The following is a 115,343-nucleotide window of genomic DNA, read 5'->3' as shown; positions in this document are numbered from 1 at the left end:
CGGGCGCAAAATCCCACCACAGTGTTTGCACAACGGCGGTAACGGTCTTTGCAGATGCTCGGCCAGTTGCGCATCGACCTCACCACAGGCCTGACAGAACAGCGGCGCTATTTCGCCGTGGATTTCAATCAATCGCTCGTCAGGGCTGCCCGCCGCCCGGTGATAACCGTCAATATTCTGGGTTAGCACCCAGCATTCGGGCTTCAACTGCTGCAATTTTGCCAGCGCATAATGCCCGGCATTGGGCTCGGCCTGCATACAGGCGCGCGCCAGTTCTGCCAGGTATTCCCAGCACAGCGCCGGATCACGCGTGAGCATTGGCCCGGACAATGCCGTCTCGATGGCCAGCCCTTCGGCCGTTTTACCGTTATAGAGCCCGCCAAGGCCGCGATACGTCGGCAAACCGGAATCGGCCGACAAACCAGCTCCGGTGATGATCAGAATCCGTTTGGCCGCCCTGATGGCGCTGAGAACTTGCTCGACAGACGATTGCACGGCCGCTCCAGACTCAGTGATTAACCGTGTGCGCGAGCATGACGGACAACTGGCACAGCGGCCGCCCGCTTTGCTCCTGCCAACTGTTGAAGAGTGCCTGCACCGCTGCCAGCTCTTTGAGGCTGGTGGGCGCTTTATCCACGACTTTCTGCGCCTTGAGCGCCGCTACCATGTCATCCGTCGGCACAAAGGTGTCTTTACCGACCATACGCAGAAAACGCGGCGCCGATAAACCGCCCAATTGCGTGCCCTGCTTGGCCAGGTATTTCCACAGCCCCACGATGTCGCTGCTCGGCCAGTCGGCGATCAGCGCGCCAAAACTGCCACGACGCTGGCGCTCATCGAGAATGAATTGAGCATTGCGCGGCACGCTCTTGAGCTTGCCGAGATGGCGGATGATGCGCGAATCCTGCATCAGGTTTTCCAGCCGCTCCGCCCCCATCAACACCACTTTTTCGGGATCGAAGCCGAAGAACACCTGCTCGAAAGCAGGCCATTTGGCGTCCACAAGGCTGTGTTTGAGCCCGGCGCGGAAAATCCGCAGGCTCATGGTCGAGAGATAACGGTCATCACTCAGCTCACGCAGGTACTGCTCGCTCTGCGGCTGCGGCAGGCGCGCTTCCAGCGCACGGCTTGAGCCAAAGCGGTTCAGGCAGTATTCGTGGAGCCATTGGTAGTCGTGCATTGCATGCTCTGTTGCCAACAAATCAGCAACAGAGCATGCCTGAGCAGGCGCAGGCTGAAAAGATCAATCGAGGGTTCAGAGCTTGTTGAACAGGTTCAGGCCACTGATTTTCACATAGCTCTGCTGCGCCGCTTCGAGAATGATCGACTGGAAGGACAAGCGCGACAACGCCTCGGCGTAATCCAGCTCACGCAGGTCTGCCTGCACCGATTTGTTGACCAGCGAGACGTCGTCATTATCAGTCTGGGTAGTTTCAATGGTGTTCAGGCGCGCACCGATCTTGCCTCGTGTGAGGTCGATGGTGGTCATGCCGTTGTCCAGATTGGTAATAGCCAGTGCCACTGCATCGCGGGTCTGGCGGTTGCCGGCATCCGAGTCCGGCGCGGACTCCAGCGACTTACGTAAATCCGCGATGGTATTGAGTATGCCGATCTTGTTCGGCGGCGGGCTCGCCGGATTGGCATCCGGGCCGGTTACCACAAAACTTGCACCGCCAGGCGGTGTGCCATTGATGAACAGCGACGTACCGGCATATTTGACCTGCGTATCCTTGCCCTCTTCCAGCACACCATTGGTCACCTCACCGGTATCAAGATTGGTGATGGAGTACTTGGTCGGGTCAGTCGGATCAAAATTCAACTGGATACCGGCCGTTGGGAAATTGGCAAACGCGACCTCATCCTCAATCAGCATACCGCTGACGGTCGAGGCAGGCGCAGCCGGTGTTGAGTTGTCGGTAAGCGACAGGCGACCGGCGTTGACGGCACTCTGGAAGATCGCCAGACCGTTATCGCTGATCGGCACATTCAGTGAGGCAGAAATCTGCAGCGTGCGCTGGCCTTCATCTCCGGTATAGCTGTAGCTGCCATCCGGATTGCGCACGAACGGCTGACTTTTGCCCTGAAAACCGGCAAACAGGTATTCACCACGGGCGTTGCGCGTATTCATCAACCCCAGCAGTTCATCCTCACGCTGGCCCAGTTCCGCAGAAATAGACTGCCGGTCAGCCTGGCTCAATGCGCCGTTACCGGCCTGCACGGCCAGCTCACGCACGCGCTGCATGATCGTGTTGACCGAGTTCAGGGTGACCTCTTCCTGCGTCAGGCTGCTGTTGGCCGCCGTCAGGTTGCTGCTGTACTGGCCCAGCACATTCTGCTGCTGCTCAAGTTGCAGCAGGCGCACCGATGCCACCGGATCATCGGCCGGGGTCAGAATCCGGTTACCGGTACTGATCTGCTCTTGCGTGCGAGTGGCGTCGGCGTAATTGCGCTGCAGCCCGGAGACCCCGTTGTTAAACGCCTGAATAGTGGAAATACGCATAGGGCCTCCTTAAGCAGTTTTGGGTAATTAGCGGAACGTGCCAATCAGGGTATCGAACAACGAGCGCGCAACTTGAATCACCTGCGCCGAGGCGTTGTAGTACTGCTCGAACTTGATCAGGTTGGCCGCCTCTTCATCGAGGTTGACCGCCGAAAGCGAATCGCGGTTATCGGTGGCCTGCTTGAGAATCGCGGTGGTTGCCTCGCTGTCCTGACGCGCCTGCGCGGTGAGCGTGCCGACCCGCTCCACTGTGTCGCCGTAGCTGTCGGTGAAACTGGAGCCGGTGGCAATTCCGGTTACGGTCGGGTCAACCCCGATCACCTGTTTGTTTTGCAGATCGACCAGTTGCAGCGCGTTGCGGTTATCCGACACGCCGGTGGCATTGAATGCCAGAGTAAATGTGTCGCCCTGCTCTGGCTTGCCGCTGATAGTGAACTCAATGGTCTGGCCGCCCGAAGTCAGGGTGTAGGTATTCACCTGCCCCGGCACGAAACTACCGCCACCTTTGAGCGTAAGCGTGTCTGGCGCGGCCACCGTGAAGCCGGTTGTCGCGTCGTAGCTCAACTCTTTGCTGAAGCCTTGCAACGCAGCGATATCCAGCGCGCTGCCGTTGGACACCAGCGTTGGCTGGGACATAACGCCCGTGCCGCGGTTATCACCGATGATGTTGCCGTTGGCATCAAGCGAGCCGTTAATCGAGCGGATCGGCGCGGCGAACGCCAGTTGATCCGGCTGATCCAGTGTGACTTCGATCGTACCGGCAGCGCGGCGCGTTGGCTGCAACTGGAACACGTCACCCTTCTGCACGGCTGCCGGGTCAATTTGTACATTGAAGCCTTGATCGCGACCGGCGCTGTCGGTGAACGTCAGGCTGACCTCAGTGCTCGGCGCCGGCAAAGCCGTGACCTGCACATCGATCTTGGCGCCGTCACTGATTCGCCGCGCGGTGTAATTGGTGCCATCGAACTCCAGCCGATAATCGCTGGTGGTCAGCGACTCGGTGTCGCCGATGTACAACGCAGGCGACGCCGTACCGGTATTGCCCGACGCACTTTTGACCCTTAAGGCTGCCAGATCGGCCGTGTTGTAGTCGCCAAACAGCGACGACCCGGCCTGCCCTTTGAGGTCGACACCCTGACCCAACTGCGAATTGATCTGGTCGCTGATCGACAACGCCAGGCGCCCGAGCGAGTTCAGTGTCGGGTCGAGCGTCTCCGAGCGATAGCGCACTAGCCCGCCCAGTTCACCGCCGCTGATCAAACTGGTCACGCCCTGGCGAGAGGTGCCGCTGACAAATTCGATCTCGAAACGGCTCGGGTCTTCCTTGCCAGCGGTCGCTTCAAGCCGGTTGGCGCTGCTGCCGACAACCAGCGGCTGGCCGGTGCCGATAAATATATTCACCGTGTTGTCGTCTTGCGGCACGGTGGTAACGCCAACATAGGTTGCCAACTGACGCACGGCTTCCTCACGCGCATCGAGCAAGTCGTTGGGCTGCTGGCCGTTGGCGGCTGATTTGGCAATCGCATCGTTGAGGCTGGCGATCGAACCGGACAAACGGTTGATCTGATCGGTCACCGCGCTCATCTGAGTGTTAATGAAGCTGTTCTGCTCGGTGATCCGGTCGCTCACAGTATTGAAACGCCGCGCCAAGCCTTCGGCCTGAGACAGCACCAATTGCCGAGCCGGAATATTCGACGGATCTTCGGCCGCTGTTTGCAGCGCCGAAAAGAAATTCTGCATGGCCGGCGAGATACCGGTTGTGGAGCCTGCCAGCAACGAATCGAGCTGCTCGATCTGGGCTTTATAGGCTTCCACATCGCTGCTCAGTGAGGTGCTGCTGCGCACCTGATTGGTCAGAAACTCACTGTAGCTGCGGCGCACGTCGGTCAGGGTCGTGCCCGAACCGATAAAGCCGGCGCCGGTGTATTGCGGCGTGCGGGCGCCCTGCACCGTGCTCTGACGGGTAAAACCTGGCGTGTTTACGTTGGTAATATTGTGCCCGGTGACCGCCAGCGAAGTCTTGTTCGAGGACAGCCCGGACAGGCCAATATTCAGTAGGTCAGCCATGGCTTAACTCATCCCTGCGTTGAAAGATTGCCCGCGGCGGCAATGGTTTGATAGGTGGCCATCTTGCGCGCGATCTGCGACACCTTACGGGCGTAGTTCGGGTCGGTGGCATAACCGGCCTGTTGCAGCTTTTGCACGAAACGCTCGGGGTTGGCCGTCGAGTTCAACGCCCCTTCATAGCGGCCATTGTTCTGCAAAAAGCTCACGTAATCGTCGAAGCTCTGGGCAAACGAGTCATAGGCGCGGAACGATGCGGGCTCTTTGACCGCCACCCCGTTTTCATATTCAGTGGTCATGACCTTGGCCGAATCGCCGCCCCAACTGTTGTGGCTCTTGATGCCGAACAGGTTGTGACTGGTCGAGCCATCTTGCTGGCGGATGATTGACTTGCCCCAACCAGTTTCAAGCGCCGCCTGAGCCACCAGATAACGCGCTTCGACGCCAATCTTGGCGGCCGCTTTTTCTGCCATCGGCATCATGGTTGCAATGAAGTCTGCCGGTGACGAGAACACTGATTTCTTCGAGGCAGCGCTTTCAGGCTCCTGACCGTTAATGCTCAGGCCTTTGTCTGGCGGCGCTGCGTAAGCACTGGCAGCTACCCAATCCTGCTTGGCCAATGGCTGGCCAACGCTGTCTGCACTCGGCGTGATGCCGGCCATCAGGCGATCACTCAACTTGCTCGGCAACGACAGCCGACGGCGGTTGAGCAGCGCCGAATCATCACGAGAGGCGTCAGTTTTGCTCGATGTCGTGGCCACTACCTGAGCGCCGCTAACAGCAGCCGTACCGGTAACAGCCGCTGCATCCGTAACCTCGGTAACCGCCTTGGCAAATGGATTAGGGCGATCGCTGCCGCTCTTCATTCCAGCCATCTGCCGCGCCAGCACTTCAGCCAAACCGATGCCATTCTGGTTGTTCGACAGGCTCACCGAGAGCTGCTGGTCGTACATATCCTGATAGGTTTTGCTTTCGCTGCTGTTCATGAAGTTGCCTTCACCAAAGCCTGCGTTGGCGGCACGCATGGCTTTGAGCATTTCATTGAGAAACAGCGACTCGAACTCTTTGGCCACTTTCTCGATATTGGCCTGACTGTCGCCACCAACCTTGAGGTTGTTCAGGCGATTGAGATCAGTGAACGCGCCAGTATCCGGGCCAGCGGTGCTGGCGCCGAGGAGTCCGGCCTGCAGTCGAGATTCCATGAGCCTAACCTGCTTAAATCACGATCAGGTCGGCTTGCAACGCACCGGCCTGCTTCAACGCTTCAAGAATGGCCATCAGGTCGGATGGCGCTGCGCCCACCTGATTAACCGCACGTACAATTTCATCCAGCGTGGTGCCAGGGCCAAACTTGAACATCGGTTTGGTCTCTTGCGTGGCATCGACCCGCGAGCGCGGCACAACGGCCGTCTGGCCACCGGACAAGGCATTCGGCTGGCTGACAATCGGGTCTTCGGTAATGGTTACGGTCAAGCTGCCATGCGTGACTGCCGCAGGCTGCACGCGCACATTCTGGCCAATGACAATGGTGCCGGTACGCGAGTTGATGATGACCTTGGCCACGGCCTGACCCGGCTTGACCTCGATATTTTCCAGCACCGACAAATAGTCGACACGCTGGCTGGTATCCAGCGGCGCACTGACCCGCACCGAACCGCCATCAATTGCCTGTGCCACACCTGGCCCGAGCAGATCGTTGATCTGGTCGACAATATGCTTGGCGGTCGTGAAATCCGGGCGATTGAGGTTGAGTGTCAGCGTGTTGCCCTGATCAAAGCCGCTCGGCACAGTCCGCTCGACCGTGGCGCCACCCGGAATACGCCCGGCGGATGGCACGTTCACGGTGATTTTCGAACCGTCGCCACCTTCGGCGTCAAAGCCGCCAACCACGAGATTGCCCTGCGCGATGGCGTAAACGTTGCCATCGATACCTTTAAGCGGCGCCATCAACAGGCTACCGCCGCGCAAGCTTTTCGAGTTACCGATCGAAGACACGGTGATGTCGATCGTCTGCCCCGGCTTGGCGAATGCAGGCAGATCGGCATGAATGGAAACCGCCGCGACGTTCTTCAACTGCACGTTGCCACCGGCCGGCACCTTGATGCCGAACTGGGCCAACATATTGTTGAAGGTCTGCACCGTGAATGGCGTTTGGGTGGTCTGGTCGCCCGTGCCATTCAGGCCCACAACCAAACCGTAGCCGATCAACTGGTTAGTGCGCACGCCCTGAATGGTGGCGATGTCCTTGAGCCGTTCAGCTTGCGCCATTGCAGCCAGCGACAGGGCTAAAACGCCGAGCAACCATTTCGACAAGGTATTCATCGGCAACCTCAAAATGGCCACAGCGGGCTTATGAAAAACTGGTCAAGCCAACCGGGTTGGCTGGCATCGGCAAAGGCGCCGGTCCCCGAATAAGTGATGCGCGCATCGGCAACCCGGGTCGAGGAAATGGTGTTATCGGTGGCCACGTCGTCCGAGCGCACCAAGCCGGCAATGCGTACCAGCTCATCGCCGGTATTGAGCGTCAGCCACTTTTCGCCGCGCACAGAGAGAATCCCGTTCGGCAGCACTTCAGCGACGGTAACGGTGATCGAGCCGCTCAAGCTGTTGCTCTGGTCCGCCTGACTGTCACCTTTGGTCGCCCGGTTGCCGCCGTATTCGGCGCCCAAGGTCAGGCTGTTATCCGAGAACGGGTTAGCGCCGCTGACGGTGCCGCCAAACAATGAGGTCAGGCCAAGCTTGGTGCTGCTGTCTTTCTGGATTTGCGAGCCGGCATTTTTGCTGGCCTGGGTTTTCTCGTTTAGCGTGATGGTGATGATGTCGCCCACGCGGTAAGCCTTGCGGTCACCGTACAGATTGTTCTCGAAACCTGACTGATAGATCGAGCCATTGTTCTGCGCCGCCGGCAGTGGCGTGCGCGGTAAAACCGGCGCGTAATACGGGTCGTTAGCCTTGGGCGGTGGCGAAATACAACCACTCAGGGCGACCGCGCTTAACGCTGCGAATATCAAATTTAACCGGTTCATTACTGCATCCTCGCGGCGCGCTCAATCAGTGTGTCTGGCGAAACCAATCAGCATTAAAGATTCTGGGAAACAAAGCTCAGCATCTGGTCTGCGGTGGAAATCACTTTCGAGTTCATCTCGTAAGCACGCTGAGTGGTGATCATGTTCACCAACTCCTCAACCACGCTGACGTTGGAGTTCTCCAAGGTGTTCTGCAATGTGGTGCCCAAGCCGTTCAAGCCCGGAGTCCCTACCTGCGGCGCACCACTTGAAGAGGTTTCCAGAAACAGGTTATTGCCCATTGCCTGCAAACCGGCCGGGTTGATGAAGTCGGCAATCTGCAAGTTACCCACAACCTGCTGCTGCGGGCTGTCTGGCGTGGTTATCGAAACCGTGCCGTCTTCACCCACGGTGAAGGTGCTGACGTTGTTCGGCAGAACAATCGCCGGCTCAAGCGCAAAACCGTTGGAGGTAACGATCTGGCCATCCGAGTCCAGGTGAAAGGTGCCGTCACGGGTGTAAGACACCGTGCCATCGGGCTGCAATACCTGAAAGAAGCCGCGACCGTTAACCGCCAGATCCAGCGGCTGATCGGTGGTTTGCAGGCTGCCTGCGGTAAAGTTTTTCTGGGTGCCGACGATGCGCACACCGGTGCCCAGCTGGAGGCCGGAAGGCAGTTGGCTGTCTTGGCTGGACTGACCGCCAGGTTGCCGGCGGATCTGGTACAGCAAGTCCTCGAACTCGGCGCGATCACGCTTGAAGCCTGTGGTCGAAACGTTGGCCAGGTTGTTGGAAATGGTGGTCAGGTTCATGTCCTGTGCAGACAAACCTGTCTTGCTGACCCACAAAGCCGGAAGCATATCGAATCTCCTCTAGCGACGTTTTCACGGCGCTATGTACTGTTGATTAGCTAAGTTGCAAAACCCGCGCCATCGACGAAGCATTGTCTTCGGCGGTGCGCATCATCTTCACTTGCAGTTCGAATTGACGGGACAGAGACAGGATGGCGGTCATCTCTTCCACCGCGTTGACGTTGCTGGACTCAAGGAAGCCCGACGTCACGCTGACAGCGCCATCCGCCAGCAGCGGCTGCGCGCCTTTGTAATGGATCATGCCGTCAGTGCCCTTCTCCATCTGCTTGAGATCCGGGTTAACCAGCTTCAGGCGGTCGACTTCAGCCAGCACACTTGGCCCCTCACCCAAGGCACGGATGCTGATAGTGCCGTCTTGGCCGATCTCGACTTTTTGCTCTGGCGGCACGGCAATCGGTCCGGCATTGCCCATCACCGGCAAACCGTTGCCGGTGCGCAATACGCCCAGCGCATCGACGTTCAGGCTGGCGGTGCGTACATACGCTTCACTGCCGTCCGGCGCCTGTACCGCCAACCAGCCGTCACCGCCCACGGCCACATCCAGATCGCGCCCAGTTTCCTGCAACGAGCCTGGGGTGAAGTCGGTGCCTGGCCGCTCGGTCATGGCAAAAACACGGGATGGAAAAGTGTCGCCAAACATCGGCATCGAACGCGCCTGCTCGAAATCGCGGCGAAAGCCACTGGTCGAGATGTTCGCCAAATTGTTGGCGTGGGCACGTTGTGCGAGGGTGTTGTTTTGGGCTCCAGTCATGGAGACGTACAGCATCTTGTCCATGTTCTTCTCCGAGATAGGCTTGCCGCCTGCTGCTCTATACAAGCAATACAGCAAAGGCTGTGCCAACCCTCGAATAAAAACACTAAGCTGCTGATTTACAACGATTTAATAAACAAAAAAAGACGCCAAAAGGCGTCTTTTAAAATGGCTGTCGGCGACCCTTTGCCGCTACCGGCAACGCGCTTTGCCAAACCGGCACCGCCCGGCTCAGGTGACCCAAGCCGGACGGGAGCCGAGACTATCAACGCAGGTTGATGATGGTCTGGGTAACTGCACTTTCGGTTTCGATGGTCTTGGCATTGGCCTGATAGTTACGCTGTGCAACGATCAGGTTAACCAGCTGATCAGACAACTCCACGTTGGAGTCTTCCAGCGCGCCGGCCTGCAACGAACCCAGCGTGCCGCTGCCCGGAGGGTTACGCACCGGCTCACCCGACTCGGACGACTGCACCCACTGCGTCTTGCCGATTGGCGAAAGCCCTTGCACGTTCGCAAAGTTGGCCAGCACCACTTGCCCCTGCACCTTCGATTGCCCGTTGGTGTAGCGCGCAAATATCTGCCCGGTTTCATCAATCTGCAAGCCAGCCAACTCACCCGTGGTGTAGCCGTTCTGGCTGACACTGTTGACCGCGAACGAACTGGAGAACTGGGTTGAGCCGCGCATGTCAAACTTGAAACCAGTCGCCGCAGCGGTCGAACCGTTGGCTACAAATGTGCCGGAACCGGCAGGCTGCTCAACAGCCGGCGTCCAGCTGCCCGGACCAAAGTCCAGCACGCCTGGAGTGGAGGTGGTTACCGAGGCCGGTGTTGCCACCGGTGTGCCGGGCGCTGGACCGACCAGCGTATCGGTTGGCACCGCACTGACCAGATTACCTGCGGCATCGAAAGACACATCAAACGAGTACGGCACGCCCGGGTTTGCTGCGTCCAAGTCTGGACGCTGGCCATCCACCAACACCGACATGGTCCACTGGTTGGAAGTACCCTTAGTGAAGTACTGCGTCATCACGTGGGCGTTGCCCTGTGAGTCGTAAATATTGGTCGAGGTCGACGAGTTATAAGTCGTCGGGTCGGCCGGGTTGAACGGCGAGTTGGTCGGCGTGGTGCTGGTCGAGTTGAGGTTGAAAACCTGGCCGACTTCACTGGTCGGCTTGGGCGCCTGACTGGCCGTCTGCACCTGCAGGTTACCAACCACACCCGGCTGCAGAACGCCGTTGGCATCAACGGTGTAACCCTGCAAGTTATTGCCGGTGTTATCGACAATAAAGCCGTTGGTATCGGTACCGAAATAGCCGGCACGGGTGTAGCTCAACGCACCGTTATTACTGACCTGAAAGAAACCGTTGCCGTTAATGGCAAGGTCCAGCGCGTTCTGGGTGTAATTGATGTTGCCTTGATTGAACAGCTGCGCAACGTTGCTCAGCAGCACGCCGCTACCGGTGGCATTCTTACCCGTACCCAAAACCGATGAGGCATACACATCGGCAAACTCGGCCCGCGACTGCTTGAAGCCTGCGGTGCCGGCGTTGGCGATGTTGTTGCCCGTGATATTGAGGTCACTGGTTGCCGCGCGCAGGCCGCTGAGACCAATATTAAACGCCATGCAATACTCCTTTGCCGGCAAAACCGGCGATTAAATACTTGGATTACTCACCAATGACCTGCACTGAAGACAGCGCAACGCTGCCCAGCCCCGCGAGGTTGAGCATCAATTCGCTGCCACCCAAGGTGACGCTGTCGACGTTCGCCGGCAGCATCGTGTAGAGCCCCTGGTTACCGTCTGGGTAACTTGCCTGCGCCTCGAACTTGTATTTGCCGGGCGGCATCAAATTGCCGTCGCTGTCCTTGCCATCCCAAATGAAGCTGACATTGCCAGCCTCTTGTGCCCCCATGTTGATCCGGCCCACCGCCGCCCCCGTAGAGTCGGTGATGTTGACGAATACGTTACTGCTGCTGACCGGCAGCAACAGGCTGGCCTTGAAGCTCTGACTGGTATCGACCACCGCGCTGTCGGTCGGCACGATCACCTTACGTCCCACCAGAGACGAGGCCTGCAACGCCTGCGAAGACTGGTAGCCGGAAACCAGCGAATCGACGCTGCCGTTAAGTTGCTGAATCCCTTCTACCTGGCTGAACTGCGCCAGCTGGGCGATGAACTCGCCGTTACCTTGCGGCTCCAGCGGGTTCTGGTTATTCAGTTGCGCCACCAGAAGGTTAAGGAACTGGTCCTTGCCCAACTCCTCGCCGCTGTCGGATTGCTGCTTGACCGAGTACTGGTCAAGCACCGAAGCGCTAACACCACTTGTGCTATCAATGCTCATGGACTTCCCTCACGGATGGCTCACTGACCCAGGGTCAGGACCTTCTGCAACATTTGTTTGGCGGTATTCATCATTTCGGCGTTGGTCTGAAAAGCCCGGCTGGCAGAGATCATGTCGGCCATTTCTTCAACCACATTGACGTTCGGGTAGTAGACGTAGCCGTCTTTATCCGCCGCCGGATGGTTCGGCTCGTAACGCGGCATCAAGGTGCTTTGATCTTCGACAATGCCCAGCACCTGCACACCACGACCGGCTTCATCCTGCTCGGCGAACAGCGAGCCACGGTCACCGCCTGCCGCCTGCTGGCCGAGCACGGTGGCAAACACCGGATGGCGCGCGCGATAGGTCTGATCCAGGCTTGAGGACACGGTCTCGGCGTTGGCGATGTTGCTCGAAATGGTATTGAGGCGCGTGCTCTGAGCACTCATACCGGTACCGGCAATATTGAATACGCTTGCTAGTGACATGGCATCAGGCTCCTTTATTCGCCGCGCAGGGCGCTGACGAGCCCTTTGAATTTACTGTTGAGCAAGGTGAAGCTGGCCTGGAAATCCACCGCGTTCTGCGCGTAGTTGGATTGCTCAAGTTGCTCATCGACGGTGTTCTGATCCAGCGAAGGGCTAAGCGGTGTGCGGTACTTGAGGCTCTCAGTGCTGAACGACACCGTGTCAGCGGCAATGTGCCGGCTGTTGGTCACGTTGAGGCCGCTCATGGCGTTCTTGTTGGCGCCCGCCTGCTCGGCGAGAACCGAGGCAAAGTCGAGATCACGCGCTTTGTAATTAGGCGTGTCAGCGTTAGCCATATTGTTGGCCAGCACTTCTGCACGCTGAGCGCGGAAGCCCAGTGCTTTTTCGTGGATGCCGAGAGCGCTTTCGAAGCTGATGCTCATACTCAGGAACCTTTGCCGTTAGCCTTGCCAGTTGATCTGTGCAAGTCATATAGCAAACCCTGTGCCATTATTAAAAACCCATATAAATCAGCATCTTGGATATTTAAAGCAGCGAATGAAGAGGCAAAGCGGCAAGGCTTTTCCGCATGCGGCAAGCAGATGAGACAACCTTGCCGCCCGCCACACCGCGTCAAAACCAATCCAAGCTCAATCGAAACCAACCAACCCAAACCAACCCAAACCGGAGGATGGATAGCCCCAACAGGGCAATCCGTCGGGCGATATCGGCAACAACACATAATTCACGCAAGGAGGCATCACCGCGCACAACCCGCAACACCCACCCCGCATCAAGCAAAAATCCAGCCGCACCCCATAGATCGCCATGACGGATTAGCCTGCGGCTTATCCATCCTCCGCCGTGGTCCGCCGTGGTCCGCCGCAGGTGGGGCGCGGGATTTGTGTAGGCGCTGCGATCACCACACAACCGGAGGATGGATAGCCCCAACAGGGCAATCCGTCGGGCGATATCGGCGTCAATGCATGGCTCACGCGAAGGGGGATCACCGCGCACGCCCGCATTTCAAGCCATGCGCCCCGCATCAAGCACAATCAGCCGCAACCGACAGATCGCTATGACGGATTAGCCTGCGGCTTATCCATCCTCCGCCGTGGTCCGCCGTGGTCCGCCGCAGGTGAGACGCAAGATTTGCGCTGTCGCTGCGATCGCCACACAACCGGAGGATGGATAGCCCCTGCGGGGCAATCCGTCGGACGATATTGGCGGCAATGCATGATTCACGCGAGGAGGCAACACGGCGCACGCCCGCATTTCATGCCATGCACCCCGCCTCCAGCAATATCCAGCCGCAGCCCATAGATCGCTATGACGGATTAGCCTGCGGCTTATCCATCCTCCGTCGTGGTCAGCCGTGGTCCGCCGTGGGTTGGGCGCAGGATTTACGCTGTTGCAGCGTTCGCCGCACAACCGGAGGATGGATAGCCCCTGCGGGGCAATCCGTCGGGCGATATTGGCGTCAATGTATGGTTCACGCGAAGGGGTATCGCAGGTATCGCATCAAGCAAAACCCTGGCATACCCCGAATACAAAAATGACGGATTAACCCGCGGTTAATCCGTCACTCATCAAACATCAGCAAAGCACCGTGTGGAACGAGCGAATCACTTGACCTTGTAGATGATGCCCGGGCTGCACTGCACCATCTGGAACAACTCGGGCAGGCCGTTAAGCGCCTCCGATGCGCCTAACACCAGATAACCGCCCGGCTTCAATGTCGCGTGCATGCGGGTGAGGATGTCGCGCTTTACCTCGGCCGAGAAGTAGATCAGCACGTTGCGGCAAAACACGATGTCGAACTTGCCCAACCCGGCGTAGCTATCGAGCAGGTTTAACGGGCGAAACTCGACGCGGCTTTTGATTGCTGGCTTGACCTGCCAGCGACCTGGCGCCTTCACATCGAAATAACGATTGAGCCGGTCTGGCGACAAGCCACGGCCGATGGCCAGGCTGTCGTACTCGCCGGTCTTGCAGTTTGCCAGCATCGACGGCGACAGGTCGGTCGCGACAATCTGCACGCCTCCGCGCAACTGACCGATGTTGCTCTTCTCGAATTCATCGATGCTCATCGACAGCGAATAAGGCTCTTGCCCCGACGAACAGGCGGCCGACCAGATGCGCAAGCGCTGGCCGGGGAACGTCTTGATCATCTCGGGCAACAGACGTTTCTTCAGCACTTCGAAGGGATAAGTATCGCGAAACCACAGCGTTTCGTTAGTGGTCATGGCATCCACAACCTGCTCGCGCAAACCACTGCGCGGAGCGCTCTGCATGCGTTGAACCAACTCACCAAGCGTTGTGATGCCGTGCTGGGCCATCAACTTGTTCAGCCGGCTGGACACCAGATACTGCTTGTTGGCACCCAACAGAATGCCGCAAGCCTTTTCCAGAAAAGCCCGGAACTGATCAAAATCCAAATTACCTGAAGACAATCGTCAGCCCTGCTTAATATGAAAGTCTTGGCGACTTTACATGAGTTGTATAACAAATGACCAATATCCGGCAGCGCACTGCCGCCGGATGTTCGAGCCGGCTTACGCGGGCTCGACGGCACCATTGATGCGCTCGACGACTCGCATCGCCAGATCATCGGGGCGGAACTTGGCCAGGAAATCATCCGCGCCAACCTTCTTGACCATTGCCTGGTTGAAGACACCAGACAACGAGGTGTGCAGCAGAATGTGCAAACCGGCCAAACGACTGTCATCTCTAATAGCCGCGGTCAGGGTGTAGCCGTCCATTTCCGGCATTTCGATGTCGGATATCAGCATCAACAATTCATCGCTGGGCGAGCGGCCTTGATCAAGCATGCCGCGCAGATAATCCAGCGCCTGACGCCCATCATTCAGGGCCGTGACCTCAACACCCACAGTCTGCAGACAACGCATGACCTGCTTGCGCGCCACCGATGAGTCATCGACGATCAACACATGCTTGTTCACCGCAAGGTCCTGGGTCTGCTGATCGACAACCCCGACCGAGATGACCTCGGATGTCGGCGACACTTCAGCCAGCACCTTTTCGACGTCAATGATCTCGACCAGATTATTCTCCAGCTGCGTCACTGCCGTCAGGTAATGGTCGCGGCCGGTTCCCTTGGGTGGCGGATGAATCGCTTCCCAGTTCATGTTGACGATGCGTTCCACCGCACCGACCAGAAACCCCTGAACCTTGGTGTTGTATTCGGTGATGATCACAAAGCTGCTTTCAAGGTCTGCCAGCGCACGTTTGCCGGTTGCCATCGACAGGTCAATGATCGGAATCGTCCCGCCACGAATATTCGCAACGCCACGCACCACAGGGTTCGAGCGCGGCATGCAGGTGAGTTTCGGGCACTGCAGCACCTCTTTCACCTTGAACACGTTAATCCCGTAGATCTGCTTGCCGTTAAGGCGAAACAGCAACAGCTCCAGGCGATTCTGGCCGACCAGCTGCGTGCGCTGGTTGACTGAATCCATGATACCGACCATACCCAAACTCCTTTGCCTGAGTAACCAACATTGCGCTCAGTCGTGCAGACGGCACGGGGCTTGCTTTTGACTTCGCATGAATGCAAAAACGACGACATACTGGCGCCGATCACTTCAAGGCCGCTACCTCACAGGCGCATTAATTGGCGCGCTGAGCCTTTCAGCACAGGCAACAACCTTGTCTGACCAGCTTATCGGCGCGACCCGCGAGTTTCTTGAGCTGTCCGTGAGCGACTATTTACAACGCAGCTCTATCAGCGGCCGTCACGAGATCGAGATCAAGCGCATAGACCCGCGTTTGCGCCTGCCGACCTGCGACAATGATTTGACTGTCACCCTCGAAAGCCCCAGCGAGCCAGTGGGCCGTGTCACCATGCGCGTGCGCTGTGACAGCACAGCCCGTTGGACGGTGTTTGTACCGGGCGAGGTACATCTGTATCGCGACGTAGTGATCGCCCAGCGCCCACTTAAGCGACGAGCGGTATTAAGTTCGGCAGATATTGCACTGGCCGAACGCGACATCGGCAGCCTCAATCAAGGCTATCTGACCTCGCTCAATCAGGCGCTCGGCAAAAAACTGACGCGCACCCTGCGCCCGGACCAAGTGCTCACACCGGCCACAATCGAACTGGCAGAAGCGGTCCGGCGCGGCGATCAAGTCACCATCACCGCCAGTTCGGGTGGCATTCAGGTCAGAATGCCCGGAGAAGCGTTGTCTGATGGCGCAGTTGGCCGCCAGATCAGCGTGCGTAATGTGCGCTCGAGTCGGGTGGTAAAGGCTCGCGTAACCGGGCCGGGACAGGTTGAGGTCAACATGTAAGTGACGCGCGTCTGGTTTAATAGAGGTGCAGGCTGTCGGTTAAGCACTTGCTGGATTAAACTGCGCGACAGGCATCACCCGAAATACCGGCTTCGCCTTGCCAATGAGATTTTTTATCAAAAAGGCTAAAGTTTTTGCGAATGAGACCGAAATACTGTGTAAGCGTCCATTCACTGCCTGAGGTTTCGAACTATGGTCATCGACTTAAATCGCCCAATCAACGCACCTACTCCGGGTAATACCGGCCGTACCGGCGCAGCCAAATCTGGCACTGATACGATTAAAGACCCGGCCACCAGCGCTGCCGAAACCGGCAAGGCTGCAGGCGGCGAGTCCGTCAAGCTCAGCAGTGAAGCCCAGCACATGCAAAAAGCCACGGAAGACCTGAAATCAACGCCGGTTGTCGACAGCGAGCGTGTAGCCAAACTCAAGCAAGCCATTGCTGACGGCAGCTACCAAATAGACAATCAGCGAGTTGCCAGCAAACTGCTGAACCTAGAATCCCAGCGCTAGCCCACGGGCGGCCCTGGTGTGTTGGACGCCTGACAGCCGGAAACACAGGCAGTTACTGCCTGCGCGACCGTCTGCAACTACCTAGAGCCTGTGATGCACGACACCAAACTGTTGCAGTTGATTAACGCCGACATGATCACTGCCGAGCAACTTGCCGAATTGATCGACCGCGAGTTCACGGCCCTTGGCGAGCGCGACCTGAAACAACTCGACAGCCTTCTGAGCGCGAAAACGCCGCTGCTGGCGCTGCTCGACCAGAATGCCAAAGCCCGTAGCCAGTTGTTACTGGAACTGGGCCTGACGGCAGATCGCGCCGGCCTGCAGAGCGTCGCTGCCAACAGTGGCGTCGGTGCTGACTTGCTGACACAAAGCGAAGCCCTGTCCCTGTTGCTCGAACGTTGCCAAGCTGGCAATCTTCGCAACGGCCGTTTGATCCGCACAAGCCAGGCATCGACCCGATCAATGCTCGGCATCCTGCGCGGCAACGACAGCGCCCCAACGCTCTACGACAGCACCGGTGGCACCTCTCGCACCGGGCAGCAACGACCACTGAGCCAAGCTTAAATAATAAGACGCCGCCGACCTGATGCACTCGCTGCGTCCGACCACGGCATGTCATGGAGAATTATCTAGCGTGTCCAGCCCTTTCCAAGATACCGACGGCCCGCAGCCACCGAAGCTGCTGAAAGCTCATGCAGAGATCGTCGCCAACTTGCGCCTCCTGCAGGACAGCAATCAGCCGTTGGTACTCAGCTTCAATGGTCGCAATCAGCGCTTCCAGAGTTTCATTGTGGAGGTGGACAGTGACAACGGCCGTCTGATCCTGGACGAACTGGTGCCCAACGATGGCGAACGTTTCCTTAAAAACGGCGAGCAATATGCAGTTCAGGCGTTCCATGATGGCGTGCGCATCGCCTGGGAATGTGACCGCGCAACCCAAATCACCGATCAGGGAAGCTCACGCTGCTACATCGCCCCTTTGCCGCTGGAAATCAGCTACTACCAACGCCGCAGCGCCTATCGCGCACCGCTCAAGCAATCGGACGTGGTCGAGATTGAACTGGCGGGAAACAAATTGCGCAAAGCCCTCAACGGGGGACTTCAGGATATCTCGGCGACGGGCTGCAAGCTGAAGATCAAGGGCGATGTCAGCGAGTCACTGCAATCCGGCCAGGTGTATGAAAAGTTCACCGCCAAACTGCCGTTTGGCGCAATCACCACGGCGGTGGAACTGCGCCATATCAGCTATGACGAAAAACTTGATACGACCATCGTGGGCGCCCGCTTCTACCGGATGGAGGGGTTGATTCAGCGCAATATCGAGCGTTTCGTCTACCAACTCCAGCGCGAAGCACGCCGCTTCGAAAGCGAAAGTTTTCTCTGAGCTGACTCACACCTCGATGCGAATCCCCAGACTTGCCAAACGTGGCAAGTCCTCCGGGCGATCGACATCCCATAACGGGTCCAGCAGATGATGCGCCCAACCGAGCTGGCGCAAACGCTGGCAGGTTTTGCGTAAAACCTTCTCTGTGCCCCAAGGCATATCACTGAACAGCAGCGGATCGAGCTGGCGCAAGCCGAGCAGCACATAACCGCCATCTTCGGCCGGGCCAATCACCGCAGGATTCTTGCTCAGCGCGGAACAGGCTTGTTGCAGGTATTCGCCATCCAGCGCGGGGCAGTCATTGCCGATCAGCATGACCGCGTCGCTACCGGCGAGCCCCAAGGCTGCAATGGTTCGCATACGCTCGCCAAGATCACCGGCCGGCTGCTCCACCAGCGTCCAGCCATGCTCATCGGCAAGCGCCTGAACGCTTTCATCCGGGCCGTCGTCCAGCCAGATAAAACGGTCACTGAAACCCTCTGCCGGCAGGCGCATCGCCCGCTCCAGCATCAGGCGCTGCAAGTCGCATGAACCCTCAGGCCCCAACGCCGGGATCAGCCGGGTCTTTACGCGCCCGGGAATGGGCGAGCGTGCGAGCATGTGCAGTGAAATCGACAAACTCATGAGCGAGAACCTCGCTGATAGTCGCGCGCTAACTGATCGGGATTAGCGCCGCAATAATAGGCCAAACGCAGCCTCCACATTAGCCATACAGTACGCCAAACTCCGTTGGTCTCCCAACGCCGGCTTGAGGTCAGCAATGCCGGACGCAAGCAGACTGGGCGTTGCAGGCGCTTCATGCGGCGGCTCAGTTCAATGTCTTCCATCAGGGCAATATCGGCAAAACCAGCATGTTGCGCAAACACCTCGCGCTTGATGAATATCGCTTGATCACCACTGGCGACACCGGTCAGCCGCGAGCGCAGGTTAATCATCGTTCCTATCAGGCGCAAAGACGGCCCGCCACTGGAGAGCCGCACATCAAAACGCCCCCAAAGCGGACGCTTGAGCAGGGTATCAAGCAAACGTTGCAATGCCGCTGCACTCACACGCGTATCGGCGTGAACAAACCACAGGTAGTCGCCGCTGGCTGCCGCCGCACCGGCATTCATCTGCCGGGCGCGCCCTGGCGCACTTTGCAGCAATTTATCAACCAGTGGCGCGACCCGCTCAGGGGTGCCATCGGTGCTGCCGCCATCAACCACGATGATCTCGGCACCAGCGCTGCGTAACGGCGCCAGGTCGTTCAGCAGCAGGGGCAACGCCTCGCGCTCATTACGCGCAGGAATCACGATACTGAGCAGCTCAGCCATTATTAATCCCGCTTATCAGGGTTGGCGGGCGCATCGTTCTCGGTGCCAGCCGAGTTGGCGCCGTCAATCGCCTCACCCTGCGACAGCGTACCGGCGAGAGGCGTGCCTGCCGCTGGAATGCTGACTTGCGGTTCTGCCGAGCCGGGCTCTTCAGGCTCAGAGGAAGCGTCAGCTTGCTGTTCATCGGTCTCGCCAAGGGGGATATCGGTGTAAAGATCCTGAATATTGGCGCTGTCTATCTGGGTGGTGCCGGCCGCCCAAACCTCGCTCACCTCAGGCTCCACAACCGCCAGATCAACGCTGGCCAAATGCACGTTACCGACATCGGTTGCCGCACCGATAACCACCTCGGCGGCCGCAGCAGCCTCGGCTTCGAAGATCGCCGCAGCGGCTTCATCTGCTTCGCGCTGTGCGCAAATCTCTTCAGGCTCATCGCACATTTGCTCCTGCACGAAGTGCTCGTCGATACGCGGGTCGAGCGCGGCAACCAACGGCGAACTGGAGATGGCATCGGGCATCGCAATGTGGTGCAGCGGCGCTTCCTGTACCTGATGATCGTTGGTGACGTTCTTGCACTTAACCCGCCAGAACAACAGCAGGCCACAGCCGACAAAGAATGCGTAAAGCATATTGGGGCCGTAGAAGCGCATCAGTACGCCGACCAGCAGCGGGCCAATCGCCGCTCCCAAGCCGAATGTCACCAGCAGCATTACGGTAAGCGAAACCCGACGCTCGTTCTCGACGTGGTCGTTGGCAAACGCCACAGCCAGCGGATAAAGACAAAACAGCAACATGCTCACGGCAAAACCGGCGGCAAACAGGCCCCAAATAGGTAACTGCGCAAAGATCGCCAACGGCAGCGCGGCGATAGCCAAAAGCCCCGAGCAAGTACGAATCAGTTTAACCCGGTCGATCCGGTCCGAAAGCCAACCCAGCGGCCACTGAACGATAAGCCCGGCAAAAATGCAGCAGCCCATGAACATACCGATTTGCTCGGTCGTGAGGCCATAGCGCGCGCCGTATAAAGGTGCGAGACCATAGAACGAGCCAATCATCAAACCGGCAACCGCAATCGTCAGCAAAGACAGCGGCAAACGCTTAAGGAAGAAGCGCATCTCGATAGGCGCCGGATGCAGCGCGGCCGGGTGGAGTTTTTGCGTGAGCGCGACCGGCACCAGACACAAGGCAAAACACAGGGCGATGATCATCAATAGATCAGTGCCCAAACCGGGGTGCACGACCAGCACCAGCTGACCAAAAATAAGCCCCATGTAGGAGGCGCCCATGTAACAGGCGAACACTTGGCCACGCTGCTGGGTGTCGGCCTGCTCATTGAGCCAGCTCTCGACCACCATGTACTGGCACATCATGCACACACCCACCAGCAAACGCAGGGCGATCCATATCGGCAAGGAATCCGTCAGGCCGTGCACCAATACCGCAGCCGTCACCACGCCCGCGCAGGCAACATAGGCGCGGATATGCCCGACCCGGGCGATCAGGTGATGACCAAGTTTGCCGCCCACCACCAGACCCAGATAGTTGGCCGCCATCAAGGCACCCACCCAAAAACCATCGGCTGTTTCTGCAAGGCGCAAGCCCAAATACGTACTTAGCAAGCCCGAGCCGAAGAGCATCAACAGACTGGCGAAATACAATGAACTAAACGACTTCAAAATCAGGGTCATGGCCGCTGAAAAACTCCTAAGTAGCAGCTGCGCGAGCAACAGGGCTCAAACACAGAGATGGGCACGCATGTGCTGGCGATATGAGGATAGACGCAGCGTAAGGATGCGAGGTTACGTGAAATCGCGCAGCCTAACGAATTAGCGGTTCAAGCGCCGTATAAATCTGAAAAATCACCTCACAACAGGGATTCATCATGAAAAAAGCCAGTTGCAGAGTGTGCAACTGGCTTTTTTGCAGCGCTCAGGTGACTGGACCGGTGACGCTAATCAGGCATGAGCCGCCAGCACGCGACGCTCCCAAGGCGTGATCTCTTCAAAGAAGCTGGTCAGCTCCATGTTTTTGGTGGCGATGTAGCCTTCGACAAACTCGGCGCCAAAAGTTTCGACAGCCAACTGACTATTCTGCAGGCGCTCAATAGCCGACTGCATATTGTTCGGCAGCTTCATTTCGCGCGGCACATCGAAGTCGCCCTGAATCGGCGGCGTCGGCTGCAACTCGCGCTCAAGACCATGCAGGCCCGCCGCCAGGCTGGCAGCCAGTGCCAGATACGGGTTGGCGTCAGCACCGGCCAGACGGTTCTCGACCCGTCGCGCAACCGGCGAACTTGCCGGAATACGCAAGCCTGCCGCGCGGTTGTCTTCCGACCAGCACGCATTGTTGGGCGATGCATAAGGGTGGAACAGGCGCTGATAGGAGTTCACGTGCGGTGCAAACAGCAAGGTGAAATCGGCCATCGCAGCCTGCTGGCCGCCAATAAAGTGATAGAACGCCGGTGTAGCCTCACCATTAGCGGCGGTGAAGATATTCTTGCCGGTGCCCTGCTCGACCACACTCTGGTGAATGTGCATCGAGCTGCCCGGTGTGTTGGCCAACGGCTTGGCCATGCACACCACGGTCAGGCCGTGCTTGAGGGCAACCTCTTTGAGCAGGTGCTTGAACAGGAACGTCTGGTCGGCGAGCAGGAGCGGATCGCCGTGCAGCAGGTTGATCTCGAACTGACTAACGCCCATCTCATGCATAAAGGTGTCACGCGGCAGGCCTACCGCCTCCATGCATTTATACACTTCGCTAAAGAACGGTCGCAGGCCACTGTTCGAGCTGACGCTGAACGCGCTGCCGCCATCTTCACGGCGACCATCAAGACCAACCGGCGGCTGAAATGGTTTTTGCGGATCCGGGTTGGCGGCAAAGATGAAAAACTCAAGCTCGGTGGCGACCACGGGCTGCCAGCCGTGCGCGGCATAACGCGCCACTATTTTCTTCAGCAGACCACGAGTCGAAAGGCCTGAGCTGTTGCCATCAAACTCATCCGCATCACAGATGGCGAAGGCACGCGGCGTGTCACTCCAGGGCAGGCGATGAATTTGCCCGGCCACTGCATTGAGGGCCAGATCGCTGTCATCACTGCCATAAAACTTGGCTTCGGGGTATCCACCCATCATGCACTGCAGCAATACGCCGCGTGCCAATTGCAAACGACGGCCTTCGAGAAAGCCATCGGCGGTCATCACCTTCCCGCGCGGAACACCATTGAGGTCAGGGGTTACGCATTCAATTTCATCAACGCCGCGAAGTAGTTCTTCCAGTGCAGGGCGGCTAGCGGTGCTCATGTGTTCTTATCCTTATTTGCGCGAAAAACGGGGTTTAGAGACTGCGCGTACAAAATACGCACCAGCTGTTCAAGATATCAAGCACATACACCGTACTTTTGCGGGTTGTGTGCGCTGCGAGATCAATTTCATCAATTAATTCGATATTTAAAACCTATCTTTAAAATCCCACAAGCGCTTAAAAAAACGCCTCAAAAAATCTATAGAAGGCCGCGCTAGAGCGGCCATAACCAACTATTAAAAACATTGATAATTACCATGCTCACTCGTGTCTTCTTGATCAAATTCTTTTAAGTGAAACTAAACCCATCAACTTACATCGCCCCCACGAGGAGCAACACAATGAAAAAGCAAATCCTAGCTAGCGTGATCCTGGCCACCCTTACCACCAGCGCTTTTGCCTTGCCACTGACTACCCCAACAGTGGACTCCGCCACCATCAGCATCGCTGCTGACGGCGCAGACCATGTTGGCGTCAACCGTGTTGCCGAAGACGGTTTCGACCGCACCAGCATTAACCGTATTGCCGAAGACGGCTTTGACCGCACTGGCGCTAACCGCGTAGCCGAAGATGGTTTCGACCGTACCGGCGCCAACCGCGTAGCCGAAGATGGTTTCGACCGTACCGGCGCCAACCGCGTCGCTGAAGACGGCTTTGACCGCACCGGCGCCAACCGCGTCGCTGAAGACGGCTTCGACCGCACTGGCGTGAACCGCGTAGCCGAAGATGGCTTTGACCGTACCGGCGCCAACCGCGTCGCTGAAGACGGTTTCGACCGCACTGGCGCTAACCGCGTAGCCGAAGATGGCTTTGACCGTACCGGCGCCAACCGCGTCGCTGAAGACGGTTTTGACCGCACTGGCGCTAACCGCGTAGCCGAAGATGGCTTTGACCGTACCGGCGCCAACCGCGTAGCCGAAGACGGTTTCGACCGTACCGGCGCTAACCGCATCAGCTAAGCAGTACCCAGGCTCCTCGCCATTACCCAGGCGTGCTGTTAGCCACATTAAAAAGGCGCCCTACCCGGCGCCTTTTTTACGTCTGCATGAATCTGCTTTTAAGCCTAAGCGATTACCTTGAATGGCCTCACGATAACGGTCTGGCTTGCATATACGCCAAAATGACTTAATAAATGAAGTGTCCCCACTCAAGGTGAACACCATGACTTTTGTCGCACAGTTTTCCGAAGAGCAATTGCCGCTTGAGCGTATGCAGGAACAAGAAGTGTGTTTCGAGTGTGGCGGCAAGCTGACCAACAGCGCCGTTTACTACAACGGATTCGCCAATCATCACCAGCAAAAAACGATCCTGCTCCACCCCGGTTGCGCAGCGGTGATGGGCCAGCGATTGATAACCGATGGCTATCCCAATCGCCGCAAAAGCTGATTGAGCAACACCGCTAAAAGCGTTGCCGGAACGGATTGCCCAAGCGCTCCGTCCCGACAGTTCGGTCCGACAGTTCAGTCGAAGTTATGAGACCGAGCGCAGGCGCCGTGCTTCAATGATATTCGGCAACTGCGAGATACGCCCAAGCAAGCGACCCAAGGCATCCAACCCCGGAATCTCGACGGTAATCGACATGGTCGCGGTGTTGTCGTTTTTATTGGACTGGGTATTAACCGCCAACACATTGAGCTTCTCGTTGAGCAGAATCTGCGTGACGTCACGCAGCAACCCCGAGCGGTCGTAAGCCTTGATGACCACATCCACCGGATAGGTTTGTACCGGCACCGGGCCCCATGTCACCTGAATGATCCGCTCCGGCTCGCGCCCGGCCAGTTGCAGCACCGAGGCACAGTCCTGACGGTGAATACTGACGCCACGCCCCTGAGTGATGTAGCCCACAATCGGATCGCCCGGCAATGGCTGACAGCATCCCGCCATCTGTGTGAGCAGGTTGCCGACGCCCTGAATCTGAATATCACCACGCTTGCCCGGCTTGAAGCCCAGCGCTTTACGTGGAATCAGCTCCAGTTGCTCGCTGCGCTCCGGCTCGACCATCTGCTGGGCAAGATGCATGACATGCACCACGCGCACATCACCTGCCCCGAGTGATGCGAACAGGTCTTCGGCAGTCTTCAGATTGGCTTTCTCAGCCAACTTCTCAAAGTCGACAGATGGCAAGCCCAGCCGGCCTAACTCACGCTCAAGCATGGCTTTACCCGCCGCCACGTTCTGGTCGCGGTCCTGCATCTTGAACCAGTGAACAATCTTCGCCCGCGCCCGTGACGTGGTCACATAGCCGAGGTTGGAGTTCAACCAGTCACGGCTTGGCGTGCCATGCTTGCTGGTGATGATTTCAACTTGTTCGCCGGTTTGCAGGCTGTAAGTGAGCGGCACAATGCGCCCGTTGATCTTCGCGCCCCGGCAGTTATGGCCAATTTCGGTGTGCACCCGATACGCGAAGTCCAGCGGCGTGGCGCCTTTGGGCAGATCGATTGCGTGGCCATCCGGGGTGAATACATACACCCGGTCGGGTTCGATATCCACGCGCAACTGCTCGGCCAACCCGCCGATATCACCCAGTTCTTCATGCCACTCGAGCACCTGACGCAGCCAGGAGATTTTCTCTTCGTAATGGTTGGAGCTCGAGTTGACGTCGGTGCCTTTGTAACGCCAGTGCGCACAAACTCCCAGCTCAGCCTCTTCGTGCATGGCGTGGGTACGAATCTGTACCTCCAGCACCTTGCCTTCCGGGCCAAGCACGGCAGTGTGCAGCGAGCGGTAACCGTTCTCTTTGGGGTTGGCGATGTAGTCGTCAAATTCCTTGGGAATGTGCCGCCACAAGGTGTGCACGATACCCAGCGCGGTGTAGCAATCGCGCACGGCGGGTACCAGCACACGAACTGCACGGACATCGTATATCTGACTGAACTGCAGGCCTTTGCGCTGCATCTTCCGCCAGATGGAATAGATATGCTTGGCGCGCCCGCTGATATCGGCCTCGATGCCGGTATCGGTCAACTCGGAACGCAGCTGGCTCATGACCTCGTTAATGTAATGCTCGCGATCCAGACGGCGCTCATGCAGCAGGGTTGCGATCTGCTTGTACTGTTCCGGCTCGAGGTAGCGGAACGACAAGTCCTCCAGTTCCCACTTGATATGGCCGATGCCGAGGCGGTGCGCGAGCGGCGCATAGATGTCGAATACTTCACGGGCAACACGCTGGCGCTTCTCGTCGTCAGCTTGCTTGACGGCACGAATGGCGCAGGTCCGTTCGGCCAGCTTGATCAGTGCCACGCGCACATCATCGACCATTGCGATGAGCATTTTGCGCAGGTTCTCGACCTGAGCCTGCGAGCCCAGAACCAGTGAATCACGCGGGTTCATACTGGCGCTGATGGCGGCCATGCGCAGCACGCCGTCGATCAGTTTGGAAACCACCGGCCCGAAACGCTGATGCACATCGGCCAGGCTGAAAGTGCCCTCGCGAACACCCCGGTAGATGAGTGCAGCGACCAGGGAGTCCTGATCAAGGCGCAGGTCGGCGAGAATTTCGGCAATCTCCAGCCCCACGCGGAAACTCGACGCGCCCTCTGCCCAGAGATTCTGCGCCGCGTTGGCTTGCTGTTCAGCTTCGCGGGCAAACACGCAGGCCTCACGCAAAGCATTGCGGTCAAGTGCCGGATCAACGCTCAGCACGTGATCCAGCCAGGCCTCAAGGTTGATGCTGCCGTCTTCGTTGATCGGCTGATGCGCTCTCACTTGAACCATGTCACTTACCTTCCCTACGGTGTACATCTGTTACACCGAGTCATACCCAGCCTTCTACGGGCCGGTGGTTAAACCACGTCAGACGGATCCTTCACGTCCGTGAACGTCATAAGCTGTGATCAATCAATATAGGCCCTTGCAAGGCCAGCGCAATCACAAAACGGCCACAACTTATAACTGTATTTACCGCACTTACCGGGTTTAATCGCTGCTCAATCCACAACAGCGCTTAACCCTTTACAAATAACGCCATCGCCTCGACATGCGCCGTTTGCGGGAACATGTCGAGAATACCGGCACGCTCCAGTCGATAGCCCTGCGCTTGCAACTCAAGGCTGTCGCGGGCCAGCGTGGTCGGGTTGCACGACACATAAACCACTCTCTGCGCACCCAGACTCGTCATCTGCTTGACCACCTGATACGCGCCATCACGCGGCGGATCGAGCAGCACGGCAGCAAAGCCACCGGTGGCCCAATCAGCCGCCGCCAATGGCTCGGATAAGTCAGCGCAATGCACTTCAACGTTTTCCAGTTGATTGCTGCGGGCATTCTCGCGAGCCCGCTCAACCATACCTTCAACGCCTTCAACCGCCACAACCTGATCGGCGAAACGCGCCAACGGCAAGGCAAAGTTACCCAGACCGCAGTACAGATCCAGCACCCGCTCACCAGCTTTAGGCGCGAGCCAGGCCAATGCCTGAGCGACCATTGCCTGATTCACCTGTTCGTTGACCTGAACAAAGTCACCTGGCCGATAGGCGAGTTCGACATTCCACTCGGACAATGCAAACGCCAATTGGTGCTCGGGATTTAACGGCGCCGGATCACCCGCGCCCTGCAACCAGAGCTGCGCATCGTGAGCGGCGCAAAAAGCCTGCAACCGCGCCGTGTCGGCCTCGCTTAACGCCTGAGTGTGGCGCACCAGAACCGCGCAGGCGGTGCCACTGAATAACTCGACATGACCAATCGACTGCGGCTTTTCAAGGGCCGACAGCGTCTCGGGCAACGCACGCAAAATAGGCTGCAAGGGCTGTACCAGTACCGGACAGTCGTCTATCGAAATGATCTCCTGACTGGAAGCCGCGCGAAAACCCACACTCAACTGACGACTTTTGCTGTCCATGCGCACGGCAATCCGGCAGCGCCGACGATAGCCAAACTCGGCGCCAGACAACGGCTCGGCCCACGCTTGCGGCGCGAGGCCATCAGCCAGGCGACTGAATTGCTCGGCCAACAGGCGCTGCTTGAGCGCCAACTGATCGGCGTGACTCATATGCTGCACGCTGCAACCGCCACAGGTTTTAGCGTACTGACACGGCTCGTCGCGGCGCTCGGCACTGGCCTGCAACACCCGCTCGGTACGCGCCTCGACAACCTGACTGCGCGCGCCCACAACCCGCGCCTCAACCTGTTCGCCAGGCAACGCACCGGAAACAAACCAGGTGCGGCCTTCGATAAAGGCAATGCCACGGCCATCGTTGGCCAACCGCTCAACCGCCAGCTTCTGCTTTTTGCCCACAGGGACTTGTGGCGCACGCGTGCCGCCGCTGGGCTGGAAACGCAGGCCCGAGGTTTTCTTGGCCATCAGGCGTGCGGCGTGTCGTACACGCCCGTCGAAAGATAACGGTCGCCACGGTCACAGATAATCGCCACCATCACCGCGTTTTCTACCTGCTTCGACAACTCCAGCATCGCGGCTACGGCGCCACCGGATGAAACGCCACAGAAAATACCTTCTTCGCGGGCCAGGCGGCGCATCACGTTCTCGGCTTCGAGCTGGGTCATGTCGACAATTTGATCAACCCGCTCAGACTGGAAAATCTTCGGCAGGTATTCTTCCGGCCAGCGGCGGATGCCCGGAATGGCGGAGCCTTCCTGCGGCTGCAAGCCAATAATCTGCACGTTGGGATTTTGCTCTTTGAGGTAATGCGAAACCCCCATGATCGTGCCGGTGGTGCCCATTGAGCTGATGAAATGCGTCACCTGCCCTTGGGTTTGCCGCCAGATTTCCGGGCCGGTGCCGGTATAATGCGCTTGCGGGTTATCGGTGTTCCCGAACTGATCCAGCACCTTGCCACGGCCGCCGCGCTGCAGGCTTTCAGCCAGATCCCGCGCACCTTCCATACCGTCTTCGCGCGACACCAGAATCAGCTCGGCGCCATAGGCCGTCATGGCCGCCTTGCGCTCGGCTGTCGAGTTGTCCGGCATGATCAGGATCATCTTGTAACCCTTGATCGCCGCCGCCATCGCCAGCGCAATCCCGGTGTTACCGGAGGTCGCCTCAATCAGCGTATCGCCCGGCTGAATATCGCCGCGCAACTCCGCTCGGGTAATCATTGAAAGCGCCGGACGGTCTTTTACCGAGCCCGCCGGGTTATTGCCTTCAAGCTTGACCAGCAACGTATTGGAGGTTTCCCCTGGCAAGCGCTGCAAGCGCACCAGCGGGGTCTCACCGATACAATCGGCGATAGTCGGAAACTGCAAAGTCATGGCGTCAATCGAGTCCGGGCAACAACAGGGGCGCCTATAATACCGGCAAACAGCGCCAGCCGATAATCGACTAAAGCCCTGCCGTGCATTTCAACCAGATTTGCGGACGATTAACCGGCAGATCGCGCGTTTATAACGCGCGCCATGAAACACCCGAATACGCTTTTGGCCACGCTGTGTAGGGTCATCAAGCAAGAAAGTGGTTTAATCACGCTCTGGCGGCCACTAGTACGCCACCACTCATTTCAAGGAACGTTAGCGTGTTCAACGACCTCGGCATTAAAGGCCGCGTCCTCATGCTCACCCTGCTACCAACCAGCCTGTTGGCGTTGGTTCTGGGCGGGTATTTCACCTGGCTGCAACTGTCCAGTTTGCAGGAGCAACTGCAGCAGCGCGGCCAGATGATCAGCGAGCAGCTGGCCACACTGGCCGCGCCAGCACTGAAAAGTACTGACCGGGCCCTGCTCCAGCGCGTCGCCAATCACGGCCTTGATCAACCCGATGTGCGCTCCATCAGCTTTCAGGGCATGGACCGCTCACCGCTGGCACATGCCGGGCCGAATATGCTCGGCCCTTCCCCGTTCGCGGGCGAAGCGATTCTGGGTGAGGTCAACCTCGAAGACACCACGCGCATCATGTACCCGGTGTTCGACTTCCACATGAGCCTGAGTGGCGATAACAATGCCGAGCGCAAACACGACCAGCTCGGTTGGGTCGAACTGGAGATGTCACGCCACAGCACGCTGATCGCCGGTTACCGCAGCCTGCTAACCACCCTGCTGCTGACCCTGGCCGGTTTGCTGGTAACCGCCATGTTGGCGTTCCGCATGAGCCGCACGATTAACGAGCCGCTGTTGCTGATCAAGCAACGGGTTGCCCAGCTTAAAGAAGGCAAGCTCGACACCCGCTTGCCGTTGCTCGGCAGTCACGAACTGGATGAGCTGGCGTCGGGCATCAACCGCATGGCCGAGGCCCTGCAAAATGCTCAGGAAGAAATGCAGCACAGCATCGACCAAGCCACGGAAGATGTGCGCCAGAACCTCGAAACCATCGAAATCCAAAACATCGAACTGGATTTCGCGCGCAAGGAAGCACTGGAAGCCAGCCGCATCAAATCCGAATTTCTGGCCAACATGAGCCATGAAATTCGCACGCCACTGAATGGCATTCTGGGCTTCACCAACCTGCTGCTGAAAAGTGAGCTGACCCCACGCCAATACGATTACCTTGGCACCATCGAAAAGTCCGCCGACAGCCTGCTGAGCATCATTAACGAGATTCTCGACTTCTCGAAAATCGAAGCCGGCAAACTGGTGCTGGAAAACATGCCGTTCAACCTGCGCGACCTGCTGCAGGAAACCCTGACCATTCTGGCACCCACCGCGCACGAGAAGCAGCTCGAACTGCTGAGTCTGGTGTATCGCGATGCGCCAATGTCGGTGGTCGGCGACCCGCTTCGCCTCAAGCAGGTGTTGATCAATCTGGTCAGCAATGCAATCAAGTTCACGCGTGAAGGCAGCATCGTGATTCGGGCTATGCTCGAAGACGAAACCCAGGACCGGGCGCAACTGCGGATCAGCGTGCAAGACACCGGCATCGGCCTCAGCGAAGAAGACCTGCGCGCACTGTTTCAGGCATTCAGTCAGGCGGACAACTCGATGTCCCGCCAAGCTGGCGGTAGCGGCCTGGGACTGGTGATCTCGAAGCGCCTGATCGAGCAGATGGGCGGCGAAATTGGCGTCGACAGCACGCCGGGGCAAGGCTCCGAGTTCTGGATCAGCATCAACCTGCCCAAAGCCCGCAATGACATCGAAGACCTGCCCCGACCGCTGCTGCAAGGCCGCCGCGTGGCCATGATGGAAAGCCGCGAGCTGGCGCGCCAGGCCCTGCAACATCAGCTCGAAGATTGCGCGCTGGTCGCCGAAGCCTACGCCACGCCAGACCTGCTGCTGGACGCTGTCGCCAGCTCGCAACACAGCGCGGAGCCCATTGGACTGGCCGTGATTGGCGCCAGCACGCTGGAGCTGCCGCCCGAGCAACTGGATAAATGCATCCGCGCACTCGAGCAGTTGTCCTGCAACAGCATCGTGCTTTGTCCGACCACCGAGCTTGCGATCTACCAGCAGATTCTGCAGTCCACGCAAACCCAGTTGCAGGCAAAACCGGCCTGCACGCGCAAGCTGCAACGCGCAATGATCGAACTGATCAGCCCGCGCCAGCCCATCAGTGAACAACCAACACTGGCACCAAGCCGCGCCCCGCTGGTGCTCTGCGTCGATGACAACCCGGCCAACTTGTTGCTGGTAAAGACCCTGCTGAGTGACATGGGCGCCAACGTAGCCACGGCCGGCAATGGCTTTGATGCAATCAAGCTGACCAAGCAGAACGTCTACGACCTGATCCTCATGGACGTGCAAATGCCCGGTCTGGATGGTCGCCAAACCACCGAACAGATTCGCCAGTGGGAACAGGATCATCAGCGCCAGCCGCTGCCGATCGTGGCACTCACCGCACATGCGATGTCCAACGAGAAGCGCGCCCTGCTGCAATGCGGCATGGACGACTACCTGACCAAACCGGTGAGCGAGCGCCAACTGGCGCAAGTGGTGCTCAAGTGGACCGGTTTGGGCCTGCGCCAATATGCAACAGAACCGTCGCCGGAACCTGTGGTCTCAATTGCCAGCGCCAAAGTGCTCGACAACGAGGAAGGGCTGCGCCTGGCTGCGGGCAAAGCGGACTTGGCTGCTGACATGTTGAGCATGCTGATCGCGGGGCTGCCCGCTGATAAACAGGCGATTCGCCAAGCGCGCAAGGATGCTGACCGCAATGAGCTGCTTGAGCGCGTGCATCGCCTGCACGGCGCCACACGGTACTGCGGCGTGCCGCAATTGCGCGCGGCCTGTCAGCGCAGCGAAACCTTTCTCAAACAGGAAAATCCCGAGGTCGACAGCGCACTGGACGCACTTGAGGCGGCCATAGAAACACTGGCCAGGGAAGTCTCGGCGGTGCAGCAGTAGCCCGGATCTGAAACCAAGGAGCTGAGATGCGCATCATTTTGTTTAGCTGCAAGCCCTATGACACCGAAAGCTTTGCCAGCGCCGAAATGCCGGCTGCCTGGCACGTGCAAATGCAGGAAGCGCGCCTTTCGGCCGAAACAGCTGCGCTGGCTGAGGGCTACGACGTGGTTTGCGCATTTATTAATGATGACCTCAGCGCGCCGGTTCTGGAACGCCTGGCCGCTGGCGGTACACGCCTGATAGCCTTGCGTTCGGCGGGTTTCAACCATGTCGACCTGCACGCTGCCAGCCAGCTAGGCCTGACAGTCGTGCGTGTGCCCGCCTACTCGCCCTATGCAGTTGCCGAACATGCGGTCGCGTTAATCATGACGCTCAACCGGCGCACTCACCGCGCATTCAACCGCACCCGCGAGGGCGACTTCTCGCTGCATGGCCTCACCGGCTTTGACCTGCATGGCAAAACTGTCGGGATAATCGGCTGCGGCAAGATCGGCCTGTCACTTGCCCGGATCATGCACGGCTTTGGCTGCGAGGTCCTGCTCTACGACCCTTATCCGGTCAGCGGCTTGAGTGAACTGGGCGCCCGCCAGGTGACTCTGGAAACACTGATCAGCAGCAGCGATATCATGAGCCTGCATTGCCCACTCACCGAAGGCACGCATCACCTGATCAATGCCGATCGCCTGGCGCAGATGAAAACCGGCGCCATGCTGATCAACACCGGCCGCGGCGCGCTGATCGACACCGTCGCCGTCATCAGCGCCCTGAAAAGCGGCCAGCTCGGTTATCTCGGCCTGGATGTGTACGAAGAAGAGGCGGATGTGTTCTTCGAGGACTATTCGGATCGGCCCTTGCAGGATGACGTGCTGGCGCGCCTGCTGACCTTCCCCAATGTGATTTTGACCGCGCATCAGGCTTTTCTGACCCGTGAGGCATTGTCGGGCATTGCCCAAACCACGCTCGACAACATCGAGGCTTGGGCCAAAGGCACACCAATCAATCAGGTTGAGCCCTGCGCGTGATAGCATTTGCGTCCAGCTGGAGGAACCATGGCCGAACACGATTTTCGCTACAACCTGCTCAACCCTGAGCACACCCTGATTGAATGCAAAGCACTCGCTGCTGGTCGCTATCAAGTGACCGGCAACGGAGGCTCGATTCACAACGGCGACACTTTGCAAGTCACCCTCAAAGGCAGCCGTGATCTGAGCATGCGCCTGACGGTCGAGAAAGTCCGTCACCTGATCACCCCGCCCGGCCAATGGGTCGCCGTCGCCAAAGGCCCGGCCTTCAAAGAACTGGCGATCCATAACTGGCAGGTCACCTGCGACAGCTGTGGCAAACAGCTAGACTTTGAATTTGCCGTGGATACCGCGCTTGGCAAACAAGCCGAAGCAGGCGCTGCCGAAGCGCGGATTAGCGAGCTGGGTTGGCTGCGCCGCGACGCCAAACACCTTTGCCCGAAATGTCAGAAGGAATGACGATGAAAGCACTCATAGCTACAAGTCTACTCAGTGTCAGCCTCATTGGATGCTCAGCCATGCCCGTGACTCTGGAAACCGACAAGACCTATCAAGTTGAATGGATCGGCGAACGTCCGCTGATCGACAACAGCCACCTGACCATTACCCTCGGCGCCGACGGCCGTGCTTACGGCAGTGCCGGCTGCAACCACTGGTTCTCGGGTTATAACCGCAATGGCGAAGCGATCAACTTCGTTCAGGCCGGCAGTACCCGTAAAATGTGCCCGCCTGCATTGATGGAGCAAGAGACTCGCTTCCTCAAGGCACTGGCTAAGGTGCAGCGCTGGGACTTCTCCGAGAACGACCAGCTGCGTTTGTGGCCCGCCCAAGGCAAGCCTATTCGCCTGTGGCCGGTTAACGACTGATCCACGCCAGAATCTGCGCTCCGGCTCTGGTTACAGCCGGGCGCAGGTTTTGCCTCACGCGCTAGCGCTCAAACAACTCCAGTTGCTCATGCCGGCCGCGCAAATCCTGCAGCCGCACCCCCACGCCGAGCAATCGCACCGGCTTATTGCCTCGCGCATAGGCGCCACTCAACAACAGCTGATAGCTATCCAGTGATCGCTGCGCCCCCGCCTGCTCCAGCGTGGTTTGGGTGAAGTCATGGAATTTGACCTTCACAAACGGTTTATCCGGTCGATAGCTGGCATCCAAACGCGCCATGCGCTTTTCCAGTTCGGCCAACAACTCCGGCAATTGCTCAAGGCATGCCTTTAAGTCTGGCAGGTCTTGCAGGTAGGTATTCTCGACGCTCACAGACTGGCGGCGGCTGTCGGTTTGCACAGGGCGATCATCAATCCCGCGCGCCAGCCCCCAGAGCCGCTCACCAAAACTGCCGAACTCGCGCACCAGGCCAAGCTTGTCCCAGGTGCGTAAATCGGCACAGGTCGAAATACCCTGACGAGCGAGCTTTTCGGCAGTGACCTTGCCCACACCGTGCAGTTTGCTCACCGCTAATTCAGCGACGAAGGCATCCACCTCGGGCGGTGTTATCACAAACAAACCATCGGGTTTTCGCCAGTCGCTGGCGATCTTGGCGAGAAACTTGTTCGGCGCAACGCCCGCCGACACGGTGATGTGCAAGGTCTGCGAGACGCGCCGGCGAATGTCCGCGGCGATGCGCGTTGCACTGCCCGAAAAAAGCTCGCAGTCAGTGACATCGAGAAATGCTTCATCGAGGGACAGCGGCTCGATAATGTCGGTGTAATCACGAAAGATTGCATGAATCTCCCGCGATACAGCTTTATAAACATCGAAGCGCGGCTTGACGATATACAGGTCCGGACACAGCTTCAGTGCATGCCCGGTGGCCATTGCCGAGCGCACACCATAAGCCCGTGCCTCATAATTGCAGGTCGCAATGACTCCGCGCCGGTCTGCTGCGCCGCCGACAGCCAGCGGTTTGCTCGCCAGGTTTGGATCATCACGCATCTCTACCGCGGCGTAGAAACAGTCGCAGTCGATATGGATGATTTTTCGTTGCTTCGCGACCAATTAGTCCAGCCACCCAAGAAAATGCACGCCGATAGATGCCAACCAAGCCGTGTCTACGGCCTGTGTGACCGGCAAGGCGCAAATGCGCCAGTCTTTACAGCAGCTGATAATACCAACTCTCAAGCGCCATGAGACCTTGAATGACGACCCTGAGCGCAAGCTTGGGCTGGCCAAACCCCGAGCTTGCGCTGCCGTGACGGAAAACCATCAAGGCTGGTTTGGCTCTGCCAGGCGGTGTGTCGATCAGGCGTGCTTTGCCAGCGACTCGAGCCATTGGCTGTCGAATTGGGTTTGATCAATCGGCAGGTTCAACGCCTGCATCGCAGTTTTATGCTGATCGATTTCAGCGAGCATCTGCACGTGATCGCTGGAGTTACCGTCCAGACGGTGCATCTGGCTGACGCCCAAATGATAGAAACGCAGCAGCTTGAAACTCAGCGGATCGCCTGCCGCAACGCCGGCTTTAACGTCGTGCATGACATTGGTAATGCGCAGCAGGCTACGCTTGAGCTGCCAGCCATAGACCGCCGACGCCATCCACGGCTGCGACCAGAACACCTGGCGCACCAACGCGATAGTCAGCATTAAGGCGACAATGACCCCGCCCAGATTCCAATAGAAGTTGTCGCCTCCCGGCTGGCCGAACAGCTGCACGGAAAGGGTTGAGAATGCCAGGGCAAGCAGCACAAACAGCAGCGCAATGCTCCAGGTGCTGCGCCGGGTCTGCTGGCGGTAAACCAGCGGGTCGATTTCCTTGATTGTGAATAGCACCTGCAGCGCACCTTAGTTAATCAGCGTTAATTCGAGCGGGCATTATCACCCGCTCAGTCGCTCACCGGTACTGCACACGCGCAAATTCAATCGCGCAGATGCACGCATTTGCGCCTCTCTCAACCTTGCTCAGAGCACAAAACTCAGCACCAGGTTGAATACCAATGCCGCGACAAAACCCAAGGGCGCAGCGCGAAACAGCAGCTTCGGAAAGAACTCGGCACGGCTTTTTTCGGTCGGGCATGAGCCCAGCAGCAAGCTGCCACCGGATGAAAATGGCGAGATAGAGGTTGCCTGCGCGCCGACCACAATGCAGATAAAGATCAACAAAGGATCAATCCCCAGAGACGCTGCAATCGGCGGCACAATCGGGAACAGCGCCGGGGTTACCACGCCCAGCGTGCTGGCAAACAGCGACATCAAAGCTGCCACCACACCAAAGGCGACTGGCACCAACACCGGCGGAATCGAAGTGCCAATCCAGGAAGCCAGCAGATCAATCGTGCCCGCCTTGATCGCAATGGCGATTAGCATGCCGACGCCACAAATCATCACCAGTGTCGACCACGGCACGGCCGCCATCGCTTTGCGCTCATCGCCCAGTTTCAGCAGCAAGGCGATGACCGAGAACACACTGGCAATCAGACCGATGTCCATCTTCGAGTTGATGAAGGTGACTGTCTGGTTGTCTGGAAAAACAATGTGGGCGATTGGCGCCAGCAGCACCAGCGCCATCATCAGCAACGTGAGTTGCAGCGTGACTCTTTGCTCTCTGTTCAGCGGGGTTGGCGGGGTAATGGTGTACGTGGAGCTTTGCATCGACTTCTTATGACCGGTAAACAACATAAAGCCGGTAATCACCAGCAATGGAATGGCCACGGTGCTGGCAAAGATGCCGAAACTGTTAATGAAGGCGGTGTTTTCCGGTATACCCGAATTGACCATCAGGGTGCGGAAAATAATCCCGCTCTGGCTAGACACAAAGTTGGCACCACCCAGTGCCCCGTAGTTCACCGCCATCGCCCCGAGAATCAGGCTCATGCGGGTGCGCTCGCACAGCAACAAGGTGATTGGCGCCATAAAGGCCAGCACCGTGTAGTAGCCAGCGCCCAATGCCGCGATCAACGCCGAGGTAATGAATACTGCGTAAGGCAGCAGGTGCGGGAATCGCCGGCAACTGTAGAGCAGATGCTCTGCTAGCTTTTCCAACGTGCCGTTGACGATGGCAAAGCTGTAGAAAAGGCAGACCGAGAAGATGATGAAGAACATCTTAAGTGGCCACATCATGATCACGTCGGAGGGGCTCAGGCCCATCGCGAAGCAGCCGATCAAATACGCAAATGCAATGGCAAACAAACCAATATTGATCTTGGTCTTGTAGCCCAGGGCTATCGAAATCACGATCGCCGCAATCACCAACAAACTCATCATTGTTCTAGTCGCCTTTTATTGTTCTGTTGCGTCAGCTTGTTGCTGAAATTTAAATAGCTGTGCCGGGTTTTCCAGCAACACCTGGCGGCGCTCAGCAGGATCGGGCAGCAATGCGGTGATCTCGGCAAACTGCGCGACATAGTCGGTTTCATGCTCATGGCGGGTATGTGGCCAGTCGCTGCCCCAGAGGAAGCGGTCAACACCGCCACAGGTCGAACGCAATACGCTGACCGACTGCTGCGCCTGTGCACGCGAGGCCTTGCAGCGGTAGGCAGCAGAGAGTTTGATATACAGTTGCGGGCTGCTTGCCAGCAGTTGCAAGAATGCTTGATGCGCTGGCAGTTCGGGGTCGATTTGCCCTTCGGGCAGGCCGAAATGATCAATCACCACCGTGACGCCGCTGGCCATAATTGCCGGCAGAATAGCCGCAAGATCGACCATCGGCCGCTGAATCTCCACTTGCCATTGGCGCCGTGCCAGTCGCGCAAAAAAATCCTGCCACAGCGCACTGCTGTAATCGGCGAGCGGTTTGCCCAACAGATTCAGCCTTATACCGACCACACCGCACGCCTGCATCGCGTCCAACTGCACCTCACTGATGCCCGGTTCAACCACCGCAATCGCGCGTAAACGCTGCGGATACTTGCGCAGCGCCGCGCACAGAAAACTGTTGTCAGTCCCGAGAAAACTGGGCTGCACCAGCACCCCGTGAGACAACCCAACGGAGTCTAGTTGGCGCAGATAATCCTCAACCCTCGCATCATAGTCGGGGCTGTAACGGCGCCCGTCGGCGAGCGGCAGGTCGCGGCTGAAAACATGCGCGTGGGTATCAATCCCGGTCAGGGGCGGCAGGTGTGAGGTGATCATATAGCAACACTCTGGCTGATTTATTGGTAAGTGCACTGCTCAGAGCACACCTTTTATACAGTCACGAATTCATATATATGTTTAGATGACCATATATTCAGAGCTACAGCCTGTCAACCAATGCACCCCGCCATCGGTCGGTGCTAAAGTATGAAAAATTGATTGTCTGGACCTCTATATGCCTCCTTCAAGCTTTAGCTCAGACCAACGCTTGCCGCTGTATCAGCAGCTTCGAGATGAAATGCTGGCCAAGATTGCAGCCGGGGAATGGCGTCCGGGCGAACCGATTCCAACCGAGCAAGAACTGACCAAGAGTTACGGGGTGGCTATTGGTACCATCAGAAAAGCGGTCGACACTCTGGTTGCCGATGGACTGCTGCAACGCAGTCAGGGCCGCGGCACCTTTGTCCGGCGCCCAGACTTCACCTCTTCACTGCTGCGGTTTTTCCGCCAGGTAAATAGTCAGGGCGAGAAGCAGATTCCCGACAGCCAGATTCTGGCGCGGCAGCTGCTAACGCCCACCGAACAGGTGCGCAAGGCCTTGCAACTTGAGCCAGAGGAATCGGTGGTATACCTGCAACGCACCCGCACACTGGATTCGCGCGCAGTGTTTAGCGAGGACATCTGGTTACCCGCTTCGCGTTTTGGCAAGTTGCTTGAGCTGGATCTTGCGGCATTCGGCAACCTGCTTTATCCGTTTTACGAGCAGGAATGCGGGCAAATGATCGCCTCGGCGCAGGAAACCCTCAGCGTTGAGCCGGCAAACAGCAGCGCAGCGGCGCTACTCGGCATCGCCGACAACGCGCCAGTGGTGGTGATAGAACGGATTGCCCTGAGCTATGACCGCAGCCCACTGGAGTACCGCATCTCGCGCGGAGCGGCCGACACCTTTCGCTATCAGGTCGAAATTTCCTAAACCGCTCCAGCGGCAAGAGGGAGTTACTGAGCTTGAGCGGCAGGCGTTGCAGCAGCAGGCGCTTGAGTATCGCTCTCGGGTTTATCCATATAGGCGCGGATAACCAGGATCACGATCAGGAAAAAGGCCGCCATGGGCAATAACTTGCTCGGCGCGGGCAACTCGACTCCGCAAGCGGGGCAATGCGTCTGCCCGCGCCCTACTTTGGCGCCACACCCTTTACATTTTGCTTGCATCAATCTTGTCTCCTTTAAAAGCCAACGCCGTTTTACCCGATACCGGCCCAAGCGTCACGCACTGGCGATTTACTTGACTGCAACAGCAGGGCAAGCAGGCATTCGCTTTAGCCAGCACGACCTTTAATCTTAGCTACTCGCGAATGACCGTTTTATGACTTACAAACTGCAGCGAAACCCAGCGCTGGCAGGGGCCCAAGCCATTCAGAGCAATCCATATTGACGCTAAGCGATTGAAGATAAAATAGTTTTTCCAACGTTAGCGGTTGACAGCAGGCCTCAGAAGCATAGAATGGCGACCGCGGGATGGAGCAGTCTGGTAGCTCGTCGGGCTCATAACCCGAAGGTCGTCGGTTCAAATCCGGCTCCCGCAACCAGATTCATGCAAAAGGCCTCGACAGTGAAAACTGCCGGGGCCTTTTGCTATCTGCGATTTACACAAAACAGAGCCTCCCCCCTGCTTCAGGGGCACATCGATAAAATCTGGCTCTCAGGCTTCTCTTTCTAGCGGGCTACGTACTGGCGCTGGCACCTGCACTGAATCCTCACCCAGCCAACCCCACTCAATCGCAGGCTTTCTGCCTGATTTCCCATATAAAAGTTGACAGCTGGGTTAAAGACGCTAGAATGGCGGCCGCGGGATGGAGCAGTCTGGTAGCTCGTCGGGCTCATAACCCGAAGGTCGTCGGTTCAAATCCGGCTCCCGCAACCAGATTCATGCATAAGGCCTCGACAGTGAAAACTGCCGGGGCCTTTTGCTGTGCGGCGCATTTCAGTTGCCGCCATGCGGTTCACTTTTCCAAGCTGCAACTCTCCTGTCGCACTTGGGCAAGTCGCCTATTTGCTACGTGCCGAGTACGCGAAACGCACCCCGTCGTCGCCTGGAAATATATCCCCAGCACCGCTCAGCAAGCGCAAATACATCGCTTAACGCCTGACCTGTGCGCTAAATAATTGAAGATAAAACAGTTTTTTCCGCCCTCACGGTTGACACACACACTCAGAAGCATAGAATGGCGGCCGCGGGATGGAGCAGTCTGGTAGCTCGTCGGGCTCATAACCCGAAGGTCGTCGGTTCAAATCCGGCTCCCGCAACCAGATTCATGCATGAGGCCTCGACAGTGAAAACTGCCGGGGCCTTTTGCTGTGTGGGCTATTTTATTCGTGCGTTTTTGTCGGCTGCGTTTTCGCTTAAGCGGGCAACTAAAGCTCAGCACGCCCGAAGCAGAACAACGACAAAAGAGCTGCGCCTGTGTTTGTCGCCCAGCAAAAAGGCCGCACACGGCGACCTTTGCAAAACAGCCGATTACGCCTCAGCCACCTGTGGCATTCATGAAGCGCACCACCTGAATGTCGTTGTCATGGGTGAACTCATGGCGCTCTGGCTTGCGCTGCAGGCCCGCCCCCACCGCGTCGAGCAACGGCTGATCGTTCTCGGGATAACGGCGCAGCAGAGCGCGCAGATCAACCGAGTTCTCATGCCCTAAACACAGAAGCAACCGCCCTTCTACGGTCAGGCGCACGCGGTTGCAGGTGGCGCAGAAGTTATGCGAGTGCGGCGAGATAAAGCCAATACGGCTTTGCGCGAAACCTTCAAGGCGAATGTAACGTGCAGGGCCGCCACTTTGCTCGGCGCTGTCGATAATCGAGTAGCGCTCGGCAATCAGGTCACGCACTTGATCACTGGAAAAGAAGCTCTCGCCGCGCGAGCGCCCGACATCGCCCAGCGGCATTTCCTCGATAAAGGTGATATCAAGGTCACGGGCCAGGGCAAAATCAACCAAGTCGAGTACTTCATCTTCATTGCGTCCGGCCATGGCCACAGTGTTCAGCTTAATTCGCTCAAAACCGGCCTGCCGCGCAGCCTCAATGCCATCGAGCACCTGCTGTAGATCGCCAGTGCGGGTGATCGCGTGAAACTTATCGGCCTGCAAGCTATCCAGGCTGATATTCAGCCGCTTGACCCCGGCGTCTGCCAAAGGCTTCGCCAGTTTGACCAACTGCGAACCATTGGTGGTCATCACCAGTTCGCGCAAACCTGGCAGTGCTGCGATTTGCTCGCAAAGCCCGACGATGCCCCGGCGTACCAGAGGCTCGCCACCGGTCAGGCGGATCTTCTTTACGCCTTGCCCGACAAACAATGCGGCCAGACGATAAAGTTCTTCCAGAGAAAGGATTTGCTCACGCGGCAGAAACGTCATTTCTTCCGCCATGCAATAGACGCAGCGAAAATCACAGCGATCAGTCACCGACATTCGCAAGTAGTCGATATGCCGACCAAATCCATCCTGCATCGAACCGTGCATCTGTGACTCCTGTTAATGACTCATGCGCACACGCCTTGAGGGTCTGTTATTTCGCTGTACAAGGCAACATCCATGTCGCCGACTTTTAAGGTTATTGCACCAAAGGAGAGTCCGCCCCTTCAAGCAAAATACCTTGTATGTCTGCCTGCCCAATCAAACCCTTGATGTACTGCACCAGCGCCACCTGCCAAACACGCTGATCAAGCTCGGTGCGAATCGAGCCGACAACTGCAGTATAGGGCAGCAATTCACCTTCGATTCGTTGATCGATCCAGGCCACGTGGTAACCATAGCGGCTCTCGATTGGCTGCGCAGCCAAGCCCAGCGGCAAACGAAACAATTGCCGCTCAAACTCAGGCACGGTCTGGCCTTTACTGATCTGGCCCAGCGCGCCGCCTTGTTGTTTTGACGGACAATCTGAATGGGCCAACGCCAGCTCAGCGAAGCGTTTATCATCGCTTTGCAGTTGCACAATCAAGGCATCCGCCTGCTCACGCGCCTTGCTGCATGCCATCGCATCTTCCGGGTCGGCCGCGAGCAATATATGCCGCGCTGCTATCAGAGGCGCACTGGAATAACGCTTACGGTTTTTATCGAAGTACTGCTGACAGGCCGCCTCATCAGCACGCGGCAATTCTATCTCCCGTTCGATCAGCGCGCTGATTTGCGCCTCCTCTTCGCTCTCCGCCCCTTGCCGCATTACCTTAAGGTTGAGCGCATTGACGCGCTGGCGGAGCAACTCTCGAATCACCAGCGCCTGGCTTGCCAAGAACACAGCCTCATTGCGCGTTGAGGCGGCGTGATATTGAAGCTCCAACGCGATCTGCTCTTGCTCGATAACAATGCCGTTGACCTTGATCCGCGGCCACTCCTGCTCGCTGCTGGCGATCAACTCTACCGGCGCAGCACTGGGTTCAACTGCTGCCGGAACAAATGTCTGGACCCCGGCCCCTTGGGCAACCGCAGCGTTGCTGCCATTGCACGAGCCGCCATGCCCACTGCGAGGTTGTTGAATACTCATCATCCACTCCTCAGCCTTTCTGGCGAACGATTTGATAACGACGACCCAAGTACCAGATTGGCGCGCTGACCATGTGCACCAGACGAGTAAAGGGGAAGAGTACGAACAAGGTCATGCCGAGGAATACGTGCAGCTTGTAGACCAAGCCGACGCCGGCAATATTTTCCGCCGCCACCATAGGTTGTAATGTCACCAAGGCTTGCGCCCAGTTACCCAGCAGAATCATCACCGAGCCATCGAGGTGAGCGGTCGAGGCAAAGATAGTGCCGAGACCGAGCAGCAACTGCGCCAGCAACACCAGCAAAATCATCACATCCGAGAAGCTCGACGAAGCGCGCACCCGAGGGTCGGTGAGACGGCGATGGATCAGCATGAGCAAACCGACCAGACAGATCACACCGAATATGCCACCCGAGACCATTGCCAGCAGTTGCTTGTTTTCAGTGCTGATCACATGGTGATACAGCGCAGGCGGTGTCAGCAGCCCGACAAAGTGTCCGAGTAGAACAAACAGAATCCCGACATGGAACATGTTGCTGGCCATGCGCATGCCTTTGTTACTGAGCATTTGGCTTGAACCGGTCTTCCAGGTGTACTGCGAAAGGTCAAACCGCGCCCAGCTGCCAATCAGGCAAATAGCCAGCGCAACGTAGGGATAGACCCCGAATAACAGCAAGTTTGTGTTAGACATCCTGCACCTCCCGAAACTGTGGCTCGCGCTTATCGTCCGTATTGAAATCGACCCAATGCATGGGCACCGGCAGCTCTTCGCGAGCTTTGCCGGGCGCGGTGGCCTGGCTTGGGCAACGGTCTTGTTGCTCGGCCTGAAGGAAGTCGACGGCCTCCTCCTCCCAGACCTTGTCCAGTGCTTCGAGCGAGTCATCGCGCACTTCTGCGGCAACTTGCTCACGCACCTCGGCAACTGCAACGCTCGGCTCTGCACCTGCAATCTGCAACAGTGCCCGCATGCAACTGGCGTAGCTGCTCTCGCGCTCATCAAGACGCGCGGCCAGCAGTGCCAGTAAATGGGCGACATCGGCCAGCCCTTCGCGGGCTTCCAAGTCTTCACGGGTCGACAGATATTCGAGATACAGCGGGATGTAATCGGGCAACTCCTTGACCCCGATATCAAACCCGTCGGCCTCGTACTGCGCCATCATGTCGACCATGGCCTGGCCGCGGTCACGCGACTCGCCATGCACATGCTCAAACAGCAGCAGAGACAGCGAACGACCCCGACCAAACAGCGCGCTGTAATGCTCCTGGCTGTCCATCAGGTCACCGCCGGTGATGTCTTCCAGCAGCACCTGCACCGCCGCACGTTGTTGCGGGCTGATCTCACGCGATGCGTTAATGGCGGCGCTCAACTCAGCGTGCCCCTCGACCAGTTGCTCGGTTGGATAATCCAGCAGCAGGGAAATCACTTTGAGAACTTGCATGCTCAATCCTCCCAGATCTGCACGGTTTTCAGGATGTCGCGCTGGGTGGCCTTTTTAGCGCCAAACATGTTGGTATCCGAACTGCCATTGCAGCCACTGCCGAAGCTGAAACCACAACCCGAGCGCTCGGCGAATGCGTCGCTCATGGCCTCTTCGCGGTGCGCACTCGGAATCACGTAGCGATCCTCGTAATTGGCGATGGCCAGATAGCGGTACATATCTTCGACCTGCAATTCAGTCAGGCCCACGTCTTCCAGCACTTTCAGGTCGCGCACACCGTCTACTTGCTGCGCACGCTTATAGGCGCGCATGGCCAGCAAACGCTTGAGCGCCAGCTTCACCGGTTTCTCGTCACCGGCAGTCAGCAGATTGGCCAGATAACGCAACGGAATCCGCAGGCTATCGACGTCCGGCAGCACACCATCCATGCTGATGTGACCGGCTTGAGCAGCGTTCTGGATCGGTGACAGTGGCGGTACATACCAGACCATCGGCAAGGTGCGATATTCCGGGTGCAGCGGCAGCGCCAACTGCCAGTCGACGGCCAGCTTGTACACCGGCGACTGCTGCGCCGCTTCGATCACTGACATTGGCACGCCATCGGCCAGCGCCTGCTTGATCACAGCCGGATCGTTCGGGTCGAGAAAAATCTCCAACTGCTTCTGATACAGGTCCTGCTCACTGGCCGTGCTCGCCACCTCGGCGATACGGTCGGCGTCATACAAGAGCACGCCCAGGTAACGAATACGCCCGACGCAGGTTTCCGAGCACACGGTAGGCATACCCGCTTCGATGCGCGGATAACAGAAGATGCACTTCTCGGATTTGCCGCTTTTCCAGTTGTAGTAAATTTTCTTGTAAGGACAACCGCTGATGCACATGCGCCAGCCACGGCATTTTTCCTGATCGATCAGGACGATGCCGTCTTCTTCACGCTTGTAGATCGCACCACTCGGGCACGAAGCAGCGCAGGCCGGATTCAGGCAGTGCTCGCACAGGCGCGGCAGGTACATCATGAAAGTATTTTCATACTCGCCATAGATATCCGCCTGGATATTGTCGAAGTTGCGGTCCTTGCGGCGCTTGGCGAACTCGGTGCCGAGAATTTCTTCCCAGTTTGGCCCCCACTCGATCTTTTCCATGCGCTTGCCGCTGATCAACGAGCGTGGCCGGGCAATCGGCTGATGTTGACCTAGCGGCGCGGTGTGCAGGTGCTGATAGTCAAAGTCGAATGGCTCGTAGTAATCATCAATCACCGGCAAATCGGGGTTGGCAAAAATGTTCGCCAACACCCGAAACTTACCGCCAATTTTTGGGTTGATCGAACCATCGGCATTACGAATCCAGCCGCCTTTCCACTTGTCCTGGTTTTCCCACTCTTTGGGGTAACCAATGCCGGGTTTGGTTTCGACGTTATTGAACCAGGCGTATTCCATCCCTTCACGGCTGGTCCAAACGTTCTTACAGGTCACCGAACAGGTGTGGCAACCGATGCATTTGTCCAGGTTCAGGACCATGCCAACTTGTGAGCGAATCTTCATGGCAACTTCCCTCAAATTTTCTGTGGCAGTGGTTGTGGCAAAGCGTCGTCACCCAAACCGCCAACATCGGTGCCATCGAGCCAGTCGACCTTGTGCATCTTGCGCACCACGACGAATTCGTCGCGGTTACAGCCCACCGTGCCGTAATAGTTAAAGCCGTACGACTGCTGCGCATAACCGCCAATCATGTGGGTCGGTTTGAGCACCACCCGGGTGACCGAGTTATGGTGGCCGCCACGGGTTTTAGTGGTTTCCGCGCCGGGCAGATTCACGATCCGTTCCTGGGCGTGGTACATCATCACCATGCCGTCTTTAACCCGCTGGCTGACCACTGCACGCGCGGTCAAGGCGCCGTTGGCGTTAAAGCATTCGACCCAATCGTTGTATTCAATCCCGGCGCTTTTCGCATCGTTCTCGGACAGCCAGATAATCGGTCCGCCACGGCTCAGCGTGAGCATCAGCAAGTTATCGGTATAGGTGCTGTGAATGCCCCATTTCTGGTGCGGCGTGATCCAGTTGAGAACGATTTCCTTGTTGCCATTGGGCCGCTGATCCTTCACCACTTCAATCGTGCGGGTGTTGACTGGCGGCCGATAACTCATCATCTGCTCGCCGAAAGCCTCCATCCACGGATGGTCCTGATAGAACTGCTGACGCCCGGTAATCGTGCGCCACGGAATGAACTCGTGAACATTGGTGTAGCCGGCGTTGTAGCTGACGTTCTCGTCTTCCAGCCCCGACCACGTCGGGCTGGAAATAATCTTGCGCGGCTGCGCTTGAATATCGCGGAAGCGGATCGCTTCGTGCGCCTTTGGCTTGGCCAAATGGGTGTGATCGAGACCGGTGAACTCCGACAGCGCAGCCCACGCTTTAACGGCCACATGGCCATTGGTTTCTGGCGCCAGCGAGAGAATGACTTCGGCTGCATCAATCGCCGTTTGAATCTGCGGGCGACCTTTGCTGACGCCTTCATCGGTGACCTTGTGATTGAGGCTGCCGAGGAAATCGACCTCATGCTGGGTGTTCCAGCTAATGCCTTTACCGCCATTGCCCAACTTGTCGAGTAACGGACCGAGCGAGGTGAATTGCTTGTAGATATTCGGGTAGTCGCGCTCAACTACCATCATGTTCGGGCAGTTTTTACCCGGTATTGGATCTTCACCTGCGGTTTTCCAGTCAGTACCGCCGTAAGGCTGAGCCAACTCTCCCGGGGTATCGTGAAGCAGCGGCATAGTGACCAAGTCCTGCTCAACACCCAAATGGCCCTCGGCCATTTTCGAGAAGTGCTTGGCGATACCTTTGTAAATTTCCCAGTCGGAACGCGACTCCCAGGCGGGATCAATCGCCGCGGACAGCGGGTGAATGAACGGGTGCATGTCGGACGTATTCATATCGTCCTTCTCGTACCAAGTGGCCGTTGGCAGAACGATGTCTGAGTACACACAGGTTGATGACATACGGAAATCGAGAGTGGTGACCAAATCGATCTTGCCGATTGCGCCCTCCTCGACCCACTCGACTTCCTTGGGAATAGCGCCGCCGGTTTTGCCGATGTCTTCGTTCATCACACCGTTTTTGGTGCCGAGGAAATACTTGAGCATGTACTCATGGCCCTTACCGGAAGAACCCAGCAAGTTAGAGCGCCAAATGAACATATTGCGCGGGAAGTTATCGGGATTATCCGGCTGCTCACAGGCAAAGCGCAGGCTGCCATCTTTCAGCGACTGAGTGACGTAATCGACCGGCGACAACCCCGCAGCCGCCGCATCACGGGTGATCTGCAACGGGTTACGGTTAAGCTGCGGCGCGCTTGGCAACCAGCCGCCACGCTCGGCCTGAATGTTGTAGTCGAGCGCGTGCTCGGGGAACTTCGACTTGTCGGCCATTGGCGAGAGCACGTCGTGCATGTTGAGCTTCTCGTGGCGCCACTGCGAACTGTGGTTGTAGAAGAAACTGGTGCCGTTCATTTGGCGTGGCGGACGGCTCCAGTCCAGTCCAAATGCCAACGGTAACCAGCCACACTGCGGCCGCAGTTTTTCCTGCCCGACATAGTGCGCCCAACCGCCGCCAGTCTGGCCCACACAGCCGCAGAGCATGAGCATGTTGATCAGCCCGCGGTAGTTCATGTCCATGTGATACCAGTGGTTCATCGCCGCACCGACGATGATCATGGAGCGGCCTTTGGTCTTGTCGGCGTTATCCGCAAATTCGCGGGCAATCTGAATCGCTTTCTCGCGGCTGACACCAGTAATCTGTTCTTGCCAAGCCGGGGTGCCCGGCACTGTGGCGTCGTCATAGCTGCTGGCCACATTGCTGCCGCCGATACCGCGGTCGATGCCCAGATTAGCGGCCATCAAGTCAAACACGCTGGCTACTTTGGCTGTGCTGCCATCGGCGAGGGTGATGCTGCGAGTCGGCACGCGACGTAGCTGGATCTCTTCGCCTTGAACATGCTGAAAGTAGTCGTGGGTCTGGCCGCCGAAATACGGAAACGCGACGTCACTGGACTCACCGCTGTCTATCAGGCTGAGCGTGAGATCGACCTCACGGCCGGCGCCACCCTCACGCGCTTCAATGTTCCATTTGCCCTTCTCACCCCAGCGATAACCAATCGAGCCTTGCGGTGAAACCAGCTCACCACTGGCATCAATGGCGATGGTCTTCCAGTCGGGGTTATTTTCCTGACCGAGGTTATCGGCCAGATCAGAGGCGCGCAGGAAGCGCCCGGCGCTGTAGCCTTCATCACGTGATTCAAGCAGCACCAGCACCGGCAGATCGGTGTAGCGCTTGGCATAATCGGTGAAATATGCGCTGGGCTTTTCCAGGTGGAATTCTTTGAAGATCACGTGGGCAAACGACTGCGCCAGTGCCGCATCCGTGCCCTGCTTCGGGTTCAGCCATTGATCGGTCAGCTTGGCAACTTCGGCATAGTCCGGCGTAATCGCCACGGTCTTGGTGCCTTTGTAACGAACCTCGGTGAAAAAGTGCGCATCGGGTGTGCGCGTCTGCGGCACATTAGAGCCCCAGGCAATGATGTAGTTGGAGTTGTACCAGTCAGCTGACTCTGGCACGTCGGTTTGCTCACCCCACACCTGCGGTGAGGCCGGTGGCAAATCGCAGTACCAGTCGTAGAAGCTCAGGCACACACCGCCGATCATCGACAGATAACGCGCGCCTGCGGCGTAACTGACCATCGACATCGCCGGAATGGGCGAGAAGCCAACTACGCGATCCGGGCCATATTGCTTGGTGGTGTATACGTTGGCAGCGGCGATGATTTCATTGACTTCATCCCAATGCGAACGGATGAAACCGCCCATGCCACGCTTGCTTTTGTAGCTCTCAGCTTTGACCGGGTCTTCAACAATGCTCTGCCACGCCTCAACCGGCGCCATCGTTGCGCGAGCTTCGCGCCAGAGTTTGAGCAGCGGCTTGCGCACCTTCGGATATTTGAGGCGGTTGGCGCTGTAGATGTACCAGCTGTAACTGGCGCCTCGCGGGCAACCACGCGGCTCGTGGTTAGGCAGATCATTGCGCGTACGCGGGTAATCAGTCTGCTGGGTTTCCCAGGTGATCAATCCATTCTTGACGTAAATCTTCCACGAACAAGAACCGGTGCAGTTAACCCCGTGCGTTGAGCGTACGATTTTGTCGTACTGCCAACGGGCGCGATAAACGTTTTCCCAGTCCCGGGACTCCTTGCGCGTTTCGCCGTGTCCATTGGCGAACTCACCCTGCTTGCGTTTAAAAAAGCGCAGCTGATCGAGTATATGGCTCATTTATCAATCCTCTCAGGTTTGGCGCCAGCTCTTACCTAACGCCCGCATGACTAACGGTTAGGTATTAACAAGGCGTCTCTGCGCCTTTGCGTGCGTACCACCACCAAGTCACGCCAATGCAACTCAGGTAGTAAGTAATGAAGATGTACATGGCCACTTCCGGGCCGCCGGCATCCGCCATTGCGGTGGCGAAAGCGATGGGAATGAAGAAGCCGCCGAAGGCACCAATCGCCGAGGTGAAGCCGACCACAGCAGCAGATTCCATACCCGCCTGTTGCTTGGCCTGCGCTTGCGCCTCCCGATCCTTGCCCGCACTCCAGCGTTGATGCAGCGTGCGGAAGATCACCGGAATCATGCGAAAGGTTGAGCCATTGCCAATGCCGGTGGTGATGAACAGCAGCATGAACATGCTCAGAAAGCCGTAGAAACTCCCAGGGTTGTCGCCCTGAGGCAGGAAATGCAGGACGCCGAAAATCGAGCCGATCATCACCACGAAATTCCACAGGGTGACGCGGGCGCCACCAAGGCGATCAGCCACCCAGCCGCCCAGAGGACGCACAGCCGCGCCTACAAACGGCCCGAGAAAGGCAAATTTAAGGGCGTCGACGTCTGGAAATGAGGTTTTGATCAGCATCGGAAATGCTGCGGCAAAGCCGATAAACGAGCCGAAAGTGGCGAGGTATAACCAGCACATCAGCCAGTTATCCTTACGCTTGAAAATCACCGCCTGTTCGCTGAATGACGCCTTGGCGCTGGTCAGGTCGTTCATGCCGAACCACGCGGCAATCGCCAGCAACGCAATCAGCGGAACCCACACATAACCGGCGTTTTGCAGCCACAGTTGAGTGCCATCTTTTAACTCTTGCGGCGCACCGGCAATGCCGCCAAACAAGCTGACGCCGATTACCAGCGGCACGGTGAACTGCATCACCGACACACCCAGGTTACCCAGGCCGGCGTTCAAGCCCAGCGCTGTGCCCTGCTGCGCTTTAGGGTAAAAGAAGCTGATATTGGACATCGACGAGGCGAAGTTGCCGCCACCAAAACCACACAGCAGCGCAATCAACACAAACACGCTGTAGGGCGTATCCGGGTTCTGTACCGCAATGCCCATCCAGATGGCCGGAAGCAACAGCGAGGCGGTGCTGATGGCGGTCCAGCGACGCCCGCCAAACACCGGCACCATAAACGAGTAAAACACCCGTAAGGTGGCACCAGAGAGCGCCGGCAAAGCTGTCAGCCAGAACAGCTGGTCGGTACCAAAGTTGAAGCCGATGGCATTGAGCCGCACGATCACTGTGCTCCAGACCATCCAGACGGCAAACGCCAGCAATAGCGCGGGAATCGAAATCCACAGATTACGCGTGGCTACACGTTTACCAATGCGCTCCCAAAACTCTGGGTCCTCTGGACGCCAGTCATCAATCACAGGCCCCACTTTGCTCGGCGCGGGCTTCGGTGTTGGGGTGTTATTGGGTGTACTCATGGCGAGTCTCCTGAACCTTAACTATCAAATCCGTTGATTGGCTGCGTCGCTTTGATCGCGCCCCATGACAGGTGCCCGGCGCACTTCGCTCAGATACATCCAGATCAACGAGACCCAGATCACGCCGTACATGAGCATGAAGCACGAGGAGCGCACGCCGGTGAGGTCAACCAGCGCGCCAAACATGATTGGCAAAATGAAGCCGCCCAGACCGCCGGCTAAACCGACGATTCCGCTGACAGCGCCCATCTCAGTGGGGTAGTCGTTGGCGATGTATTTGAAGACCGACGCCTTGCCGAAAGCGAAGGCAATACCTAGGACAAACATCAGCAGCGTGAACAGCCACGCGCTGAGGCCGATGTGAAAACTGACCGTGCCATCGACGGTCGCGACGGTGAGGTCGGTTGGCGGATACGAGAGCACAAACAGGCACACCCAACTGACCCACAACACCCACCAGGTAACGCTGTGCGCGCCCCACTTATCCGACATCCAGCCGCCAACCGCGCGCAAGATTCCGCCCGGCAGCGAGAAACAAGCCGCGAACAAGGCCGCCCGTTGCAAGCTGAAGCCGTATTCGTTGACATAAAACTCGGTCATCCATAAGGCCAGCGCCACATAGCCGCCGAAAACAATTGAGTAGTACTGGCAGTAGCGCCACACACGCGGGTCTTTGAGGGTGCGAAGCTGCTCGCGTAGCGGCACGCTGGCTGGCGCGTGATGGGCCTTGTTGTCATAGCTGAGAAACCAGAACAGCAAGGCGGTGATGAACATGATGACGGAATAGACTTTCGGCACCATTTGCCAGCTGGCAGCGGCAATAATCGCCGGAGCCAAAAACTTGGTCAGGGCTGCGCCCGCATTACCGGCGCCGAAAATACCCATGGCAAAACCTTGCCGGGCCGGCTCGAACCATTTGGCGACATAGGCAATACCCACGGAAAACGAACCGCCAGCAAGCCCTACAAACAGGCCCAAGAGCAAAAACTGCCAATACTCAGTGGCGTGACTGACCATATAAATGGGCAAAACACACACCAGCATCAGCACAAAGAACACCACCCGACCGCCAAAGCGATCAGCCAGTAAACCGAGTGGCAAACGCGACAAGGAGCCAGTCAGCACGGGGGTAGAAGCCAGCAAACCGAACTGGGTTTCGCTCAGGTGGAGCATTTCTTTGACGGGCACACCCAACACCGCGAACATCATCCACACCATGAAACACATGGTGAACGCGAAGGTGCTCATTCCGAGAACTAGGTTTTGCTCGGTCTTGAAGCTTGGCATCGGCTTATCTGCATAAGTGACAATGCCTGCAGACTAAATAACGCAGTGGCTGTATTGATGATCCATATCAATAGGCCATCTTCTGAAAAAGGCCACGGTATTGGCATGTACTTCTAAAGAGGTAGTCCAAATAATTTAAAAATATGAGCTAATTCATAAGGTTAAATAAACACAACAGCACTTGCGGGCTGTTTCCCCTGCCACCGACTATTAAGAGGTAGACCGCATGGCCCCTTGGTTCAGAAGCTCTTTACCAGCCAAAGCGGGCCTGGCTGTGGTGATTATTTCGGCGCTTGCGCTGTGCAGCGCCTTGAGCGCGGTGGTGATTGCCAATAACAGTGAAAACGACGCAGCGGCGATTAACGTTGCAGGTTCCCTGCGCATGGCCACGTATCGCCTCAACTGGCAGATAGAGGCGCAGGCGCCCGATAGCACGTTAAGTGAACTGGCTGCCGATATGCAGCAGCGCCTAGAAAGCCCAGAGCTGCTGCGCGTGGTTGGCGGGCAGCAGCACTCAGCTATCAGCACCGCCTATCAGGCGATTCACAGGCAATGGCAAAGCGTCATGCTGCCGGCGGTGCAACAAGGCGACGGCGCAACATTCATGCAAGAGTCCCGGGTATTCGTTGAGGCGCTTGAACAGTTCGTATCGCAACTGCAGCTGCAAAGTGAAAACCGACAAAACTGGCAGCAAGGGATTCAGGGCACAGCGCTGATCATTACCGTATTAATCTTGATGGTCGGCTTGTACCAACTGCAAAGCCTGGTGATTCATCCACTCAAGCAACTTGTAGACACGGCCAGGCGTTTCAGTGCGGGCGACTTGGACGCCCGCATTGCCTATCGTTCAGACGATGAGTTGGGCCAGATGGCGCGAAGTTTCAACGCCATGGCCGAAGCGATCAAACAATCCCACTTAACCCTTGAAAGCCGGATCAGCGAGAAAACTCGTGACCTTGAGCAGAGCAACTCCGCCCTACAAATGCTCTATCAAAGCAGCCGCAGCATTGCCAGCTCGCCCGCCAGCGCCGAGCAACTCGACAATCTGGTGAATGGTTTTCAGCAACGTCTGCCACACCTGCACCTGACCCTGTGCCTGAATGGCAGCTCCGGCGCGGGGCGCTCGCAACTCATCGTGCTGCACGGTGATCGTCAGCGCGAAATCTGCCTAGACAACAGCTGCGCCAATTGCGAGCGCCATCAACACCCCTCGGTCAAAACCTTTGCCATCACCTCGCAAGGAAACAGCCTGGGCGAATTGCGCGCCATATTCAGCGATGGGCACCCGTTACGCGACTGGGAAAGTGAGTTGATCGGCGCTTTGGCTAACCTCATCGGCACGTCACTGTCGCTTGAGCAACAGCGCGAGCAAGAGAACCGTTTACTGCTGCTGGCTGAGCGCACCACCATTGCCCGGGAACTGCATGATTCGCTGGCACAGGCGCTTTCTTATATGAAGCTGCAGGTCAGCCGAATGAGTACGCTGATTCGCCGTGGAGAGCCGACCGAGCAATTGGCTGAGGTCAACGACGAGCTACGCGATGGCCTGAATAGTGCCTACCGGCAGCTGCGCGAACTGCTCACCACCTTCCGCTTGCAAATCCAGGGTGGATTGCAGGATGCCTTGCAGCAAACTGTCGATGAGTTTGCCCAGCGCGGCAGCATGCAGGTGATTCTCGATCAACAGAACCTGAGTTTCAGCCTCTGCGCCAGTGAGCAGATTCACCTGCTGCAGATCGTTCGCGAAGCGCTTTCAAACTGCGCACGCCATGCAGCTGCCGACCATGCATGGGTGACTATCAGTCAGTTGGGCGAGTCTGTCAGGCTGCTGATCGAGGACGATGGTTGCAGCATCAATCACGATTTTGATACACGCCAGCATCATGGCATCAGCATCATGCGTGAGCGCGCCCGCAGCATCGGTGGAACCTTGCAGATCAGCCGCAGGCAACCCACTGGCACACGAATCGAGATGGAGTTCAAAGCGATGTTTTTCAGCGACCTAGCCGACACGAGCCGCACATGAGCCAGAAGCCTTTTACCCTGTTACTGGTCGATGACCACCCGATGATGCGCCGCGGTATGCGCCAACTCATTGAGCTGGAAGATGACCTCAGCGTTATCGGCGAAGCCAGCGATGGTCTTGAGGCGTTAGCGCTCGCCGAGCAGCTCAAACCTGACCTTATTTTGCTTGATAACAACATGCCGAATCTCAACGGCATCGAGACGCTGAAGCAGTTGCGCCTTGATCAATGCCAGGCAAAAGTGCTGATGTTTACTGTGTCCGACGCACAGGAGGATGTCAGCGATGCGATGCGTTATGAGGCCGACGGTTTCTTGCTCAAGGACATGGAGCCCGAGCAATTGATCGAACAACTGCGTGAGGCCCTCAAAGGCCATCTGGTCATTAGCCCTGCCCTGACCCAGGCACTGGCCAGCGCGCTGCGCCCTGCCAATGCTGACGCAACGCCTAGCCTGACGGATCGCGAGCAGCAAGTTCTGCGCATGATCGCCAAAGGACTAAGCAATAAAATGCTCGGCAACAAGCTGGGGATTACCGAGGGCACGGTGAAGGTTCATGTGAAGAACCTGTTGCATAAGCTTGGCCTGCGCTCGCGGGTTGAGGCGGCTGTCTGGGCCTTGGAACACCTCAAATAAACGGCCTTACCAGGCGAACATCATGCTCTTGGCCAAGACCACAATACAGATCATTTGTGTGAGTACGCTCAGGTGAATGATCCGCGAGCGTTTTGGGGTGCTTCGTCCGGTGCGCATCAGCCACACCACCACGATAAAGTGGCCCAGAATACTCAGGGCGAAGAGTATTTTCAGGCTCAGTAAAAAGCTGAAGCTGCTGGCGAACGGAAGGGCCAACACCGCCCGATGATTCCACGCCAGTGCAAGCCCTGCACCGTACAAAGCCAACACCACCCAATGCATCACCTTTCGCGCCCGGGCGCCCAGCGCCGTGCTCAACTGCGCACGCGCGTCAGCCGGTAATTGACTGCTGGCGCGGCTAAGAATCATCACCTCAAAAAACACCCCGCCAATAAAAAAAGCGGCAGCGCACAAATGAATAATCTTGATCAGTAAATAACTCACGGCGACTCCTTAGCCCGGATGGCCGTCAGCGCGTCCTTTGCACAACATCGGGCCGTAACACCAGACATACTGAGCAAAGGCCAGCGACCAAAACAGTGCGCCAACGCCAAGCGCCGGCATGTACCAACCGCCAACCCCAAACACCCGCGCAACAGCGCCAAGGTTGAGGCATACAAATGCCAGCCAGAAGCCCTTCGGCAGCACCAACGGGCGTCCGGTATGACCCAGCGAAACACGCGACAACATGGCCAGAATCAAGCCGCCGATGCAGCCGACCGTCAATGCATGCAACGCAGGGCTTGGGCTGGACAATACGTTGAAATGCCACAGGGCCATTCCCGCGCAGGCCACAATCAGCCAGCCATAAGCGAGATGCAGAGACCACAGCAAAGCGACCTTGAACACACCCGCATCGAACCAACGCACCAGCCGGATTAAATTCGCCAGCGCCAACAGCAAGAACAATTGGCCAATCCAGACGTGCGGCTGCAGGCCAACTCCGCCGGCTTCAAGTAGCGCAATCAGCAGCATGCCAATCAGCAAAAACCAATCCAGCCAGGGCCAGGGCGACAATGGCTCTTTCCGGCCGAGGCCCTTTTGGGTGAAGAACGGTATGACACGCCCGCCGATCAGGGTAATCAATGCAGCCACCAACCAGGCAGCCGCCAGTACGCCACGGCGCTGCAACTCCGGACTCTGCAGGATTACACCGCTGAGGTTGAGCGCTTCAGCCAGCATGAGTAATGAAAGAATCAGCACAATCGGATAATTGCGCACCTGTCGGACCGCCCATAACAGGCGAGCCATATTCACCGTGACCAGTAGCAAAAACAGCAGGTTCAGCGCCAGCAACAGCGGAGCTGGCATCGCTAGAAACCAGCTTAATCGCGCCAGCAGCCAGACCATGATCAGCAATAAAAGCGGCTTGCCACTCAGGCTCGGCTGCCCGGTCCAGGTTTGCACGGCTGTGAGCAGAAAACCGGCGATGATGGCACTGGTAAAACCAAACAGCATTTCGTGTTGATGCCACGCAAGCCAGCCCCCCACAGGCTGCCAATGCAAAAAAGTGCCTTTGAATGCAGCGATCCACAACGGCACCGCAATGACCGCAAACACACTGCCCAGCAGGAAGAAACCACGAAACGCCAAGCGCAGTAGCGGCGCAATTGCCAGTGCTTTACGCTTATCCAGAATCTGCATGATTATTCTTGCTCCTTAGAAGCGTCGCACCCTTTTAGTTATCGTCTACTGTGCGACAGGCGCGCGAGCCGAGTCGTGATATGGATCATAGCCGCTCAAGTAAAACCAATTACTATTTGAGTGGATGGCCATTTCAGCAATCCTTAAGCTTGAGCCATTATCATAAGGACTTCATTAACCTGTTTGAGTCGAGATCATGACCTGGAAAAACACTGAGAATCGCTACGGAAGCCTCTCGATAAGTCTGCACTGGCTAATGCTGGTACTGATTGCGGCGGTGTATGCGTGCATTGAGCTGAAGGGTAACTTCCCCAAAGGCAGCGAGACGCGAGACCTGCTCAAAGAGTGGCACTTCATGCTTGGGCTTTCAGTGTTTGCCTTGGTCTGGCTGCGTATCCTGGCGCGAATTATTGCGCCGACACCGAAGATTCAACCGGCGATTCCACAGTGGCAAGCCATACCGGCCAAGCTCATGCATCTGGCGTTGTATGCACTGATGCTCGGCGCGCCGTTCGCGGGCTGGTTGATCTTGAGTGCCGCAGGCAAACCCATCCCGTTTTTCGGCATGGAACTGCCGCCACTGGTGGGTAAAAATCCGGACCTCGCCAAAGAGATCAAATACTGGCACGAGTTGGCCGGCACCACCGGCTATTGGCTGATTGGCCTGCACGCGCTCGCCGGCCTGTTCCACCACTATGTCAGCCGCGACAACACTCTGACGCGCATGTTGCCAGAGCGCAAAAGCTCATAAAGGCGCAAAGCTGCGACTTTTAAGAAAGCGCCCGAACAACTCGGCCTGGGATGCCACGCCGAGTTTGCGGTACAGGTGCCGCCGGTGAATCTTCACCGTTTCAGGGCTGATATTCAGCTGCCGCGCAATCGCCTTCCCGGCAAAGCCGCGCAAGATCAGTTGCGCCACCTGCTGCTCACGCGGGCTCAACGCCTCCTGCCCCTCCAACTCCCCTAGCAACTCAGGCACACTTTCCGATACATCGGCCAACACCAGATTGCCCGCTGCCTCCTTGATGAATGCGCCGAGCAACGGTTGCACGTGGCTTAGCTGCTGTTTCAGGCCACGCGGGCTGCGACAACCGTAAAAGCCCAGCGATAACACCAGCACCACCGATTCCATGCTGTAGCACAGCATCAGCTCGTCTTGCAGGGCGATGCTCGCGTAATAGTGGCGGTAGTAATCGGAATGGCGAAAGCCTTCCGGCATCAACTGATCCAGCGTAACCAGACCGTCTTGCGGAAAGCGAATGGCGTGGTGATAAAGCGGGTCCAGCAAGTACATGCCGTCGATATAAGGTTCGATGACCGCCTTGCGGTTCTCTTCACCCAGATTATCCACCAGGCAGATGGGTGCCCGATCGGGGCGGAACAGAAACAGCGCAAAGCTACAATTGGCAAAAGCCTCTGCCATCACGCTTGGCAGCACCTCAAAGACACGCCCCTGGCGCACGGCGGCAACCAGAGGCGTGAACGGGCTTAGGTCAGATGAATTAGTCATCCGCTAAGCATGTCAGCCAGCCGAGATATCGTCCAGATGACCTTGCAAGGATTCAATCAATGCCAGCTGATGAGGTTGCACATTTTGCCCACCCCAGCGACTGACGTCTTCGGCGGCCGGGTCGACGACTGCTGTTTTGATTCCGGACAACGTCTCCAGAACCGCCTGCGCGCAAAACGGTACATAACCTTCCGAATAACCACCTTCGTGAGTCATGACCAAACGGCCCGCGCATAGACGCTCGGCGGCCTCGATCAACTGACCGGTCATCCACGCGTAATCAAGGCTGGTCAGCAACATGGTGCCCAGCGGATCGAATGCAGCGGCATCGAAGCCACACGCCACCACGATCATGTCCGGCTGGAAACGCTCCAGCGCCGGTAACACCAGCTTCTCGAATGCGGCGCGGTATGCACCGCCACCACAGCCAGGCGGCAATGGAATATTCAGGTTATAGCCAAAGCCATCACCCTCGCCGCGATCACAGGCATCACCACTGTCCACCGGATAGTTGTGCTCGTGATGCAGGGAAATCGTCAGCACCTCGGCGTTGTCGTAAAACGCCTGCTCGGTGCCGTTGCCGTGGTGCACATCCCAATCGACAACCGCTACCCGCTTGACCAGACCTTCCGCACGCACGGTTTCGATTGCCACCGGAATATTGCCAAGCAAGCAGAAACCACGGCCACGATCACGTTCGGCGTGATGGCTTGGCGGACGTGTCAGGGCGTAGGCGTTATCCGCCTCGCCTTTCAAGACATGGCGCATGGCGTCAATCGCCAGCCCAGCAGAGTGGCTGGCAATCTCAAAGGCATCCTGACGGAACGGCGCGCAATCGCCGGCATCGCCGAAGTTCTTCTTGCTCTCGGCTTGCAGCCAGTCGAGATAGCGCTGGGTGTGAAAGCGCGCCAGATCTTCCATCCGCGCCGGAGTACTGCGCGGTTGCTGCAACTGCTCAAGCAAACCGCTGACTTCAAGCAGGTTGCGAATCCGCCGCTTGGTTTCAGGATGCTCGGCTGCTGCCAATGGCTGGATAAAACCACCCGGCTTGTCGAACGGACCACAAGGACCCGGATCGTGCCAGAAACAGATTTCCTTGCTGAAAAACGCTGTGCGTCGCATAAGCCGCTCCTTAAGCCATCACGATAAATAGAACAGTGCTAAGCCCGGCGGCAATCAGCACATAAGGCAGTTGTGTCAGTGCATGCTGCAGCGCGGTACAGCCGCTGCCCTTGGCCGACAAAACCGTAGCATCGCCATAGAAACAGGCGTGGCTGCCAAAAGCGCCAGCCGATACGATCGCGCCAATGGTCAACGGCATGCTGGCATCCAGCGCACCGGCCAGCGGCAGAATGATCGGGAACGCAACAGCGAACGTGCCCCAGAACGAGCCGGTAGTGAACGTGATCAGGCTCAGGGTCAGGAACGCCACGGCAGGCAACCAGTTACCCGTCATCAGCGGCTCCAGCCCCTGAATAACGAAGTCTGTCAGGCCCAGTTGCTCATTGATGTCCTGCAACACGAACGAAGACACCACGATGCCGAGCGGCATCAACATGCTCTGAAAACCCTTTTGCACCGCATCGAACAGCTGCTCATGGGTGGCAAGGCGCTGCGCTGCGTAAAGCAGAATGGTCAGCAGCAATGCGCATACCGTGCCCTTGAGCGCATCGACATCGAAAAACAGGGTGAAGCCAATCAACGAGGCCAGAGGCAGGAAGAAGTTGATCAGACGCGGCGTGGCCTGTGAGGCGGGAATATCAAGATCGGAGTCTTCAATAACCGCTTTGCCTTCAGCAGTCAGGCGCTCGGCGGTACGCATCGGACCCAACGCCGGGATCAGGCCGATGGCAACCAGTGGCACCATCAACAAGGCAATCCAGGCGTAGAACATGTAAGGCACCGCCTCCATGTACAAGGCCAGCCCCTGCCCTTTTTCCGCAACACCGTTGCCTTCAAGCAGGCCGGCACTGTAGATCGCCCACGTTGAGAGCGGCACCAACACACACATCGGCGCGGCAGTTGAGTCGACCACATAAGCCAGCATGGGCCGGGAGATTTTGAAACGGTCGCACAGCTTGCGCATCGAGGCGCTTACGGCCAAGGCGTTGAGGTAGTCGTCGATGAAGATCACCAAACCCAGGCCCCAGGCACTGAGCAAGGTCATGCGACGACCTTTGACGCGATCACCCAGCCAATTGCTGAATGCTTGCGTGGCGCCCGACAAACCCAGCAGCGCGATCAGGCTGCCGAGAAACCCGCAGACCAGAATGATCCAGCCAATGGTCGGATTACCCATGACCTTGAGGCCAGTGTCGGCAAACTGCACCATAAAGTCCGTGCCGCCGAGCATCAGATAACCGAACAGGCAGCCACCGACCAACGCCTCCAGCGTGCGGCGCATGGTCAACGCCAGCACCAGCACCATAAAGGTTGGCAGCAAGCTCAGCCAGCCGGCATGCGCCGCCTCACCTTTGTCGAGCGGGCCAAGCCACAGCGTTATAAGTACGGTAACGATGAGCAACGCCCAGCCGAGATATCCGCGTGAGGGAAGTTCTGGCGTTTGTACGCCACTGTCTGCCAATCCTGCCATGAGGGATGACCTCTGATTTATGGTTATTTGGAGGTTTTAGCGAGACTAGGGCGATTTGCCAGCAAGACCAATAACCCCAGGGGGTTATGCGCAATACCGCAAAAATGTGTCAGTTAAGCGAGCAACAGGCAATTTAACGCCTGAATACCCGCCCTGAAGCGCTTGCATCAGCAAAAAACTCGACACATAGCCCTTCTCTTACGCGCGCTTCGCCGCTAAAATTGCGCACTTTTTGATCAACGGACGCTCTCTGTGTCCGCCGCTCGTAGCCAGAGGTTCGCCGCATGTCCACCACCGCTCCTAAAGTCGGATTCGTTTCACTGGGTTGCCCAAAGGCACTGGTGGACTCCGAACGTATCCTGACCCAGTTGCGCATGGAAGGTTACGAAGTCGTGCCGACTTACGAAGACGCCGACGTCGTGGTGGTAAACACCTGCGGCTTCATCGACAGCGCCAAGGCCGAGTCGCTTGAAGTGATCGGCGAAGCCATCGCCGAAAACGGCAAAGTAATCGTCACCGGCTGCATGGGCGTCGAAGAAGGCTCGATCCGTGACGTGCACCCAAGCGTGCTGTCAGTCACCGGCCCGCAGCAGTACGAGCAAGTGGTTAATGCCGTGCATGAAGTCGTACCACCGCGTCAGGATCACAATCCGTTAATCGACCTGGTGCCGCCACAGGGCATCAAACTGACGCCGCGCCATTACGCCTACCTGAAAATATCCGAAGGCTGTAACCACACGTGCAGCTTCTGCATCATTCCATCCATGCGCGGCAGGCTGGTCAGCCGCCCGGTGGGTGACGTGCTGAGCGAGGCCGAGCGCCTGGTTAAAGCCGGCGTTAAAGAGCTGCTGGTAATCTCGCAAGACACCAGCGCCTACGGCGTTGACGTGAAGTACAAGACTGACTTCTGGAACGGCCAGCCGGTGAAAACCCGCATGACCGAGATGTGCGAAGCGCTGTCGAGCATGGGCGTCTGGGTGCGCCTGCATTACGTGTACCCGTACCCGCACGTGGACGAGCTGATTCCGCTGATGGCCGCCGGTAAGATCCTGCCGTACCTGGATATTCCGTTCCAGCACGCCAGCCCGAAAGTGCTCAAAGCCATGAAGCGTCCGGCGTTTGAAGACAAGACTCTGGCACGCATCAAGAAATGGCGTGAAATCTGCCCTGAGCTGACCATTCGCTCGACTTTCATCGTCGGCTTCCCCGGCGAAACCGAAGAAGACTTCCAGTACCTGCTCGACTGGCTGACCGAAGCTCAGCTGGATCGCGTCGGCTGCTTCCAGTACTCGCCGGTTGAAGGCGCTTCCGCCAACCTGCTCGACAACCACGTACCTGCCGACGTCATGCAGGATCGCTGGGACCGCTTCATGGCGCACCAGCAAGCGATCAGCGCGGCACGCCTGCAGCTCAAAGTCGGCAAGGAAATGGAAGTGTTGATCGATGAGGTTGATGATCAGGGCGCCGTAGCTCGCTGCTACGCCGATGCCCCGGAAATCGACGGCAGCGTATTCCTCAACACCACAGACGTGAAACCGGGCGACAAAGTCCGCGTAGTCATCGTCGACGCCGACGAATACGACATGTGGGGCGAGCTGGTCTGAGCTGATTGCAGGCCATAGTTAATCAGCGATGGCCTTGTTTCATGCCGGAGGTTGGAATCCGCATAGTGGCTTCCAACATGGCGGTCTAACTGATTCACTCGGCGGTATCGGCGCCTGCGAAATTGCTCGACGGATTGCGTTGCTGCGCGCCGCTATCCATCCTCCGTTCGGTCAAGATGTGCGCGGAGTTTTCGAATGGTGGCCGCCGGAGGTTGGAATCCGCATCGCGGCTTCCGACATGACGGTCTAACTGATTCACTCGGCTGCAACGGCGCCTCCGCAATCGCCCGACGGATTGCGTTGCTTCGCGCCGCTATCCATCCTCCGTTCGGTCAAGATATGCGCAGAATTTTCGAATGGTGGGCTGCCGGAGGTTGGAATCCGCACCGCGGCTTCCGACATGACGGTCTATCTGATTCACTCGTCTGCATCGACGCCTTCGCAATCGCTCGACGGATTGCGTTGCTTCGCGCCGCTATCCATCCTCCGTTGGTTCGAGATGTGCGCGGAGTTTTCGAATGGTGGGCGCCGGAGGTTGGAATCCGCACCGCGGCTTCCAACATGGCGGTCTAACTGGTTCACTCGACGGCATTTGCGCCTTCGCAATCGCACGACGAATTGCGCTGCTTCTCGGTTTTTGAACGCTGTCGCTAAGCCGGAATGGCTGGTGTTCTTTGGTCAGCCTTTCGCCTTTACGGCGAGTGACTTTCTCTTTGTTTGCGCAAAGAGAAGAGTAACCAAAGAGAAAACGCACCCGGCATGCGGGTTTTGCTGCGCAAAACTTCCCTCGCGCCGGCGCCGCTCCGTTGGTCGCCATCAAGGGACGTCCCTGTCCCTTGATGGCTCATTTGGCGTCCTTGCCAAATGCCCAACTCCACAACACCTACACTCAGCCTCCTGACGGAACAGATGACCGAGTTGTTTGAACTGAATGCGCTGTGCAGGAGTTGAAACAAAGCTTCATCTGCTCACTTGCATGTCTGCAGTTCATTTACGCGATAGCCCAGACACCGCCAACGCCCCTTGCCAGCAGGCCAAATGCAATCGTTGTGCAGTGGGTTGAGCAGCATGGATGCTGCGAGAGCCGCGCTGGGCCAAGGACGGCCCATCGCGGCGTGCCCACGGAGCAACGATGGAATGCGGGAAGCCGAGCGCAGCGAGGCCCAATGGAGGGGAATAGAATTTTGGGTTACTTTTGCTTCGCTTGGCAAAAGTGACTCGCCGTAAGGGCGAAAAAGTGACCAGAGAACGCCCAAAAATCAGGCTTAGCGTCAGCGTTTACGACCGAAAATACACACCCCAATCATACGGAGGATGGATAGCGGCGCGCAGCAACGCAATCCGTCGAGCAATTTCACAGGCGCCGATGCCGCCGAGTGAACCCATCGAATCGCCATGTCGGAAGCCGCGATGCGGATTCCAACCTCCGAAAAAACCCACCATTCGAAAATCTGCGCAAAACCCAATCACACGGAGGATGGATAGCGGCGCGCAGCAACGCAATCCGTCGGGCGATTTCACAGGCGCCGATGCCGTCGAGTGAACCCGTCGAATCGTCATGTCGGAAGCCGCGATGCGGATTCCAACCTCCGGCAAGATACAAATCAACAGGCCACTTACAACCCAACTGTCGCAAACGCTGGCAACGGCTCACCGCGTTCTGCGCAAGCAGCTATCTGCTCAATCAACGGTTCCAACTCAAACCCCTGAGCTTTGAGCCACGCGTCGTCGTAATACGTACTGGCATAACGCTCGCCGCCGTCACACAAAATGGCCACGATCGAACCCGGCTGACCGCTGGCAACCATCCGTTCGGCGACGATCAACGAGCCGATCAGATTGGTCCCACTCGAACCACCCACCCGACGCCCTAAGCGCTGCGCCAGATAATGCATGGCCGCCAGCGACCAGGCATCTGGCACTTTACCCATCGCATCGATCACCGAGGGTAAAAACGAGGCCTCAACGCGCGGGCGGCCAATGCCTTCAATTCGCGAACCACAATCCAGCGTCAGGCTGCTGTCTGCGGTGCGATACGCATCAAAGAACACCGAGCGCTCGGCGTCGGCACAAAATACCCGGGTGCAGTGCTGTCGGTAGCGCACATACCGGCCCAGCGTAGCCAGCGTACCGCCAGTGCCGGGGCTGGAAACCAACCACGTCGGCTCGGGATGGCGCTCAAACCTTAGCTGTTGGAATATCGACTCGGCGATGTTGTTGTTGGCCCGCCAGTCCGTCGCGCGTTCGGCGTAGGTGAACTGATCCATGAAATGGCCACCGGTTTCACGGACCAGTCGCTCGGACTCGCTGTAGATCTGCATCGGGTCATCGACCAGATGGCATTGGCCGCCGTAGAAGCTGATCTGCTCGATCTTGGCCTTGGACGTGCTGGCCGGCATGACCGCAATAAACGGCAAGCCCAATAGCCTTGCGAAATACGCTTCCGATACCGCCGTTGAGCCACTCGACGCCTCGATCACCGGCGCATCCGGCTTGAGCCAGCCATTACACAATGCATACAGAAACAGCGAACGGGCCAGACGATGCTTAAGGCTGCCAGTGGGATGGCTGGACTCATCCTTGAAGTACAATTCGATTCCGGGCAGCCCCGCCATCGCCAGCGGAATCAAATGGGTATCGGCGCTGCGCTGAAAATCCGCTTCGATAATGCGGATGGCCTCGCGGGCCCACTCTCTGCAATCCATATTTAGTTCCTCAGTCCAGAACGCCAGCGGGAACCGGCGGTGTACTGCGCCACTGGCTCAGCGCAACACCCGCAAATACCAGCACGGCAGCACACATTTGCGTCACGTTAAGGCTCTCGCCAAGGAGCAGCATGGCAAATATGAGGGTGAACACCGGAATCAGATTGATGAACCCGGACGCCTGACTCGCAGGCAACCGACTCACCCCGAAGTTGTAGAGCCCATAGGCGCCAACGGTGACAATAATCCCCAGATACAACAGCGCACCGATGCCCTGAGCGGATACTTGCTCGGGAAAAGGAGCCTGCGCCACCGCCAGCGGCAGGAAAAACAACGCGCCGATAAAGGCTTGCATGGCCGTGAGGATGAATGCCGAATAACGGCCGCTAAGGTGCTTGAGCAGCAAGGTGTAACCCATTGCGCAGACCATCGCCAGAAATTCGTAGAAGTTTCCCAGCAGCGGATTGCTCGCATGCTCATCAGCACTGCCCGCCAAACTCAGCCACACGGCGCCCACTACCGCAACAATGAAGCCAGCCAGTGTGGTGCGCGTAATGCGCTCTCGCAGAAAGGCGTAGGCGCCTACTGCAACCAGCAAAGGCAGCAAGGCGGTGATCATGCCGGCTTGTGACGCGCTGGTGTTCTGCAGCGCCAGTGCCTCGAAAATGAAGTACAAACAAGGTTCGCAGGCAGCCAGACCGAGCAGGTATTTCCAGTCGCCCTGACGGTATTCGATGCGTCCACGCCAGCGCCAGGCGAGCAGAAAGATCAAACTACCGAGCAACATCCGCGCAAAGATGACCCACATTGTCGGAAGCTCGGCAAAAGCCAACTTGAGGGCGATAAACGAGCTGCCCCACAAGGCCATCGCGACCAACAGACAGAATACTGCCACCCCTCTACCCTGCGCACCCATGTCTGACCCCAGCAAAATACGCCAGTGTAATAGAGCGAATGGAGGCTGCACAGGTACAGTCACGCACAGGAACTGTGCGCAAGAGCGATGCACAAGAATAAAAGCCCGGAGGATGGATAGTGGCGCAGCAACGCAATCCGTCGAGCCATTTCACAGGCGCCGATGCCGCCGAGTGAACCAGTTAAATCGCCATGTCGGAAGCCGCGATGCGGATTCCAACCTCCGGCGACAAACACACAATGAGTCATGAATGAAAGACCGGAGGATGGATAGCGGCGCGAATCAACGCAATCCGTCGGGCGATTTCACAGGCGCAGATGCCGTCGAGTGAATCAGTCAGATAGCCATGTCGGAAGCCGCGATGCGGATTCCAACCTCCAGCGACAAACGAACAATGAGCTATGTATGAAAGACCGGAGGATGGATAGCGGCGCGTAGCAACGCAATCCGTCGAGCCATTTCACAGGCGCAGATTCCGTCGAGTGAATCAGTTGGATCGCCATGTCGGAAGCCGCGATGCGGATTCCAACCTCCGGCGCAAACACACGATGAGGTAGGAATAAAAGACCGGAGGATGGATAGCGGCGCGCAGCAACGCAATCCGTCGGGCGATTGCGGAGGCGCCGATGCCGTCGAGTGAATCAGTTAAATCGCCATGTCGGAAGCCGCAAGCGGATTCCAACCTCCGGCCTACAGACTCACTGCTCCCAGGGCTTACCGCGGGTCTGCTCGCTGATGGACAGCTTTTGCTGCATAGCAGCCTTGGCCAGCATGTGTGCGCTGACGGGCGCGGTGATGAACAGAAACAGGGTAATCAGCAGTTCATGCAAGCTGATGCCTTGTTCTTGACCGGCAAAGTAGATCATCGAGGCGATGACCATTCCGCCCACGCCAAGGGTTGTGGCTTTTGTCGGGCCGTGCAAGCGCATGAAAAAGTCTGGCAGGCGGTAAAGCCCGATAGCGCCGACCAGGCTAAATACGCTGCCGAGCAACAGGAAGATCGCGACCAAAATTTCCATCCAAGTACTCATACGCACACCTCCCTATTCAATGATGTCGCCGCGCAGCAGGTATTTAGCTACGGCCACGGTGCCGATGAAGCCCATCACGGCAATCAGCAGTGCAGCTTCAAAATAAAGATCGCTGCCCAACCAAACGCCAAACAACACCAACAAGGCAATCGAATTGATGTAGAGCGTGTCCAACGCGAGAATCCGGTCTGGCAGATCCGGCCCTTTGATTAACCGCGCCAACGTCAGTATCAGGGCGATACCGAGCATCAACAGGCACAGCGCAATTACGTAGTCGAGCATGTGAACACCTCCAACAGCGGCGCTTCATAGCGACTTTTAATTTCAGCAATCAATTGCTCATCGTCCGCCACATCGAGCGTGTGCACCAACAAGGTTTTACGGTCATCGCTGAGATCGGCGGACACAGTGCCAGGCGTCAGCGAGATGATGCTGGCGAGCATGGTCAGCGCCAACTCGTCTTCAAGCAGCATGGGAATCTCGACAAATGCCGGACGCAGTTTCGAGGTCGGCCCCAGAATCAATTTGGCCACTTGCAGGTTGGCGACGACGATGTCGCCGAGCACCAAGAAGAAAAACCGGAACAGGCGGAACGGCCGATAGATCCGCGGCGGGGTGATCCAGAAAACCTGAGTCACCAACGGAATCAACCAGCCCAAGATGGCCCCAAGCAGCAAATGGCCGAAGGTCATGTCATTCATCAACAGCATCCATACGCCCATCAAGCACAGGCTGAGGAGTGGATGCGGGAGGAATCGCCGCGCTTTCATGCGCCACCTCCTGGCTGAACCAACTGGTAATAGAGCGGCAGGTTGTGCAGTTGGGCAACCGTTGCACGGATGTAATCAAGCAGCGGCGCGGCAACACCAACCAGCACAGGACTGAGCAGCAACAGGCACGCACAGGCAAACAGGCGACCGTAATCCAGCTCGGCGCTGTCGAGTTGGCTAACCCCAACCCGCCAAAACAGCATACTGCCCGCGCGGCTGAGGGCGATCATGGTCATCAGCCCGCCAATGAGCACCGTCGGCCACAGGAACAACCCCTGCAAATCGGGATCGACCGAGCGCAGCAGCAGTATCTTGCCAAGAAAGCCTGAGAACGGCGGCAAGCCGGCGATGCTGATCGCACCGATAAAGAACAGGCTGCCAAGCAGATACGGATTTTGCAGCTCTGCGCCCTGAATCAACTCGGTGGTTTTCACCCCACGCTGACGCGAAATCAAGTCGGCCAACAGGAACAGGCCTGCCGAAATCCAGGTGCTGTGAACCAGGTAATAAAGCGCAGCGGTAAGCGAGTCAGGGGTGCCGAGCGCAATGCCGGCGAGCAAGGTGCCGACCGAGACTACCACCAGATAGGCGATCAATCGGTGCAGATTACGCGCTGCCAGTGCGCCAATTGCGCCGAGGCCGATGGTCAGCAATGCCAATGGCCAGAGCCAGTCCTGCGCCATGTTGGCGAGCGGGCCTGCGTCATCGCCGAAGATCAGCGTATAGACGCGCAAAATCGAATACAGCCCCACTTTGGTCATGACCGCAAACAGCGCGGCCACCGGCGCACTGGCTGCAGCGTAGGCACGCGGCAACCAGAAATACAGCGGCAGGAACGCCGCTTTCAAACCAAACACCACCAACAACAGCATGCCAGCCGCGCCAAGCAACGGCGCTTCTTGCGGCCCGGCTTCTGCTACACGCAGCGCCATGTCGGCCATGTTCAGGGTGCCGGTAATGCCGTACAGCACGCCCACGGCGATGAGGAAGAACGAGGACCCTACCAGGTTAAGTACGACATAGTGCAGACCCGACTTGACCCGCTCGGACCCACCGCCGTGCAGCAACAGCGAGTAGGAGGCGATCAGCAGAATCTCGAAGAACACGAACAGGTTGAACAGGTCGCCGGTGAGGAATGCACCGTTGATGCCCATCAACTGAAACTGGAACAACGCATGAAAGTTACGCCCGCGCTCATCATCGCCGCGCATGGCATAAAACATGGCAAAGAAACTCAGCACCGCCGTGACCACCAACATCAGCGCGCTCAGCCGATCGAGCATCAGAATGATGCCGAACGGCGCCGGCCAGTTGCCCAGCGAGTAAACCGTCAGGTCGCCGCTGTTGGCTGCGGCCAACAACCAGAAACTCAGCACTACCAGCACACTCACCACGGCAAACGAGATCATTCGTTTAACCGGCATACTCAGACGCGCACCGAACAACAACAGGCTGCCAGCAAACATCGGCAGCAGAATAGGCACAATTACCGCATGATTCATTTGCCAGGCTCCTGGCCGTCTACATGGTCGGATTCCGTTTCACCGACGCTGCGAAGTGCCAGCACCACGACGAACGCGGTCATGGCGAACCCAATTACAATGGCCGTCAGCACCAACGCTTGCGGCAAGGGGTCGGCATAATCGGCGCCTTCGCTGATGACGGTGGTCACGCCTGTTTGCAGGCGTCCCATGGCAAACAGAAACAGGTTCACCGCGTAGGAGATCAGGGTTAAGCCCATGACGACGGGGAATGTGCGGCCGCGCAGGAGCAGGTAAATACCGCTGCTGGTGAGGATGCCCAGTGCACTGGCAAATATGGCTTCCATCAAAGTACCTCTTTTCCAGGCTTGTCCTGAGTCAGCTTGCCCAGGTTAGCGAGTATCAACAGAGTGGCCCCGACTACGGTCAGGTAGACGCCAAGATCAAACAGCATGGCGGTCGCCAACTCCACATCACCCACCAACGGGATGTGGAAGTGGCCGAATGCCGTGGTCAAAAATGGTTTGCCGAATACCCAACTGCCCAGACCGGTCAGGCCAGCCAGCAATACGCCGGCGCCCGCCATGCGGTGATAGTTGAGCGGCAGGCGCGACTGGGTCCACTGCACGCCGCTGGCGACGTACTGCAAAATCAGTGCAACCGAAGTTACCAGGCCTGCGATGAAGCCGCCGCCCGGCAAATTGTGCCCGCGCAGGAAGATGAATACCGAGATCAGCAACGCCATCGGCAACAGGACCCGCGACAATGTAGCCAGGATCAGCGGATGGCGATCACGCGCCCAATTGCGGCCATCGGCATCGGCAATCGGCTGGATTAGTTTGAGGCCATCAAGCATGGCGTAGATGCCGACACCGGCAATCGCCAGAACGCTGATTTCGCCCAGCGTATCGAAGCCACGGAAGTCGACCAGAATCACGTTGACCACGTTGCTGCCGCCGCCACCGGACATACTGTTGGCGAGGAAGAAACCAGCGATGCTGTCATACGGCCGCGTGAGTACCGCAAAGGCGAGCATGGCAACGGTTACACCGCCGCCAATGGCCAGCACAAAGTCACGCAGACCGCGGATACTGCTCGACTCGACTCGGGTCACGGCAGGCAGGAAGAACAGCGCCAGCATCAGCAAGACCACTGTCACGACTTCGACTGAAAGCTGGGTCAGGGCCAGATCGGGCGCCGAATAGCGTGCGAAGGCCAAGGCAACCATCAAGCCGACCACACTGAGCATCAGCAACGAAACCAGGCGTTGGCGATGGAAGATCACAGTGACCAGTGCCGCCAGCGCCATGATGCCCAGTCCAAGAGCGGTAATGCCGTCAATCGGGCTGAGCGCAACCGGCCCCTGCAGCGTCGGCAAACTGCCCAGACCGATCACCAGCACGATCATGCCGCTGGCCAGCAATAGCGAAATGTAGCGCTGTAATGAGCCGTTTTCAAGACCGCCGGTAATGCCCCGGCAAAAGCCGACGAAGCCTCTCATGCAATCTTCAAATACATCCTTGGCATCCATGCTGGGTAAGCCTGCATACCAGCGAAACAGCGGCTGCCGGAAGGTGTACACCAGAATACCGAACAGCAAGGCGACGAAGCTCATCATCAATGGCAGGTTCAAACCATGCCAGATGGCCAGGCTGTATTCAGGTAGCTCACCGCCAAGCGAGGCCGAAGCGGCAGCAGCCAGCAACGGCGCCACAGTGTATGCCGGCGCAATGCCCACCAGCAGACACAGGAACACCAGAATCTCGACCGGCACTTTCATATAGCGCGGCGGTTCGTGCGGCGGATACTTGGGCAGGTTGATCGGCTCGCCGTTGAAGAACACGTCGTGAATAAACCGCAGCGAGTAAGCCACCGAGAACACTGCCGCCAAGGTCGCCAGCGCCGGCACCGCCCAATCGAAGCTTCCCAGTTTGTGCTGGTTGAGGGTTTGGCTGAAGAACATCTCTTTGCTGAGGAAGCCATTGAGCAACGGCACCCCGGCCATCGCCAGCGCGGCCACCATCGCCAGCATTGCGGTGTGCGGCATGTATTTCCACATGCCGTTAATCCGGCGCATGTCGCGGCTGCCGGTTTCATGGTCGATGATGCCGGCCGCCATGAACAACGACGCCTTGAAGGTCGCGTGGTTGATGATATGGAATATGCCGGCGACCGCGCCAAGGCGCGTATCGAGGCCGAACAGCATGGTAATCAGACCCAGATGGCTGATGGTCGAATACGCCAGCAATCCCTTCAGGTCATGCTGGAAAAGCGCCATACAAGCGCCCACCAACATGGTGGTGAGGCCGGTAAACGTGACGATGTAGAACCACCAGTCGGTGCCCGCCAGCACTGGATACAGCCGCGCCAGCAGGAATACACCGGCCTTGACCATAGTGGCCGAGTGCAGATACGCCGACACCGGCGTCGGCGCGGCCATGGCATGCGGTAACCAGAAGTGAAACGGGAACTGCGCGGACTTGGTGAACACCCCAAGTAAAATCAGGATCAGCGCCACCGGATACAGTTCATGCGCGCGAATCGCGTAGCCGGCGGCCAGCACTTGAGACAACTCGAAACTACCGGCGATATGCCCAAGCAGGAGCACGCCTGCAAGCAACGCCAGGCCGCCGCCACCGGTAATGGTCAACGCCATGCGTGCGCCACGACGGGCATCCGAGCGGTTGTTCCAGTAACTGATGAGCAAGAATGATGAGAGGCTGGTGAGTTCCCAGAACACCATCATCAACAGCAGGTTTTCCGACAGCACCACACCAAGCATGGCGCCCATGAACAGCAGCAGAAAGGCGAAGAAGCGCCCCATCGGCTCCTTTTTCGACAGGTAATAGCGCGCGTAGAGAATCACCAGCAAGCCAATGCCGAGAATCAGCACGGCGAAAAGGAAGCCAAGGCCGTCAAGGCGCAGGCTGAGATTAAGCCCCAACTCCGGCAGCCACTGAACCTTGGCTCGCAGAATTTCGCCTGAGAACACCCGCGACTGCTCGGAGAGCAACATGACCAGCGCGGTCAGCGGCGCGATTGCCGTGGCAACTGCGCATGCCGAACGCCCCAGTCGTTCTGCAAGTAGCGGCAGGATCACCCCAAGAAACGGCAAGGCGATTATCAGCGCGAGCGCCATAGACGAAACCCCTTAAACACACCCGGCACAAAAAATTCGCCGGGCAATAGACTTCAAAAAACTCCACACTGATAGCGTCAGCTAAAAACTGTTGAGCCATCCGTTGCAGTTCGAACAAGACTGTCTGCACTTAACGCACAGAGCTAAACCTTTGCTACAGCACAATAATTTATAGATTATTCGCGGCTATGAGCACCGCGTCATGAATAGAATTATTACTAAAAGCTATTGGCCCACACCTTGGGCCAATTCACACTTGAATATAGGGCCTGCACATTACCAGCCGATATGGTGCGCGGCACTATACCCCGAACAGCCGCTTGAATTTAACTGCTGCGGCATTTACGTCTATTTCTGACCTGCCGGCCACAACCAAACAGCACGCATGAAAAAGCCGGATCACCGAAACAGCCACTGAAAAGCTAACGCGTGCATGAGCAGTTGGGCAAAAGTTGCAGATGGCGACTTAGCCCAGCCAATCTTCTACGACGTACGATCTCAGCGCTTGCTCAAGATTGATCCGGCTTCAGGTTGCTTAATGCGTGACGCGGCTGTTGCCGTTAACGCTCATGATTCGGACGCGTTCGCCGACGCGGAAGATTTCGTTCTCTTCAACTTCCTGCACATAAGCACGCATACTGCCATCGTCTTCACGCACGGTGATTTCCACACCCTGCGTGCGGGTCAAGCCCTCTTCTGCTGCCGCGCCCAAAAGGCCGCCCGCCACTGCACCGATCACCGCAGCCACTGCGCTGCCGGTACCGTGGCCAATGCTGCTGGCTGCAACACCGCCAGCGATAGCACCGGCACCGGAGCCGATTGGCGTCTTGGTGCCTTCAATCTTCACCGGACGTAACGACTCGATCGTGCCCAGCCGAACGGTTTGCACTGCCCGCGCTTCGTCACGCGAATAAGTGTCACCGGTCAGGCTCGAGGCGCAGCCGCCGAGCGTTAAGGCCACGGCAGCGAATGAAGCGATGATTAAACTGGAATTGCGCATAGGTATAACTCCCGTGGGTTTCTACTATTAGAACGCGCCAGCGAGCAAAATGTCACGCAACGCCACACAAACTTCGGCGCGCCTATCGGCTAACGAGCCGACTGGGCCATGCGCCATACGCGGGCAACATCGGCTGCCCGGGCAGTTAATTCAGAAGCCGCCTGCGCGCAGGCCTGTTCCAGCGTAATCGGTCCGGGGGCCAGGCTGAATGCAGCGTCGATACCCACCGGGTACATCCGCTGATAACCCTCGCCAAGGCTTCCGGCCAGCGCAATCACCGGCACACCGGCTGCCTGCGCCACGCGTGCAACGCCCACCGGGGTTTTGCCATGCAGGCTCTGCGCATCCAGGCGCCCTTCTCCGGTAATGACCAGATCAGCGCCCTGAACGGCCTCTGCCAAACCCGACAACTCGGCAACCAATTCGATACCCGGCCTGAAGCCTGCCCGCAGGAACGCCTTGGCGGCAAAACCAAGCCCACCGGCCGCCCCTACGCCCGGCACCTGACTGAAGTCTTCGCCCAAGGTTGCCGCCACCACATTTGCCATGGATTGCAGTGCCGCGTCCAAGCTGGCGACTTGCTCCGGGCTCGCACCTTTCTGCGGGCCAAACACGGCGGAAGCGCCGCGCGGACCACACAGTGGATTATCCACATCGGCGGCAACGTCGACCTGCACCCCGAGCAAACGCGAATCGAGGCCAGCCATGTCAATCTGATACAACTGGGCGAGCGCTGCGCCACCGGCAGCCAGCTCAGCCCCATTGCGATCGAGCAGGCGCATGCCCAACGCTTGCAGCAAACCAGCGCCGCCGTCGTTGGTTGCACTGCCGCCCAAACCAAGAATGATGCGCTTGGCGCCGCCGTCCAGCGCTTCGCGAATCAACTCACCGGTGCCGTAACTGCTGGTGACCGTCGCATCACGCTGGCCACTCGGCACCCAATGCAGGCCACTGGCTGCGGCCATTTCAATAACCGCCGTGTTACCAGCAAGCCAACCCCAATGCGCCTGAACCGGCGCGCCGAGCGGGCCGCGAACCTGACACTCGCGGCGCTCGCCGCCTGTTGCTGCCAACAAGGCATCAACCGTACCTTCGCCGCCATCAGCCATTGGCAACAGGCAAATTTCAGCATCCGGATAAACCGACGCCCAGCCTTTGGCAATTGCCTCGGCTACTTCCAGCGCGCTCAGACTTTCCTTGAATGAGTCCGGTGCAATGACAATCTTCATAAAACCTCTCACGTGCAAATGGCGCCACGCAGGCGCCATAAGTTGGCAGGATCAGAGCAGCACGAAGCTGAGCAGCCAGACGGTCAACATGCCGACGACACCTTGCACCAAAGTCGCCATGGTCTGCGCGCGGTAAGCGGTTGATACCTTCATGCGACTGAACTGGCTCACGACCCAGAAGAAGCTGTCGTTGGCGTGCGACACGGTCATTGCCCCCGCGCCGATTGCCATTACGGTAAGTACGCGGCCCATTTCGCTGTCCAGCCCCAGATTACCCAGCAGCGGGGCCACCATTGCCGAAGTTGTGACCAGCGCGACGGTTGAGGAGCCCTGCGCAGTTTTCAAAGCGGCCGCCACGAGGAACGGCATAAACAAGCCAATGCCCAGCGCCGACAGGCTTTCGCCCAGATAGCTGCCCAGCGGGGTGATTTTCAGCATGGCGCCAAACGCACCACCGGCGCCGGTAATCAACAGAATCGGCGCAGCCGCCTTGAGGCCTTCCGCTACCTGATCGTGGAACTGCTGACGCTTGCCCTCGCCCTTGAGCAGGGTGCAGGCCAGTGCCAAACCAACCAGCAAGGCAACAACTGGCTGACCGAGGAAGTTGAGCAGAGTGAATAAACCGCCCTCGCCCACGGGCTTGCTTGGAAATGCCGCAACCGAGCCCAGGCAGATCAGCACAATCGGCAGAAAGATCGGCGCAAATGCCTGCCAGGCAGTTGGCAGCGTGCCGTAACTGGCTTTGAGCTGATCAAAGTCGATATCGTCCGCCAGCAGTTCGCTTGGCGCTTCTTCGAGGAGATCATCGTCGGAGCACTTGAGAAAACGATTAGCCCAGAGCATGCCAGCGAGCGCCGTCACCATCGCCACGAACAAGCCAACAGCAATGACTAATCCGAGGGATGACTCAAGGCCCAGATTACCGGCAGCGGCAATCGGCCCCGGCGTTGGCGGTACAAAGGTGTGGGTCGCGTACAAACCGGTCGCAAGCGCCACGCTCATGGCGACCACGGATATTTTCATCCGCGCGGCCAGGGCATTTTTAAGCGAGTTGAGAATCACATAACCGGAGTCACAGAACACCGGGATAGACACCAGATAACCGATGATGCTCATGGTCAGCGTGGGGAAGCGCTCACCGAGGATGCGAATCACCGTTTCAGCCATGGTAATAGCCGCGCCGCTGCGCTCGAGAATCACACCGATGATGGTGCCCAGCACAATGACGATACCGATGTAGCCGAGAATCCCGCCAAAACCTGCGGTGATGGTTTTGACGATTTCAACTGCCGGCACCTGATAGGCAAAACCTGCGAGGAAAGCCGCCGCCAATAACGCCAGAAAAGGGTGCAGTTTGAGGCGGGTTGTCGAGAGCACGATAAATGCAATCAATGCCACCAGAATTAGAACCAGTACCATGCAAGTCTCCTCGTTGTTGTTATGGGGTTGCCACTCAAGCGCAGCATTGTCGCCTAGACACGCCACACGACGCCCTGTGCGCAAGCACTATCGGCACGCTGTTGACCCCGGACTAAACTGTGCAGACGCACACGCCCGTAATCAGCCTTGCGGTGTCAGTAGCCCCAACCCCAACGATAACTGTAGCCGTTGATCGAAACGAGCAAGCTCGATTCCGCTCAACTCCGCGATCCGCTCAAGGCGGTAACGCAAGGTATTGCGATGAATCCCCAGCGCCTGCGCACACACCTGCGCCTGGCCATCATGGCGGCACCACACACTCAGCGTAGTCATCAAAACACCTGTGCGATCCTGCGCCTGCAATTGCTGCAGTGGCTGTAGCCAGCCTTTGAGCAGCCAACTGTTGCGCTGCGAATGCAGCAGTGTGGCCAATCGGTGTTCAGACAACTCCAACAAGCGCTGGCCGGGCAATTGTTCAGCGCTGAAAGCCTTTAGCGCCTGCAGCGCCTGACTTGCCTGACGCAACTCATCCAGATTGCTTACCGGATCACTGACCAGCAGGCGCGCAACGCCCCACTCGCGCTCATCGGCCTGCGCCAACCACGCACGGTCATCGCGCCGGGCACTGTACGGCCGGCACCAAAGGACCTCGGTTGCAGACAACGGCGCGCACAGGCAATCACTGATGCTGCGTAACGCCGTGAGAATTCGCGCCTGCCCCGCTGCGACCTGATGCGTGGCGTTGAGCTCAAGTACACAGACCTGGCTTGGCCAGTGCAAGCTCAGTTGCAGCCGGTCGGCCTCAACCTGCAGGCTGGGCAGGCTTACTTGCGGGTCAAACAAGTGGCGCAACCACGCCTCCAGCTGATGACGCTGCCAATCCCGCTCGGCATGCAACTGGCGCTGCTCAACCAGCATTTCTGCGGCCATGCGCAGCAGCTCGGCATAGGGCCGGACGATAGCTGGCTCTCCGGTAATGCCCAGCACGCCAATTAGCTGATCGCCCTGCACCAGCGGTACGTTGACGCCCGGCCTGACGCCGCGCAAACAGGCTGCGGCCTGTTCATCAACTTCAACCATCCGCCGGTTGGCCAACACCAACTGCGCACCTTCGTGACGCGTATGCAGCCGCTGCGGATCACCACTGCCGATGATCATGCCTTGGGCGTCCATCACATTGATGTTGTAAGGCACGATCGCCATGGCGCGATCAACAATGTGCTGCGCCAAAGGCAAATCAAGTTCGAGCATGGAATATCCTGATTACGGTGACTGACTATGAGCGCGACAGCGTGGCGATGGGCATTCAGGGCGCCAGTCGCTCACGCGCCCATTGGCCATCTTGCAGACGATAGTTGAGCCGGTCATGCAAGCGACTGGCGCGCCCCTGCCAGAACTCGATCCGCTCGGGCAGCAGGCGATAGCCACCCCAGTGCGGAGGACAATGCGGGGCCTTGTCGGCAAATTGCAGCTGAATATTTTCCAACAGTGACTCAAGTTCGGCCCGATCCTTGATGACCCGGCTTTGTGGTGAAGCCCAGGCGCCAAGACGACTGCCCATTGGCCGTACCTGAAAATAGGCATCGGAATCGGCCGGGCTGACGCGCTCGACCTGCCCTTCTATGCGCACTTGGCGCTCCAGTGCCGGCCAGAAAAATGTCATGGCAGCATAAGGCCGCGCAGCGAGTTGCTCACCCTTGGCGCTTTCGTAGTTGGTAAAGAAGGTAAAGCCGCTGGCATCCAGCCCTTTAAGCAGCAAGACACGGCAATGCGGACGACCTTGCGCATCAACTGTGGCAAGGGTCATTGCGTTGGGTTCTACGGGGGGTTGTTCAGTTTTCAGCGCATCCGCAAACCACTGCTCGAACAAGCTGAGTGGTTCAAGTGGAGCGTTTTCTTCGCTCAAACCATCGCGGGTATAGTCACGGCGCATATCCGCCAGCGTATGGGTCATTGCCAGAGCCTCCAAAAAGAAGAAGGCCTAGCTTACCCGAGCGCCGCTACGCTGGCATGATCTGTCGCAATGCACTGCCGTTTGCAGTGCATTGCTCAATACATTCAGGGCTTAGCTGGCGTGGTAGGCGTGGTTTTAGCCACAACCTGAACGTTTTCCGGCGTGATCGGCTGATTGTATTTGGCAACCAGTGCCGCCATGGTTTCCTTGGCGGTCAAAACCATCTCGACGCGACGGTTCAACGCACGACCAGCCACACTGTCGTTGGCTGCGCGTGGCATGTCCGGGCCCATGCCTTTAACCATCAGACGGTCACTGCGCAGGCCGCTCATGCGGAAAATCGAGGTAAAGGCACGCGCACGTTCCTGGCTCAGGGTGCGGTTCAACTCCAGCTTACCGGTGCTGTCGGCGTGACCCAGCACCAGAACAGCCATATCAGGATCGGTTTCGAGCAACTTGGCAACCCGGGTGATTGGACCCAAGGATGATGGCATCAGCATGCTTGGACGATCAGGGTTGAAAGAGCTGTCGACCGGCGCCGTTACCACCAACACAGCACCCTGACGCTCTACCTCAAACTTACTGCCTTTAACCGCTTCACGCACTTTCGGTTCGTAATCATCCAGCCAGGCTTTAGCCACTTTAGGGGTCGGCATGGTTGGCTTTTCAGGCGCGGGGGTAAACATTGAAGACAAATCCGGCATCTTCATCCCGGCACAGCCAGTCACCAGCAAAGACAGTGCAACAGGAATAAACTTTTTGATAATCATTGGTATCCACACCTAAAGCAGTAAGTTTGTTATCGGTAGTAAGCGCTAACAGACGACAGGTTCACGTTAGCGCGCAGTTTAGCTGAGGTCACGCCAGACATTCAGCTAACACTGCAGCAAGTTTTTGCGCTCGTGGGTCCATTAAGACGAACGGCCCTAGATTATTTACAACAAAACCAAAAGCAACCCCACTTTGTGGGTCTGCAAAGCCTATGGAGCCGCCTGCACCGGGGTGTCCAAACGCTGAAGCCCCCATACCATACGTGGCGTTTGCTACAGCCGGTTGATCCAGCATGCAGCCCAACCCGAAACGCGTTGAAGTCAGCAGGGTCTTATCCTCACCTACCGCGTGCTCACGGGTCAGTTCAGCAAGCATTTCAGGTTCAAGCAAGCTGCCATCAAGTAATCCACTGTAAAAACCGGCCAAACTTCGCGCGTTGCCATGCCCATTCGCCGCGGGTTGTTGCATGCGTCGCCACTCGGGCTTGTTGGTACTGGTCATGATTGAGGGTGGATTGGCAAAGGCCCGCGTGGTTAATGCATTAGGCTCGGTCATCATCACCTTCAACAGGCGTTGCGCGGCGGCATCGCCCATATTGCCTTTGCCACGCGTGATGGTGGCGACCCGGTCAAACTCGCTGTCAGCCAAGCCGACATGAAAGTCGAGACCGAGCGGTTGGCTGATTCTCGCAACTATCGACTCACCAGGCCCGCGCCCATCAACACGGCGGATTAATTCGCCCACAAGCCAGCCGTAAGTAATGGGGGCATAACCATGGCCATCCCCCAATGGCCACCACGGCTGCTCGGCTGCCAATGCGCTGGTCATCGCGCTCCAGTCATAGAGGGCTTCAGCGGGCAACATCTCGCGCAGGGCCGGCAAACCCGCCTGATGACTGAGCAGGTGGCGCAAGGTGATGTGCTCCTTGCCGGCGGCTGCAAATTCCGGCCAGTAGCGCGCAACCGGGGTATCGAGTTGCAATTTGCCTTCCGCAACCAACTGCAGGGCCGTTACAGCGGTGAAGGTTTTGGTGCAGGAAAACAGATTGGCAATGGTGTCTGAGTGCCAGGCCTGCTGGCCGTCTTTATCAGCGACGCCAGCCCAGATATCGATAACCGTTTCACCTTCGATCTGCACACACAGGGCACCGCCGCGTTCCTGCGTGTTGTCGAACAGTTCCGCGAAAGCATCTTTCAATGCTTCAAATTTGAGATCGAAATAACCCTGAATTTGCATGCGACGTCCTTAAATCGTTTGCCTGACTTTGACCCAATTGGAAACAGCCTACAGGATTATTGGTCATCGGCAGACCGGGCGTCCGGCGTTTCCAGCTGTTTGTATAGCTGCCAGTTGGTTTTGCGCACTGCGTCAACAAAGCCTGCAAAGGGACGGTCGGTGATCGCCACCAATCCCAAATGGCCGTTTTCACCGTCGAGCAAGCGCCCGGTTACTGGCTGATCCAGGTATTGGAACCAGTGCGCACCGACGATTACCGGCTCGGCAAAGGCGCGCTGCATAAAGTGCGCGTAGGCCGGCGCCCGCTCCTGCTCTTTATAGACACTATTGACCCCGGCCCAGAATGGCCCGCGGTCATTCGAGCCAAAGTGGAACTCGGTGATCATCACCGGCTTGTCGAGCGCCGCAAGTACCTTGAAGTCGTAGCCCTGCTGCGGTTCAGGCGCGTAAATATTGAAGCTGAGTACATCGCAGTATTTGGCGCAGGCCGCAACGGCCTCCGGCGTGCTGATAGCAAATCGTCCGCCCAGCAACATGTGATTCGGCGCGTGCCACTTCAAAGAGTCGGCGATGGTCTTGAAGTAAGTCTCGGCAAACAGCTTCTGAAAGTTTTGCAGGTCGGCTTCAATGGCCGGGTACTGTTCACTCGGCAAGGGGGCTTCGAAACCCGGGTCTTCCATCAACTCCCAGGCCGGTAACTCGATGCCCCAGGCTTTAGAGAGGCCTTGCTGATTGCGGTACTTATCGCGCAATTGCTTGAGAAATGCGCGCTTGGCCGGTACATCGGTGGTCGCCCGCAGGGTGTTGTAAGCCAGCGCGTACCGCCCTTTGGGGCCAGCGACCGAATGCGCCCAGGCCAGTTCGTTATCGGCGAAATAGCCCAAGACCCAGGGATCATTGCGATGGTCACGGGCGGCAATTGCGACAGCGCGTTCGGTGGCCATGGCAAAACGCGGATCGAACGGGTCCGGCATGCCGCCCCACCAATCGTCACCGGTGCTGATGGTCTGATAATCGCCGCTGATAGAAAGCGGCACGGTGTAGGCCATTCTTTGCGCAGCGCCCAACGCTGTATGGCTCCAGTTGCCAACCGTGTTGAAGCCCCAGCCCTTGAGACGATCAAGTGTGTGAGCCGCCCAGCGTTTATCATCCAGGCCTTGCGGGCAGGCCGGCGTCGTTGCTGGCGGCTGCGCAGCTTGCTCTGCCGGCTTCGCCTTCTGGCATTGTGCCGTGGCGTAAGTGCGCTCAAGGTTCGCCTGATAGAAGTCGAACCAACGCCCTTGTGCAAAGGCGCGGCCTTTATTGGCGCCGGTATCGGATCGCGAATCAGCGGTGCCGTAATAGCGGTTTAAGGGTTCACCCTGTTCAGGCAGTTTTGCAAACATCTGCTCGCGATTTTCGATGTAGGTCTGGCTCTGGTCCGGGGTCACAGCGTTAACGCCCAAGGAGAAGAATGCATGCCCTTCTGGTGTGACCAGATACCAGCGACCCGCTTTTTTCTCGGTGTGAAAATACCCGGATGACGTCAGCTCCGGCCCGTTAAGCAGGCCGCCAAACTGATCCACCGTATGCGGCTCACCCAGCCATTGCTTGAGTTGCTCCTGCTCCTTGGCGGCGGCAGCCTGCAACTCCTCAGCCTTTTTGATCTTGCCCGGCCAATCGGCGCGCGTGTATTGGCCAAACTCATCGACTATGGCGGTGTAGGCCGCTTGCTCAACCTTGTCGTCTGTCATCAGACCAGCACGCCCAAGCATGATGCTCTGCGGCGAATCTGGTTGATCCATAAACAGGGTGACTTTATTGATCTGGCTTGAATCGAGTTCACCCTCAACTTGAGTCGCCAACAGCACTGAATGGCCGGAGTACTTCCACGGCATCGGCGGCGCAGCCCGCATGCCATGTGCGCGCGGTGAATCCGCATGCAATGGCACCACCAAGGTTTGCGCAGGCCCTGCAGGCAACGCAAGGCGGGTAACGAGCACCTTGCCATCGGTGCTTTCAATGCGCACGTTGAGGGTCAGCGCCCAATCCATCGCATTCTGCACGCGCAGCGTCAGGCTGGAAGCCTTTGACCAGTCCCAGTGACCGCTGGCGGGTTGCAGGTGCAGACTCGGTTGTTTTTCAGGGGCGAAGACCACCCGCCGCAGAATCTCTCCACCGGCTGCTTCTTCAGCCTGAGACTGGGCAAAGTTCGCCCCGGCGCTTTCCACTCGCAACGCATCGGTTGGGCTAATGAAGCTATACAACGGCTGCTGCCCATCCAGAGCGGCAATCGCCGACGCCGAACACAGCCAGGTAACCACTAACAACATCAAACGCATTTTTACCGCCCTCAGAGTGACCTGCCCAAGACACCAGGCCAAGCAAATGGACAACCGAATGGAGAGGATTACTTAACTTATTTCACGGCGAAATGGCGGCAGCGCATTGAGAATGGCCTTGCCGTAGCGCTGAGTGACAACGCGCCGATCCAATAACGTGATGGTGCCACGATCCTGTTCTGTACGCAGCAGGCGTCCGCAGGCCTGAACCAGGCGCAATGAGGCATCTGGTACGGCGATTTCCATGAATGGATTACCTCCGCGCGCCTCGATCCACTCCGCCAGCGCTGCTTCCACCGGATCATCTGGCACCGCAAACGGAATTTTTGCGATAACCACGTGCTCACAATACGCCCCCGGCAAGTCGACGCCTTCAGCGAAACTTGCCAGCCCGAACAGCACGCTGTCTTCACCGCTATCAACACGAGCCTTGTGCTTGTTGAGGGTCTCTTGTTTGGACAAGTTACCCTGAATGAACACGCGCTTGCGCCAGTCCCGCTCCAGCCCGTCGAATACGTCCTGCATCTGCTTACGCGACGAGAACAGCACCAGCGTGCCGCGCGAACCTTCCACCAAAGAAGGCAGATCACGAATAATCGCGGCAGTGTGCGCAGTGGCATCGCGCGGATCAGCCTTGAGATCCGGTACTTTGAGCACACCAGCATCACTGTGATGGAACGGGCTGGGCACAACTGCGGTGACCGCCACCTTGGGCAGACCGGCACGCATGCGATAGCGATCAAATGTACCCAGCGCGGTCAGCGTGGCAGAGGTCACCAACGCGCCATATGCCACGTTCCACAGGCTGCGACGCAAGGTTTCGGCAGCCAGAATCGGGCTGGCATTGACCTCGATATCGAACAAGGCGCCACTTTCAGCCAGCGTCAGCCAACGCGCCATGGGCGGGCTGTCTTCGGGGTCATCGGCGGTAAATGCCAGCCACAACTCCCAATTGCCCTGAGCGCGGGCGAGCAAACTGCCAAACAACGGATACCACTCTTCGGCCTGATGGCTGGCAATGCCAATCTTGGCCTCACCGTCCATAGCCTCTTTAAGATGCTCGGTAACGCCGGTGTATAACTCGGTTAGCTTGGAGAAGCCTTTCTTCAGCTCAACGCCCAGCTCAACCAGATGCTCGGGAACCATGCCGCCGACAAACCGATGGCGCGGCCGCTCGCGGCCTTCCATGTCTTCAACCGGCTTGAAGTCTGCGACCTGCTCACAGGCGTTAAACATGAACTGCTGCTGGGTTTTGATCTCGCGGGCCAGTTCTGGCACTTGCTCGATCAAGCGACCCAGATCACCCGGCAAAGGGTGCTGAGCCAGCAACTTGGTGAGGTTCTTGGCACTCTGCTCCAGCCAGTCAGCGGTAGAGCGCAAACGAGTGAAGTGGGCGAAGTGACCGATTGCCTTGTCTGGCAAATGATGGCCTTCGTCGAACACGTAAAGGGTTTCACGCGGATCAGGCAGCACCGCACCACCGCCCAACGCGAGGTCCGCGAGAACCATGTCGTGGTTGGTGACAATCACGTCAACCTTGCCCATGCCTTCACGCGCCTTGTAAAAGGCACACTGCTGAAAATTCGGACAATGACGGTTGGTGCACTGGCTGTGATCGGTAGTCAGGCGCGCCCAGTCATTATCAGCCAGCTCTTGCGGCCAACTGTCACGATCACCGTCCCACTTGTTGCCCGCAAGCTTCTCGATCATCGACGTGAAGAGCTTCTGGCTTTGCTCATCCACATCAATCTTGAAGCCTTCTTCCTCGAACAACTGCGCGGTCGCACTTTGCGCATCGCCTTCCTGCAACAGCAAATCGAGTTTCGACAAACACAGATAACGGCCACGGCCCTTGGCCAGGGCGAAAGAGAAATTGAGCCCGCTGTTACGCATCAGATCCGGCAAATCTTTGTGCACGATCTGCTCTTGCAGCGCCACCGTTGCGGTGGCAATAACCAGCCGCTTGCCCGCCGCCTTTGCAGTGGGAATGGCCGCCAGACAATAAGCCACGGTTTTACCCGTACCCGTGCCCGCCTCTACCGCCACAACTGCCGCGTCGCTGCTGCGCTTGCCTTCGTCATCGGTCTTGATGGTGCCTAGCACTTTGGCTATTTCGGCAATCATCAAACGCTGGCCGTAACGAGGCTTCAACGACTTAGCCTCAAGGAAACGGCTATAGGCGCCCTGAATTTGGGTTTTGAGTTCGGTACTAAGCATGATGATCTGAGCGCAAAAGGCTGGATAAATTTTCAGTGTCGGTAAACGGCCGCTATCATAGCGCGCTAATTGATCCAGTGCTGGGCTGCGTGCAAATCGAGCCGCCCAACAGTAGGTTTTTTTTGCAACTTGAGCTGTACACAGGAGCTACAAATGACCGCTTATTCAGCGCTCTATGCATTACATGTGCTGGCCGCGATGGTCTGGGTGGGCGGTATGTTTTTCGCCTGGATGATTCTGCGCCCCGCTGCTGCCGGGGTGTTGGCAGCGCCGGAACGCCTGCAGTTGTGGCAGGAAGTATTTCGCCGGTTCTTTCTCTGGGTCTGGGCGGCGGTGCTGATTTTACCGATTGGCGGCATGGGCATGCTGCATATGCGTTTCGCGGGCTTTGATACTGCGCCGCAATACGTGCAAATCATGATGGGTCTGTTCATTGCCATGCTGGCGCTGTTCCTGCGCATTCAGCTGCTGCAACTACCAGAACTGCGTAAGACGATTGCCGAACAGAACTGGAGCGAAGCCGGCGCCGCGCTGGCGCGGATTCGAAAAGTGGTGGGCATCAATCTGATTCTGGGCCTGCTGGTCGTCAGCATCGCCGCTATTCGCCCAAGCTTTTAAAGCCGAACCGGCAAGCGCAGCACTTGCCGGTCAACTGATCAGAAGCGCACCAGATCCATCGAGCCATCCGGGCCCGGCAAGCCGGCTTGTCCGGAACGGCCCGTTTGGCCACCCTTGGCACCTTGCGCGCTGTAAATCCAGCATCCCTCATCCATCGCCTTGGCGCCGCCCTGCCCAGCTTCGCCGGCTCTGCCGCCAGAACCGCCTTCAAGGCGGGTGAGGATATGCTCGGCAGGGAAATCCTGCGGCACTTCGATACGAACCTTGCCGCCGGCCGCGCCGGTTTGGCCATCACTGCCATCACCACCGTCAGCGCCGCTCAGCGACTGCCCCCAGAGACAACCGCCCGGTTTCCCATTGGCACCATGCAGGCCATTGAAGCCGGGAGAGCCGGTGCCACCACGCGCATCAATCAGCAAAGATTGCGTCACCACGCGCTCAAGTCGCACGGTTAACGTACGCCCGGCAATCGCCGGTTTTAACGCTGTGCCAGGTGCACCGCGAGCGGTGATTTGCGCGCCCGTGGCGATCTCGCCCTGCAGCACATGCAGATAGAACGGTTGCAGGCTGGCAGCAATCGCAATGCGCCCCTCGGGCTCAAGCAGCAGCTCGCTGACGCGCACCTCGGTCACGCTCGCCGGCACCATCAAGGTGGCGTGCTCGCCAATATGCAGCCGCTTGATTTCCAGCACCTGAGCGCTGGGCGCCAACTGCAGCATCGAATTGGCGGCGACATGAATCAGCGCCTGCGCCGATGCCAGCGGGCTGGCCAGCGCCAGTAAAAACAGTGCGCTACGCATGTTTGGGCTCCAACTCAGGCTCAATCGACAACGCCAGTTGCTGCGGCTCAGCCTCTGCATGCTGGGAGTCGGCGGTGTCTGCCACGGCTCGCGTTTCAGGCTCAACTGGAACTGGCGTTGCTGCCTCAGCGGCGGTCGCGGCCGCGGGCGCTGTTACGGGTGCTGGAGGGAGCGTCAATGCATGAAAAACGCCGAACAAAAGAACCTGCAAGCGTGCAGCAAAGGACGCGGCAGTGTTCTTGATGCGTGCGCTGAACCAGCGCAACTCCAGGATGTGCAGGAGCAGTACAAAGCCACCGGCGAAATTGAGCAAATCGGCAAAAGGTTGCGCAACCGGCTGCAGCCAATTACCTGCAACGACTGCCCAAAAGGCCACAGTCAGGAGTTTTCCAAGCCCCATAAGCACTTTCATTGATGCCCCCACCGCTAGTTATTTGCCCGCACATTAACCGCTTTCGTACTGCCGGGGAAAGCCTCCCACACCGACGCGAGCAGCCAGATAATTCGTCAGAAGATTGAATGATGACTAATTCGCAAATTTGCCAATCACGTCACATATCAAACAGACTGTCATCGTCAGTTGCAGCGTGAAACGAACAACATTTCTACGCCCACACAAAAAACCGCCAATTGGCGGTGCTTTGAAAATAGCTGGATTAGATTGTGATCGAGCCTGCGCCGTACGATGTGCAACCACTCGCAAGGAATCCCACAGGTACCCGACTTACGCCGAGTACCTGTGAGCAAGTCTGCGGCAGACATCATGCAGACATTTTTTCTGAGACTCGCAGTCTACAAACGGCCCTTGGCAGTGCATAAACTGCCAAGAACCTGTCTAACGTCGCTTAAGGCTGAGCTTCCACTGCAGCTTCTACACGACGGTTGATTGCGCGGCCTTCGGCAGTCGCGTTATCCGCAACTGGACGGCTTTCACCGTAACCCACCGAATCAACACGGGTTGCGCCCACGCCATACTGTTGAACCAGCACGTCACGAACAGCGCTTGCGCGGCGCTCAGACAGCTTCTGGTTGTAAGCATCGGTACCCACCGAGTCAGTGTGACCTTCTACAACGGTAGAGGTTTGTGGGAACTGAGTCATGAAGTCAGCCAGGTTCTTGATGTCGCCATAGCTTTCTTCTTTAACCTGAGCCTTGTCGAAATCGAACTTAACGTCCAATTCAACGCGAACAGCTTCAGCAACTGGTTCTTCTTCGACAACAACAACTTCTTCAACCACCGGCTCTGGAGGAACCGCGCCATGCACCCAGCAATACGCTGCAGCCAGACCAGCGCCCACTGCGGCGCCGCCACCAGCCCATGCAGAGCTTTCAATCGCACCCAAACCTGCACCGCCGATACCACCGACAATGGCGCAAGTTGGCCAATCTGATTTTTGAATCCCTGCGCAGCCTGTCAGCAATGTTGAGGCCAAAATCAGGGGTACTGCTTTCCTTGTGATGCTCATAGACAAAGTCTCCTGTTATTAATCGGCCAAAAACCGATATATGGATTAAAGACGCCAGCTCTAAATTCCACAAGATCGGATTTACACAGATGTGCATAACATTCAGCTATAGGACAAAAGTCGGCCTCGGGGTAGTCTTTGCCAATAACTTCGAGGTTTCTGCATGACACTGAGCCCATCTTCGCGCTCGCCGTTACAGGCGATCGCCGCGCTATTAGAGCGCTACAGCCCGAAACGCCTGCTTCTGATCGGCGCCAGCGAACTGCCAGCAGTTACCGCTTTCAGCGAAGCTCATCCCGACTGCCAGATTTGCCACACCCAAACTGTGCCATTGCCAAGCGACATTGCCGGACAGCGCTTTGATCTGGCCCTGGTCGTCGATTGTCTCGAACACCTGAGCAAACGTCAGGGCTTAGAGCTGTTGGGCGGCATTCGCAACCTCAATGCCAGTCGAATGGCGGTGATGGTCGACCTTGATGCAAGCGAATGGCAAGAGACCGACATGTTTTCGCTGGCAATGCAGGCCAGCGAGCAATTTCAACGCGACTCGCAAACGCTGACCCTGTTTACCTACGACTTACTCGACTACAAACAGGTACCGGACTGGCTCAATGCCAAGTTCTGGGCTAATCCTGAAAATTTCGGCAAGTACTGGTGGTAAGCCTATGAACGCAAGCCCAGCCTGCCCATGCGGAAGCGGCAGTTCACTGAATGAATGTTGCGGCCACTTTCACTCAGGCACCGCAGCGCCCAGCGCATTGCTGCTCATGCGATCGCGCTACAGCGCTTATGTATTGGGACAAATTGACTATTTGATCGCGACCACCCTGCCCGCCCAGCAGGCGCAGCTTGATCGCCAGTCCATTAGCGACTGGAGCTTGAGCAGCACTTGGCTGGGTTTGGAGGTTGAGTCGAACGAGGTGCTGGGCGGGCAACCTGAACATGCGTTCGTCACGTTCAATGTGCGCTGGCATGACAACACGGGCGAACACAGCCACCGCGAGCGCTCAGCGTTCGTTCAGGTTGGCGAAAAATGGTATTTCATCGACCCGACTGTTGAACTCAAGGCCGGTCGCAACGACCCGTGTCCCTGCAGCAGTGGGCAAAAGTTCAAGAAGTGCTGCGCACCCTTCATTTGAGTGCGCATCATGCACCAGCTAACGGCGCTGCTGTGGATATTTAAGGCTGCAAGTTGATGTGTGACGTATCAGGCGCCGGAGCCGCTGGCGGGGCTTTCTGCTGACCCATGTCGCTGCCAACCGGAGCCAGGCTGAACTCGGACAAGTCCAACGGAAGCTCGGCCACTTCGGCTTTCTCTTCCAGCAGATCGGCGCCCACTGGGGCAATGTCGAAGTCCGGCGCGTCTACTTCACTGAAAGCTGCCATGTACTCGTCGCGCGGCAATAATCGCTTGCCGGATGCGGCAGTCGTTTGCGGTGCGCCGGTATCGGCAGCGGATGCTGTTGGGGAGGATTGCGGAGCGGCTTCTGCTGGGGGTTCTGAACCAGGGGATTCTGGCGCGTGGGTGCCTGCCGCAGGGTTGCCTGCCACAGGTACGCCTGCCGCACTTCGTACAGCAGCACCTTGTTCTGTTGCAGCGACTTCGGCCACTTCGACAACCGCGCCAGCGCGTTCGATAGTAGCGCGGTATTTTTCTGCCGTCGGGGCGTCGAGACCGGTTTTGATCACGATGCGTCGCCCGGAAAACAACAAGGCAATCCGCTGTTCATCGGCCTGAAACAGCTTGGCCAGGTTGGCCTTTACCTTCACAGGGTCCGCGCCCGGTACCAGTTGCCCGGCAAAAGCAATTTCAAAACGCAGCATCGTCACACTCCTGTCCTTGTCATACTTCAGTATGACGTAAGTTTTTTTAACCTCACAACATCTTGCAGCCGAGCAGTTGCTTGTTACACTGGGGCGTCTTACGGAGTATGAAATGTCATTTCAGGCCAAAACTATAAGAATCTTCAGCCTACTCGCGCTATTTGGCTTGCTCGCAGGCCTGGGCGGCTGTTCCACATGGATGACCGGCAACTTTAAAGACCCGGAGATTCGCCTGGTCAAGGTTGACGTAGTCAAAGCCAAATTGCTCGAACAGCAGTTTGTCCTGCGTTTCAGTATCAATAACCCCAACGATGTCAGCTTGCCAGTGCGCGGCCTCGATTATTCGGTGTTCCTCAACGATATAAAGCTGGCGGAAGGCGAATCTGATGTCTGGTTCACGGTTCCTGCCAATGGCACGCAAACCTTCAAGGTTCCGGTGCGCACCAACCTGTGGCGCCACGTGCGGCAGATCGTGAAAATGCTCGAAAGCCCGGACGAGGCAATTAAGTACAGTTTCTCGGGTGAAGTAAAAACCGGTTTATTATTCGGCCGCAGCGTGCATCTGTCGCGAGATGGCGAGATAATTCCCGGAGATTTCATCCCGGAGTAGTTTTGCATGACCCAACAACCTCACGTCCACGGCCCTGACTGCAACCATGATCACGATCACCACGATCATGATCACGGCCATGTGCACGGCCCGAACTGCGGCCACGCCCATCAGGAACCTGTGCGCAACGCGCTGAAAGATGTCGGCCGTAACGACCCTTGCCCATGCGGCAGCCAGAAGAAGTTCAAAAAGTGCCACGGCGCCTGATCCGCGCATGAGTACAACCAACCTGTTGTTGCTGCTCGCCGGAACTGCCGTTGTTCTGGCGCTGGCGGCTTACGCCCTGCACTTGTGGCGCCGGGTCTGGCTGCGCCAGCAGCAGCAAAAAGCAGCAAATGACGCCCAGCACATTCGCCTCAGGGATGATTTGCGTGTGCTTGCCAGCAGCCTGCTCGATGAGCAATTGCCGCTGATTGAGGGTGCGATCCGCATCAAGGTGCTGCTCGACAACTATGATCTCGGCCTCAGCAATGATGCGCGGTGTCAGGTGTTCCAGACGCTGTTTGCCGCCACCGAGCATGTGCCGACACATGCTGGCTGGAAAGCCCTGAGCAAAGAGCAACGGCGTCAGCATGAGAAGGATTTCTCCGCCCATGAGCTGCAACACAAGGCAGCAGCCCGCACAGCTGCACGCTGGTTGCTGGACGAGGGTTTAAGCGCCGCGTGAGAACAGCGTCTGACAATCTGCAACAACGCTTGTCAGGCGCCTCGCCGCTCACTACCTTACGCATCCACCGAACGCTACATAGCCAAAGGCCTGAAGACTGAACTCAAACGCCCACCGCGCGGTCCAGTCTTTGCATCGTCTGCCCGGCATCACTGCTAGGCTTTGCTCCCAATAAACTTATTATCCTGCGTTCTGCAAGGAGTCCGTTGCATGCAATCGCGCGTGTTTCGTCCCACCACTGGTTTTGGCCTTGGCGCCACTCTTATCGGCGCCATCACCCTCAGCGGTTGCCAATCGTTTCTCGACAGTCGCTACGGCGACAGTGTTGCGCCAGACCACGGCACCTTTGCCATCAAAGGGCTGGCGCAAAATGCAGTGGTCAGGCGTAACGCGTTGGGCATGCCCCTCATCGAGACCAACACCTTCCACGACGCGCTGTTCACGATGGGTTACGTACACGCCAGCGACCGCCTCAGCCAAATGGTCGGCATGCGCTTGATGGCAGAAGGTCGGCTGGCAGAAATGGTCGGCCCCGGCGCATTGGAAACAGACCGTTTGATGCGTGCTGTGAATCTGCGCAAAAGTGCCGACACGCTTTATAAAGAAGCCTCGCCGCGCCTTAAGAAGTTCTTTGAGGTTTACGCCCGGGGTGTGAACGCCTACCTGTACCGCTACCGCGACAATTTGCCGATGGATCTGGCCGAATCTGGCTACCGTCCGGCTTATTGGAAACCGGAAGACTCTGCGCTGATTTTCAGCCTGATGAACTTCGGCCTGGCGGTGAATCTGCAGGAAGAAGTCGCCGCGCTGATCATGGCGCAGAAAGTCGGCAGCGATCAGCTCGCCTGGCTGCTGCCAACCTATCCGGACGAGCCGCTGCCGTTTGCCGAGGCCGAGAAACTCAAAGGCCTCAAGCTAAATGGCCAAATTGCCGGGTTGGCTGCGGTTGAGAATGCCGCCGGGCAATTTGCCCAACAGCACATGCTCAGCGTCGCAGCCTCCAACAACTGGGCGATTGCGCCGCAGAACAGCCGCAGCGGCAAAAGCTTGCTGGCCAACGACACCCACTTACCTATCGCCCTGCCCTCGGCCTGGAATTTTGTGCAGATCAACGCGCCAAAATACAAGGTCGCCGGCGTTTCCATCGCCGGTATCCCAACGGTTGTCGCCGGCTTCAATGGCTCGCTCGGCTGGGGCATGACCATGGTCATGGGCGACAATCAGGATCTGTTCCTCGAACAGATAAAACGCCAGGGCAGCGGTTTGTCCTACCTCGCGGACGGTAAATGGGTGCAAGCGCAGGAGCGCAAGGAAACCTTCTTTATCAAGGGTGAGCGGCCGATTCGTGAAACCATTTACGAAACCCGCCACGGCGTACTGTTGAACTCGGTTCTGGGCGAACGGAAAAATCCGCTGCAGCCCCTGCAGGTTCAGTCGGGTTATGGCTTGGCGCTGAAAACCACACAGTTCGAAGCGGACAAGAGCCTTGATGCCTTCTTCGACTTGTCGCGGGCGCAGAACGTCGATCAAGCCTTCGAGGCTGCCCGCGAAATCCGCGCCACCCCGCTGAACATGGTGTTCGCCGATGCCCAGCACATTGGCTGGCAAGTCACCGGTCGCTTCCCCAACCGCCTTGCGGGCCAGGGGCTGATTCCCTCGCCGGGCTGGAACAGCCAGTATGAGTGGGACGGTTTCGCCGAACCGATGCTGCATCCATACGATCAGGATCCGCCGCAAGGCTGGCTGGGCACCGCCAACCAGCGCACAGTGCCACGCGGTTACGGCATGCAGTTGTCCAACTCCTGGTATTACCCCGAGCGTGCCGAGCGCATGGCTGAAATGGCGGCGAGCGGCAAGCACGACACGCAAAGCATGATCCGCATGCAATACGACCAGAAGTCCAACTTCGTCGCTAAATTGCAGGCGATGTTCACCGCCCCCGGCTTGGCCGAGTCGCTGCAAGGTGCGATATCTGCATTGCCAGCGGCCGAGCGCAGTAAAGCTGCGCAAGCACTGAAGAGCCTTCTGGCGTTTGATGGCAACCTGACTGCCACCTCCGCTGATGCAGCGCTTTACGAGAGTTTCCTGCAAGAAAGTGCCAGGCAGATATTCCTCGATCAACTCGGCCCCTTGAACAGCCCGGCCTGGACGGCGCTGGTCGAGACCGCCAACAGTTCCTACTCGGCTCAGGCGGATCACCTGCTCGGCCGCGATGACAGCCCGTTCTGGGATGACATCAGCACCACGCAAAAAGAGACCAAGCCACAGATTCTGGCGCGCAGCCTCGCCGCATCTGTTACCTCGCTGGAAAGCGCACTGGGCAGTAATCGCAGCAACTGGCAGTGGGGCAAACTGCACCAATACCAGTGGCTGAGCGATGCGAGCAAAATGGCGCCGAACATGAGCGCCAGCCAGCGCGCCAATATCAACTCGATCAAGAGTTATCTGGACCGCGGCCCTTATCCGGCCGGTGGCGACCACACCACCCTGAACGTGTCGGCGTACCGCTGGGGACAGGATTTTGATACCTGGCTGATTCCAGCCATGCGCATCATTGTCGACTTCGGTCGCGACGAGCCGTTCATTGGTCTCAACAGTTCCGGCCAGTCCGGGAACCCGGCAAGCGATCACTATGCAGACGGCATTGATGCCTGGCTCAAAGGCGGATATGTGAGTTTCCCTTTCAAATCGCAGAACGTCGACAAGGTCTACGGCAATAAACGTTTGATGCTGACACCGAGCCGCTAATGACCGTTCGTCGGCTTTTGAGTAACCGACTGTGAACCTTTTATGGAGTTAGCCACTCAGAGATAGTGGACTTACTCCATAGATCATCGTTTAGGGCGCTTTATAGCGCCCTTTCTTTTGCCCCGAATTTACCCAGGCAGCCCTCCAGCCCCCTGCTCGCGGCCATTCAACGCCTGCATGCGCCTGCACATAATTAAATCCGGCCTCCGCCCATTGAGTCGACAAACCCTGCGACAATGGGCAGCACCTTTGATTGATCAATAATTTGAACTTTCAATGAGGCGCCGGGCTCTATGGGCAGCCAGAAATATCCCCTATCTTTTATAGGCTTATTCTCGCACGGCGGGACGCATCTGCCTGTTATCGAAAAATCTGGCAACTCATTTAAATAGCCTCAGAGGGCCACTGGATTTCTGACCAACGGCTACACTGTTCTCATCGTCTACTTTAAAGACGCGCTCATCTCACGTTGTATGGCCCCTGCTCAGCCACTTAGAAAGGAACTCATATGTCGCTCACTCCGCCACCAGACCTGCAATTCTCGCGAAACTTACTGGATACGTTTATCCGCGCTGCGCTGATCGCCATTCTGGTTTACGGCTGCTATCAGGTTTTCCATCCGTTTCTGGGCATGATGCTCTGGGCGCTGATTCTGGGCGTAACACTGTATCCGCTGCAGGGAATGATCAAGGCGCGCTTGGGCAACCATGATGGTCGCGCCGCATCCTTGCTCGTGGTGTTGGCAATTGCTGTGCTGCTGGTTCCGGTGTACTTCCTTGGCACATCACTCACCGAGTCTGTGCAAGCCGCCATCGAGACGGTGAAGAGTGGCACTGTGCATATTCCCGCACCGCCCGCTTCGGTTGAAGAATGGCCGCTGATTGGTAAATCGCTGTATAGCTTTTGGGCCAATGCAGCGTCGGATCTGACCAGCGTGCTGCAGAGCCTCGCCCCTCACCTGAAAGGTTTCACTCTGGGTTTACTGAGTAAGCTGGCCGGCGTGGGCGCAGGTTTTCTGGTCTTCATCGGTTCGCTGATCATTGCCGGCATCATGATGGCTTATGGCGAAAGCGGCCACAGAAGCGCTGTGCGCATTGCCGACCGTATTATCGGCCCAGACCGTAGTCATAGCTTTATCACCCTGTGCACCGCCACCATTCGTGCCGTGGCGCAAGGCGTGATTGGTATTGCCTTCATTCAGATGGTGGTGATTGGCATAGGCTTCGTGGTGATGGGTATTCCGGGCGCGGGCTTGCTGGCCATGGTTGTGTTGTTGCTGGGCATCATGCAGTTGCCGGTCCCTCTGCTGACCATTCCGGTAATCGCCTTTGTGTTCTTCACCGAAGGCACCTCGCTGGCCACTATCATCTTCGCCATTTACACCTTTATCGGCGGCTTGCTGGATAACATCCTCAAGCCAATGTTGCTTGGCCGGGGTGTCGATGTACCGATGCCGGTGATTCTGATCGGCGCATTGGGCGGCATGCTTGCAGGCGGCATCATCGGCCTGTTCATTGGCCCGGTTGTGCTGGCCGTCGGCTACAAGTTGTTCTGGCAGTGGATTGATGCTGGCCAGACTACGCCGACGATTGTTGAAGCCGAAAGCGTTAAGCAGGATGCGCAGTAAGCGCATCAAGTCAGCGCTCACTGGACCCACCCGATTTACCCTGCCGCTGCTGTATGGCTGTGTACTCTCGGGCTGTGTCCAGCTTGGCCCTGATTTCACATCGCCTACCGAGCCCTGGGTCGATGGCTGGAGCAGCCAGTCAATCAGCGCGGTCACCGACCATCAGCCGCAGGCCGCCAATGTGCAATGGTGGTCGGCGTTTGACGACCCGTTGCTCGACCGCCTTATCAGCGAGGCCGATGCGCACAACTCCAGCCTGCGCATTGCCGGCCTGAGCATTCTTGAATCACGCGCGCGCCTGGGCATCGCTCAGGCGGGTCGCCTGCCGCAGGCCCGAATCGCCAGTGCAGATGCGTTCTACATAGACCGCAATCAGTCTGGCGGCAGCAACCCGCAAGACAGTCACTTCGCCCAATACAGCGCCGGTGTCGATGTTGGCTGGGAGCTGGACTTCTGGGGTCGTTACAGTCGCGCCATCGAGTCATCCAACGCCGCCTATTTTGCCGCCCAGGCCAATTATCAGGACTTACTGGTATTGCTCCGCGCGCAGGTGGCCACCAATTACTTTGCCCTGCGCACCGCCGAGGCTCGCCTGCGGATTGCCCGGGACAACGCCGAACGGCAAAAGCGCAGCTATGAAATCACGGAGCGCTTGTTCAAAAGCGGCAACAGCGCCGAGCTGGACCTGCAACAAGCCAAGAGCCAATACCTGGGAACCTTGAGCAGCATCCCCGACTTCGAAGCGCAGGTGGCCAGCACGCGCAATGCACTGGCCGTACTGATTGGCCGGCCGCCCAGTGATCTACCTGAGCTAGCCGAACAGACCGGTTTGATTCCACTGGTCGATAGCGCCGCAATCAATGAAGTACCGGCGAACCTGCTGCTACGTCGCCCGGATATTCGCGCCGCACAGTGGCAGGTTGCTGCGCAGTCGGCGCTGGTTGGCGTCGCCGAAACCGACCTGTATCCCTCGCTGACCCTGCTCGGCACTATTGGCTGGTCGGCAAGCTCGCTGAGCGCGGCCTCCGACAGCCTGACACTGGGCGCCGGTCCCAGCTTGAGCTGGAATATTTTTGATCAGGGCCTGCTGCGCAATAACGTGCGTGTGCAGGACGCCCGCCTGCAGCAGTTGATCGTGGCCTACCGCGACAGCGTGCGCCAAGCCGCTCGCGAGGCCGACGACGCCGCAACCGGCCTGATCAAATCGCTCGAGCGCGAACGCATTCTGCATGACGCCGCCGCCGCTGCCGAACGCTCACTGGAGCTTGCCACCGCGCAATACCGCGAGGGTTATTCCGACTTCCAGCGTGTTCTCGACGCACAACGGGCGCTGGCCAGTCAGCAAGACAGCTATCTGCTCAGCCGCAGCGCCGCTGTGAGCAATCTGATCAGCCTGTACAAGTCGCTCGGCGGCGGCTGGCAGAACCAGCAACCGCTGATAGATGACGCCACCCGCGAACAAATGTCGCAACGCACCGACTGGGGCGATCTGCTGGATGAAAGCAGCCCCACCTCCAATAAGGCCCAAGCCAATGACTGAATCTCAACAGCGCGCGGAGCAACCCGCCACCGAGCCTGCAGCCGCCAAGGCGCCAGATCCGAGCCGTAAAGGCGTACTGATTGTCGGCGTGCTGATCATTGTCAGCCTGATCTGGTATTTGCTCGCCGATCGATTCACGCCATACACCCAGCAAGCCCGGGTGCAGGCTTATATCGTTGCCGTAGCGCCAGAAGTTGCCGGACGTGTTACGCAAGTGGCCATCCGCAACAACCAGACGGTCGAGAAAGGCCAGCTGCTGTTCAAAATCGACCCACAGCCCTACCAGATCGCCCTTGACCGAGCTCTTGCCGATCAAGCCAACGTACGCACTCAAGTCGGCGCGAGCACTGCCGGCATCGACTCGGCACTGGCCTCGTTGCGCGCCGCGCAGGCCAATGAACTCAAAGCCCGACAGGACCGCGACCGTTTGGAGCGTTTGTACCGCGAAGACGCCGGAACCATCTCTCTGCGCCGCCTGGAAATATCCCGCGCAACGCTTGAGCAATCGACCAGTCAGGTTGCCGCCGCACGTGCCGAAGTCCAGCGCGCTCGCGAGCAGGAAGGCGGCAGCGGCGATGACAACGCCAAACTGCGCAGCGCCGCCAGCGCGGTCGAAAAAGCCCGTCTCGACCTGAGCAAGACCGAAGTGCACGCCAACTCGGCAGGTTTGATCACAGACCTGCGCATCGATGTCGGCCAGTTTGCCGCCGCCGGTGCCGCGCAAATGACCCTGATCGCCCTGAATGACGTGTGGATCAGCGCAGACATGACCGAGAACAACCTCGGCCATATGCAAACCGGCACGCCCGTCTCCATCGTGCTCGACTCCATGCCCGGGCACGTATTGAGCGGCAAAGTGCGCAGCATCGGTTACGGCGTCAGCGTCAGCCAGAGCACTCCGCCAGGCGCCTTGCCGACAGTGCAGAATAGCCGCGACTGGCTGCGCGCCGCCCAGCGTTTCCCGGTAATTGTCGGAATAGATGAAGGCCAGTTGGACAACTATGAAGGCTTGCGCGTTGGCGGTCAGGCCGAGGTCATGGCCTTTCCAATGGAAGGCAACCCGCTGAACCTGCTCGGGCACGCATTCCTGCGTTTCATGAGTTGGCTCTCCTACGCTTACTGATGAACAGCACAACTGTCGATCCACGTCCGCGGCGCGCTTTACGCGTCGCAGTCGGTACAGCGCTGTCGCTGGCCGTGAGCTTTTCGCTGGCCCTGCCACTGCCGTTTCTGGCGCCCATGTTAACCCTGTTTCTGCTGGTCATGCGCAACCAGCCACTGCCGCTTAAGGGCGGTATCGCGCTGGCTGTTGTGGTGGCATTGACGACCAGCAGCGGCTTACTGGTAACGCCGCTGCTGCAGTATTACCCCTTGAGCGGTGTGCTGGTTATCGCCCTCAGCCTGTTTGGCTGTTTTCACTACGCCTTGCGCGGCGGCAATAACCTGCTGTCGACCTTCGTGGTGATCGGCCTGACGATGATCGCTGCCGCAGGCGCCACCTCGTTCGCATTGGCGCTGATGGTCATCGAAGGGCTAATAAAGAGCGTTCTGGTCACAACCATTATGGTGATGATCAGCCACTGGCTGTTCCCCGAGCCGAAAGGCCTGCCAGCCCCCACTCCCCCGGCGAAATCGACGCCCGATGAAGCCAAGTGGATTGCCTTGCGCGCCGCCTTGGTGGTGATGCCATCGTTTCTGATGGCCCTGATTGATCCGGCCAGCTACATGCCGCTGATTATGAAGTCAGTCAACTTGGGCCAGCAGGTGTGCATTACCAGTTCACGCAATGCCGGCCGCGAGATAATCGGCTCGACTCTGCTAGGCGGGTTGCTAGCCATCGGGTTCTGGACGCTGCTGAGCATCCTGCCGCACATCTGGATGTTTTTTATTCTCACGCTGTTCTTCATCCTGCTGCTGGCCCGTCGCCTATACCGCCTGGTGCAGAACACTCTGTCACCGAGTTTCTGGCTCAACACCGCCAGCACCATGATCATCCTGCTTGGCCAATCGGTGCAGGACAGCGCTACCGGCAAAGATGTTTACACCGCGTTTGCCGTCCGCATGGGCCTGTTTACCGCCGTTACGCTGTATGCCTGCGCCGCCATCTACGTGATTGACAGCCGCCGTATGCATCGCCTGAAAAACCAACTTTCCGGATAACCCGAAATGCTTATGAACCTACTTGTTGGTATCCCCGTGATGCTGATCTGCCTGATATTCCAGGCGATATTCGTTGCCTTGTGCTTGCGTGCCTACATCACCCATCGCAAAAAAATCATCGATCTCGAAAGGCCATTCGTTAACAATATCGTGTTGCTGTCACTGATCATGATCCTGATGCTGGTCGGTAACTTCGTGCAGATGGCCATCTGGGCGCAGGTATTTATCTGGCTCGGCGAATTCAGTGACTTCACCACCGCGCTGTACCACTCCGGGGTGAATTTCGCGACGTTGGGTTACGGCGATATCGTCATGTCCGAACAATGGCGCCTGCTCGGCCCGCTGGAAGCCTCCAACGGTATCCTGATGTTTGGTGTATCGACCTCGGTGATGACCGCCGCCGTCATGGACATCATCAAACAGTCTCTGGGCAGGGCCAACTTCCCTTTATAAGGCGCTCTGAGTCGCTGAAGAACTCGCTTTCTACTCATCCCAACACTGAGGATGGGTAGAGCCAAGCGAAACCCGTCACGCGATAGCTGGTTTAATCCGCAACGAGCCTATCGACTCAAAAACGGCTGCGTTCTCGGCAAGGTTGGTTCAAGAAGTCCGAAAACTGCGCGCACAAGAAAGCCGAGCAAATGCTCGGCTTTTTGCGTTGTAGTGCGGGATCAGGCTTTAGGCAGGGTAACGCCCTGCTGGCCCTGATACTTGCCGCCACGGTCTTTATAAGAGACTTCGCAGGCCTCGTCAGACTCAAGGAACAACATCTGCGCCACGCCTTCGTTGGCGTAAATCTTCGCCGGCAACGTCGTGGTGTTGGAGAACTCCAGCGTCACGTGGCCTTCCCACTCAGGTTCCAGCGGGGTGACGTTGACGATAATCCCACAACGCGCGTAAGTGCTTTTGCCCAGGCAGATAGTCAGTACGTTGCGCGGAATGCGGAAGTACTCAACCGTGCGCGCCAGTGCAAATGAGTTTGGCGGGATGATGCAAACATCACTTTTAACGTCAACAAAACTTTTTTCATCAAAGTTTTTTGGGTCGACCGTTGCTGAGTTGATGTTAGTAAAAACTTTGAATTCATCTGCGCAACGCACGTCGTAGCCGTAGCTCGAAACGCCGTAGGAGATCAGCCGCTCGCTGCCTTCAGTCCGTACCTGGCGCTCGACAAACGGCTCTATCATGCCGTTTTCCTGGGCCATGCGGCGAATCCACTTATCCGATTTGATGCTCATGGCTGATGTCCTGAATGAGGTTATGAATGAACAATGCGCGCATCTTACCGGTGCTTGCCTTGAGGTTCAAAGTCTGTTGACGAGTGTCGTCATTGGCCGGTTATTTCGCGCCATCAGTCAATAAATAACAGAAAGGTGCACAGAGCATTCGCTCTTAGCGCAAAAAAGGGGTATGGTGCTTCCACTGTGCTGCATGTGTCACCGCGAATCGCTACTTGATGCCTAGATTTCGATCCAAACATCGTCCGACTCCTAGTACTCGTTGCACTCAGTCCCGGCCTGGTTTTTTCCAGGGCTGTAATTACTTTTGTTAGGAGATTTCACATGTCTAATCGTCAAACTGGCACCGTTAAGTGGTTCAACGATGAGAAAGGCTACGGCTTCATCACTCCACAATCTGGTGATGACCTGTTCGTACACTTCAAAGCTATCCAGAGCGATGGCTTCAAGAGCCTGAAAGAAGGCCAGCAAGTGACTTTCGTGGCCACCCGTGGTCAGAAAGGCATGCAAGCTGAGGAAGTACAAGTTATCTAACTTGTCCTCCCTATAAAAAACCCCGCTTCGGCGGGGTTTTTTTATGCCTGCAGAAATCCTAATCTTGCGGCGACGTATCAAACGCCCGACGGATTGCGTACGGCACAATGGGGTCGCGTCCCGACGGAGGATGGTTAACCCGAAGGGTAAACCGTCATAGCGTTCTGTGGGATGTACACGGCTGCGCTTTACAGGTGCGCGGGTGGCCAGTTGATCAATACGATCCAGATCATGCGGCGATTCACCAATCGCCCGACGGATTGCGGCGCAAGCGCCGCTATCCATCCTCCATGTTTAGTACGGCACGAATAGGTTCGCGTCCCGACGGAGGATGGTTAACCCAAAGGGTAAACCGTCATGGCGGTTTGTGGGGTGTACACCGTCGCGCTTTGCAGATACCGCAGTTGGCCGGTCAATAAACTCGACTCGCATCATGCGGCGATTCACCAATCGCCCGACGGATTGCGGCGCAAAGCGCCGCTATCCATCCTCCGTGTTGCGTATGACACGAATAGGTTCGCGTCCCGAGGAGGATGGTTAACCCGAAGGGTAAACCGTCATGGCGGTTTGTGGGGTGTACATGGCTGCGCTTTGCAGATACCGCAGGTGGCCGGTTGATCAATGCGACCCACATTATGCAGCGACCCATCAATCGCCTGACGGATTGCGGCGCATAGCGCCGCTATCCATCCTCCGTGTTGCACGCGGCGGGTTGATTGCTGTCAGTCGTCGCTGACTGAGATGGTCGGCATGGCCTGGGCGTTTGCGTCGCCCTGAGCGATGCGTGCGCCAACCTTTCTTGCGGTTTCCTGATAGATCATTGCGATCTGGCTTTCAGGGTCGGCAATGGTGGTTGGCTTGCCGCCATCGGATTGCATGCGGATGGCCATCGACAACGGCATCGAGGCCAACAGATCAACGTCAAACTGCGCCGCCAGCTTCTCACCACCGCCTTCACCGAACAGGTGCTCGGCATGGCCGCAATTCGAGCAGATGTGCACAGCCATATTCTCGACCACACCCAGCACCGGAATATTGACCTTGCGGAACATCTCTACGCCCTTCTTGGCATCCAGCAACGCCAAATCCTGCGGCGTAGTCACGATTACTGCACCGGCAACCGGCACTTTTTGCGCCAGCGTCAACTGGATATCGCCGGTGCCTGGCGGCATATCGACGATCAGGTAATCAAGGTTATCCCAGGCGGTTTGGGTAATCAGTTGCAGCAAGGCACCGGAGACCATCGGCCCACGCCAGACCACAGGCGTATTCTCGTCGGTGAGAAAGGCCATCGACATGACCTCAACGCCATGCGCCTTGATCGGCACAAACCACTTCTGATCCTTGACCAGTGGCCGCGTGCCTTCAGCAATACCGAACATAATGCCCTGACTGGGCCCGTAGATATCCGCATCGAGAATACCGACACGCGCACCTTCGCGAGCCAGCGCCAGTGCAAGGTTGGCTGCGGTAGTGGATTTGCCCACACCGCCCTTGCCCGACGCCACAGCAATCACATTCTTCACGTTTTCCAGCGCGGGCACTTGGGCCTGCGCCTTATGCGCCTGCACCACGCAATCGACTGTCACCACCGCGCTATCAACGCCATCGAGATTGCTCAGGGCCATTTCCAGCATTTGCGCCCAGCCGCTTTTGAACAGGCCGGCGGAATACGGCAACTCGAGGCGCACAGACACCTTGGCACCTTGTACATCCACTTCGCGCAGACACCCGGAAGTGACCGGATCCTGATTCAAGTGTGGATCGGTGTACTGACGAAGGGTGGCTTCAACCACTTCACGGGTGACAGACATGAAAACTCCCAAACTGAGGTCAAGTAACGCAAGCAGTCATCTTACCGCAAAGCCACTGTTGCGCCAGAACCAGACTTTTACTACGCAAACTCCTGCGCAGGATGAAAAAAATCGTCCGGCGCTATATAGTTACCGACCTCCTTTGTTTTACCAGTGCAGCGAATTCTATGTCTGAAGCCCGCAAGATTCTCGTTACCAGTGCCCTGCCCTACGCCAATGGTTCAATCCACCTTGGCCACATGCTCGAGTACATCCAGACCGACATGTGGGTACGCTTCCAGAAACTGCGCGGCAATCAGTGCATCTATGTTTGCGCAGATGACGCTCACGGCTCGGCCATCATGCTGCGCGCCGAAAAGGAAGGCATCACTGCCGAGCAGTTGATCGACAACGTCAAGGCTGAACACACCGCCGACTTTGCCGAGTTCCTGGTCGACTTCGACAACTTCCACTCGACACATTCGGAAGAGAACCGCGAGCTGTCTGCCGGTATTTACCAGACGCTCGCCGAACGCGGCCATATCGCCACGCGCTCGGTTACCCAGTACTTCGACCCTGAGAAGGGCATGTTTCTGGCAGACCGTTTCATCAAGGGCACATGCCCCAAGTGTGCGGCCGAAGACCAGTACGGCGACAACTGCGAAAAGTGCGGTGCCACTTATGAGCCGACCGAGCTGAAAAACCCGCGCTCAGCCATCTCCGGCGCCGTGCCGGTGCTCAAAGACTCCAAGCACTTCTTCTTCAAGCTGCCTGAATTCACCGCCATGCTCAAGCAGTGGACCCGCGGCGGCGCGCTGCAGGATGCTGTGGCCAACAAGATTGCCGAGTGGCTGGACTCTGGCCTGCACGAGTGGGACATCAGCCGTGACGCGCCGTATTTCGGTTTCGAAATCCCGGGCGAGCCAGGCAAATACTTCTACGTATGGCTGGACGCCCCAATCGGCTACATGGCCAGCTTCAAGAATCTCTGCTCGCGCCGCCCTGAGCTGGACTTCCAAGAATTCTGGTGCAAGGACTCGACGGCCGAACTGTATCACTTCATCGGCAAGGACATAGTCAACTTCCACGCACTGTTCTGGCCAGCCATGCTCGAAGGCGCGGGCTTCCGCAAGCCGACTGCGGTCAACGTACACGGCTATCTGACCGTTAATGGCCAGAAAATGTCGAAGTCTCGCGGCACCTTCATCAAGGCGCGCACCTACCTGGATCACCTGAACCCGGAATACCTGCGTTATTACTACGCAGCCAAGCTGGGCCGTGGCGTGGATGACCTCGACCTGAACCTCGAAGACTTCGTACAGAAGGTCAACTCGGATCTGGTCGGCAAGGTCGTCAATATCGCCAGCCGCTGTGCAGGCTTCATTCACAAGGGCAATAACGGTTTGATGGCGACCGGCAACGCCGCGCCAGAGCTGACCGACGCCTTCCAGGCCGCCGCACCAAGCATTGCCGAAGCCTACGAGAACCGTGACTTTGCCCGCGCCATGCGCGAGATCATGGGTCTTGCCGATCGCGCCAACGCCTGGATCGCCGACAAAGCGCCGTGGTCGCTGAACAAGCAAGAAGGCAAGCAGGAAGAAGTACAAGCCATCTGTTCGCTGGCGATCAACCTGTTCCGCCAGTTGGTGATCTTCCTCAAGCCGGTTCTGCCGAAGCTGGCCAGCGACGCCGAGGCGTTCCTCAATGTCGCACCGCTGACCTGGGACGACCATAAGACGCTGCTGGGCGCTCACCAACTGAATCCGTTTAGCGCACTGCTGACCCGAATTGAACCTGCGAAAATTGAAGCCATGATCGAAGCCTCGAAAGAAGACCTCGCCGCCGCTGAAGCCGGCAACCAACCTGCTGCTACCGGCAATGGCGAGCTGAGCAAAGAGCCCATCGCGGCGGAAATCGCCTTTGATGCCTTCGCTGCCGTCGACCTGCGCGTTGCCTTGATCGAGAAGTGCGAATTCGTGGAGGGTGCCGACAAACTGCTGCGCCTGACTCTGGATATCGGCGATGCCAAGCGCAACGTGTTCTCCGGTATCAAGAGCGCCTACCCGGACCCGAGCAAGCTCGAAGGCCGCCTGACCCTGTACGTGGCCAACCTGGCGGCGCGCAAGATGAAGTTCGGCGTGTCCGAAGGCATGGTGCTGGCAGCCGGCCCTGGCGGTGAAGAAATTTACCTGCTGAGCCCGGACAACGGCGCCAAGCCCGGCCAACGCGTCAAGTAAAGCAGCTGCAATCGGCGTTACCCGGCAACCCCGGGTAACGCCAACCAGCCCCGCAGCAGCCGCCACCAGCGGTGCTAGGCTTATGGGCGGATAACACGCCAGACAATGCTGACTTGTCTGCAAGTGCCAGCTTAACGATAATACGCGCCCTTTTTATACGGCCTTTGCCCGTCCAAACGGTACCTGCAATGACCGAACTCGCTCTGATTCTGGTTAGCGCCATCCTGGTAAACAACTTCGTGTTGGTGCAGTTTCTTGGCCTGTGCCCCTTCATGGGCGTGTCCAAGAAAATCGAGACCGCTATCGGCCTGTCACTGGCCACCACCTTCGTGCTGACACTCGCGGCGATGTGCAGCTATCTCGTCCAGCAGTACGTGCTCAAGCCACTCGATATCGAGTTCCTGCGCACCATCAGTTTCATTCTGGTGATCGCCGTCGTGGTGCAGTTCACTGAAATGGTGGTGAACAAGACCAGCCCGCTGCTCTATCGGGTGCTGGGGATTTTCCTGCCACTGATCACCACCAATTGCATCGTGCTCGGCGTGGCCCTGCTCAACGCCAACAAAAGTGAGTTCACCTTTATCACTGCCACCGCCAACGGCTTTGGCGCGGGGCTGGGCTTCTCTTTGGTGCTGGTACTGTTCGCCGCCATGCGCGAGCGTATTGCGATTGCCGATGTACCCAAGTCGTTCCAGGGCGCCGCGATAGGCATGGTCACCGCCGGCCTGATGTCGCTGGCATTCATGGGCTTTACCGGTTTGATCAAGCTATGAGTCTGGTCATCAGTGCAATTCTGGCGCTGCTCGGCCTGTGCCTGATCTGCGGCGCGATTCTCGGCTACGCGGCCGTGCGTTTTAAGGTCGAAGGCGACCCGATTGCCGAACAGGTCAACGCCCTGCTCCCGCAAACTCAATGCGGCCAGTGCGGTTATCCGGGCTGCAAGCCCTACGCCGAAGCCATTGCCGGCGGCGACAAGATCAACAAGTGCCCGCCGGGTGGTGAAGCCACGATTCAGGCGCTGGCCGATTTGCTCGACGTCGAGCCCGAGCCGCTGGACGCCGTTGAAGGCGAAAAGCCGCAAATGGTTGCCTTCATTCGCGAAGCCGAATGCATCGGCTGCACCAAGTGCATTCAGGCCTGCCCGGTTGACGCCATCGTCGGGGCCGCCAAGCAGATGCACACGGTAATTGTCAGCGAGTGCACCGGTTGCGACCTCTGCGTCGAACCGTGCCCGGTGGATTGTATCGATATGATTGAAGTAGGCCGCACCGTGCAAACCTGGAAATGGGAACAGCCGCTGGCACCGGGCCAGTTGATCGCCAGTGATCGCGATGACAGCGACCGGGGCAAAGCCGCATGAGCAGCCTGAAAATCTGGGATATTCCGGGCGGCATCCATCCTCCCGAGCGCAAAGAACTCTCCAACCGCACGCCGATCCAGACAGCGCCGCTGGCCAAGCGTCTGGTGCTGCCACTCAACCAGCACATTGGTGCGCCTGCCGAGCCGATTGTTGCCGTCGGCGACAACGTGCTCAAGGGCCAGTTGATTGCCAAGGCCAATGGTTTTGTCAGTGCACCGGTACACGCCCCCACTTCCGGCACCGTCAGCTTTATCGGCCCGCAACCGTACCCGCACGTCTCGGGTATGGACGCGATGGCGATTGTTATCGACAGCGATGGCAATGACGCCTGGGCCGCGCTGACGCCGCATCCGGATTATGCGCAACTGGAAACTACCGAGCTGCTGGGGATTATTCGCGAGGCCGGTATCAGCGGCTTGGGCGGCGCGGGCTTTCCCAGTGCAGTCAAACTGACCTCACGACCGACGCAGAAGGTTCATACGCTGGTGATTAACGGCACCGAATGCGAGCCGTACATCACCGCCGATGATGTACTGATGCGTGAGCGCGCCGAGGCGATGCTCAGCGGTATCGAAATTCTTGCGCAACTGATTCAGCCCGAGCAGGTGTTGATTGGCATTGAAGACAACAAGCCAGAAGCCATTGCCGCCGTAAAAGCGGCCTTGGGCGAGCGCCCGTTTCAGGTTTGCGTGTTCCCGACCAAATACCCCTCTGGCGGTGAAAAACAGCTCATCCAGATTCTAACCGGCGTTGAAGTCCCGAGCGGCGGCCTGCCTGCCGACATCGGCATTCTGTGCCAGAACGTCGGTACTGCCGTTGCCGTGCATGATGCAGTTGTACTGGGCAAACCGCTGATCTCGCGCATCACCACCCTCACCGGCGAAGCGCTGGCAAGGCCGATGAACGTTGAAGTGCTGCTCGGCACGCCCGTGCGCGAACTGCTCGAATTTGCCGGGCTGGATCAAACCAAACTCAACCGCCTGATCATGGGCGGGCCGATGATGGGCTTCACCCTGCCCAACATTGATGTACCGATTATCAAGACCACCAACTGCTTGCTGGCCTCGACAGCAGCCGAGTTGCCAGCACCCCCCAAAGCCCTGCCCTGCATCCGCTGCGGTGATTGCGCCGAAGTCTGCCCGGCCAGTTTGCTGCCGCAGCAACTGCACTTTTTTGCAATCGGCCAGGAGCACGAACAACTGCGGGCGCATAACCTGTTCGACTGCATCGAGTGCGGTGCATGTGCTTACGTGTGCCCGTCGAGCATTCCGCTGGTGCAGTACTACCGCGCCGCCAAAGGCGAGATTCGCGAGCTTGAGCAAAAGCAGCTCAAGGCCGAACAGTCCAAACAGCGCTTCGAGCTGCGCCAGGAGCGTCTGCGTCGCGCTGAAGAACAGAAAGAAGCCGAGCGCAAGGCACGCTCTGAGCGCGCCGCCAAAGCCAAGACCGCACAGGCTGAAGCCAGCACCAACACTCCAGCGAGTGACGCCGCGCCTGCCGGCAAGTCCGCCGGGCTCAGCGATGTGCAGAAGAAGCTCAAAATCGAAGCCAGCATGGCCAATGTCGCCCTGAAAAAGGCGCAGAAGCAGCTGGAAGCTCACGACACAGCGGAACTGCAAGCGCAGGTCAGTGCACTTACGCTTGCCGCCGAAGCCGCGCAAAAAGCGCTGGACGAAGCCATGGCCAGCGCTGCACCCGCAGCGGCCAAGCCGGTGGATGACGCGGCGCTGAAAAAGGCCAAGATCGACGCCGCCATGCTCCGCGCGCAAGTGCGCAAGCTGGAGAAAGTCGAATCGCCAGACGCCGAGCAGCAAGCCGAACTGGAAAAACTGCGCAGCCAACTGGCCGCCGCCGAGCAACAAGTCGCCAGCCTGCAGCCAACTGAATCTGCAGCGCCTGCTGCGGCCAAGCCAGTCGACGACGCAGCGCTGAAAAAGGCCAAGATCGACGCCGCCATGCTCCGCGCGCAAGTGCGCAAGCTGGAGAAAGTCGAATCGCCAGACGCCGAGCAGCAAGCCGAACTGGAAAAACTCCGCAGCCAACTGGCAGCCGCCGAGCAACAAGTCGCCAGCCTGCAACCAACTGCAGCGTCGGCGCCTGCTGCGGCCAAGCCGGTTGATGACGCAGCGCTGAAAAAGGCCAAGATCGACGCCGCCATGCTTCGCGCGCAAGTGCGTAAGCTGGAGAAAGTCGAAGCGCCAGATGCCGAGCAGCAAGCCGAGCTGGAAAAACTGCGCAGCCAACTGGTCGCCGCCGAGCAACAGCTCGCCAGCCTGCAACCAACTGAAGCGGCGACGCCTGCAGCGACTAAGCCGGTTGATGATGGCGGCCTGAAGAAAGCCAAAATCGAATTGGCGATGAAACGTGCCGAGCTGAAAAAGGCCGAGAAAGCCGAGGCCAGTGAAGAGCTGCTGATGCCGTTGCGCGAGGCAGTCAAGCAAGCTGAGCAACAGTTGCATGCGGCCGAGGAAAACTCGAACAAGCCAGCACCCGTGCTGGAGCGCAAGGACAAGCAGCCGATTGATGAAACGACCCGTGCACTAAAGACCGAAGTGGCTTTTGCCCGTGCGGACTTGCGCAAGCTGGAACGCGATGACAATAGCGCTGCTGAGGCGCTTGAGTCCGCCCGCGCGCGGCTAGCCGATGCAGAACAAAAGCTTGCAGAACACAGCAACGCCTAACGAGAGATGCCAATAGCGCCCGACGCTATAGCCTTGACACTCAAGGGCCCGCTGCACCGCTAATAGGTGCAGTGGCAACCCCGACGTAGAGCAACTGGAGCAACGATGGCCCTGCCACGTATTACATCGCCGCATGCCAAAGGCAACAACCGTACTCAGCAGGTGATGCTGCAAGTGCTGCTGGCCACCGTGCCGGGCATTCTAGCCCTGACCTGGCTGTATGGCTTTGGCACGCTGATCAATCTGCTCTGGGCATGTCTCTGCGCCATCGGCTTTGAGGCGTTGATACTGGCCCTGCGCAAGCGTCCGCTGGGGTTCTTCCTCAAAGATTACAGCGCCGTGGTCACGGCCGTATTGCTGGCACTGGCATTGCCGCCCTACTCGCCCTGGTGGCTGACACTGGTTGCGGTGGGCTTTGCGATTGTATTGGGCAAGCAACTTTACGGCGGCCTTGGTCAGAACCCATTCAACCCGGCGATGATTGGTTATGTTGTGGTGCTGGTGTCGTTCCCGGTAGAGATGACCACCTGGCCAGCACCGCACATGACCGGGCCGCTGAGTGCGTTGCAGCACATCTTCGGCTTTGCCAACCTGCCAGATGGCTGGGTGCAAGCCACCGCGCTGGATACGCTGAAGATCAATAAAAGCCTGACCATCGATGAGCTGTGGACACAGAATCCGGCGTTCGGTTATATCGGCGGTGCGGGCAGCGAAATGGTCAATCTCGGCTTTTTGCTGGGCGGCCTGTACCTCCTGCGCAAGCGTCTGTTTACCTGGCACGCGCCCGTAGGAATGCTCGCGGCGCTGGCCATCATGAGCCTGATTTTCTGGAACGGCAGCGGCTCAGATTCACACGGCTCGCCGCTGTTTCATTTGCTCAGCGGCGCGACCATGCTCGGCGCATTCTTTATCGTCACCGATCCGGTATCAGGCGCCACCAGCAACCTCGGGCGCCTTATATTCGGCGCAGGTGTGGGCATTCTGGTTTACGTGATCCGCGCCTGGGGCGGTTATCCTGACGGCATCGCCTTCGGCGTGCTGTTAATGAACCTGGCGGCACCCACTATCGATTACTACACACGACCACGCACGTACGGCCATCGCAAGCCGACGCGTGGCTTCAAGCTAGGCGAATAAGCATGGCACTCCCTGAAATCAGCCGCTCGATGCTCAAGAACAGCCTGGTACTGGGCTTGTTCGCGATCGTGACCGTTGGCGTTGTCGCCCTCACCCAACTCGGTACCCGTGACCGGATTGCCGCCGCCGAGCGCGACGCGCAGGCACGTGCACTCAGCGAGATCCTGCCGGCTGGCAGTTACGACAATCACCTGCTCGATAACAGCATCAGCGTGTTCGACCCTGAACTGCTCGGCAACAAAACCGCGCAAGATGCCTACATTGCACTTAAGGGCACCCAGCCGACAGCCGTGATTCTCAAGGTCACTGCGCCCGACGGTTACGGCGGCGCGATTCACCTGCTGGTTGGCGTACAGTCCAGCGGCTCTTTGGCGGGCGTACGCGCGCTGAGCCACAAGGAAACACCGGGGCTGGGCGACAAGATCGATCTGGCCAAGAGCCAGTGGATTCGCGCTTTTGACGGCAAGTCGCTGAGCAATCCCGACGCCGATGGCTGGGCTGTGAAAAAGGACCGTGGCCAGTTCGATCAGTTTGCCGGGGCGACCATCACTCCACGCGCCGTAGTAAAAGCAGTGCACAAGGCGCTGCAATATGTGGATGCGCACAAAAGCGAACTATTCGCCGCCAAATCATCTGAATCGGGGGCTAACTGATGAGCGTCAGCTACCGCGAAATAACCATCAACGGCCTGTGGAAGAACAACCCGGGGTTGGTGCAGCTGCTGGGGCTTTGTCCGCTGCTGGGCACCAGTAACTCGACGGTAAACGCCTTGGGCCTGGCACTGGCCAGCGCACTGGTGCTGATCTGCTCCAACACCGCGGTGTCGCTGGTTCGTGGCGTAGTCAACACGGCAGTGCGCTTGCCGGCGTTCGTCATGATCATCGCCGCGCTCACCACCTGCATTGAGCTGCTCATGCAGGCTTACACCTATGAGCTGTATCAAATTCTCGGCATTTTCATCCCGCTGATCACCACCAACTGCGTGATCCTTGGCCGCGCCGATGCCTTTGCCGCCAAGAACGATCCCGCCCGCGCGGCCTACGACGGCTTGATGATGGGCTTGGGTTTTGGTGCGGTGCTGGTCGTGATTGGAGCCCTGCGCGAGCTGTTTGGCACCGGCGCGCTGTTCGCCAACATGCAGTTGTTGTTCGGCCCTTCTGCAGCCAACTGGCAAGTTACCGTATTCAGCGATTACAAAGGCTTCTTGCTGGCTATTCTGCCGCCGGGCGCATTTATTGTTTTGGGCCTGCTGATTGCCCTGAAGAACCGTATTGATGAATCGCTGGCCGAACGCGCCAAGGCCCGCGAGCCCGCGGTTGCGGCACAAAGCCGACGCGTACGCGTGACCGGAGTTGTCGAGTGAACGCCGCCAAACGTTATGAGATATTCCGCCGGTTGCGCGAAGACCTGCCCGAGCCGAAAACCGAGCTGGCGTACAGCACGCCATTCGAACTGCTGATTGCGGTGATTCTGTCGGCGCAAGCCACCGATGTCGGCGTCAACAAAGCTACTGCCAGGCTGTTCCCGGTTGCCAATACCCCGGAAGCCATTTATGCGCTCGGATATGACGGCCTGTGCAGCTACATCAAAACCATCGGCTTGTACCCGAGTAAGGCCAAAAACGTTATCGAAACCTGTCGCATGCTGGTCGAACTGCACGGCAGCCAGGTACCCGAAACCCGCGAAGCACTCGAAGCCCTGCCCGGTGTTGGCCGCAAGACTGCCAACGTGGTGCTCAATACCGCGTTTCGGCAACTGACCATGGCGGTCGATACGCACATTTTTCGCTTCGCCAATCGCACCGGCGTAGCCCCCGGCAAGAACGTGCTTGAGGTCGAAAAGAAGCTGCTGAAGTTCGTCCCCAAGGAATTTTTGCTGGATGCCCACCACTGGATGATCCTGCACGGCCGCTACGTTTGCCTGGCTAGAAAGCCGCGCTGTGGCAGTTGCCGGATCGAAGATCTGTGCGAGTTCAAGCAGAAAACTTCGGACGATTGATTTTTCCCTGAGTTTTTGTCTTATCCGATTGAAAAAATCTTTTTTACCCGCTCATGTTTTACCGCTATAAGGTGCGCAAATGGCCTGTGTAGCCGGGAGTGAAACATATGAGCACTGATAAAGAAGACCTTGAGCTCGACGACGACTTTGTCTCTGAAGACAGCGACGACACGGAAGCACCGATCGAGGTGGCAAAAACCAACCTGACCAAGCGTCGCATCATCGATAATTTCCTTGATGAGCGCCGTTTGAACAAGCAGTTGGCAGAGTACGACTTCGACCTGTAAACCGCTTTGCGTTACCGATTTACCAAGCAGTACCGCGCCAATCAAAGGCGCCGCAAGACTCAGATATACACAACGGCTGCCAACGCCAGAACAGCGCATGGCAACGATTGTGGCTCTACCAACCGCGACTCCCGGGTTGTTGAAACCCGGGAGAGACTGTTTTTTACAGCAAATTTACCCCGCCAGAACCTGATCCAGCGCCTGCGCCAACGTGTCGATCGTACGGTCGATGTTGTAGAGCTTATCGAGCCCGAACAAACCGATCCGGAAGGTCTGGAAATCAGCGCCCTCATCACACTGCAACGGCACGCCCGCCGCAATTTGCAGGCCTTGTGCTGCAAACTTTTTACCGGTCTTGATATCGGCATCATCGGTGTAGCAAACCACCACGCCAGGCGCTTCAAAGCCCTGCGCGGCAACACTGTTGATACCTTTGCTGGCCAGTAAGGCACGAACCCGGTCACCCAACTCCTGCTGGTTGGCACGCAGCGCAGCAAAACCGTAATTTTCAGCTTCGCGCATCACATCGCGAAAACGCACCAGCGAGTCGCTTGGCATGGTCGCATGATATGCATGGCCGCCCTGCTCATAGGCCTGCATGATCTGCAGCCATTTTTTCAGGTCGCAAGCGAAGCTGCTGCTTTCAGTGTCGGCAATCCGCGCAAGCGCTTCGCCACTGAACATTACCAGGGCGCAGCAAGGCGATGCGCTCCAGCCCTTTTGCGGCGCGCTGATCAACAGATCGACACCAATGTCCTGCATGTCGACCCACAGCGTTCCGGAGGCAATGCAGTCGAGCACAAACAGGCCACCGACCGCGTGCACAGCCTCGGCAATCGCACGCATGTAAGCATCCGGCAAGATAATCCCGGAAGAGGTCTCAACGTGCGGCGCGAACACCACATCAGGCTTATTGGCATGGATGGCGGCGACCACCTCGTCAATCGGTGGCGGCGCATAAGGCGCTTGCTTGTCGGCAGATTGCGGGCGGGCCTTGAGCACCGTGGTCTCGCTGGGAATGCGGCCCATGTCGAGAATCTGCGTCCAGCGGAAACTGAACCAGCCGTTACGCACGATCAGGCATTTCTTGTCACCGGCAAACTGGCGGGCAACCGCTTCCATGCCGTAGGTACCACTGCCAGGCACAACCGCAACCGCTTCGGCGTTATACACCTGTTTGAGGGTCTGCGAGATGTCGCGCATGACTTGCTGAAATGCTTGCGACATGTGATTGAGCGAGCGGTCGGTATAGACCACGGAATATTCGAGTAACCCTTCCGGATCGACCGCAGAAACTGAGTTATGCATAAAGGCACCTCTAGACGTGGGCAGTAAATTCAACGCGCCGTTTGCGCAAAACCTGATAGAACCGCACAAACGGGGCGCTTTGCAACCTTAGTCAGCTCAGTCGGTGCGCAAAGGTGACAACAACTCGATCTTGTAGCCGTCCGGATCTTCGACAAACGCCAGAATGCTGTTGCCGTGCATCATCGGGCCCGGCTCGCGGGTGATCTTGCCGCCCCGCGCGCGAATGTCTTCGCAGGCCTTGTATACGTCTTCGACTTCAAGCGCGATGTGGCCGTAACCATTGCCCAACTCGTAGCTCTCTACGCCCCAGTTTTGGGTCAGCTCGATCACCGAGTTGTGCGCTTCATCGCCGTAGCCGACAAATGCCAGAGTGAATTTACCGTCGGGGTAATCTTTGCGGCGCAACAGGGTCATGCCCAACACTTCTGTATAAAAAGCGATGGACTTGTCCATATCGCCAACGCGCAGCATGGTATGCAACAGGCGCATGATCAGGATTCCATAGAAAATTTGCAGGTAAAGACCAAAGGGCACATCGGTTTGTGGCCTTTGGCACTGCACATATTGTGAGCCCACATGGCTGAGCTGACCACCCTCACAAGCCTGTTGTGAATATGGCCGGCAGGTTCACCGCCAATAGAAGCTGAGGATCATCATTAAGCTGAGGTATCTGGAGCGTCTAATCGAGGCAGCCATCCTTCAGCGCGACGCTAGTTCAGCCTCGCGCTGAAGGATGGCCTGCTCCAACTCGGGAGAGCGTTTGGCCCATTGTTCAGGGGGTAGCGGTTTGGACCATTCGATAACTTCAGGGGCGGTGAGGTCGGGGACGACAACCATTTTTTTGCGCAAGAAATAGTCATATAGAATGCTATTGAAAATAATTTCGCCCAGAAATGCATCCCAAACTAAAGCCAGAAGCCAACCCCGCTCTTTAGCCGCTTGCTTAACATCAAACACATAGCTTTGCCAGATGCTCATATCGCGATGACGAAATACCGAAGCCTCCGGTACAACATCAGGGCCGACCTCCATAAAGCTGCGTATACACTCCCACTGCGCCATTGATGAAATCCCACCACCGGGATTAACCATCAATATCCAACCTTTTACATCCGGCGCATAGGCTTTGTGCTCTAAGCCTTTAAGTGGAAACCACAGTAAGAGACTGCCATGTCTTGTAGCTCCACCAGTATTTAAACTCGTCACACTGGGCGCTATGGCATGCACTTTTTCCCACGGCACAAACCAATAACTGCCATCTGGTTTGGTAATACAAACTTCCCTGCGTTGCCGGTTAAAGCGAATGGGCGGAATAAGTGGCTTGCGCCATTGTTTGATGAATAAGTACCAGAGAGGGCCCATTATTCCCCCTCCTGTAACACTCAGCACTGCAAAGCCAGCCCAGTAATCTCCTATGCCCCAAGCTGCATATGCTGCGCTAGCAATGAACAGAACTGAGCCCATATACAAAGTAAGCCAGCCAGCCCCCATTGCGAAACTTCCAATATCTAAGAACACATGATTTTTGCGCCAAACGATATTCATCAAATCACTGGCAGGCTGGCCTGTGGGGATGGGTAAAGGTGCAAGATGTTCTTGCTTCCATAGAAAAACTTGCTTGATGTCGCCTACCTGCTCGGTCATGAAGCATCCTTGCCTTTGATGATGTAGCGCATGCTTTCTGAGTATTAGCGGCTAGACCTGTACTGCTAATTCAGCCTCGCGCTGAAGGATGGCTTCTTCTAACTCAGGGGAGCGTTTGGCCCATTGTTCAGTTGGCAGCGGTTTGGACCATTCGATGACCTCAGGGGCGGTGAGGTCTGGGATGTGCTTGAGTTTTTTCTGAGTTATCCAGTATGCACCCATAGGGTTGAACACTGGAAACATGCAACCAACCTCCCAAACCACCGTTAGGAAGAGGCCTATTTTCTGGCGAGAGACTTCAAATTCGCGCCAGAAAATCTGCCCAAGACTTAAGCCACAAATGTTCTCAAGCGCCTCCGGTACAACCTCAGGCCCTACCTCCATAAAGCTGCGTATACATTCCCACTGCGCCATTGATGAAATCCCGCCGCCGGGATTAACCATCAATACCCAGCCCTCTACATCTGGCCCGTAATTTTCATGCTCTAAACCTTCAAGCGGAAACCATAAGAGCAAGCTACCGTGCTGGCTGGCCCCTCCAGTGTTCAAGTTAGTCACACTGGGCGCGATGGCATGCACTTTTTCCCACGGCACAAACCAATAACTGCCATCTGGCTTGGTAATACAATGTAGTGGTCAACTAATCCCGGACACGGTTTTAAGTTTTTCTTCAGCAACAGCGGGCGCCAGCCCGCTGTTGAATTGATGTGGCCTTTGCCAGTTATAGCGCTGCATCAAAAAGCGTC

At 57.7% G+C, this 115,343-nt stretch carries 101 protein-coding genes, 3 tRNA genes and 3 pseudogenes (1 of these 107 running past the window's edge); 40 read left to right on the top strand and 67 right to left on the bottom strand.

Going from position 1 to position 115,343, the window contains the following annotated elements:
* From FEZ62_RS17470 to FEZ62_RS17400, 15 genes are all read right to left on the bottom strand, one after another.
* Positions 1-495, bottom strand: partial view of an NAD-dependent protein deacylase gene (locus FEZ62_RS17470; RefSeq protein ID WP_172929240.1) — the 5' portion only. It extends 264 nt beyond the left edge of the window; only the first 495 of its 759 coding nucleotides appear in the window; it begins with the start codon at positions 493-495; its stop codon lies off the left edge, out of view.
* 13 nt (positions 496-508) lie between these two features.
* Complete coding sequence (locus FEZ62_RS17465) at positions 509-1,180, bottom strand: DNA-3-methyladenine glycosylase I (protein ID WP_172929238.1); 672 nt, start codon at positions 1,178-1,180, stop codon at positions 509-511.
* 75 nt (positions 1,181-1,255) lie between these two features.
* A complete protein-coding gene (gene flgL / locus FEZ62_RS17460; RefSeq protein ID WP_172929236.1) occupies positions 1,256-2,500 on the bottom strand; it encodes a flagellar hook-associated protein FlgL in 1,245 nt (414 codons plus the stop codon).
* Between the two features lie 27 nt (positions 2,501-2,527).
* Positions 2,528-4,567 (bottom strand): flagellar hook-associated protein FlgK, encoded by a 2,040-nt coding sequence (gene flgK / locus FEZ62_RS17455; protein ID WP_172929234.1) that lies wholly within the window; start codon positions 4,565-4,567, stop codon positions 2,528-2,530.
* An 8-nt stretch (positions 4,568-4,575) separates the two neighbouring features.
* Entirely contained in the window at positions 4,576-5,766 is a 1,191-nt protein-coding gene (flgJ, locus tag FEZ62_RS17450) for a flagellar assembly peptidoglycan hydrolase FlgJ (RefSeq protein WP_090508676.1), read from the bottom strand.
* Positions 5,767-5,779: 13 nt separating this feature from the next.
* Entirely contained in the window at positions 5,780-6,886 is a 1,107-nt protein-coding gene (locus FEZ62_RS17445) for a flagellar basal body P-ring protein FlgI (protein WP_069899175.1), read from the bottom strand.
* An 8-nt stretch (positions 6,887-6,894) separates the two neighbouring features.
* Positions 6,895-7,590, bottom strand: a complete 696-nt coding sequence (gene flgH, locus FEZ62_RS17440; RefSeq protein ID WP_172929231.1) for a flagellar basal body L-ring protein FlgH — start codon at positions 7,588-7,590, stop codon at positions 6,895-6,897.
* A gap of 53 nt (positions 7,591-7,643) precedes the next feature.
* Entirely contained in the window at positions 7,644-8,429 is a 786-nt protein-coding gene (flgG, locus tag FEZ62_RS17435; RefSeq protein WP_069899179.1) for a flagellar basal-body rod protein FlgG, read from the bottom strand.
* A 46-nt stretch (positions 8,430-8,475) separates the two neighbouring features.
* A complete protein-coding gene (locus FEZ62_RS17430) occupies positions 8,476-9,216 on the bottom strand; it encodes a flagellar basal body rod protein FlgF (protein ID WP_069899181.1) in 741 nt (246 codons plus the stop codon).
* Between the two features lie 241 nt (positions 9,217-9,457).
* Entirely contained in the window at positions 9,458-10,819 is a 1,362-nt protein-coding gene (gene flgE, locus FEZ62_RS17425) for a flagellar hook protein FlgE (RefSeq protein WP_172929229.1), read from the bottom strand.
* A gap of 43 nt (positions 10,820-10,862) precedes the next feature.
* The gene (gene flgD / locus FEZ62_RS17420; protein WP_172929227.1) at positions 10,863-11,537 is read right to left on the bottom strand and encodes a flagellar hook assembly protein FlgD; all 675 of its coding nucleotides are present in this window, start codon (positions 11,535-11,537) and stop codon (positions 10,863-10,865) included.
* Positions 11,538-11,557: 20 nt separating this feature from the next.
* A complete protein-coding gene (gene flgC, locus FEZ62_RS17415) occupies positions 11,558-12,004 on the bottom strand; it encodes a flagellar basal body rod protein FlgC (RefSeq protein ID WP_069899187.1) in 447 nt (148 codons plus the stop codon).
* A gap of 14 nt (positions 12,005-12,018) precedes the next feature.
* Entirely contained in the window at positions 12,019-12,426 is a 408-nt protein-coding gene (gene flgB, locus FEZ62_RS17410) for a flagellar basal body rod protein FlgB (RefSeq protein ID WP_090508679.1), read from the bottom strand.
* A gap of 1,182 nt (positions 12,427-13,608) precedes the next feature.
* Positions 13,609-14,436, bottom strand: a complete 828-nt coding sequence (gene cheR, locus FEZ62_RS17405) for a protein-glutamate O-methyltransferase CheR (RefSeq protein WP_069899191.1) — start codon at positions 14,434-14,436, stop codon at positions 13,609-13,611.
* Between the two features lie 102 nt (positions 14,437-14,538).
* On the bottom strand, positions 14,539-15,474 hold the full coding sequence (locus tag FEZ62_RS17400) for a chemotaxis protein CheV (protein WP_172929226.1): 936 nt from the start codon (positions 15,472-15,474) through the stop codon (positions 14,539-14,541).
* A gap of 76 nt (positions 15,475-15,550) precedes the next feature.
* On the opposite strand from FEZ62_RS17400, the gene flgA reads away from it, so the two are divergent.
* From flgA to FEZ62_RS17380, 4 genes are all read left to right on the top strand, one after another.
* The gene (flgA, locus tag FEZ62_RS17395) at positions 15,551-16,294 is read left to right on the top strand and encodes a flagellar basal body P-ring formation chaperone FlgA (protein WP_150547253.1); all 744 of its coding nucleotides are present in this window, start codon (positions 15,551-15,553) and stop codon (positions 16,292-16,294) included.
* A gap of 192 nt (positions 16,295-16,486) precedes the next feature.
* The gene (gene flgM, locus FEZ62_RS17390; protein ID WP_069899197.1) at positions 16,487-16,807 is read left to right on the top strand and encodes a flagellar biosynthesis anti-sigma factor FlgM; all 321 of its coding nucleotides are present in this window, start codon (positions 16,487-16,489) and stop codon (positions 16,805-16,807) included.
* Positions 16,808-16,900: 93 nt separating this feature from the next.
* Positions 16,901-17,371 (top strand): flagellar protein FlgN, encoded by a 471-nt coding sequence (locus FEZ62_RS17385; protein ID WP_172929225.1) that lies wholly within the window; start codon positions 16,901-16,903, stop codon positions 17,369-17,371.
* Between the two features lie 70 nt (positions 17,372-17,441).
* Positions 17,442-18,191 (top strand): flagellar brake protein, encoded by a 750-nt coding sequence (locus tag FEZ62_RS17380; protein WP_172929224.1) that lies wholly within the window; start codon positions 17,442-17,444, stop codon positions 18,189-18,191.
* A gap of 6 nt (positions 18,192-18,197) precedes the next feature.
* Here the strand turns inward: FEZ62_RS17380 and FEZ62_RS17375 are convergent, their stop codons facing one another.
* The 4 genes and pseudogenes from FEZ62_RS17375 to FEZ62_RS17360 all read right to left on the bottom strand — a co-directional run bounded on the left by FEZ62_RS17375 (position 18,198) and on the right by FEZ62_RS17360 (position 22,701).
* Complete coding sequence (locus tag FEZ62_RS17375; protein ID WP_069899203.1) at positions 18,198-18,815, bottom strand: TIGR04282 family arsenosugar biosynthesis glycosyltransferase; 618 nt, start codon at positions 18,813-18,815, stop codon at positions 18,198-18,200.
* Positions 18,812-19,504, bottom strand: a complete 693-nt coding sequence (locus tag FEZ62_RS17370; RefSeq protein WP_172929220.1) for a TIGR04283 family arsenosugar biosynthesis glycosyltransferase — start codon at positions 19,502-19,504, stop codon at positions 18,812-18,814. Before FEZ62_RS17370 ends, FEZ62_RS17375 begins: the two co-directional genes overlap by 4 nt.
* Before the next feature lie 425 nt (positions 19,505-19,929).
* Positions 19,930-21,192 (bottom strand): annotated as a pseudogene (locus tag FEZ62_RS17365) (MFS transporter); the annotation flags it as partial.
* A 267-nt stretch (positions 21,193-21,459) separates the two neighbouring features.
* Positions 21,460-22,701 (bottom strand): glutamine synthetase family protein, encoded by a 1,242-nt coding sequence (locus FEZ62_RS17360; RefSeq protein ID WP_170860548.1) that lies wholly within the window; start codon positions 22,699-22,701, stop codon positions 21,460-21,462.
* Positions 22,702-23,145: 444 nt separating this feature from the next.
* Here FEZ62_RS17360 and FEZ62_RS17355 point away from each other — a divergent pair, with 444 nt between their 5' ends.
* Together FEZ62_RS17355 and FEZ62_RS17350 are read left to right on the top strand one after the other, a co-directional pair.
* Positions 23,146-23,763, top strand: a complete 618-nt coding sequence (locus tag FEZ62_RS17355; protein ID WP_172929216.1) for a phage infection protein — start codon at positions 23,146-23,148, stop codon at positions 23,761-23,763.
* A gap of 202 nt (positions 23,764-23,965) precedes the next feature.
* Positions 23,966-24,190: a hypothetical protein gene (locus tag FEZ62_RS17350; protein WP_172929214.1), complete on the top strand. Its 225-nt coding sequence runs from the start codon at positions 23,966-23,968 to the stop codon at positions 24,188-24,190.
* Positions 24,191-24,274: 84 nt separating this feature from the next.
* Here the strand turns inward: FEZ62_RS17350 and relA are convergent, their stop codons facing one another.
* From relA to cysM, 3 genes are all read right to left on the bottom strand, one after another.
* Positions 24,275-26,518 carry a GTP diphosphokinase gene (gene relA / locus FEZ62_RS17345; protein WP_090508688.1) on the bottom strand — a complete coding sequence of 748 codons (2,244 nt, stop codon included), beginning with the start codon at positions 26,516-26,518 and terminating at the stop codon, positions 24,275-24,277.
* Between the two features lie 229 nt (positions 26,519-26,747).
* A complete protein-coding gene (gene rlmD, locus FEZ62_RS17340) occupies positions 26,748-28,103 on the bottom strand; it encodes a 23S rRNA (uracil(1939)-C(5))-methyltransferase RlmD (protein WP_172929212.1) in 1,356 nt (451 codons plus the stop codon).
* Complete coding sequence (cysM, locus tag FEZ62_RS17335) at positions 28,103-29,008, bottom strand: cysteine synthase CysM (RefSeq protein WP_090508690.1); 906 nt, start codon at positions 29,006-29,008, stop codon at positions 28,103-28,105. The genes rlmD and cysM overlap by 1 nt, the downstream gene beginning before the upstream one ends.
* Before the next feature lie 260 nt (positions 29,009-29,268).
* On the opposite strand from cysM, the gene FEZ62_RS17330 reads away from it, so the two are divergent.
* From FEZ62_RS17330 to FEZ62_RS17315, 4 genes are read left to right on the top strand one after another with little or no spacing between them, the layout of a single operon-like run.
* Positions 29,269-32,025, top strand: coding sequence for an ATP-binding protein (locus tag FEZ62_RS17330; RefSeq protein WP_069899219.1), 2,757 nt, complete (start codon positions 29,269-29,271; stop codon positions 32,023-32,025).
* Positions 32,026-32,051: 26 nt separating this feature from the next.
* The gene (locus tag FEZ62_RS17325; RefSeq protein ID WP_172929205.1) at positions 32,052-33,047 is read left to right on the top strand and encodes a 2-hydroxyacid dehydrogenase; all 996 of its coding nucleotides are present in this window, start codon (positions 32,052-32,054) and stop codon (positions 33,045-33,047) included.
* Positions 33,048-33,074: 27 nt separating this feature from the next.
* Positions 33,075-33,506 (top strand): hypothetical protein, encoded by a 432-nt coding sequence (locus FEZ62_RS17320; RefSeq protein ID WP_069899223.1) that lies wholly within the window; start codon positions 33,075-33,077, stop codon positions 33,504-33,506.
* 2 nt (positions 33,507-33,508) lie between these two features.
* Positions 33,509-33,913 carry an META domain-containing protein gene (locus FEZ62_RS17315; RefSeq protein ID WP_172929203.1) on the top strand — a complete coding sequence of 135 codons (405 nt, stop codon included), beginning with the start codon at positions 33,509-33,511 and terminating at the stop codon, positions 33,911-33,913.
* A gap of 61 nt (positions 33,914-33,974) precedes the next feature.
* Here FEZ62_RS17315 and dinB read toward each other — a convergent pair whose 3' ends face one another.
* The 4 genes from dinB to FEZ62_RS17295 all read right to left on the bottom strand — a co-directional run bounded on the left by dinB (position 33,975) and on the right by FEZ62_RS17295 (position 38,111).
* Complete coding sequence (dinB, locus tag FEZ62_RS17310) at positions 33,975-35,042, bottom strand: DNA polymerase IV (protein WP_150547265.1); 1,068 nt, start codon at positions 35,040-35,042, stop codon at positions 33,975-33,977.
* A gap of 243 nt (positions 35,043-35,285) precedes the next feature.
* Entirely contained in the window at positions 35,286-35,813 is a 528-nt protein-coding gene (locus FEZ62_RS17305; protein ID WP_172929201.1) for a DUF3087 family protein, read from the bottom strand.
* A gap of 129 nt (positions 35,814-35,942) precedes the next feature.
* Positions 35,943-37,244, bottom strand: a complete 1,302-nt coding sequence (locus tag FEZ62_RS17300) for an SLC13 family permease (protein WP_069899231.1) — start codon at positions 37,242-37,244, stop codon at positions 35,943-35,945.
* 15 nt (positions 37,245-37,259) lie between these two features.
* Entirely contained in the window at positions 37,260-38,111 is an 852-nt protein-coding gene (locus tag FEZ62_RS17295; protein WP_172929199.1) for an amidohydrolase family protein, read from the bottom strand.
* Positions 38,112-38,289: 178 nt separating this feature from the next.
* On the opposite strand from FEZ62_RS17295, the gene FEZ62_RS17290 reads away from it, so the two are divergent.
* A complete protein-coding gene (locus FEZ62_RS17290; RefSeq protein ID WP_172929197.1) occupies positions 38,290-39,027 on the top strand; it encodes a GntR family transcriptional regulator in 738 nt (245 codons plus the stop codon).
* A 23-nt stretch (positions 39,028-39,050) separates the two neighbouring features.
* On the opposite strand, the gene FEZ62_RS17285 is transcribed toward FEZ62_RS17290, so the two are convergent.
* The gene (locus tag FEZ62_RS17285) at positions 39,051-39,263 is read right to left on the bottom strand and encodes a hypothetical protein (protein ID WP_090508698.1); all 213 of its coding nucleotides are present in this window, start codon (positions 39,261-39,263) and stop codon (positions 39,051-39,053) included.
* A gap of 300 nt (positions 39,264-39,563) precedes the next feature.
* Here FEZ62_RS17285 and FEZ62_RS17280 point away from each other — a divergent pair.
* The 3 genes from FEZ62_RS17280 to FEZ62_RS17270 all read left to right on the top strand — a co-directional run bounded on the left by FEZ62_RS17280 (position 39,564) and on the right by FEZ62_RS17270 (position 40,361).
* Positions 39,564-39,640: transfer RNA gene (locus FEZ62_RS17280), tRNA-Met, on the top strand.
* Between the two features lie 258 nt (positions 39,641-39,898).
* A tRNA-Met gene (locus FEZ62_RS17275) sits at positions 39,899-39,975 on the top strand.
* 309 nt (positions 39,976-40,284) lie between these two features.
* Positions 40,285-40,361: transfer RNA gene (locus FEZ62_RS17270), tRNA-Met, on the top strand.
* A gap of 215 nt (positions 40,362-40,576) precedes the next feature.
* On the opposite strand, the gene moaA is transcribed toward FEZ62_RS17270, so the two are convergent.
* The 8 genes from moaA to FEZ62_RS17230 form a co-directional block, all read right to left on the bottom strand.
* Positions 40,577-41,569, bottom strand: a complete 993-nt coding sequence (moaA, locus tag FEZ62_RS17265) for a GTP 3',8-cyclase MoaA (protein WP_172929195.1) — start codon at positions 41,567-41,569, stop codon at positions 40,577-40,579.
* 91 nt (positions 41,570-41,660) lie between these two features.
* Complete coding sequence (locus FEZ62_RS17260; RefSeq protein ID WP_172929193.1) at positions 41,661-42,590, bottom strand: peptidylprolyl isomerase; 930 nt, start codon at positions 42,588-42,590, stop codon at positions 41,661-41,663.
* 10 nt (positions 42,591-42,600) lie between these two features.
* The gene (gene narI, locus FEZ62_RS17255) at positions 42,601-43,281 is read right to left on the bottom strand and encodes a respiratory nitrate reductase subunit gamma (RefSeq protein ID WP_172929191.1); all 681 of its coding nucleotides are present in this window, start codon (positions 43,279-43,281) and stop codon (positions 42,601-42,603) included.
* Positions 43,274-44,029 carry a nitrate reductase molybdenum cofactor assembly chaperone gene (narJ, locus tag FEZ62_RS17250; protein ID WP_172929189.1) on the bottom strand — a complete coding sequence of 252 codons (756 nt, stop codon included), beginning with the start codon at positions 44,027-44,029 and terminating at the stop codon, positions 43,274-43,276. Before narJ ends, narI begins: the two co-directional genes overlap by 8 nt.
* Positions 44,030-44,031: 2 nt before the next feature.
* Positions 44,032-45,570, bottom strand: a complete 1,539-nt coding sequence (gene narH / locus FEZ62_RS17245; protein WP_172929187.1) for a nitrate reductase subunit beta — start codon at positions 45,568-45,570, stop codon at positions 44,032-44,034.
* An 11-nt stretch (positions 45,571-45,581) separates the two neighbouring features.
* Entirely contained in the window at positions 45,582-49,349 is a 3,768-nt protein-coding gene (locus FEZ62_RS17240) for a nitrate reductase subunit alpha (RefSeq protein ID WP_172929185.1), read from the bottom strand.
* 64 nt (positions 49,350-49,413) lie between these two features.
* Positions 49,414-50,835: a NarK family nitrate/nitrite MFS transporter gene (locus tag FEZ62_RS17235; protein ID WP_172929183.1), complete on the bottom strand. Its 1,422-nt coding sequence runs from the start codon at positions 50,833-50,835 to the stop codon at positions 49,414-49,416.
* Between the two features lie 24 nt (positions 50,836-50,859).
* Positions 50,860-52,122: a nitrate/nitrite transporter gene (locus FEZ62_RS17230; RefSeq protein ID WP_172929181.1), complete on the bottom strand. Its 1,263-nt coding sequence runs from the start codon at positions 52,120-52,122 to the stop codon at positions 50,860-50,862.
* Positions 52,123-52,348: 226 nt separating this feature from the next.
* On the opposite strand from FEZ62_RS17230, the gene FEZ62_RS17225 reads away from it, so the two are divergent.
* Positions 52,349-54,148, top strand: a complete 1,800-nt coding sequence (locus FEZ62_RS17225) for a HAMP domain-containing protein (protein WP_172929179.1) — start codon at positions 52,349-52,351, stop codon at positions 54,146-54,148.
* Entirely contained in the window at positions 54,145-54,780 is a 636-nt protein-coding gene (narL, locus tag FEZ62_RS17220) for a two-component system response regulator NarL (protein ID WP_172929177.1), read from the top strand. The genes FEZ62_RS17225 and narL overlap by 4 nt, the downstream gene beginning before the upstream one ends.
* A gap of 6 nt (positions 54,781-54,786) precedes the next feature.
* Here narL and FEZ62_RS17215 read toward each other — a convergent pair whose 3' ends face one another.
* A complete protein-coding gene (locus tag FEZ62_RS17215) occupies positions 54,787-55,224 on the bottom strand; it encodes a hypothetical protein (RefSeq protein WP_172929175.1) in 438 nt (145 codons plus the stop codon).
* Positions 55,225-55,233: 9 nt separating this feature from the next.
* Positions 55,234-56,424, bottom strand: coding sequence for an NnrS family protein (locus FEZ62_RS17210; RefSeq protein WP_172929173.1), 1,191 nt, complete (start codon positions 56,422-56,424; stop codon positions 55,234-55,236).
* Positions 56,425-56,620: 196 nt separating this feature from the next.
* Here FEZ62_RS17210 and FEZ62_RS17205 point away from each other — a divergent pair, with 196 nt between their 5' ends.
* Entirely contained in the window at positions 56,621-57,175 is a 555-nt protein-coding gene (locus FEZ62_RS17205; protein WP_069899265.1) for a cytochrome b, read from the top strand.
* Here FEZ62_RS17205 and FEZ62_RS17200 read toward each other — a convergent pair.
* From FEZ62_RS17200 to FEZ62_RS17190, 3 genes are read right to left on the bottom strand one after another with little or no spacing between them, the layout of a single operon-like run.
* Complete coding sequence (locus FEZ62_RS17200; RefSeq protein WP_172929171.1) at positions 57,170-57,934, bottom strand: helix-turn-helix transcriptional regulator; 765 nt, start codon at positions 57,932-57,934, stop codon at positions 57,170-57,172. The genes FEZ62_RS17205 and FEZ62_RS17200 overlap by 6 nt on opposite strands.
* A gap of 12 nt (positions 57,935-57,946) precedes the next feature.
* The gene (locus FEZ62_RS17195; RefSeq protein WP_069899269.1) at positions 57,947-59,056 is read right to left on the bottom strand and encodes a class II histone deacetylase; all 1,110 of its coding nucleotides are present in this window, start codon (positions 59,054-59,056) and stop codon (positions 57,947-57,949) included.
* A 10-nt stretch (positions 59,057-59,066) separates the two neighbouring features.
* The gene (locus FEZ62_RS17190) at positions 59,067-60,527 is read right to left on the bottom strand and encodes a Na+/H+ antiporter NhaC family protein (protein WP_242454986.1); all 1,461 of its coding nucleotides are present in this window, start codon (positions 60,525-60,527) and stop codon (positions 59,067-59,069) included.
* 284 nt (positions 60,528-60,811) lie between these two features.
* Between FEZ62_RS17190 and rimO the strand changes: the two genes are divergently transcribed.
* Complete coding sequence (rimO, locus tag FEZ62_RS17185; protein WP_090508708.1) at positions 60,812-62,131, top strand: 30S ribosomal protein S12 methylthiotransferase RimO; 1,320 nt, start codon at positions 60,812-60,814, stop codon at positions 62,129-62,131.
* A 1,616-nt stretch (positions 62,132-63,747) separates the two neighbouring features.
* Here rimO and FEZ62_RS17180 read toward each other — a convergent pair.
* From FEZ62_RS17180 to dinG, 17 genes are all read right to left on the bottom strand, one after another.
* Positions 63,748-64,836 carry a PLP-dependent cysteine synthase family protein gene (locus FEZ62_RS17180; RefSeq protein ID WP_172929169.1) on the bottom strand — a complete coding sequence of 363 codons (1,089 nt, stop codon included), beginning with the start codon at positions 64,834-64,836 and terminating at the stop codon, positions 63,748-63,750.
* 10 nt (positions 64,837-64,846) lie between these two features.
* A complete protein-coding gene (locus FEZ62_RS17175; protein WP_172929167.1) occupies positions 64,847-65,752 on the bottom strand; it encodes a DMT family transporter in 906 nt (301 codons plus the stop codon).
* 698 nt (positions 65,753-66,450) lie between these two features.
* Positions 66,451-66,783, bottom strand: a complete 333-nt coding sequence (locus FEZ62_RS17170; protein ID WP_090508712.1) for a Na+/H+ antiporter subunit G — start codon at positions 66,781-66,783, stop codon at positions 66,451-66,453.
* A gap of 12 nt (positions 66,784-66,795) precedes the next feature.
* Entirely contained in the window at positions 66,796-67,065 is a 270-nt protein-coding gene (locus FEZ62_RS17165; protein ID WP_069899281.1) for a K+/H+ antiporter subunit F, read from the bottom strand.
* Positions 67,050-67,553, bottom strand: a complete 504-nt coding sequence (locus FEZ62_RS17160) for a Na+/H+ antiporter subunit E (protein ID WP_069899283.1) — start codon at positions 67,551-67,553, stop codon at positions 67,050-67,052. The genes FEZ62_RS17165 and FEZ62_RS17160 overlap by 16 nt, the downstream gene beginning before the upstream one ends.
* The gene (locus tag FEZ62_RS17155) at positions 67,550-69,055 is read right to left on the bottom strand and encodes a monovalent cation/H+ antiporter subunit D (protein WP_172929165.1); all 1,506 of its coding nucleotides are present in this window, start codon (positions 69,053-69,055) and stop codon (positions 67,550-67,552) included. The genes FEZ62_RS17160 and FEZ62_RS17155 overlap by 4 nt, the downstream gene beginning before the upstream one ends.
* The gene (locus FEZ62_RS17150) at positions 69,052-69,381 is read right to left on the bottom strand and encodes a Na+/H+ antiporter subunit C (protein ID WP_090508714.1); all 330 of its coding nucleotides are present in this window, start codon (positions 69,379-69,381) and stop codon (positions 69,052-69,054) included. The genes FEZ62_RS17155 and FEZ62_RS17150 overlap by 4 nt, the downstream gene beginning before the upstream one ends.
* A complete protein-coding gene (locus FEZ62_RS17145; RefSeq protein WP_172929163.1) occupies positions 69,381-72,173 on the bottom strand; it encodes a monovalent cation/H+ antiporter subunit A in 2,793 nt (930 codons plus the stop codon). Before FEZ62_RS17145 ends, FEZ62_RS17150 begins: the two co-directional genes overlap by 1 nt.
* A 535-nt stretch (positions 72,174-72,708) precedes the next feature.
* Entirely contained in the window at positions 72,709-73,173 is a 465-nt protein-coding gene (locus FEZ62_RS17140) for a glycine zipper 2TM domain-containing protein (protein WP_069899288.1), read from the bottom strand.
* A gap of 89 nt (positions 73,174-73,262) precedes the next feature.
* Positions 73,263-74,402 (bottom strand): glycerate kinase, encoded by a 1,140-nt coding sequence (locus FEZ62_RS17135; protein WP_172929161.1) that lies wholly within the window; start codon positions 74,400-74,402, stop codon positions 73,263-73,265.
* Positions 74,403-74,453: 51 nt separating this feature from the next.
* On the bottom strand, positions 74,454-75,821 hold the full coding sequence (locus FEZ62_RS17130) for a GntP family permease (protein WP_069899292.1): 1,368 nt from the start codon (positions 75,819-75,821) through the stop codon (positions 74,454-74,456).
* Positions 75,822-75,962: 141 nt separating this feature from the next.
* Positions 75,963-77,072, bottom strand: a complete 1,110-nt coding sequence (locus FEZ62_RS17125; RefSeq protein ID WP_090508717.1) for a sugar diacid recognition domain-containing protein — start codon at positions 77,070-77,072, stop codon at positions 75,963-75,965.
* Positions 77,073-77,127: 55 nt separating this feature from the next.
* Entirely contained in the window at positions 77,128-77,775 is a 648-nt protein-coding gene (gene pdxH, locus FEZ62_RS17120) for a pyridoxamine 5'-phosphate oxidase (RefSeq protein ID WP_172929159.1), read from the bottom strand.
* A 104-nt stretch (positions 77,776-77,879) separates the two neighbouring features.
* Positions 77,880-78,461: an OmpA family protein gene (locus tag FEZ62_RS17115; protein ID WP_239655604.1), complete on the bottom strand. Its 582-nt coding sequence runs from the start codon at positions 78,459-78,461 to the stop codon at positions 77,880-77,882.
* Positions 78,462-78,633: 172 nt separating this feature from the next.
* Positions 78,634-79,782 (bottom strand): serine hydrolase domain-containing protein, encoded by a 1,149-nt coding sequence (locus FEZ62_RS17110; protein WP_172929157.1) that lies wholly within the window; start codon positions 79,780-79,782, stop codon positions 78,634-78,636.
* 56 nt (positions 79,783-79,838) lie between these two features.
* The gene (locus FEZ62_RS17105; protein ID WP_242454988.1) at positions 79,839-82,094 is read right to left on the bottom strand and encodes a beta-agarase; all 2,256 of its coding nucleotides are present in this window, start codon (positions 82,092-82,094) and stop codon (positions 79,839-79,841) included.
* A gap of 81 nt (positions 82,095-82,175) precedes the next feature.
* Complete coding sequence (gene dinG / locus FEZ62_RS17100) at positions 82,176-84,320, bottom strand: ATP-dependent DNA helicase DinG (protein ID WP_172929153.1); 2,145 nt, start codon at positions 84,318-84,320, stop codon at positions 82,176-82,178.
* 153 nt (positions 84,321-84,473) lie between these two features.
* Here dinG and FEZ62_RS17095 point away from each other — a divergent pair, with 153 nt between their 5' ends.
* Positions 84,474-84,938: a CopD family protein gene (locus FEZ62_RS17095; RefSeq protein WP_090508722.1), complete on the top strand. Its 465-nt coding sequence runs from the start codon at positions 84,474-84,476 to the stop codon at positions 84,936-84,938.
* A 38-nt stretch (positions 84,939-84,976) separates the two neighbouring features.
* Here the strand turns inward: FEZ62_RS17095 and FEZ62_RS17090 are convergent, their stop codons facing one another.
* The 3 genes and pseudogenes from FEZ62_RS17090 to FEZ62_RS20765 form a co-directional block, all read right to left on the bottom strand.
* Entirely contained in the window at positions 84,977-85,738 is a 762-nt protein-coding gene (locus FEZ62_RS17090; protein ID WP_172929151.1) for a collagen-like protein, read from the bottom strand.
* A 166-nt stretch (positions 85,739-85,904) separates the two neighbouring features.
* Positions 85,905-86,150 (bottom strand): annotated as a pseudogene (locus FEZ62_RS20770) (DUF1145 domain-containing protein); the annotation flags it as partial.
* Between the two features lie 433 nt (positions 86,151-86,583).
* Positions 86,584-86,940, bottom strand: a pseudogene (locus FEZ62_RS20765) (OmpA family protein); the annotation flags it as partial.
* 427 nt (positions 86,941-87,367) lie between these two features.
* On the opposite strand from FEZ62_RS20765, the gene FEZ62_RS17075 reads away from it, so the two are divergent.
* Together FEZ62_RS17075 and FEZ62_RS17070 are read left to right on the top strand one after the other, a co-directional pair.
* Entirely contained in the window at positions 87,368-87,865 is a 498-nt protein-coding gene (locus tag FEZ62_RS17075; RefSeq protein ID WP_172929145.1) for a DUF6231 family protein, read from the top strand.
* A gap of 4 nt (positions 87,866-87,869) precedes the next feature.
* Entirely contained in the window at positions 87,870-88,343 is a 474-nt protein-coding gene (locus FEZ62_RS17070) for a YchJ family protein (RefSeq protein ID WP_172929143.1), read from the top strand.
* Between the two features lie 40 nt (positions 88,344-88,383).
* Here the strand turns inward: FEZ62_RS17070 and FEZ62_RS17065 are convergent, their stop codons facing one another.
* Positions 88,384-89,028 carry a hypothetical protein gene (locus FEZ62_RS17065; RefSeq protein WP_172929141.1) on the bottom strand — a complete coding sequence of 215 codons (645 nt, stop codon included), beginning with the start codon at positions 89,026-89,028 and terminating at the stop codon, positions 88,384-88,386.
* A gap of 112 nt (positions 89,029-89,140) precedes the next feature.
* Here FEZ62_RS17065 and FEZ62_RS17060 point away from each other — a divergent pair, with 112 nt between their 5' ends.
* From FEZ62_RS17060 to FEZ62_RS17020, 9 genes are all read left to right on the top strand, one after another.
* Positions 89,141-89,638: an LEA type 2 family protein gene (locus tag FEZ62_RS17060; RefSeq protein WP_069899316.1), complete on the top strand. Its 498-nt coding sequence runs from the start codon at positions 89,141-89,143 to the stop codon at positions 89,636-89,638.
* Between the two features lie 6 nt (positions 89,639-89,644).
* Positions 89,645-89,845, top strand: coding sequence for an SEC-C metal-binding domain-containing protein (locus FEZ62_RS17055; RefSeq protein WP_069899317.1), 201 nt, complete (start codon positions 89,645-89,647; stop codon positions 89,843-89,845).
* A gap of 7 nt (positions 89,846-89,852) precedes the next feature.
* The gene (locus FEZ62_RS17050) at positions 89,853-90,305 is read left to right on the top strand and encodes a DUF2489 domain-containing protein (RefSeq protein ID WP_172929139.1); all 453 of its coding nucleotides are present in this window, start codon (positions 89,853-89,855) and stop codon (positions 90,303-90,305) included.
* A gap of 210 nt (positions 90,306-90,515) precedes the next feature.
* On the top strand, positions 90,516-93,053 hold the full coding sequence (locus tag FEZ62_RS17045) for a penicillin acylase family protein (RefSeq protein WP_172929137.1): 2,538 nt from the start codon (positions 90,516-90,518) through the stop codon (positions 93,051-93,053).
* Positions 93,054-93,561: 508 nt separating this feature from the next.
* Positions 93,562-94,680, top strand: a complete 1,119-nt coding sequence (locus tag FEZ62_RS17040; protein ID WP_150547305.1) for an AI-2E family transporter — start codon at positions 93,562-93,564, stop codon at positions 94,678-94,680.
* The gene (locus tag FEZ62_RS17035; protein WP_150547306.1) at positions 94,670-96,220 is read left to right on the top strand and encodes a TolC family protein; all 1,551 of its coding nucleotides are present in this window, start codon (positions 94,670-94,672) and stop codon (positions 96,218-96,220) included. Before FEZ62_RS17040 ends, FEZ62_RS17035 begins: the two co-directional genes overlap by 11 nt.
* On the top strand, positions 96,213-97,343 hold the full coding sequence (locus FEZ62_RS17030) for an HlyD family secretion protein (protein ID WP_172929136.1): 1,131 nt from the start codon (positions 96,213-96,215) through the stop codon (positions 97,341-97,343). Before FEZ62_RS17035 ends, FEZ62_RS17030 begins: the two co-directional genes overlap by 8 nt.
* The gene (locus tag FEZ62_RS17025; RefSeq protein ID WP_172929134.1) at positions 97,343-98,380 is read left to right on the top strand and encodes a DUF2955 domain-containing protein; all 1,038 of its coding nucleotides are present in this window, start codon (positions 97,343-97,345) and stop codon (positions 98,378-98,380) included. Before FEZ62_RS17030 ends, FEZ62_RS17025 begins: the two co-directional genes overlap by 1 nt.
* A gap of 6 nt (positions 98,381-98,386) precedes the next feature.
* Entirely contained in the window at positions 98,387-98,833 is a 447-nt protein-coding gene (locus FEZ62_RS17020) for a potassium channel family protein (RefSeq protein ID WP_090508732.1), read from the top strand.
* 218 nt (positions 98,834-99,051) lie between these two features.
* On the opposite strand, the gene dcd is transcribed toward FEZ62_RS17020, so the two are convergent.
* On the bottom strand, positions 99,052-99,618 hold the full coding sequence (gene dcd, locus FEZ62_RS17015; protein WP_069899325.1) for a dCTP deaminase: 567 nt from the start codon (positions 99,616-99,618) through the stop codon (positions 99,052-99,054).
* Positions 99,619-99,942: 324 nt separating this feature from the next.
* Here dcd and FEZ62_RS17010 point away from each other — a divergent pair, with 324 nt between their 5' ends.
* Positions 99,943-100,152: a cold-shock protein gene (locus tag FEZ62_RS17010; protein ID WP_010484518.1), complete on the top strand. Its 210-nt coding sequence runs from the start codon at positions 99,943-99,945 to the stop codon at positions 100,150-100,152.
* Positions 100,153-100,874: 722 nt separating this feature from the next.
* Here FEZ62_RS17010 and apbC read toward each other — a convergent pair.
* A complete protein-coding gene (gene apbC, locus FEZ62_RS17005; RefSeq protein WP_090508733.1) occupies positions 100,875-101,966 on the bottom strand; it encodes an iron-sulfur cluster carrier protein ApbC in 1,092 nt (363 codons plus the stop codon).
* 101 nt (positions 101,967-102,067) lie between these two features.
* Between apbC and metG the strand changes: the two genes are divergently transcribed.
* The 9 genes from metG (at position 102,068) to FEZ62_RS16960 (ending at position 111,645) form a co-directional block, all read left to right on the top strand.
* On the top strand, positions 102,068-104,182 hold the full coding sequence (gene metG / locus FEZ62_RS17000) for a methionine--tRNA ligase (protein ID WP_172929132.1): 2,115 nt from the start codon (positions 102,068-102,070) through the stop codon (positions 104,180-104,182).
* 188 nt (positions 104,183-104,370) lie between these two features.
* Positions 104,371-104,955, top strand: a complete 585-nt coding sequence (gene rsxA, locus FEZ62_RS16995; protein ID WP_069899328.1) for an electron transport complex subunit RsxA — start codon at positions 104,371-104,373, stop codon at positions 104,953-104,955.
* Complete coding sequence (gene rsxB, locus FEZ62_RS16990) at positions 104,952-105,542, top strand: electron transport complex subunit RsxB (protein WP_069899329.1); 591 nt, start codon at positions 104,952-104,954, stop codon at positions 105,540-105,542. Before rsxA ends, rsxB begins: the two co-directional genes overlap by 4 nt.
* Positions 105,539-108,223 carry an electron transport complex subunit RsxC gene (gene rsxC, locus FEZ62_RS16985; RefSeq protein WP_172929124.1) on the top strand — a complete coding sequence of 895 codons (2,685 nt, stop codon included), beginning with the start codon at positions 105,539-105,541 and terminating at the stop codon, positions 108,221-108,223. Before rsxB ends, rsxC begins: the two co-directional genes overlap by 4 nt.
* A gap of 105 nt (positions 108,224-108,328) precedes the next feature.
* Positions 108,329-109,360 carry an RnfABCDGE type electron transport complex subunit D gene (locus FEZ62_RS16980; protein ID WP_172929122.1) on the top strand — a complete coding sequence of 344 codons (1,032 nt, stop codon included), beginning with the start codon at positions 108,329-108,331 and terminating at the stop codon, positions 109,358-109,360.
* Positions 109,361-109,362: 2 nt separating this feature from the next.
* The gene (rsxG, locus tag FEZ62_RS16975; RefSeq protein WP_172929120.1) at positions 109,363-110,013 is read left to right on the top strand and encodes an electron transport complex subunit RsxG; all 651 of its coding nucleotides are present in this window, start codon (positions 109,363-109,365) and stop codon (positions 110,011-110,013) included.
* On the top strand, positions 110,013-110,723 hold the full coding sequence (locus FEZ62_RS16970; RefSeq protein ID WP_090508738.1) for an electron transport complex subunit E: 711 nt from the start codon (positions 110,013-110,015) through the stop codon (positions 110,721-110,723). Before rsxG ends, FEZ62_RS16970 begins: the two co-directional genes overlap by 1 nt.
* Entirely contained in the window at positions 110,720-111,358 is a 639-nt protein-coding gene (nth, locus tag FEZ62_RS16965) for an endonuclease III (RefSeq protein WP_172929118.1), read from the top strand. Before FEZ62_RS16970 ends, nth begins: the two co-directional genes overlap by 4 nt.
* Before the next feature lie 107 nt (positions 111,359-111,465).
* A complete protein-coding gene (locus FEZ62_RS16960) occupies positions 111,466-111,645 on the top strand; it encodes a hypothetical protein (RefSeq protein ID WP_069899335.1) in 180 nt (59 codons plus the stop codon).
* A gap of 174 nt (positions 111,646-111,819) precedes the next feature.
* Here FEZ62_RS16960 and FEZ62_RS16955 read toward each other — a convergent pair whose 3' ends face one another.
* The 4 genes from FEZ62_RS16955 to FEZ62_RS16940 form a co-directional block, all read right to left on the bottom strand.
* Positions 111,820-112,953, bottom strand: coding sequence for an aminotransferase class V-fold PLP-dependent enzyme (locus tag FEZ62_RS16955; protein ID WP_172929116.1), 1,134 nt, complete (start codon positions 112,951-112,953; stop codon positions 111,820-111,822).
* 96 nt (positions 112,954-113,049) lie between these two features.
* Positions 113,050-113,442 carry a lactoylglutathione lyase gene (gloA, locus tag FEZ62_RS16950; RefSeq protein WP_172929114.1) on the bottom strand — a complete coding sequence of 131 codons (393 nt, stop codon included), beginning with the start codon at positions 113,440-113,442 and terminating at the stop codon, positions 113,050-113,052.
* A 210-nt stretch (positions 113,443-113,652) separates the two neighbouring features.
* A complete protein-coding gene (locus FEZ62_RS16945) occupies positions 113,653-114,597 on the bottom strand; it encodes a hypothetical protein (RefSeq protein WP_172929112.1) in 945 nt (314 codons plus the stop codon).
* A 51-nt stretch (positions 114,598-114,648) separates the two neighbouring features.
* Positions 114,649-115,155, bottom strand: a complete 507-nt coding sequence (locus FEZ62_RS16940) for a hypothetical protein (protein WP_172929110.1) — start codon at positions 115,153-115,155, stop codon at positions 114,649-114,651.
* Positions 115,156-115,343 lie beyond the last annotated feature (188 nt).

This window comes from Pseudomonas sp. MS19 (genome assembly GCF_013277615.1).
Taxonomy (GTDB): domain Bacteria; phylum Pseudomonadota; class Gammaproteobacteria; order Pseudomonadales; family Pseudomonadaceae; genus Aquipseudomonas; species Aquipseudomonas marincola.
Note: the sequence above shows the minus strand (reverse complement) of the source record. Positions and strands in the feature narration are given on the sequence as shown.

What these genes read in the sequence shown, in the direction of transcription:
- FEZ62_RS17465 (WP_172929238.1), bottom strand. Translation starts at nt 1,180, where the DNA reads ATGCACGACTACCAATGGCTCCACGAATACTGCCTGAACCGCTTTGGC.
- flgL (WP_172929236.1), bottom strand. Translation starts at nt 2,500, where the DNA reads ATGCGTATTTCCACTATTCAGGCGTTTAACAACGGGGTCTCCGGGCTG.
- flgK (WP_172929234.1), bottom strand. Translation starts at nt 4,567, where the DNA reads ATGGCTGACCTACTGAATATTGGCCTGTCCGGGCTGTCCTCGAACAAG.
- flgJ (WP_090508676.1), bottom strand. Translation starts at nt 5,766, where the DNA reads ATGGAATCTCGACTGCAGGCCGGACTCCTCGGCGCCAGCACCGCTGGC.
- FEZ62_RS17445 (WP_069899175.1), bottom strand. Translation starts at nt 6,886, where the DNA reads ATGAATACCTTGTCGAAATGGTTGCTCGGCGTTTTAGCCCTGTCGCTG.
- flgH (WP_172929231.1), bottom strand. Translation starts at nt 7,590, where the DNA reads ATGAACCGGTTAAATTTGATATTCGCAGCGTTAAGCGCGGTCGCCCTG.
- flgG (WP_069899179.1), bottom strand. Translation starts at nt 8,429, where the DNA reads ATGCTTCCGGCTTTGTGGGTCAGCAAGACAGGTTTGTCTGCACAGGAC.
- FEZ62_RS17430 (WP_069899181.1), bottom strand. Translation starts at nt 9,216, where the DNA reads ATGGACAAGATGCTGTACGTCTCCATGACTGGAGCCCAAAACAACACC.
- flgE (WP_172929229.1), bottom strand. Translation starts at nt 10,819, where the DNA reads ATGGCGTTTAATATTGGTCTCAGCGGCCTGCGCGCGGCAACCAGTGAC.
- flgD (WP_172929227.1), bottom strand. Translation starts at nt 11,537, where the DNA reads ATGAGCATTGATAGCACAAGTGGTGTTAGCGCTTCGGTGCTTGACCAG.
- flgC (WP_069899187.1), bottom strand. Translation starts at nt 12,004, where the DNA reads ATGTCACTAGCAAGCGTATTCAATATTGCCGGTACCGGTATGAGTGCT.
- flgB (WP_090508679.1), bottom strand. Translation starts at nt 12,426, where the DNA reads ATGAGCATCAGCTTCGAAAGCGCTCTCGGCATCCACGAAAAAGCACTG.
- FEZ62_RS17400 (WP_172929226.1), bottom strand. Translation starts at nt 15,474, where the DNA reads ATGGTCGGTATCATGGATTCAGTCAACCAGCGCACGCAGCTGGTCGGC.
- flgA (WP_150547253.1), top strand. Translation starts at nt 15,551, where the DNA reads ATGAATGCAAAAACGACGACATACTGGCGCCGATCACTTCAAGGCCGC.
- flgM (WP_069899197.1), top strand. Translation starts at nt 16,487, where the DNA reads ATGGTCATCGACTTAAATCGCCCAATCAACGCACCTACTCCGGGTAAT.
- FEZ62_RS17385 (WP_172929225.1), top strand. Translation starts at nt 16,901, where the DNA reads ATGCACGACACCAAACTGTTGCAGTTGATTAACGCCGACATGATCACT.
- FEZ62_RS17375 (WP_069899203.1), bottom strand. Translation starts at nt 18,815, where the DNA reads ATGAGTTTGTCGATTTCACTGCACATGCTCGCACGCTCGCCCATTCCC.
- FEZ62_RS17370 (WP_172929220.1), bottom strand. Translation starts at nt 19,504, where the DNA reads ATGGCTGAGCTGCTCAGTATCGTGATTCCTGCGCGTAATGAGCGCGAG.
- FEZ62_RS17360 (WP_170860548.1), bottom strand. Translation starts at nt 22,701, where the DNA reads ATGACCGCCGATGGCTTTCTCGAAGGCCGTCGTTTGCAATTGGCACGC.
- FEZ62_RS17355 (WP_172929216.1), top strand. Translation starts at nt 23,146, where the DNA reads ATGAAAAAGCAAATCCTAGCTAGCGTGATCCTGGCCACCCTTACCACC.
- FEZ62_RS17350 (WP_172929214.1), top strand. Translation starts at nt 23,966, where the DNA reads ATGACTTTTGTCGCACAGTTTTCCGAAGAGCAATTGCCGCTTGAGCGT.
- relA (WP_090508688.1), bottom strand. Translation starts at nt 26,518, where the DNA reads ATGGTTCAAGTGAGAGCGCATCAGCCGATCAACGAAGACGGCAGCATC.
- rlmD (WP_172929212.1), bottom strand. Translation starts at nt 28,103, where the DNA reads ATGGCCAAGAAAACCTCGGGCCTGCGTTTCCAGCCCAGCGGCGGCACG.
- cysM (WP_090508690.1), bottom strand. Translation starts at nt 29,008, where the DNA reads ATGACTTTGCAGTTTCCGACTATCGCCGATTGTATCGGTGAGACCCCG.
- FEZ62_RS17325 (WP_172929205.1), top strand. Translation starts at nt 32,052, where the DNA reads ATGCGCATCATTTTGTTTAGCTGCAAGCCCTATGACACCGAAAGCTTT.
- FEZ62_RS17320 (WP_069899223.1), top strand. Translation starts at nt 33,075, where the DNA reads ATGGCCGAACACGATTTTCGCTACAACCTGCTCAACCCTGAGCACACC.
- FEZ62_RS17315 (WP_172929203.1), top strand. Translation starts at nt 33,509, where the DNA reads ATGAAAGCACTCATAGCTACAAGTCTACTCAGTGTCAGCCTCATTGGA.
- FEZ62_RS17300 (WP_069899231.1), bottom strand. Translation starts at nt 37,244, where the DNA reads ATGATGAGTTTGTTGGTGATTGCGGCGATCGTGATTTCGATAGCCCTG.
- FEZ62_RS17295 (WP_172929199.1), bottom strand. Translation starts at nt 38,111, where the DNA reads ATGATCACCTCACACCTGCCGCCCCTGACCGGGATTGATACCCACGCG.
- FEZ62_RS17290 (WP_172929197.1), top strand. Translation starts at nt 38,290, where the DNA reads ATGCCTCCTTCAAGCTTTAGCTCAGACCAACGCTTGCCGCTGTATCAG.
- FEZ62_RS17285 (WP_090508698.1), bottom strand. Translation starts at nt 39,263, where the DNA reads ATGCAAGCAAAATGTAAAGGGTGTGGCGCCAAAGTAGGGCGCGGGCAG.
- moaA (WP_172929195.1), bottom strand. Translation starts at nt 41,569, where the DNA reads ATGCACGGTTCGATGCAGGATGGATTTGGTCGGCATATCGACTACTTG.
- FEZ62_RS17260 (WP_172929193.1), bottom strand. Translation starts at nt 42,590, where the DNA reads ATGAGTATTCAACAACCTCGCAGTGGGCATGGCGGCTCGTGCAATGGC.
- narI (WP_172929191.1), bottom strand. Translation starts at nt 43,281, where the DNA reads ATGTCTAACACAAACTTGCTGTTATTCGGGGTCTATCCCTACGTTGCG.
- narJ (WP_172929189.1), bottom strand. Translation starts at nt 44,029, where the DNA reads ATGCAAGTTCTCAAAGTGATTTCCCTGCTGCTGGATTATCCAACCGAG.
- narH (WP_172929187.1), bottom strand. Translation starts at nt 45,570, where the DNA reads ATGAAGATTCGCTCACAAGTTGGCATGGTCCTGAACCTGGACAAATGC.
- FEZ62_RS17240 (WP_172929185.1), bottom strand. Translation starts at nt 49,349, where the DNA reads ATGAGCCATATACTCGATCAGCTGCGCTTTTTTAAACGCAAGCAGGGT.
- FEZ62_RS17235 (WP_172929183.1), bottom strand. Translation starts at nt 50,835, where the DNA reads ATGAGTACACCCAATAACACCCCAACACCGAAGCCCGCGCCGAGCAAA.
- FEZ62_RS17230 (WP_172929181.1), bottom strand. Translation starts at nt 52,122, where the DNA reads ATGCCAAGCTTCAAGACCGAGCAAAACCTAGTTCTCGGAATGAGCACC.
- FEZ62_RS17225 (WP_172929179.1), top strand. Translation starts at nt 52,349, where the DNA reads ATGGCCCCTTGGTTCAGAAGCTCTTTACCAGCCAAAGCGGGCCTGGCT.
- narL (WP_172929177.1), top strand. Translation starts at nt 54,145, where the DNA reads ATGAGCCAGAAGCCTTTTACCCTGTTACTGGTCGATGACCACCCGATG.
- FEZ62_RS17210 (WP_172929173.1), bottom strand. Translation starts at nt 56,424, where the DNA reads ATGCAGATTCTGGATAAGCGTAAAGCACTGGCAATTGCGCCGCTACTG.
- FEZ62_RS17205 (WP_069899265.1), top strand. Translation starts at nt 56,621, where the DNA reads ATGACCTGGAAAAACACTGAGAATCGCTACGGAAGCCTCTCGATAAGT.
- FEZ62_RS17200 (WP_172929171.1), bottom strand. Translation starts at nt 57,934, where the DNA reads ATGACTAATTCATCTGACCTAAGCCCGTTCACGCCTCTGGTTGCCGCC.
- FEZ62_RS17195 (WP_069899269.1), bottom strand. Translation starts at nt 59,056, where the DNA reads ATGCGACGCACAGCGTTTTTCAGCAAGGAAATCTGTTTCTGGCACGAT.
- FEZ62_RS17190 (WP_242454986.1), bottom strand. Translation starts at nt 60,527, where the DNA reads ATGGCAGGATTGGCAGACAGTGGCGTACAAACGCCAGAACTTCCCTCA.
- rimO (WP_090508708.1), top strand. Translation starts at nt 60,812, where the DNA reads ATGTCCACCACCGCTCCTAAAGTCGGATTCGTTTCACTGGGTTGCCCA.
- FEZ62_RS17180 (WP_172929169.1), bottom strand. Translation starts at nt 64,836, where the DNA reads ATGGATTGCAGAGAGTGGGCCCGCGAGGCCATCCGCATTATCGAAGCG.
- FEZ62_RS17175 (WP_172929167.1), bottom strand. Translation starts at nt 65,752, where the DNA reads ATGGGTGCGCAGGGTAGAGGGGTGGCAGTATTCTGTCTGTTGGTCGCG.
- FEZ62_RS17170 (WP_090508712.1), bottom strand. Translation starts at nt 66,783, where the DNA reads ATGAGTACTTGGATGGAAATTTTGGTCGCGATCTTCCTGTTGCTCGGC.
- FEZ62_RS17165 (WP_069899281.1), bottom strand. Translation starts at nt 67,065, where the DNA reads ATGCTCGACTACGTAATTGCGCTGTGCCTGTTGATGCTCGGTATCGCC.
- FEZ62_RS17160 (WP_069899283.1), bottom strand. Translation starts at nt 67,553, where the DNA reads ATGAAAGCGCGGCGATTCCTCCCGCATCCACTCCTCAGCCTGTGCTTG.
- FEZ62_RS17155 (WP_172929165.1), bottom strand. Translation starts at nt 69,055, where the DNA reads ATGAATCATGCGGTAATTGTGCCTATTCTGCTGCCGATGTTTGCTGGC.
- FEZ62_RS17150 (WP_090508714.1), bottom strand. Translation starts at nt 69,381, where the DNA reads ATGGAAGCCATATTTGCCAGTGCACTGGGCATCCTCACCAGCAGCGGT.
- FEZ62_RS17145 (WP_172929163.1), bottom strand. Translation starts at nt 72,173, where the DNA reads ATGGCGCTCGCGCTGATAATCGCCTTGCCGTTTCTTGGGGTGATCCTG.
- FEZ62_RS17140 (WP_069899288.1), bottom strand. Translation starts at nt 73,173, where the DNA reads ATGCGCAATTCCAGTTTAATCATCGCTTCATTCGCTGCCGTGGCCTTA.
- FEZ62_RS17135 (WP_172929161.1), bottom strand. Translation starts at nt 74,402, where the DNA reads ATGAAGATTGTCATTGCACCGGACTCATTCAAGGAAAGTCTGAGCGCG.
- FEZ62_RS17130 (WP_069899292.1), bottom strand. Translation starts at nt 75,821, where the DNA reads ATGGTACTGGTTCTAATTCTGGTGGCATTGATTGCATTTATCGTGCTC.
- FEZ62_RS17125 (WP_090508717.1), bottom strand. Translation starts at nt 77,072, where the DNA reads ATGCTCGAACTTGATTTGCCTTTGGCGCAGCACATTGTTGATCGCGCC.
- pdxH (WP_172929159.1), bottom strand. Translation starts at nt 77,775, where the DNA reads ATGACCCATACGCTGGCGGATATGCGCCGTGACTATACCCGCGATGGT.
- FEZ62_RS17115 (WP_239655604.1), bottom strand. Translation starts at nt 78,461, where the DNA reads ATGTTTACCCCCGCGCCTGAAAAGCCAACCATGCCGACCCCTAAAGTG.
- FEZ62_RS17110 (WP_172929157.1), bottom strand. Translation starts at nt 79,782, where the DNA reads ATGCAAATTCAGGGTTATTTCGATCTCAAATTTGAAGCATTGAAAGAT.
- FEZ62_RS17105 (WP_242454988.1), bottom strand. Translation starts at nt 82,094, where the DNA reads ATGTTGTTAGTGGTTACCTGGCTGTGTTCGGCGTCGGCGATTGCCGCT.
- dinG (WP_172929153.1), bottom strand. Translation starts at nt 84,320, where the DNA reads ATGCTTAGTACCGAACTCAAAACCCAAATTCAGGGCGCCTATAGCCGT.
- FEZ62_RS17095 (WP_090508722.1), top strand. Translation starts at nt 84,474, where the DNA reads ATGACCGCTTATTCAGCGCTCTATGCATTACATGTGCTGGCCGCGATG.
- FEZ62_RS17090 (WP_172929151.1), bottom strand. Translation starts at nt 85,738, where the DNA reads ATGCGTAGCGCACTGTTTTTACTGGCGCTGGCCAGCCCGCTGGCATCG.
- FEZ62_RS17075 (WP_172929145.1), top strand. Translation starts at nt 87,368, where the DNA reads ATGACACTGAGCCCATCTTCGCGCTCGCCGTTACAGGCGATCGCCGCG.
- FEZ62_RS17070 (WP_172929143.1), top strand. Translation starts at nt 87,870, where the DNA reads ATGAACGCAAGCCCAGCCTGCCCATGCGGAAGCGGCAGTTCACTGAAT.
- FEZ62_RS17065 (WP_172929141.1), bottom strand. Translation starts at nt 89,028, where the DNA reads ATGCTGCGTTTTGAAATTGCTTTTGCCGGGCAACTGGTACCGGGCGCG.
- FEZ62_RS17060 (WP_069899316.1), top strand. Translation starts at nt 89,141, where the DNA reads ATGTCATTTCAGGCCAAAACTATAAGAATCTTCAGCCTACTCGCGCTA.
- FEZ62_RS17055 (WP_069899317.1), top strand. Translation starts at nt 89,645, where the DNA reads ATGACCCAACAACCTCACGTCCACGGCCCTGACTGCAACCATGATCAC.
- FEZ62_RS17050 (WP_172929139.1), top strand. Translation starts at nt 89,853, where the DNA reads ATGAGTACAACCAACCTGTTGTTGCTGCTCGCCGGAACTGCCGTTGTT.
- FEZ62_RS17045 (WP_172929137.1), top strand. Translation starts at nt 90,516, where the DNA reads ATGCAATCGCGCGTGTTTCGTCCCACCACTGGTTTTGGCCTTGGCGCC.
- FEZ62_RS17040 (WP_150547305.1), top strand. Translation starts at nt 93,562, where the DNA reads ATGTCGCTCACTCCGCCACCAGACCTGCAATTCTCGCGAAACTTACTG.
- FEZ62_RS17035 (WP_150547306.1), top strand. Translation starts at nt 94,670, where the DNA reads ATGCGCAGTAAGCGCATCAAGTCAGCGCTCACTGGACCCACCCGATTT.
- FEZ62_RS17030 (WP_172929136.1), top strand. Translation starts at nt 96,213, where the DNA reads ATGACTGAATCTCAACAGCGCGCGGAGCAACCCGCCACCGAGCCTGCA.
- FEZ62_RS17025 (WP_172929134.1), top strand. Translation starts at nt 97,343, where the DNA reads ATGAACAGCACAACTGTCGATCCACGTCCGCGGCGCGCTTTACGCGTC.
- FEZ62_RS17020 (WP_090508732.1), top strand. Translation starts at nt 98,387, where the DNA reads ATGCTTATGAACCTACTTGTTGGTATCCCCGTGATGCTGATCTGCCTG.
- dcd (WP_069899325.1), bottom strand. Translation starts at nt 99,618, where the DNA reads ATGAGCATCAAATCGGATAAGTGGATTCGCCGCATGGCCCAGGAAAAC.
- FEZ62_RS17010 (WP_010484518.1), top strand. Translation starts at nt 99,943, where the DNA reads ATGTCTAATCGTCAAACTGGCACCGTTAAGTGGTTCAACGATGAGAAA.
- apbC (WP_090508733.1), bottom strand. Translation starts at nt 101,966, where the DNA reads ATGTCTGTCACCCGTGAAGTGGTTGAAGCCACCCTTCGTCAGTACACC.
- metG (WP_172929132.1), top strand. Translation starts at nt 102,068, where the DNA reads ATGAAAAAAATCGTCCGGCGCTATATAGTTACCGACCTCCTTTGTTTT.
- rsxA (WP_069899328.1), top strand. Translation starts at nt 104,371, where the DNA reads ATGACCGAACTCGCTCTGATTCTGGTTAGCGCCATCCTGGTAAACAAC.
- rsxB (WP_069899329.1), top strand. Translation starts at nt 104,952, where the DNA reads ATGAGTCTGGTCATCAGTGCAATTCTGGCGCTGCTCGGCCTGTGCCTG.
- rsxC (WP_172929124.1), top strand. Translation starts at nt 105,539, where the DNA reads ATGAGCAGCCTGAAAATCTGGGATATTCCGGGCGGCATCCATCCTCCC.
- FEZ62_RS16980 (WP_172929122.1), top strand. Translation starts at nt 108,329, where the DNA reads ATGGCCCTGCCACGTATTACATCGCCGCATGCCAAAGGCAACAACCGT.
- rsxG (WP_172929120.1), top strand. Translation starts at nt 109,363, where the DNA reads ATGGCACTCCCTGAAATCAGCCGCTCGATGCTCAAGAACAGCCTGGTA.
- FEZ62_RS16970 (WP_090508738.1), top strand. Translation starts at nt 110,013, where the DNA reads ATGAGCGTCAGCTACCGCGAAATAACCATCAACGGCCTGTGGAAGAAC.
- FEZ62_RS16960 (WP_069899335.1), top strand. Translation starts at nt 111,466, where the DNA reads ATGAGCACTGATAAAGAAGACCTTGAGCTCGACGACGACTTTGTCTCT.
- FEZ62_RS16955 (WP_172929116.1), bottom strand. Translation starts at nt 112,953, where the DNA reads ATGCATAACTCAGTTTCTGCGGTCGATCCGGAAGGGTTACTCGAATAT.
- gloA (WP_172929114.1), bottom strand. Translation starts at nt 113,442, where the DNA reads ATGCGCCTGTTGCATACCATGCTGCGCGTTGGCGATATGGACAAGTCC.
- FEZ62_RS16945 (WP_172929112.1), bottom strand. Translation starts at nt 114,597, where the DNA reads ATGACCGAGCAGGTAGGCGACATCAAGCAAGTTTTTCTATGGAAGCAA.